At 35.4% G+C, this 115343-nt stretch carries 115 protein-coding genes, 1 other RNA gene, 1 pseudogene and 1 riboswitch (2 of these 118 running past the window's edge); of the genes and pseudogenes, 46 read left to right on the top strand and 71 right to left on the bottom strand.

The annotated features are described in order from the left end of the window. The 6 genes from GA0061074_RS01135 to GA0061074_RS01115 form a co-directional block, all read left to right on the top strand. On the top strand, positions 1 to 675 hold the 3' portion of the coding sequence (locus GA0061074_RS01135) for a LysR family transcriptional regulator (protein WP_092461270.1). 207 nt of this gene lie to the left of the window's left edge; the window shows 675 of its 882 coding nt (coding positions 208–882); its start codon lies beyond the left edge, outside the window; it ends in the stop codon at positions 673 to 675. A 163-nt stretch (positions 676 to 838) separates the two neighbouring features. Next, complete coding sequence (locus GA0061074_RS01130) at positions 839 to 1639, top strand: Cof-type HAD-IIB family hydrolase (protein WP_092461269.1); 801 nt, start codon at positions 839 to 841, stop codon at positions 1637 to 1639. 181 nt (positions 1640 to 1820) lie between these two features. After that, the gene (locus GA0061074_RS09200; RefSeq protein WP_208855577.1) at positions 1821 to 2069 is read left to right on the top strand and encodes a hypothetical protein; all 249 of its coding nucleotides are present in this window, start codon (positions 1821 to 1823) and stop codon (positions 2067 to 2069) included. 56 nt (positions 2070 to 2125) lie between these two features. After that, the gene (locus GA0061074_RS01125; RefSeq protein WP_208855576.1) at positions 2126 to 4690 is read left to right on the top strand and encodes a hypothetical protein; all 2565 of its coding nucleotides are present in this window, start codon (positions 2126 to 2128) and stop codon (positions 4688 to 4690) included. Between the two features lie 313 nt (positions 4691 to 5003). Beyond that, positions 5004 to 6116 (top strand): glycoside hydrolase family 172 protein, encoded by a 1113-nt coding sequence (locus GA0061074_RS01120; protein ID WP_092461268.1) that lies wholly within the window; start codon positions 5004 to 5006, stop codon positions 6114 to 6116. A gap of 33 nt (positions 6117 to 6149) precedes the next feature. Then, entirely contained in the window at positions 6150 to 7496 is a 1347-nt protein-coding gene (locus GA0061074_RS01115) for a glycoside-pentoside-hexuronide (GPH):cation symporter (protein WP_092461267.1), read from the top strand. Between the two features lie 57 nt (positions 7497 to 7553). Here GA0061074_RS01115 and yaaA read toward each other — a convergent pair whose 3' ends face one another. Both yaaA and GA0061074_RS01105 read right to left on the bottom strand, forming a co-directional pair. Continuing rightward, a complete protein-coding gene (yaaA, locus tag GA0061074_RS01110) occupies positions 7554 to 8294 on the bottom strand; it encodes a peroxide stress protein YaaA (protein ID WP_092461266.1) in 741 nt (246 codons plus the stop codon). Between the two features lie 27 nt (positions 8295 to 8321). After that, a complete protein-coding gene (locus GA0061074_RS01105; protein ID WP_092461265.1) occupies positions 8322 to 8915 on the bottom strand; it encodes a histidine phosphatase family protein in 594 nt (197 codons plus the stop codon). A 201-nt stretch (positions 8916 to 9116) separates the two neighbouring features. Here GA0061074_RS01105 and GA0061074_RS01100 point away from each other — a divergent pair, with 201 nt between their 5' ends. Continuing rightward, on the top strand, positions 9117 to 10205 hold the full coding sequence (locus GA0061074_RS01100; protein ID WP_167550157.1) for a glycerol dehydrogenase: 1089 nt from the start codon (positions 9117 to 9119) through the stop codon (positions 10203 to 10205). Between the two features lie 36 nt (positions 10206 to 10241). After that, entirely contained in the window at positions 10242 to 10403 is a 162-nt protein-coding gene (locus GA0061074_RS09080) for a hypothetical protein (protein ID WP_159426632.1), read from the top strand. A gap of 67 nt (positions 10404 to 10470) precedes the next feature. On the opposite strand, the gene GA0061074_RS01095 is transcribed toward GA0061074_RS09080, so the two are convergent. Further along, positions 10471 to 11022, bottom strand: a complete 552-nt coding sequence (locus GA0061074_RS01095; protein ID WP_092461263.1) for a DNA-3-methyladenine glycosylase I — start codon at positions 11020 to 11022, stop codon at positions 10471 to 10473. A gap of 189 nt (positions 11023 to 11211) precedes the next feature. Here GA0061074_RS01095 and GA0061074_RS01090 point away from each other — a divergent pair, with 189 nt between their 5' ends. The 3 genes from GA0061074_RS01090 to GA0061074_RS09215 all read left to right on the top strand — a co-directional run bounded on the left by GA0061074_RS01090 (position 11212) and on the right by GA0061074_RS09215 (position 13176). Beyond that, on the top strand, positions 11212 to 12540 hold the full coding sequence (locus GA0061074_RS01090; RefSeq protein ID WP_092461262.1) for a Y-family DNA polymerase: 1329 nt from the start codon (positions 11212 to 11214) through the stop codon (positions 12538 to 12540). Beyond that, complete coding sequence (locus GA0061074_RS01085) at positions 12533 to 12916, top strand: hypothetical protein (protein WP_092461261.1); 384 nt, start codon at positions 12533 to 12535, stop codon at positions 12914 to 12916. The genes GA0061074_RS01090 and GA0061074_RS01085 overlap by 8 nt, the downstream gene beginning before the upstream one ends. A 170-nt stretch (positions 12917 to 13086) precedes the next feature. After that, a complete protein-coding gene (locus GA0061074_RS09215; protein WP_275668783.1) occupies positions 13087 to 13176 on the top strand; it encodes a putative holin-like toxin in 90 nt (29 codons plus the stop codon). A 283-nt stretch (positions 13177 to 13459) separates the two neighbouring features. On the opposite strand, the gene GA0061074_RS01080 is transcribed toward GA0061074_RS09215, so the two are convergent. After that, positions 13460 to 14758, bottom strand: a complete 1299-nt coding sequence (locus tag GA0061074_RS01080) for a 2-hydroxycarboxylate transporter family protein (RefSeq protein WP_092461260.1) — start codon at positions 14756 to 14758, stop codon at positions 13460 to 13462. 278 nt (positions 14759 to 15036) lie between these two features. After that, positions 15037 to 15975 (bottom strand): sugar-binding transcriptional regulator, encoded by a 939-nt coding sequence (locus tag GA0061074_RS01075; RefSeq protein ID WP_092461259.1) that lies wholly within the window; start codon positions 15973 to 15975, stop codon positions 15037 to 15039. Between the two features lie 284 nt (positions 15976 to 16259). Between GA0061074_RS01075 and GA0061074_RS01070 the strand changes: the two genes are divergently transcribed. The 13 genes from GA0061074_RS01070 to GA0061074_RS01010 all read left to right on the top strand — a co-directional run bounded on the left by GA0061074_RS01070 (position 16260) and on the right by GA0061074_RS01010 (position 26167). After that, positions 16260 to 17405 carry an NAD(P)-dependent malic enzyme gene (locus GA0061074_RS01070; protein WP_092461258.1) on the top strand — a complete coding sequence of 382 codons (1146 nt, stop codon included), beginning with the start codon at positions 16260 to 16262 and terminating at the stop codon, positions 17403 to 17405. 27 nt (positions 17406 to 17432) lie between these two features. After that, complete coding sequence (gene citD, locus GA0061074_RS01065) at positions 17433 to 17726, top strand: citrate lyase acyl carrier protein (RefSeq protein WP_092461257.1); 294 nt, start codon at positions 17433 to 17435, stop codon at positions 17724 to 17726. Then, a complete protein-coding gene (gene citE, locus GA0061074_RS01060) occupies positions 17726 to 18640 on the top strand; it encodes a citrate (pro-3S)-lyase subunit beta (RefSeq protein ID WP_092461256.1) in 915 nt (304 codons plus the stop codon). The genes citD and citE overlap by 1 nt, the downstream gene beginning before the upstream one ends. Beyond that, positions 18630 to 20168 carry a citrate lyase subunit alpha gene (gene citF, locus GA0061074_RS01055; RefSeq protein WP_092461255.1) on the top strand — a complete coding sequence of 513 codons (1539 nt, stop codon included), beginning with the start codon at positions 18630 to 18632 and terminating at the stop codon, positions 20166 to 20168. The genes citE and citF overlap by 11 nt, the downstream gene beginning before the upstream one ends. A 214-nt stretch (positions 20169 to 20382) precedes the next feature. Further along, positions 20383 to 20808, top strand: a complete 426-nt coding sequence (locus tag GA0061074_RS01050; protein WP_092461254.1) for a MarR family winged helix-turn-helix transcriptional regulator — start codon at positions 20383 to 20385, stop codon at positions 20806 to 20808. A gap of 17 nt (positions 20809 to 20825) precedes the next feature. Further along, entirely contained in the window at positions 20826 to 21257 is a 432-nt protein-coding gene (locus GA0061074_RS01045) for a GNAT family N-acetyltransferase (protein ID WP_092461253.1), read from the top strand. 210 nt (positions 21258 to 21467) lie between these two features. Next, positions 21468 to 22031 (top strand): DUF2975 domain-containing protein, encoded by a 564-nt coding sequence (locus tag GA0061074_RS01040; RefSeq protein WP_092461252.1) that lies wholly within the window; start codon positions 21468 to 21470, stop codon positions 22029 to 22031. Between the two features lie 12 nt (positions 22032 to 22043). Continuing rightward, on the top strand, positions 22044 to 22250 hold the full coding sequence (locus tag GA0061074_RS01035) for a helix-turn-helix domain-containing protein (protein WP_092461251.1): 207 nt from the start codon (positions 22044 to 22046) through the stop codon (positions 22248 to 22250). Positions 22251 to 22282: 32 nt separating this feature from the next. Beyond that, on the top strand, positions 22283 to 22990 hold the full coding sequence (locus tag GA0061074_RS01030) for a DUF975 family protein (protein ID WP_092461250.1): 708 nt from the start codon (positions 22283 to 22285) through the stop codon (positions 22988 to 22990). Between the two features lie 270 nt (positions 22991 to 23260). Further along, complete coding sequence (locus GA0061074_RS01025) at positions 23261 to 24259, top strand: LacI family DNA-binding transcriptional regulator (protein WP_159426631.1); 999 nt, start codon at positions 23261 to 23263, stop codon at positions 24257 to 24259. A gap of 142 nt (positions 24260 to 24401) precedes the next feature. After that, entirely contained in the window at positions 24402 to 25211 is an 810-nt protein-coding gene (locus GA0061074_RS01020; RefSeq protein ID WP_092461248.1) for an alpha/beta hydrolase, read from the top strand. Positions 25212 to 25470: 259 nt separating this feature from the next. After that, positions 25471 to 25821: a TetR/AcrR family transcriptional regulator gene (locus GA0061074_RS01015; RefSeq protein WP_159426630.1), complete on the top strand. Its 351-nt coding sequence runs from the start codon at positions 25471 to 25473 to the stop codon at positions 25819 to 25821. Continuing rightward, positions 25814 to 26167: a hypothetical protein gene (locus GA0061074_RS01010; RefSeq protein ID WP_092461246.1), complete on the top strand. Its 354-nt coding sequence runs from the start codon at positions 25814 to 25816 to the stop codon at positions 26165 to 26167. The genes GA0061074_RS01015 and GA0061074_RS01010 overlap by 8 nt, the downstream gene beginning before the upstream one ends. 562 nt (positions 26168 to 26729) lie before the next feature. Here the strand turns inward: GA0061074_RS01010 and GA0061074_RS01005 are convergent. From GA0061074_RS01005 to GA0061074_RS00995, 3 genes are all read right to left on the bottom strand, one after another. Further along, positions 26730 to 27257 carry a GNAT family N-acetyltransferase gene (locus GA0061074_RS01005; protein WP_092461245.1) on the bottom strand — a complete coding sequence of 176 codons (528 nt, stop codon included), beginning with the start codon at positions 27255 to 27257 and terminating at the stop codon, positions 26730 to 26732. Between the two features lie 940 nt (positions 27258 to 28197). Beyond that, complete coding sequence (locus GA0061074_RS01000) at positions 28198 to 28524, bottom strand: AzlD domain-containing protein (protein ID WP_092461244.1); 327 nt, start codon at positions 28522 to 28524, stop codon at positions 28198 to 28200. Beyond that, complete coding sequence (locus GA0061074_RS00995; protein ID WP_092461243.1) at positions 28511 to 29218, bottom strand: AzlC family ABC transporter permease; 708 nt, start codon at positions 29216 to 29218, stop codon at positions 28511 to 28513. Before GA0061074_RS00995 ends, GA0061074_RS01000 begins: the two co-directional genes overlap by 14 nt. Before the next feature lie 103 nt (positions 29219 to 29321). Here GA0061074_RS00995 and GA0061074_RS00990 point away from each other — a divergent pair, with 103 nt between their 5' ends. Together GA0061074_RS00990 and GA0061074_RS00985 are read left to right on the top strand one after the other, a co-directional pair. Continuing rightward, positions 29322 to 29882: a helix-turn-helix domain-containing protein gene (locus GA0061074_RS00990; RefSeq protein ID WP_092461242.1), complete on the top strand. Its 561-nt coding sequence runs from the start codon at positions 29322 to 29324 to the stop codon at positions 29880 to 29882. Between the two features lie 94 nt (positions 29883 to 29976). Continuing rightward, positions 29977 to 30414 (top strand): annotated as a pseudogene (locus tag GA0061074_RS00985) (IS30 family transposase); the annotation flags it as partial. 744 nt (positions 30415 to 31158) lie between these two features. Here the strand turns inward: GA0061074_RS00985 and GA0061074_RS00980 are convergent. Together GA0061074_RS00980 and GA0061074_RS00975 are read right to left on the bottom strand one after the other, a co-directional pair. Then, positions 31159 to 32151 (bottom strand): MFS transporter, encoded by a 993-nt coding sequence (locus GA0061074_RS00980; RefSeq protein ID WP_240005839.1) that lies wholly within the window; start codon positions 32149 to 32151, stop codon positions 31159 to 31161. Between the two features lie 21 nt (positions 32152 to 32172). Further along, a complete protein-coding gene (locus GA0061074_RS00975) occupies positions 32173 to 33174 on the bottom strand; it encodes a LacI family DNA-binding transcriptional regulator (protein ID WP_092461240.1) in 1002 nt (333 codons plus the stop codon). A gap of 199 nt (positions 33175 to 33373) precedes the next feature. Between GA0061074_RS00975 and GA0061074_RS00970 the strand changes: the two genes are divergently transcribed. After that, positions 33374 to 34747 (top strand): SLC45 family MFS transporter, encoded by a 1374-nt coding sequence (locus GA0061074_RS00970; RefSeq protein WP_092461239.1) that lies wholly within the window; start codon positions 33374 to 33376, stop codon positions 34745 to 34747. Positions 34748 to 34810: 63 nt separating this feature from the next. After that, a complete protein-coding gene (locus GA0061074_RS00965; RefSeq protein WP_092461238.1) occupies positions 34811 to 36496 on the top strand; it encodes a glycoside hydrolase family 13 protein in 1686 nt (561 codons plus the stop codon). Between the two features lie 73 nt (positions 36497 to 36569). Here GA0061074_RS00965 and GA0061074_RS00960 read toward each other — a convergent pair whose 3' ends face one another. The 8 genes from GA0061074_RS00960 to GA0061074_RS00925 form a co-directional block, all read right to left on the bottom strand. Continuing rightward, a complete protein-coding gene (locus GA0061074_RS00960) occupies positions 36570 to 37370 on the bottom strand; it encodes a TraX family protein (protein WP_092461237.1) in 801 nt (266 codons plus the stop codon). Positions 37371 to 37510: 140 nt separating this feature from the next. Beyond that, positions 37511 to 38788, bottom strand: a complete 1278-nt coding sequence (locus GA0061074_RS00955; protein ID WP_092461236.1) for an OFA family MFS transporter — start codon at positions 38786 to 38788, stop codon at positions 37511 to 37513. A gap of 201 nt (positions 38789 to 38989) precedes the next feature. Further along, positions 38990 to 39289, bottom strand: coding sequence for an MTH1187 family thiamine-binding protein (locus tag GA0061074_RS00950; RefSeq protein ID WP_092461235.1), 300 nt, complete (start codon positions 39287 to 39289; stop codon positions 38990 to 38992). Positions 39290 to 39345: 56 nt separating this feature from the next. Beyond that, entirely contained in the window at positions 39346 to 39966 is a 621-nt protein-coding gene (locus GA0061074_RS00945) for a TenA family protein (RefSeq protein ID WP_092461234.1), read from the bottom strand. Beyond that, positions 39966 to 40781, bottom strand: coding sequence for a bifunctional hydroxymethylpyrimidine kinase/phosphomethylpyrimidine kinase (thiD, locus tag GA0061074_RS00940; protein ID WP_092461233.1), 816 nt, complete (start codon positions 40779 to 40781; stop codon positions 39966 to 39968). The genes GA0061074_RS00945 and thiD overlap by 1 nt, the downstream gene beginning before the upstream one ends. Before the next feature lie 70 nt (positions 40782 to 40851). Continuing rightward, positions 40852 to 40949, bottom strand: a riboswitch (TPP riboswitch). Between the two features lie 47 nt (positions 40950 to 40996). Further along, on the bottom strand, positions 40997 to 42415 hold the full coding sequence (locus GA0061074_RS00935; protein ID WP_092461232.1) for a Sapep family Mn(2+)-dependent dipeptidase: 1419 nt from the start codon (positions 42413 to 42415) through the stop codon (positions 40997 to 40999). Between the two features lie 180 nt (positions 42416 to 42595). Next, on the bottom strand, positions 42596 to 43543 hold the full coding sequence (locus tag GA0061074_RS00930) for an AEC family transporter (protein WP_092461231.1): 948 nt from the start codon (positions 43541 to 43543) through the stop codon (positions 42596 to 42598). A gap of 66 nt (positions 43544 to 43609) precedes the next feature. Continuing rightward, on the bottom strand, positions 43610 to 44506 hold the full coding sequence (locus tag GA0061074_RS00925; protein WP_240005840.1) for an ADP-ribosylglycohydrolase family protein: 897 nt from the start codon (positions 44504 to 44506) through the stop codon (positions 43610 to 43612). Positions 44507 to 44613: 107 nt separating this feature from the next. Here GA0061074_RS00925 and GA0061074_RS00920 point away from each other — a divergent pair, with 107 nt between their 5' ends. After that, positions 44614 to 45039, top strand: a complete 426-nt coding sequence (locus tag GA0061074_RS00920) for a DUF2507 domain-containing protein (protein WP_092461229.1) — start codon at positions 44614 to 44616, stop codon at positions 45037 to 45039. 97 nt (positions 45040 to 45136) lie between these two features. Here GA0061074_RS00920 and trmB read toward each other — a convergent pair whose 3' ends face one another. From trmB to GA0061074_RS00905, 3 genes are read right to left on the bottom strand one after another with little or no spacing between them, the layout of a single operon-like run. Further along, entirely contained in the window at positions 45137 to 45799 is a 663-nt protein-coding gene (gene trmB, locus GA0061074_RS00915) for a tRNA (guanosine(46)-N7)-methyltransferase TrmB (RefSeq protein WP_092461228.1), read from the bottom strand. Next, entirely contained in the window at positions 45783 to 46889 is a 1107-nt protein-coding gene (locus tag GA0061074_RS00910; protein ID WP_092461227.1) for an ABC transporter permease, read from the bottom strand. Before GA0061074_RS00910 ends, trmB begins: the two co-directional genes overlap by 17 nt. A 5-nt stretch (positions 46890 to 46894) precedes the next feature. Further along, entirely contained in the window at positions 46895 to 47593 is a 699-nt protein-coding gene (locus GA0061074_RS00905) for an ABC transporter ATP-binding protein (protein ID WP_092461226.1), read from the bottom strand. 120 nt (positions 47594 to 47713) lie between these two features. Here GA0061074_RS00905 and GA0061074_RS00900 point away from each other — a divergent pair, with 120 nt between their 5' ends. Both GA0061074_RS00900 and GA0061074_RS00895 read left to right on the top strand, forming a co-directional pair. Further along, positions 47714 to 48139: an HIT family protein gene (locus tag GA0061074_RS00900; RefSeq protein ID WP_092461225.1), complete on the top strand. Its 426-nt coding sequence runs from the start codon at positions 47714 to 47716 to the stop codon at positions 48137 to 48139. Between the two features lie 2 nt (positions 48140 to 48141). After that, positions 48142 to 48396: a hypothetical protein gene (locus GA0061074_RS00895; protein ID WP_092461224.1), complete on the top strand. Its 255-nt coding sequence runs from the start codon at positions 48142 to 48144 to the stop codon at positions 48394 to 48396. 102 nt (positions 48397 to 48498) lie between these two features. Here the strand turns inward: GA0061074_RS00895 and uvrB are convergent, their stop codons facing one another. The 9 genes from uvrB to GA0061074_RS00850 all read right to left on the bottom strand — a co-directional run bounded on the left by uvrB (position 48499) and on the right by GA0061074_RS00850 (position 59667). Then, a complete protein-coding gene (gene uvrB / locus GA0061074_RS00890) occupies positions 48499 to 50511 on the bottom strand; it encodes an excinuclease ABC subunit UvrB (RefSeq protein ID WP_092461223.1) in 2013 nt (670 codons plus the stop codon). A gap of 114 nt (positions 50512 to 50625) precedes the next feature. Further along, the gene (locus GA0061074_RS00885) at positions 50626 to 51261 is read right to left on the bottom strand and encodes a YfbR-like 5'-deoxynucleotidase (RefSeq protein WP_092461222.1); all 636 of its coding nucleotides are present in this window, start codon (positions 51259 to 51261) and stop codon (positions 50626 to 50628) included. Positions 51262 to 51363: 102 nt separating this feature from the next. Next, complete coding sequence (locus tag GA0061074_RS00880) at positions 51364 to 52563, bottom strand: CamS family sex pheromone protein (protein WP_092461221.1); 1200 nt, start codon at positions 52561 to 52563, stop codon at positions 51364 to 51366. Between the two features lie 47 nt (positions 52564 to 52610). Beyond that, on the bottom strand, positions 52611 to 54599 hold the full coding sequence (ligA, locus tag GA0061074_RS00875) for an NAD-dependent DNA ligase LigA (RefSeq protein ID WP_174855276.1): 1989 nt from the start codon (positions 54597 to 54599) through the stop codon (positions 52611 to 52613). A gap of 59 nt (positions 54600 to 54658) precedes the next feature. Then, positions 54659 to 56935, bottom strand: coding sequence for a DNA helicase PcrA (pcrA, locus tag GA0061074_RS00870; protein WP_092461219.1), 2277 nt, complete (start codon positions 56933 to 56935; stop codon positions 54659 to 54661). A gap of 32 nt (positions 56936 to 56967) precedes the next feature. Then, positions 56968 to 58101 (bottom strand): THUMP domain-containing class I SAM-dependent RNA methyltransferase, encoded by a 1134-nt coding sequence (locus tag GA0061074_RS00865; protein WP_092461218.1) that lies wholly within the window; start codon positions 58099 to 58101, stop codon positions 56968 to 56970. A 104-nt stretch (positions 58102 to 58205) separates the two neighbouring features. Then, positions 58206 to 58577: RNase P RNA component class B (rnpB, locus tag GA0061074_RS00860), an RNA gene on the bottom strand. A gap of 24 nt (positions 58578 to 58601) precedes the next feature. Then, entirely contained in the window at positions 58602 to 59009 is a 408-nt protein-coding gene (gene gpsB / locus GA0061074_RS00855) for a cell division regulator GpsB (protein WP_092461217.1), read from the bottom strand. A 94-nt stretch (positions 59010 to 59103) separates the two neighbouring features. Further along, positions 59104 to 59667, bottom strand: a complete 564-nt coding sequence (locus GA0061074_RS00850; RefSeq protein ID WP_092461216.1) for an SLOG family protein — start codon at positions 59665 to 59667, stop codon at positions 59104 to 59106. A 108-nt stretch (positions 59668 to 59775) separates the two neighbouring features. Here GA0061074_RS00850 and recU point away from each other — a divergent pair, with 108 nt between their 5' ends. Further along, positions 59776 to 60402 carry a Holliday junction resolvase RecU gene (gene recU / locus GA0061074_RS00845; RefSeq protein WP_092461215.1) on the top strand — a complete coding sequence of 209 codons (627 nt, stop codon included), beginning with the start codon at positions 59776 to 59778 and terminating at the stop codon, positions 60400 to 60402. After that, a complete protein-coding gene (locus tag GA0061074_RS00840) occupies positions 60399 to 62750 on the top strand; it encodes a PBP1A family penicillin-binding protein (RefSeq protein WP_092461214.1) in 2352 nt (783 codons plus the stop codon). The genes recU and GA0061074_RS00840 overlap by 4 nt, the downstream gene beginning before the upstream one ends. Before the next feature lie 56 nt (positions 62751 to 62806). Here the strand turns inward: GA0061074_RS00840 and GA0061074_RS00835 are convergent, their stop codons facing one another. The 4 genes from GA0061074_RS00835 to GA0061074_RS00820 all read right to left on the bottom strand — a co-directional run bounded on the left by GA0061074_RS00835 (position 62807) and on the right by GA0061074_RS00820 (position 68564). Beyond that, positions 62807 to 63547, bottom strand: a complete 741-nt coding sequence (locus GA0061074_RS00835; protein WP_092461213.1) for a DnaD domain-containing protein — start codon at positions 63545 to 63547, stop codon at positions 62807 to 62809. A 254-nt stretch (positions 63548 to 63801) separates the two neighbouring features. After that, positions 63802 to 65097, bottom strand: a complete 1296-nt coding sequence (gene asnS, locus GA0061074_RS00830) for an asparagine--tRNA ligase (protein ID WP_092461212.1) — start codon at positions 65095 to 65097, stop codon at positions 63802 to 63804. 32 nt (positions 65098 to 65129) lie between these two features. After that, positions 65130 to 65648, bottom strand: coding sequence for a cell wall elongation regulator TseB-like domain-containing protein (locus GA0061074_RS00825; protein WP_240005841.1), 519 nt, complete (start codon positions 65646 to 65648; stop codon positions 65130 to 65132). An 84-nt stretch (positions 65649 to 65732) separates the two neighbouring features. Then, the gene (locus tag GA0061074_RS00820) at positions 65733 to 68564 is read right to left on the bottom strand and encodes a helicase C-terminal domain-containing protein (protein WP_092461211.1); all 2832 of its coding nucleotides are present in this window, start codon (positions 68562 to 68564) and stop codon (positions 65733 to 65735) included. A 210-nt stretch (positions 68565 to 68774) separates the two neighbouring features. On the opposite strand from GA0061074_RS00820, the gene mvk reads away from it, so the two are divergent. From mvk to GA0061074_RS00795, 5 genes are all read left to right on the top strand, one after another. Next, positions 68775 to 69761 (top strand): mevalonate kinase, encoded by a 987-nt coding sequence (gene mvk, locus GA0061074_RS00815; protein WP_240005842.1) that lies wholly within the window; start codon positions 68775 to 68777, stop codon positions 69759 to 69761. Between the two features lie 17 nt (positions 69762 to 69778). Further along, a complete protein-coding gene (gene mvaD, locus GA0061074_RS00810) occupies positions 69779 to 70762 on the top strand; it encodes a diphosphomevalonate decarboxylase (protein ID WP_092461210.1) in 984 nt (327 codons plus the stop codon). Further along, a complete protein-coding gene (locus GA0061074_RS00805; protein ID WP_092461209.1) occupies positions 70756 to 71826 on the top strand; it encodes a phosphomevalonate kinase in 1071 nt (356 codons plus the stop codon). Before mvaD ends, GA0061074_RS00805 begins: the two co-directional genes overlap by 7 nt. Positions 71827 to 71831: 5 nt before the next feature. Continuing rightward, complete coding sequence (gene fni / locus GA0061074_RS00800; protein ID WP_092461208.1) at positions 71832 to 72872, top strand: type 2 isopentenyl-diphosphate Delta-isomerase; 1041 nt, start codon at positions 71832 to 71834, stop codon at positions 72870 to 72872. A gap of 117 nt (positions 72873 to 72989) precedes the next feature. Further along, positions 72990 to 73532 carry a TetR/AcrR family transcriptional regulator gene (locus tag GA0061074_RS00795; RefSeq protein ID WP_092461207.1) on the top strand — a complete coding sequence of 181 codons (543 nt, stop codon included), beginning with the start codon at positions 72990 to 72992 and terminating at the stop codon, positions 73530 to 73532. Between the two features lie 80 nt (positions 73533 to 73612). Here the strand turns inward: GA0061074_RS00795 and GA0061074_RS00790 are convergent, their stop codons facing one another. From GA0061074_RS00790 to mutM, 12 genes are all read right to left on the bottom strand, one after another. Then, positions 73613 to 74026 (bottom strand): hypothetical protein, encoded by a 414-nt coding sequence (locus GA0061074_RS00790; RefSeq protein ID WP_092461206.1) that lies wholly within the window; start codon positions 74024 to 74026, stop codon positions 73613 to 73615. A gap of 9 nt (positions 74027 to 74035) precedes the next feature. Further along, positions 74036 to 74224, bottom strand: a complete 189-nt coding sequence (locus GA0061074_RS00785; RefSeq protein WP_092461205.1) for a helix-turn-helix transcriptional regulator — start codon at positions 74222 to 74224, stop codon at positions 74036 to 74038. 145 nt (positions 74225 to 74369) lie between these two features. Beyond that, positions 74370 to 75320, bottom strand: a complete 951-nt coding sequence (yidC, locus tag GA0061074_RS00780) for a membrane protein insertase YidC (protein WP_092461204.1) — start codon at positions 75318 to 75320, stop codon at positions 74370 to 74372. A gap of 114 nt (positions 75321 to 75434) precedes the next feature. After that, entirely contained in the window at positions 75435 to 76436 is a 1002-nt protein-coding gene (locus tag GA0061074_RS00775) for a nucleoid-associated protein (protein WP_092461203.1), read from the bottom strand. A 65-nt stretch (positions 76437 to 76501) separates the two neighbouring features. After that, on the bottom strand, positions 76502 to 77974 hold the full coding sequence (locus GA0061074_RS00770; RefSeq protein ID WP_092461202.1) for a HAMP domain-containing sensor histidine kinase: 1473 nt from the start codon (positions 77972 to 77974) through the stop codon (positions 76502 to 76504). Positions 77975 to 77989: 15 nt separating this feature from the next. After that, positions 77990 to 78679, bottom strand: coding sequence for a response regulator transcription factor (locus GA0061074_RS00765; protein WP_092461201.1), 690 nt, complete (start codon positions 78677 to 78679; stop codon positions 77990 to 77992). A gap of 92 nt (positions 78680 to 78771) precedes the next feature. Beyond that, complete coding sequence (locus GA0061074_RS00760) at positions 78772 to 79548, bottom strand: YibE/F family protein (protein ID WP_092461200.1); 777 nt, start codon at positions 79546 to 79548, stop codon at positions 78772 to 78774. Between the two features lie 2 nt (positions 79549 to 79550). After that, complete coding sequence (locus GA0061074_RS00755) at positions 79551 to 80666, bottom strand: YibE/F family protein (protein ID WP_092461199.1); 1116 nt, start codon at positions 80664 to 80666, stop codon at positions 79551 to 79553. Further along, the gene (dnaI, locus tag GA0061074_RS00750) at positions 80666 to 81646 is read right to left on the bottom strand and encodes a primosomal protein DnaI (protein WP_092461198.1); all 981 of its coding nucleotides are present in this window, start codon (positions 81644 to 81646) and stop codon (positions 80666 to 80668) included. The genes GA0061074_RS00755 and dnaI overlap by 1 nt, the downstream gene beginning before the upstream one ends. A gap of 6 nt (positions 81647 to 81652) precedes the next feature. Then, positions 81653 to 82999: a replication initiation and membrane attachment family protein gene (locus tag GA0061074_RS00745; RefSeq protein WP_092461197.1), complete on the bottom strand. Its 1347-nt coding sequence runs from the start codon at positions 82997 to 82999 to the stop codon at positions 81653 to 81655. A gap of 24 nt (positions 83000 to 83023) precedes the next feature. After that, entirely contained in the window at positions 83024 to 83617 is a 594-nt protein-coding gene (gene coaE, locus GA0061074_RS00740) for a dephospho-CoA kinase (RefSeq protein ID WP_092461196.1), read from the bottom strand. A 2-nt stretch (positions 83618 to 83619) separates the two neighbouring features. After that, positions 83620 to 84453 carry a bifunctional DNA-formamidopyrimidine glycosylase/DNA-(apurinic or apyrimidinic site) lyase gene (mutM, locus tag GA0061074_RS00735; protein ID WP_092461195.1) on the bottom strand — a complete coding sequence of 278 codons (834 nt, stop codon included), beginning with the start codon at positions 84451 to 84453 and terminating at the stop codon, positions 83620 to 83622. Between the two features lie 460 nt (positions 84454 to 84913). Between mutM and GA0061074_RS00730 the strand changes: the two genes are divergently transcribed. The 3 genes from GA0061074_RS00730 to GA0061074_RS00720 all read left to right on the top strand — a co-directional run bounded on the left by GA0061074_RS00730 (position 84914) and on the right by GA0061074_RS00720 (position 86612). Further along, positions 84914 to 85267, top strand: a complete 354-nt coding sequence (locus GA0061074_RS00730) for a helix-turn-helix domain-containing protein (RefSeq protein WP_092461194.1) — start codon at positions 84914 to 84916, stop codon at positions 85265 to 85267. Positions 85268 to 85514: 247 nt separating this feature from the next. Beyond that, positions 85515 to 86246, top strand: a complete 732-nt coding sequence (locus GA0061074_RS00725) for a cell envelope integrity TolA family protein (protein WP_092461193.1) — start codon at positions 85515 to 85517, stop codon at positions 86244 to 86246. Between the two features lie 18 nt (positions 86247 to 86264). Then, complete coding sequence (locus GA0061074_RS00720; protein WP_092461192.1) at positions 86265 to 86612, top strand: DUF4236 domain-containing protein; 348 nt, start codon at positions 86265 to 86267, stop codon at positions 86610 to 86612. 365 nt (positions 86613 to 86977) lie between these two features. Here GA0061074_RS00720 and GA0061074_RS00715 read toward each other — a convergent pair whose 3' ends face one another. Next, entirely contained in the window at positions 86978 to 87724 is a 747-nt protein-coding gene (locus GA0061074_RS00715; RefSeq protein WP_092461191.1) for a hypothetical protein, read from the bottom strand. A gap of 91 nt (positions 87725 to 87815) precedes the next feature. Between GA0061074_RS00715 and GA0061074_RS00710 the strand changes: the two genes are divergently transcribed. From GA0061074_RS00710 to GA0061074_RS00700, 3 genes are all read left to right on the top strand, one after another. Further along, complete coding sequence (locus GA0061074_RS00710) at positions 87816 to 88157, top strand: MmcQ/YjbR family DNA-binding protein (RefSeq protein WP_092461190.1); 342 nt, start codon at positions 87816 to 87818, stop codon at positions 88155 to 88157. Positions 88158 to 88865: 708 nt separating this feature from the next. Then, the gene (locus GA0061074_RS00705; protein WP_092461189.1) at positions 88866 to 89510 is read left to right on the top strand and encodes a hypothetical protein; all 645 of its coding nucleotides are present in this window, start codon (positions 88866 to 88868) and stop codon (positions 89508 to 89510) included. 148 nt (positions 89511 to 89658) lie between these two features. Next, positions 89659 to 89985 carry a YjgN family protein gene (locus GA0061074_RS00700; protein ID WP_092461188.1) on the top strand — a complete coding sequence of 109 codons (327 nt, stop codon included), beginning with the start codon at positions 89659 to 89661 and terminating at the stop codon, positions 89983 to 89985. A 124-nt stretch (positions 89986 to 90109) separates the two neighbouring features. Here the strand turns inward: GA0061074_RS00700 and GA0061074_RS00695 are convergent, their stop codons facing one another. Together GA0061074_RS00695 and GA0061074_RS00690 are read right to left on the bottom strand one after the other, a co-directional pair. Then, positions 90110 to 90439, bottom strand: a complete 330-nt coding sequence (locus GA0061074_RS00695) for a DMT family transporter (protein WP_092461187.1) — start codon at positions 90437 to 90439, stop codon at positions 90110 to 90112. A 215-nt stretch (positions 90440 to 90654) separates the two neighbouring features. After that, positions 90655 to 90909: a hypothetical protein gene (locus GA0061074_RS00690; RefSeq protein ID WP_092461186.1), complete on the bottom strand. Its 255-nt coding sequence runs from the start codon at positions 90907 to 90909 to the stop codon at positions 90655 to 90657. Positions 90910 to 91098: 189 nt separating this feature from the next. On the opposite strand from GA0061074_RS00690, the gene GA0061074_RS00685 reads away from it, so the two are divergent. After that, complete coding sequence (locus GA0061074_RS00685; RefSeq protein WP_092461185.1) at positions 91099 to 91464, top strand: TIGR02328 family protein; 366 nt, start codon at positions 91099 to 91101, stop codon at positions 91462 to 91464. Positions 91465 to 91797: 333 nt separating this feature from the next. Here the strand turns inward: GA0061074_RS00685 and pnuC are convergent, their stop codons facing one another. From pnuC to GA0061074_RS00670, 3 genes are all read right to left on the bottom strand, one after another. Next, positions 91798 to 92439, bottom strand: a complete 642-nt coding sequence (pnuC, locus tag GA0061074_RS00680; protein ID WP_240005851.1) for a nicotinamide riboside transporter PnuC — start codon at positions 92437 to 92439, stop codon at positions 91798 to 91800. A gap of 195 nt (positions 92440 to 92634) precedes the next feature. Continuing rightward, a complete protein-coding gene (locus GA0061074_RS00675) occupies positions 92635 to 93597 on the bottom strand; it encodes a beta-galactosidase small subunit (RefSeq protein ID WP_092461183.1) in 963 nt (320 codons plus the stop codon). Further along, positions 93575 to 95470, bottom strand: coding sequence for a glycoside hydrolase family 2 TIM barrel-domain containing protein (locus GA0061074_RS00670; protein ID WP_092461182.1), 1896 nt, complete (start codon positions 95468 to 95470; stop codon positions 93575 to 93577). The genes GA0061074_RS00675 and GA0061074_RS00670 overlap by 23 nt, the downstream gene beginning before the upstream one ends. Positions 95471 to 95678: 208 nt before the next feature. Here GA0061074_RS00670 and GA0061074_RS00665 point away from each other — a divergent pair, with 208 nt between their 5' ends. Beyond that, positions 95679 to 95867, top strand: coding sequence for a hypothetical protein (locus GA0061074_RS00665; RefSeq protein WP_092461181.1), 189 nt, complete (start codon positions 95679 to 95681; stop codon positions 95865 to 95867). Positions 95868 to 95944: 77 nt separating this feature from the next. Here the strand turns inward: GA0061074_RS00665 and polA are convergent, their stop codons facing one another. The 19 genes from polA to GA0061074_RS00570 form a co-directional block, all read right to left on the bottom strand. After that, positions 95945 to 98644, bottom strand: a complete 2700-nt coding sequence (polA, locus tag GA0061074_RS00660; RefSeq protein WP_092461180.1) for a DNA polymerase I — start codon at positions 98642 to 98644, stop codon at positions 95945 to 95947. Between the two features lie 129 nt (positions 98645 to 98773). Continuing rightward, complete coding sequence (locus GA0061074_RS00655; protein ID WP_092461179.1) at positions 98774 to 99493, bottom strand: Bax inhibitor-1/YccA family protein; 720 nt, start codon at positions 99491 to 99493, stop codon at positions 98774 to 98776. Between the two features lie 100 nt (positions 99494 to 99593). After that, the gene (gene murC / locus GA0061074_RS00650; protein WP_092461178.1) at positions 99594 to 100934 is read right to left on the bottom strand and encodes a UDP-N-acetylmuramate--L-alanine ligase; all 1341 of its coding nucleotides are present in this window, start codon (positions 100932 to 100934) and stop codon (positions 99594 to 99596) included. Between the two features lie 105 nt (positions 100935 to 101039). Then, positions 101040 to 101417, bottom strand: a complete 378-nt coding sequence (locus GA0061074_RS00645) for a hypothetical protein (protein ID WP_092461177.1) — start codon at positions 101415 to 101417, stop codon at positions 101040 to 101042. A 12-nt stretch (positions 101418 to 101429) separates the two neighbouring features. Next, complete coding sequence (gene ytpR / locus GA0061074_RS00640) at positions 101430 to 102068, bottom strand: YtpR family tRNA-binding protein (RefSeq protein ID WP_092461176.1); 639 nt, start codon at positions 102066 to 102068, stop codon at positions 101430 to 101432. A 39-nt stretch (positions 102069 to 102107) separates the two neighbouring features. After that, complete coding sequence (gene pepA / locus GA0061074_RS00635) at positions 102108 to 103181, bottom strand: glutamyl aminopeptidase (protein WP_092461465.1); 1074 nt, start codon at positions 103179 to 103181, stop codon at positions 102108 to 102110. A 21-nt stretch (positions 103182 to 103202) separates the two neighbouring features. Continuing rightward, a complete protein-coding gene (gene udk, locus GA0061074_RS00630; protein WP_092461175.1) occupies positions 103203 to 103838 on the bottom strand; it encodes a uridine kinase in 636 nt (211 codons plus the stop codon). A gap of 22 nt (positions 103839 to 103860) precedes the next feature. After that, entirely contained in the window at positions 103861 to 105231 is a 1371-nt protein-coding gene (locus GA0061074_RS00625) for a sensor histidine kinase (protein ID WP_092461174.1), read from the bottom strand. 18 nt (positions 105232 to 105249) lie between these two features. Then, a complete protein-coding gene (locus GA0061074_RS00620; protein ID WP_092461173.1) occupies positions 105250 to 105963 on the bottom strand; it encodes a response regulator transcription factor in 714 nt (237 codons plus the stop codon). Positions 105964 to 106081: 118 nt separating this feature from the next. Next, positions 106082 to 107302 carry an MFS transporter gene (locus GA0061074_RS00615; protein ID WP_092461172.1) on the bottom strand — a complete coding sequence of 407 codons (1221 nt, stop codon included), beginning with the start codon at positions 107300 to 107302 and terminating at the stop codon, positions 106082 to 106084. A 109-nt stretch (positions 107303 to 107411) separates the two neighbouring features. Next, positions 107412 to 108542 carry an RNA polymerase sigma factor RpoD gene (gene rpoD, locus GA0061074_RS00610; protein WP_092461171.1) on the bottom strand — a complete coding sequence of 377 codons (1131 nt, stop codon included), beginning with the start codon at positions 108540 to 108542 and terminating at the stop codon, positions 107412 to 107414. A gap of 10 nt (positions 108543 to 108552) precedes the next feature. Beyond that, entirely contained in the window at positions 108553 to 110421 is a 1869-nt protein-coding gene (gene dnaG / locus GA0061074_RS00605) for a DNA primase (RefSeq protein ID WP_092461170.1), read from the bottom strand. Positions 110422 to 110894: 473 nt separating this feature from the next. Beyond that, positions 110895 to 111638 carry an IS30 family transposase gene (locus GA0061074_RS00600; RefSeq protein ID WP_092461169.1) on the bottom strand — a complete coding sequence of 248 codons (744 nt, stop codon included), beginning with the start codon at positions 111636 to 111638 and terminating at the stop codon, positions 110895 to 110897. Positions 111639 to 112124: 486 nt separating this feature from the next. Continuing rightward, entirely contained in the window at positions 112125 to 112847 is a 723-nt protein-coding gene (locus GA0061074_RS00595) for an SDR family oxidoreductase (RefSeq protein WP_092461168.1), read from the bottom strand. Continuing rightward, the gene (locus GA0061074_RS00590; protein WP_092461167.1) at positions 112844 to 113089 is read right to left on the bottom strand and encodes a hypothetical protein; all 246 of its coding nucleotides are present in this window, start codon (positions 113087 to 113089) and stop codon (positions 112844 to 112846) included. Before GA0061074_RS00590 ends, GA0061074_RS00595 begins: the two co-directional genes overlap by 4 nt. Continuing rightward, on the bottom strand, positions 113079 to 113930 hold the full coding sequence (locus GA0061074_RS00585) for a helix-turn-helix domain-containing protein (protein ID WP_092461166.1): 852 nt from the start codon (positions 113928 to 113930) through the stop codon (positions 113079 to 113081). Before GA0061074_RS00585 ends, GA0061074_RS00590 begins: the two co-directional genes overlap by 11 nt. 78 nt (positions 113931 to 114008) lie before the next feature. Beyond that, entirely contained in the window at positions 114009 to 114890 is an 882-nt protein-coding gene (locus tag GA0061074_RS00580; RefSeq protein ID WP_092461165.1) for an MDR/zinc-dependent alcohol dehydrogenase-like family protein, read from the bottom strand. Continuing rightward, positions 114862 to 115317: a hypothetical protein gene (locus GA0061074_RS00575; RefSeq protein ID WP_092461164.1), complete on the bottom strand. Its 456-nt coding sequence runs from the start codon at positions 115315 to 115317 to the stop codon at positions 114862 to 114864. The genes GA0061074_RS00580 and GA0061074_RS00575 overlap by 29 nt, the downstream gene beginning before the upstream one ends. Then, a protein-coding gene (locus GA0061074_RS00570) for a lysophospholipid acyltransferase family protein (RefSeq protein WP_159426629.1) crosses the window boundary here: on the bottom strand, positions 115295 to 115343 show its 3' portion. It continues 1202 nt past the right edge of the window; only the last 49 of its 1251 coding nucleotides appear in the window; the start codon falls outside the window, past its right edge; the stop codon is at positions 115295 to 115297. The genes GA0061074_RS00575 and GA0061074_RS00570 overlap by 23 nt, the downstream gene beginning before the upstream one ends.

Here is a 115343-nt window from a genome sequence, read left to right as displayed (position 1 = left end):
GAAATCTTGACTATGACCTCGCAAACAGTTAATACCTTACAGTCAAATGAAATTGTGACGGGGCGTATCACAGTTGCAGCTGGTGAAAATACGAGTGGTCAATTAATTGCAGCCGTATTTCGAACGTTACTGGATCAATATCCAACTATTCAAGTCGACTTAGTGTCGGCAACAGCAGATAGTGTATTATATGGACTACAACATGGTTTATTTGATTTTGGTGTTGTTTCATCCCCACAGATTAATAATGAATATGAACGCTTAGATTTACCAGTTGCTGATCGTTGGGGTGTTGTCGTACCCAATAATCATCGACTAGCAACGTATCGAACGGTCATACCAGAAAACTTAATTGGTGAACGCTTGTTGATATCAAGACAAGATGATGTTTTACAGCAGGTAAAAGATTGGGCACAAAATCATTTTGAAGAACTAACCATAAGTGGCTTTTATGATATGTATTACAGTATGCACGTGCAAGTTGTCGCAAATGTGGGTGTTGCCATAACCTTTGACAAGCCAGAATATCATGAGCCTAACCATAAGTTAACGTTTATTCCATTAAGAAGTAATCAAATAATTAAAACGAAATTAATCTGGAAGCGTGAACGACTCCAAACACAATTGGCAAACCAATTTTTAAAAGAGATGCGGTTGCTTTTGGGTGAGTGCTGAAAGAGACATTTTAGTGGCAAAAAAAGCTGACTACCGTTTAAAGAGGTAAATACAAAAGCATATGTCGTGTCCTGACTAGTGTTACGTTGTATATTTGCCTAGTATTTAATTGTGAATTTTTAATTTGCCCGATATCATAATAGATATAGAGGGGGATTTTATAATGAATTCAGATATTAAATTGGTGGCAGTTGATATTGATGGGACATTTATGCGTGACGATTATACGTATGATGAGGCAGCCTTTAAAAAGGTGTTATCGGTAATGGCTAAAGTTGGTTGTCAATTTGTAGTGGCTAGTGGTAATCAGTACTACCAACTAATCTCGCATTTTCCCAGTTTTGCTGATCAATTAAGTTATGTTGCTGAGAATGGAGCATTAGTAACGGATCATTCAGAGATAATTTTTAAGGCGTCGATTTCTAATGATATTGTTAACAAGGTATCAGAAATATGTGCTGATTATCCTGAAATTAAAAATGTGATGTGTGGTGTTAAGAGCGCTTACTGTGAACGCGGAACAGTTGATGATGATTTTTTTGCGTTAACTAATCATTATTATCCAAAATTACAGTGGGTTGATGACTTTAAAGATGTGGATGATCAAATTTTAAAGTTTGCACCTACTGTGCCAGAAGAAAAGACGCAGGCATACTATGAGATGTTTAAAAAGCGTTTAGCTGGTCTACTAGTGCCTACTACGAGTGGTCATGGGTCAATTGACTTAATTATTCCTGGATGTCATAAGGCAACCGGTTTGAAGCGGTTAGTTGAACGTTGGCAAATTACACCGGGACAGTGCGTTGCGTTTGGGGATGGTCAGAATGATATTGAGATGTTGCAATATTGTGGTACAGGATATGCCATGGCCAATGCAACAGACGAAGTAAAAGCAGCAGCTGATCAAATTTGTTTATCAAATAATGATGACGGCGTTGTTAGAAAATTGGAAGAATTATTTTAGGTAATTAAATTAGACCTTAGGCGTTAAATTCTGGATGGGTTTAACGCCTTTTTTATTAGCAATATAAGCAATAATTTTTGAAAGCGCTTTTATAAAAGTTAGACAAGGATGAATATTTATGAAAAAATAATGGAGTAATAATAAGTAAGTTTAATCACAAAGAGATTTTTGGGGGGATTTAATGTATTTGCAACAAAAACCTATGTATCACACATGGGAAGATTTATGGACAAAGTCATATCAATCGCAATATTTTATGGCGAATAACACAACTGTTGATGAAAATTCTGATTGGTCGTTAAGTGAACGGCAATTGTTTACACAGTCAAACGGTAGAACATTGTTAGGCAAGATACGAAAGGTAGGCTGCATTTTGTTAGTACGCCACATGAAAAGATTTATGCAGTTCCTTCACGTGAAGAAGATTTAGGAGGTCAATTTAGAGGGAATATTGGTCAATATTATCAAAATGATGTGGCGCTATTTTTGAGTAAGATGAATTATGAAGTTGTCTTATCTAATGGGGCATCTTATGCAGCTGCGGGTCCATCCGCTGTTACGACGTATCTTGATGATTATTTGCCAGTAACTAAGACGGTACGACCACAATTTGAAACAAAGATATTTTCAATTGCACCAGTTTTAGAGCCAGAAGCATTACAAGAGAGCAGTATTCATCCTTTACCAGGCCCATCTGCTGTCTATTATTGTGTTGAGATAAAAAATACAACGGGTGTCCCTTTGAAGGGCGAGGTATGCTTATCATTTGATCAGAAATTTGTTAATCAATTTGAAAAGTATGGTGAAAAAGTTGAAGATTACGCCAATACACCAACTGGCTCAAGAATTGAACAGCGTCTATTAATGCTATGGGATACAGAAACACAAGTTGCTATTCAGATGTTGTCGGGGGATGTTTCCGGTAATGCAGATAATCCTTTGATTAAAGCTGAATTAAATTTACAGCCCGGTGAGAGTAAGGTATTTTCGTCAATTATTGCTGTTGCGCCAGAGAGAGAACAGATACATGAATCTTTAGGCATTATGTATCAGCATACTGCTTTGGAATGGATAAATGTAACATCTGATTTTTGGCATAAACGTTTAGGTTCACTGCATATATCAGATACTAAATCTGAGATTAAGGGCAATAAATATCGTGATATGCAGGTTCGTTTTATGATTGATAACTTTAATTGTTTAGCGTTTGATCGTAAGGGAAATCTTTTAACTAACAGCCAGGGGGCACCATCTCATAGTCTATCTCGTTCTTGGGGAATTGATATTGTGCCGGATGTCGTTAGTGTTATGTACGTTGTGCCCGAAGTTGGACCTAAAGCAATTGAATATTTGTTGAAACGTCATGTACCGCGTTATAGTATTTATCCAGATCATAGTACGTTTTTCTACATCGCACCGTTAGTAATTGCACAAAAATACTTAGAATTAACGGGTAATACTGGATATTTCTTGGAACATCCAAAAGTTGTGCAAGAGATTAAAGAATTATTTAATGGGTTGATGTCTTTTAAAAACCCAGATAAAGCACTATTTTCTAGTCATTATGCTAGTGACTTATTGGTGTTTAGAAAATATGATTATGGATTAAATGTTCAGGCTTATTATGCACTAAAGGGCTATCAACATATTTTACAAATCGTTGGTGAAGAAACGAAAGAAGTTGATCGATTGTTGCAAGATATGCCTGCTGATATAGAGCAAACAATGATAGGTGCAGGACCGTTTGGCGAACAGATTACGGGTGGTACCAATTTGGATGAGCCAAATCTAGAAGATTTTTATATTTCTGAAGATACCGCCTACTATGCTGGTGAAGATACATCTTCAGTTTTGGCACCTTTGTATGGTTTATATGAGTTTAATTATCGTCCTTATGTTAACTATCATCGATATGCACAATCAATGTTTATTGCTGCTTATGATCCGGAATTTCAAATTTTACGTGAACTACCATATGGGATGCATCCTTCGGCAACTGGATATACTGTTCGTTTAGGGGGCAGTTTTACACAGAATGACATGCGCAAAAACTTAGATTTATTATATTCACGGTTGGACGAAAGTGGCTCATTGTTTTGGTGGCCACAAGGTAGTAATAAAAAACGTTGTTTGACACGTTGTAGTCAAGGTCAGGGACAATGGGTACAACAGAGTGTCGAGCAATGGTTAGGATTACGATTAGATAGTGATCAACATGTTCTTCATGTTAAACCACAAGGGTTAATTCAAGACTATGATTGGATTGACGGACAACTTGGTGGTATGAGGTTTGACATTAGTTATCATGAAACAGCAAAAGAAACAGTGCTAACTATTAAGAATAATAATACTGAGTCGTTTACAATTGTTTTGACACCACGTCCTTTTGGTGCAGGAGCTGAACAAACTGAAAACAGTGTTACCTTTACAATTGCGCCTGGTGAGACTATTGAAAAAAAGCAGGGAGTGTTGAATTATCAGGTTTCAGAATTTAATGTTGTTGAAAAAGAATTGACCTATTTTAATAATGATTTAGAATTTGGTGCATATGGTGTGGTTATGCCAAAGGTTTCAGAATATGACAGTAGTGCTTTTATGTTACGTTTTGTTGTTGCCCATGGTGGTGAGGATTGGCAAGATGTTTCAGTTGAATTAGAGACTGATGAGCAGTGGCAAGTTGCTAATAAGGGATTTTATGAGTGGAATTATCAACCGATATATCACACTAATTATGCAACTAATACGATTAACACATTACCGGCCAATCAGCATGGGGTAATTGGATTCTATATTAATTTACCCGAAAAATTTGTGGGCGATCAAAAGAGTATTATGCTTAGTGAACATCCATTTCATTGGGAACCCGGTAGAGAGATAGCGGTACAGTCGTTGTACCTGAAAGGTGATCCTAATGAAACCTTTGCACCTATTCATGCTACGCTAAAAATAGCAAATAAAGTGGTTCAAGATTTAGTTATTCCAGTTAAAGTTCTTTCATCACAAGATTATCAAAGCGTTTTTGAACGGATGTGTCAGAAGAATATAAATTAAAATTATAGACGTGTTATTGAATTTATGAAATTAGATTCAGTAATACGCCTTTTTAATTGTTATTTTTCCTGAATTTGAGATAAATGACAATTAAATTTATAAAAAATAAAAAGCCATGAAGTATGATTCTAACAATGTTTATTCAACTTAGTTTTTATTTAGTATTGTTATTTTTAAATGAAAACGCTTGCATGAAAAATAGAATGATGTCATAATGTCATTTGTAGTTTTAGTAAACGTTTACGTAATAAAAAAAAGGCCATAATTTTTATTACTTTTATACTGTTTTAATTTTTAAATGGGAGCTAATGATATGCAAATTCAAGATTTGACAAAGATTAATCGTAGTGAGGAAAATAGAACAATTTCTCCTGAAAATATGACTGGGGAAAAAGGAAAAGCTGCCATGACTGGTAGTGATTTGGGTCCAGAACGTAAAGGACATGCTGCTATTAGTTTAAAGCAAGGTGAAACTGTAACAGTTGCTGATATTCATGATGCTGGTGAAATTCGTCACATTTGGATGACAATTGCTGATGCAACACCCGCAGGTAGTTTTGTACTTCGTGATGTTGTATTACGCATGTATTGGGATGATTCTGAAACACCAGCTGTTGAAGCACCAATTGGTGACTTTTTCTTTAACGGTTTTGCACAACGTCAAGAAATTGATTCTGCATTAATTAATGTTAATCCAGTAGGTGGATTTAATTCATATTTCCCAATGCCTTTTAAAAAGCATGCTGTGATTACTATTACGAATGAACATCCAGCTGACGTTCCTGATTTCTTCTATACAATTAATTATGTGGTGAAGGAACAACCTGAAGAAATTGCTTATTTCCATGCTTACTGGAATCGTGAGGATTACACGAAAAAGCAACAAGATTATACGATTCTACCAACAATTCATGGTGCGGGTCACTATATTGGAACGTACTTTGAATTGGCAGCTTTGCAACGTTATTGGTGGGGTGAAGGTGAATTTAAGTTCTATATAGACGGTGATGGTCAATATCCAACGGTTACTTCAACAGGTAGTGAAGATTACTTTGGTGGTGCTTGGGCATTTCACGTGGAAGATGATGGACAAATTCATGCACAAACCTTCCAACATCAATATCTAGGCTACCCATTGATGGATCGTTATGATCATACACGTGAAAACTTTTCTACTGGTGATGCAATGCCACTACATGGTTTTGGTAATGATTCTTTGCCAATGCATGCATTGTATCGCTTGCACTTGCCAGACCCAATCTTCTTTAAAGATGATTTGACAGTTAAAGTACAACAAATTGGTAATGACGATATCAAATTATTTGAACGCTCAGATGATATTGCGTCAGTTGCCTATTGGTATCAAGATGTACCAACTTCTGAACTACCAACAATTTTGTCACGTGATGAACGTGTGCCACGCTAATAATTGTTGGTGATGTAAGAGGGGGAAGTAAAAATGAATAATGAAAGTGCAAACGTCAAATTATCCTGGCGTGAACGAATTGCATTCGGACAAATTGATTTGGCAGGTCTGTTAGTTTACAACATGATTACAGTATATCTGTCATACTTCTTGACTGACGTTGCGATGATTCCAATTGGTGTTGCCGGTGCTATTATGCTAATTGCTCGAATTTTTGACGCAGTTGATGCACCAATTTGGGGTGTTCTGATTGATATGACTGATACCCGTTGGGGAAAGGCTCGTCCATATTTCTTGTGGATCATTTTCCCATTTACATTATTTGGTATTTTACTATTTTGGGTACCAGATTGGTCATTAAATGCAAAAATAATTTACTTTACGATAAGTTATATTTTTGCAAACGTCTTATATACAGGGTTAAATACGCCCTTGGCTACTATTTTGCCTTTGCTAACATCGAATGTTAATGAACGTGCAACGCTAAATTCGGTTCGTTTATCAGTTGCTCAAATTGGTGTTTTAATTGTTAATGTTGGTGCATTGCCAATGGTTCACTTCTTTGGACATGGCGATGAAGTAATTGGATTTAGATGGACTATAGTCATTTTAGCTTTGGCGGGTATGGTATTAACATTAATTTCATTTGCTAATATTAAAGAACGTGTTAAGCCAAAGATTCAAAAGATTAAAATTAAAGATAGCTTCAAGGCTATGAAAGGAAATTGCCCTTGGATACTAATTATTATCAGTAATTTGTTCTTCTGGACTGCTATGACAGCACGTTCGTCAACACTTGTTTATTACTTAACTTACAATTATGGACATCAACATGTTATGTCATTGGTTAATGGATTAAGTATTTTACAAGTAGTGACGACAGTTTTGGTACCATTATTAAATCGAAAGTTCTACAAACGAACATTATGGATATTTGGATTTTTGTTTTTGATTGGTGGACAACTAATCGTCCTACTTGGTGGTAAAAGCTTACCAATTATTATTATTGGTTGGATCATCGGTAGTCTTGGAGTTGGGCTTGCTTTGTCACAAGCATTTGTGCTAATTGGTTCAGCTGTTGATTATGGTGAATGGAAGACCGGAATTAATGCGGCTGGTTTGTTGACGGCATTTGGTACGACTTTCTGTACTAAGATGGGAACTGGTATTGGTGGAGCCATTCCAACTCAAATTATGAGTTTGTTTGGTTATAATGCCGGGCATACGCAAACTGCACATAGTTTATTAGGTATTTCTATTTCATTCATTTGGGTACCTATTTTGTTCTATGCATTAGGGATTATTCCAATGTTATTCTATCGCAAGTATGAAGGCATGGAAGGTCAGATAAATCGAGATTTGGCTGCTGCAAGACAATAGATAGTAGTATTAAATAAAGCGAGGTTGGGACAAAAGAAATTGTTCCAACCTCGCTTTTTAATTATGGATAAAAACCAATTTGCGGTCAGTTGATCGTGATTCATTGAAAGTATAGCCTGATGTTTGAAATTTCTTTAGGTCATCAATTAATGTTAATTTATTTTCAACAATGAAGCGAACCATCTCACCACGAGCCATCTTAGCGGCAGTAGCGCGGATTTTTAGTTTTCCCGAAACAATTTGCGCAAATACAACATCAATAAAGCTATCTTCGGGCTGCAGATAAGGAGTAATTGTTTGTGCATATTCTTTAGATGCTAAGTTAATAATTGGACCTTGGTTGCGAACGTTTTGATATAACTTATCTCCCCAAAATTCATAAAGATCATGGTTATCGTTGATTTTTAAACGGGACTTCATTTCCAGACGATATGGCACAATGCCGTCAAATGGACGAAGTACCCCGTAAAAAGCTGATAAAATCCATAAGTGATTTTGCAAATAAGTTAATGCTTGTTCATCTAAAACATTTGGTGCTATATATTGATATTGAATACCGACATAACTGAATATGGCAGGTGTTAATGCGTTATTAAGATCTGTACGGTGAAGCTGATTATAGTTTTCGGCCGTTAATTTATCACTAGTTTGCCATAAATGTTTGAGCTCATCATAAGATAACGATAATAGTTTACGCTTAATTATTACGGACTGATCTAAGTAACGTGGTGTATTAAGCGGTGTGAAATCATCTTGATCAACTTTCATTTTCTTGGCAGGTGAAATAATTATTTGCATGCTAAGTATTCCTTGTAAGTTGTTACATTAAAGACTTTTGACATTAATTTCCTTGATAAATTTAAATTCTTTATCTGAATAAGTAAATTTTAAAATACAGCAATTATGAAAGTTAGTTACTTGTTTTTGAATTTCTTCATAAGATAGCCATTTTTTAAGAAAAGCAAAGCAGGCACCACCATGGCTGACTACCAATACACGGTTGTGATCAGGTTTTTCCATTATTTCCGTTAGTGTTTGATTCATTCTTTGTTGTACTTGAATATCTGATTCACCGCCAAATTGTAAGAAAAAGTCACCATAGGAATGACGAATTGGGTCAATTTGAGGATCAGGATTAAGTTGTTCACTTTGACCTTCAAAAACACCGAAATCCCATTCTTTTATGCCCTTTAATCTTTCATAAGGTTGGTTGGTGATATTCTCGAGCGTATCACTTGCTCGTTCCTGCGTAGAAGAATAAGCGTGGTCAAATGTAAGATTAATTTGATCAAAATAACGACCAACTTCCTTAGCATCCGCAATTCCTTGTGATGTAAGTGGTGAATCACTAGATCCTTGGATACGGTGTAATTTGTTAAATAAAGTTTGGCCGTGACGCATTAGATAGAGTTCTTTCATAATAAAATGTTCCTTTCTATATTGTCATATATCCATTATCTAATAATGTTTTAGAATTAACAATTTTAAGCTTATTACTAATAGTCTGAGCTTAATAATTTATCAAAGTTTATGAGCAAATAAGTAGTTATTTAATCGGTATATTGTTAAAATGTAAATAGTGAAACAAATCACAATATACTTTTATGGGAGAAAATTATGATTAAAGCATTTTCAAGTCCAGCACATTATGTACAGGGTAATGGTGTATTAGATCATCCAAAGGAACATCTTGAGAATTTGGGGAAGCAACCGATATTGCTTTGTGATGATGTTGTTTGGGGAATTGTTGGTGAAAAATTAAATCAAACCTTATCAAGCGATTTTACTGTAACGCACGTGAACTTTGGTGGTGAAGCTTCAGAAGAAGAGATTTCGCGTGTGGTTGAGATAGGAAAGAAAGAAAAAAATGATTTTATTATTGGATTAGGTGGTGGTAAAACACTTGATACAGCGAAGAACATTGCTGATAAATTAGAAGTACCAGTGGCTATTTTGCCAACGGTAGCATCAACTGATGCGCCATGTTCAGCTTTGTCAGTGTTATATACACCAGAAGGCCAATTTACGAATTATGCTTTCTATGATAAAAATCCAGATATTGTGTTGGTAGATACGAAAGTTGTTGCCAATGCACCAGTTAGAACTTTGATTGCTGGTATTGGTGATGCTATGGCTACTAACATCGAGGCACAAGATGTTGCTAAGGGACATAATAAATCAATGCTTGGTCAAGCGCCAACATTGGCTTCATTAGCAATTGCACAAACCTGCGAAGATAATTTGTTTGCCCATGCTCATGAAGCTGTGGCAGCAGCTGAAGCACACGTTGTAACAGCGGCACTGGAGACGATTACTGAGGCCAATACATTATTAAGTGGTATTGGTTTTGAAAGTTCTGGATTAGCAGCAGCTCACGCTATTTACAATGGTTTCACTGTATTATCTGGTGAAAGCGAAAAAATGATGCATGGGGAGAAAGTTGCCTATGGGTATCTATGTGAATTGATGTTGGATAATGTGCCAACTGAAGTATTAGATAAGTATATTGATTTTAATCAATCACTTGGTTTGCCAACTACCTTGGCGGACTTGCACCTAGAAGATGCTACTTATGAAGATTTCTTAAATGTTGGTAAGCAAGCAACTATTCCTTCTGAGACGATTCACCAAATGCCATTCGAAGTCACAGCTGAAGATGTTGCAAATGTTATTGTAGCAGTTGACAGCTATGTAAAATCTCGTAAATAAGTAAGCACAAGTTAAGTTATCCTAAAAGGAGACATGATGACAGATTTAAATAGAACGCATGGAGAATTTTCGAATAACGAAACTTTAACTGAACGAAAAAAATTAAATAAAGAGTTTAAAAGAGTAACAAGGTTGCTGCCTAGACAGGAAGTGACACAAGCTGATTTGGCAGCGATGATCAAGCACAATGAATGGTGAGATATATTGCCTTTAAACATAAAAGACGTTCAACATGAAAATGTTGAACGTCTTTTATTATAAGGTGTTATTTTTTAAAGCAATTAATCTGATGATCATTTATAATACCTGACGCTTGAAGAAAAGAGTAAGTAGTGACCGGACCGGTAAATGCGAATCCTTCTTTTTTAAGATTTTTACTAACAATTAGTGCCAACTGATCATACTTTGGTGTCAAAGCAGAGGATGCATAGTGATGGCGAATGGTATGAGTTCCCGTAAACGACCAGATATATTCACTAAATCGATTATTAGGAAACTTTGTTTGGATAATTTTAGCGTTGTTTATGGTGGCGACTATTTTACGTTTATTACGAATAATACCGCTATTATGCATTAAACTAATAATTTTATCATCATCATAATGTGCTATTTTTTCAAAATCAAATTCATCAAATGCCTTTTCAAAATTTTCTCGTTTATTTAAGATAATTTGCCAGCTCAATCCGCTTTGGAAAGCTTCAAGGGTTAACAACTCAAAAAGTTGCTTACTTTCTGTTGTTGGGATACCCCATTCATTATCATGATAATCTTTTAATAATTGATTGCCATTTTGTGTCCAATCGCAGCGTTGCTTCATAATTGTTTGCTCCTTATCATATGCTGAATTTAGAGAGAAATTATTAGTGTCTACTAATTGTATCGCGAACAATGGTCAGTATACAGACGTAAAATTTAATTACTGTTAATCGATGATTGATTAATCATATAGTTAGGTTTAAACTAACTGTATACAGTTAAACCTATTAATTGGATTGGAGGGAAGATTATGAATTTTTCAGATGTAACTTGCCATGAGATGAGAAGGAAAGTTATGGTGATTGATTCAAAAAGCTTTTACGCTAGTGTGGAAAGTGCCGATCGCGGACTAAATCCATTAACTTCACTATTAGTTGTTATGAGTCAACAGGAAAATACTAATGGGGGGCTTGTATTAGCTGCTTCGCCTCGTGCAAAAAAAGAATTGGGTATTAAGAATGTCATGCGTCAACGTGATGTTCCAAAGGATCCTCGCTTATTAATCGTTCAGCCTCGAATGAATCGATATATTGCTATCAATAAAAAGGTTAATGATATTTTTCGTCAATTTGTTGCTGAAGAAGACCTTCATTTATATTCCATTGATGAAAGCATTCTTGACGTGACGGATTCTTGGGAATATTTAAAATTTATCTATGGTAATGATTTAACGTTAAAGAAATTAGCGCGAATTATTCAATTAAAAGTAAAAAGGGAATTGGGGCTATATTTAACGGTTGGGATTGGTGACACAATTGCAATGGCTAAAGTTGCTTTAGATATTCAGGCGAAGCACGACTTTGATTTAATTGGAGAGTGGCATTTTGAAAGCTTGCCTGAACATTTATGGCCTATTACAAAGTTAGATGAAGTGTGGAGCATTGGGAGAAAAACCGCAAAGAAATTAAATCGGTTAGGCATTTTTTCAATGTATGATTTGGCGATGACAAATCCATACTATCTTAAACAAAAGCTGGGTATTCGTGGTGAAGAATTGTTTGCTTTAGCTTGGGGAGTCGATCGTAGTATTGTTAGTTGTAAGCATAAAATTAAAGAGGGCAATATTTCTAATAGTCAAGTTTTACCACGCGACTATAATAGCATGTCTGAAATTAAAGTTGTTATTCGTGAAATTGGTGAACAGGTCGCTGCACGATTACGCGCTAAGCGATTAGCAGCTGGTACAGTATCATTATTTGTTGGTTATTCTTACGCAACGAGTGAACAAAAACAGACACATGGTTTTAATGTTCAAATGAAAATTGCGCCGTCAAATTTGTCACATGTTATTAGTACTGCCTTAATTGATTTGTTTGAGGCTCATTATACAAATGGTAGCGTACGTAACTTAGGTGTATCAGTTGGTAAATTACAACCAGCAGGTTACGAGCAATTGGATTTGTTAACACCGGTTGTAGAGCAAATTAATGCTTCTAGAATTGATCAGGTAGTCGATGATATTAGGAAAAAATTTGGTATAACTAGTTTAGTGAAATTATCCTCGTTAAGTCGAGGTGGTACAATGATTCAGCGTGCTGGGTTAGTTGGTGGACATAACGGTGGTAACGCTTATGGATGATCAGAATGAATTACGTTGTCAGTTAATAAACGCAGCCCGTTTTTTTCAAAATGATTACCAAGATAGAGGTATGGTTAAATGGCAAGGGTACTTCCTTAGTGACCATACAGAGGATGTTGGTAAATATTCTAAAAATCGTACGAATAACCGGAAGCGTCAAGACCATGAAGAGATGTCTGAGGAGACAATTAGTCAATATTTGATGAAGGCCTTTGATCAACATTTTACAGTTACTATTCAATTAAGAAATCATGATACTGAAGGCATTGTTAGCCCTTTGTATCACGGAAAGGTACTGGGATTTCATGAAAATAGTGTCGTACTTTCAGATAATACACAAGTATTTTTATTATCCGATATTTTATATGTTGAGTGATTTTGTGGCTTATTTTACTTTATCTTGCTAAGAAATTTAATTGGTAGTGACTATGCTATAATGATTAAATAGGTTAAAGGCGGTGGCTGATTTTCCAATCAGAAAGAGGGTGATGCCTATGAATTTAGTTCATGGACACCAAAATCTAATGAAAGGAGGATTAGCCAGAGATGTCTGTTCACGATGCAATATCTTTGATGATATTGTTCGCGACCTTCTTGATAGCGTTGCTGACGTATGTCGACAACCACAAGAAGTAAGGCAAAATAAAAACCGCCTAGAACTTTGACGAGTAAGGCGGTTTAAATAATCAATTTGAATTAGTCACCGTTAAGGTAACCTGGGCTCCGTGTTTGCAGCACGGAGCTTTCTATCTATATAGAAGTATATCATGGATGTGATAATTTCCCAAATATAACTCATTCATAAATAAATTAAAGAATTGTTTTGTATTAATAATAACGGTAACAGGATAGTATATAAAAAGCGGGTAGAAGAGCATATCTTCCTATCCGCTTTTAGCTTAAATATATTTTTGAATCATCAATGCATAAAGGATATTAGAATACCGGCGACGACTAGTACAATGGCGCCACCAATTCGATTACCCATTTGGGCAAAAGCAATTAACTCCATACGGTTTGAAGCAGCAAGAACAGATACGTTACCCGTACCACCCATACTGTTATTAACTAGGCCAGCAGTAATTGCTGATTCTAGTGGATACAAACCAAATAGTTTACCTAAGCAAGCGGCCGTAATAGTAATTGTTAGTACACTGATTAATACTAGCAAGATGAAACGCCAAGTTAGGGCCTTAATTAGTGTGTTCATATCTAGTAATGATAGTCCAACACCCATTAATAATGCACGGGTCATATTTTTAGTAACAACTTGACCAAACATAACGGTTGCATCTTCATAAAATGAAGGTACTACACCAAGTGCTTTTACTAACACAATTGCAAGGATAATAAAAGCGAAGGCACTAATACCAGGAATGATTTGGTGCAAAATTGTTCCAAGTAGGAAAAAGGTCATTGCAACAGCCATACCAACACCAATTTGTGTATATTTTGGTTGTACTTCTTCTTTAGTTGCTACGGTTGGTTCGTCAGTACGTAGTAATTGTCCATGACCATCGTACTTGCTGTTCTTAAATACGTTTGAAATAATACCAGCTAAAATAATAGCGATTAAATTAGCTAAGATAACAGTTGGGAATAAGTGTGACAATTCCTTTGAAGCAACTGTTCCGAGTGCAGATGAATAGATACCAGAAAGAGGTACGATTCCAGCACCAACACCACCAGACATGGCAGGGATAGCGATGTAGAAAATAGACTTGCTAAAACCATTACCAATTAAAGCGCCGACAATGCCGACAACAAAAAAGGTAACAACCATTGAAAGAAAGGCAACTGGCAAAAAACGGACACATGACTTTAGCAGCATGTTACGATCCATCTTAAAAATGGCAGAAGCAATTAGAGAAACAATAAATAGACTTAAAAAGTCCATATTGTTAATGAAATTAGAAGCGGTATGAACAACGCCGGCAGGTACAATACCCGTCATGGCTAGAATAGCAGCTCCTAAAATTGTAAATACTGAACCACCACCTAGATATGATCTAAAAATAGGTAATTTAGCCCCAATAAAATAAAGCAAATTTCCCATTAAAAATAGAGAAATAATGGCACCAATTAAGGTGTTAGGTAGTAGTTTCATGTGAATCGCAATAAGTAAAATAGCGCCCATTAGGATGTATGTAATTAACCCAATGTCGCTTATTTTAAATCCTTCTAGCTTAGAAAGGATACTTTTAAATGAATTTTCCATTATTGATTAACTCCTACGATATTAGTTAATTTGTAAATATTTAAAAATTAAAATGAAGTTGTGCACAATTTCACCATTTATTATACACACGACTTTAAAAATTTACAAATTAATTTTAATATTTTATATTTTTTAAAAAAGTAATGTGAAAATTTGCAATAATGAACTTTATTGATACTATTTAAACGTAAGTGTGACGAGTATTATAACGACGAACGCAAAAAACAGACTATATACTAGAAAATTTCCAGTATATAGTCTGTTTTTACTTAATTAATTTAGTTTTGATTATCAGTTAGAATACGATTAGCAACTGACTCAGTTGTAATCAAATCCGTGATAAAGCCACCACGTAAGGCACCTAATGTTGCATTGGTTTTAAATTTACTTTTGACAATAGAAATGCGTCTAGGAGTAGCTAAAATGCTGTCGAGATCAACACCAAAGGTTTTGTCGTTGTTTAGATTTAAGAAACGACCATTGATGTCATACGGACGACCATAAATCATACCGACGATTTCGTCAGTATTAACATTTTTAAAAATTTCATCAATACTTTGATGCCAAGCAGGAATTGAATTAATTGATGCTAGGGTACCTAAGCCGGTAAAAACCATATCCATTCGGCGTGCAGCCGCAAAGGCGGGTCTGTTTGAAATTTCATTAGCTAGTCCATCACGAACCATATCGTTAATGATATATAATGGACCGACCATTGTGTGATAATTTGCTGAAAATTTCTTAGCTGCGCGTTCTACCATTCGCATGGTACCGGCGGATGACTGATACTTCATGTTTTCACCCATAAATTGTGTGAAAGTGATATTTTCCATAATTTTATTTTGAAATTTTGAAATTACTTCGTAGATGGTACCACCCCAAGAAGTACCAATAATATCATTGTTATGAATTAGTGATTCAATGTGCTTAGCGGCAAAATCAATAGTACTTTGAATGGTATCATTTGGATTGTCTAAAGAACGTATAACGTAAACATTAGACAAATTAAACTTTTGTTGGATTTGGCGTTCTAATTCAACATTTCTAGTTGTTGGTGTTGCAATTTCAATTTTTACGATGCCACTGTTTCTAGCATCGTCTAAATATTTGTTTACTAGATATCGGCTAATCCCGTATTTTTCTGATATTTCAGCAAGGCTTAGTTGTGAAATATAAAAGTCTTGGGAAATGTTTGCTAAAAAGTCTTTACTAGTCATATTTATACCTACCACTTTTAAATAAATCTCTTATATAACCTATCATAGCATGTTTTTTAAAAAATTAAACGTATTTGCATTTTTTAAAAAGGAACCTTTTTTAAATTTAATTATTTTTAAAAATAGGAAAATTAGACTATTTATTTTAAAAATATAAAAATAAACTCTTTTATTTTTCAAAAAAAGAGTTAGAATTATAAATGTTAACGACATAAAGACGTGCACGTTGTTTTTAGAAATTGATAATTAATTATCAATAGAAGTATTAGTTTGAGGTGTAAATCATGGTTGATATGAATAGGGTGCTTGAATTGCACGAACATCATACTGGCGTTTTAGGTATTCAGCCAGCATTTGATGTAACAAATCGTACAGAATTAGGTGAAGCCTATACACCGGGTGTTGCGAATTTGGCCAAGTTAATTGAAAAAGACGAGTCTAATAAGAATAAATATACCGCAAGTGGTAAATTGGTTGCCATTATAACTGATGGATCTGCCGTATTAGGCTTAGGTAATGTTGGGCCAGCTGCTGGGCTACCAATTATTGAAGGTAAAGCTTTACTCTATAAGGACTTTGCAGATGTGGATGCAATTCCAATTGCGCTAGATCAGGTTCCAGTAGATGAGTTTGTAACAACAATTAAAAATATGTCTAAGTCTTTTGCTGGTATTCATTTGGAAGACATCGCAGCACCACGTGTTTTTGAAATTGAAGAGAAGTTAAATCAAATTTTAGATATTCCTGTTTATCATGATGATCAAACGGGAACGGCGATTGTTGTACTAGCTGGTTTGATAAATGCTGCTAAGTATGTTGATAAGCCTTTACGTGATTTGAAGGTTGTCATTAATGGTGTTGGTGCTTCTGGTGTGGCAACTGCTAAAATATTGTTAGCAGCTGGTGTGCAACACTTGACTTTAGTTGATATACACGGTGTCGTACGTCAGGATGATGAACGATACAATCATTATCAACGTCAATTGGCAACACAGGTAATACAAGCTGAAGGAGATACGTTAGACGATATTATTGATAATCAAGATGTATTTATCGGCTTGTCAGACGCTAATGTCTTGTCTGGTAATCAAGTTAAGCGGATGGCAGATAAACCTATCGTTTTTGCTTTAGCAAATCCTGTACCTGAAATTGATCCGGATGAAGCAAATGCTGCTGGTGCTGCAATCGTCGCAACTGGTTCATCACAATGGCCAAATCAGGTTAATAATATTCTTGTATTCCCTGGGTTATTTAAAGGATTGCTTAATAGTTCTTTGAATACAGTTGATATGGCACTACAGGTGAATATTGCACAAGGTTTAGCTAATATGATTGCAACTCCTGATAAAGAGCACATCGTTCCAGGTGTTTTTGATAACGGTGTTGTTCAAGCAGTTTCACAGGCTGTAACAAATTACATAAAAGAATAATAATACGACTAAGAAAGGAAAACATTCATGGAAATTAATAAGACGGCAGTTGCCGGAACATTAGAATCATCTGATGTACAAATTATGATTTCAAAAGGAAATTCAGGTATTCAATTTGAAGTTGAATCAGATGTCGAGAAGCAATTTGGTGATCAAATTCGTCAAACTGTAGCGGACGTTCTACGTCAATATGATGTTAAGAATGCAGATGTTAAAATCGTTGATAAGGGAGCCCTTGATATGGTTATTAAGGCACGTGCTATTGCAGCTATTCAACGTGCATTAGACATCGTTGATCAACCAAAGTGGGAGGTACTCTAATGGCACAACAAGAAGAACGCTTGCGTCGTACGATGATGTTCGTACCTGGTAATAACCCAGCAATGGTTAAAGATGCCGGCATTTATGGTGCTGATTCAATCATGTTTGATTTGGAAGATGCGGTATCAATGAGCGAAAAGGATGCAGCTCGTTACCTAGTTTATGAAGCGCTACAAACAGTTGATTACGGTGACGCTGAATTAGTTGTTCGAATTAATGGATTAGATACGCCATATTATGAAAATGATATTAAGGCAATGGTTAAGGCAGGTATTGATGTTATTCGGCTACCAAAAGTTGAATCTGCAGATATGATGCTACAACTTGAAGCATTGGTTGCTGATGCTGAAAAAGAATTTGGTCGTGAAGTTGGTTCAACTAACATTATGGCTGCGATTGAATCAGCCAAGGGTGTGTTGAATGCTTACGAAATTGCAAAATCTTCAGAACGAATGATTGGAATTGCTTTGTCAGCTGAAGATTACACAACCGATATGAAGACACACCGTTATCCAGACGGACAAGAATTATTGTTTGCTCGTAACATGATTATTCATGCAGCACGTGCAGCTGGTATTGCTGCATTTGACACTGTCTTTACAAATATGGATGACGAAGAAGGCTTCTATCGTGAGACAGAGTTAATTCACCAACTTGGTTTTGACGGTAAGTCATTGGTTAACCCTCGTCAAATTGAAATGGTTAACAAGGTTTACCAACCAACTAAGAAAGAAATTGAAAATGCTCAAAATGTGGTTGCTGCAATTGCTGAAGCACATGCTAAGGGTTCAGGTGTTATCTCAATGAATGGTCAAATGGTTGATCGACCAGTTGTATTACGTGCTGAACGTGTGATGCGTCTTGCTAAAGCTGCACATCTTGTAGATGAGGAGGGAAATAACATTGAAGAATAGTGTAAATCGAGAGTTGCCAGATGCATTAATGAGCAACTTGAATTATGAGCCTTTTAAGACAACTGATTTTGGTAATCCAGAAATTCAACGTGTTGCACCAAAAGTACATGCAACAGCGAAGGAAAACAAAGTAATTGATTCACTTGAAGATGTTGTAAAGCAAACTGTTAAGGATGGCATGACTATTTCATTCCACCACCACTTCAGAGAGGGTGATTATGTCTTTAACAAAGTAATGCGGATTATTATTGATGCAGGTTACCAAAATCTAACGCTAGCACCATCTTCATTGACTAATGTTATGAATGACATTGTAGTTGAAGCGATTGAAAAGGGTGTTGTGACAAATATTACGTCATCTGGTATGCGTGGATCACTTGGTGATGCAGTATCACACGGTGCTTTAAAGAATCCCGTTATTTTCCGTTCACATGGTAACCGTGCACGAGCAATTGAATCTGGTGAAATCAAGATTGATGTTGCATTTTTGGGTGTACCTAATGCTGATGAAATGGGAAACGCTAATGGTATGGACGGTGAAACAGCCTTTGGTTCATTAGGTTATGCATTAATGGATGCACAATATGCTGATAAGGTTGTCTTGATTACCGATAACTTAAAGGAATATCCTAATACGCCTGCCTCAATTAAGCAAACACAGGTTGATTATGTTGTTAAAGTTGATGCTGTAGGTAATGCAGACAAGATTGGTTCTGGTGCAACTCGCTTTACAAAGGATCCTAAGGAACTTAAGATTGCTAAGACGGTTAACCAAGTTATTACGCACTCAAAGTACTTTAAGGATGGCTTCTCATTCCAAACAGGTTCAGGAGGGGCTGCCCTAGCCGTTACGCGTTTCCTACGTCAATCAATGATTGATAATCAAATTAAAGCATCATTTGCTTTAGGTGGTATCACTAAGCCAACAATTGATTTGTTGGAAGAGGGTCTTGTTGACCGTGTTATGGATGTGCAAGACTTTGACAAGGGTGCGGCATCTTCAATGCACCTAAATAAAAACCAACAAGAAATTGATGCTTCTTGGTATGCGGATCCTGCTAATAAGGGTGCAATGGTTGATAAACTTGACGTTGTTATTTTGTCAGCATTAGAAATTGATACCAAGTTTAATGTTAATGTTATGTCAGGTTCTGATGGTGTCATTCGCGGTGCTATTGGTGGTCACCAAGATGCTGCTAAGGCTAAACTAACTATTATTTCAGCACCATTAGTCCGTGGTCGTATTGCAACAGTTGTACCAGATGTAACAACTGTTGTTACACCGGGTGATTCAATCGATGTATTGGTAACAGAAGTTGGTATTGCAATTAATCCAAAGCGTCAAGATTTGGTAGAAGCATTGAGTAACATTCCAGGTGTTCCTGTTTATACGATTGAACAAATGCAAGAAATGGCTGAAAAGATTGTTGGTAAGCCTAAGCCACTTGAATTTACTGATCGAACTGTTGCTATGATTGAGTATCGTGATGGTTCATTAATTGATGTTGTAAAAGAAGTTAAAGATTAAACATAAAAGATAATAAGCGTTATTGGAGACTGGGACAAACTCAGTCTCTTTTTTTCTATAAACGGATAGCGAAGATGTACTAAAAATTCAAAAAGTATGCTTATTGAATTGACTAGAACTTTTTATTTAGGAAAGTAATTTGGTGTGAATTAAAAAAGTTGACTTTATCAACTAATTATTTTATTATTATTTAGAATTTAAAGGAGCGCTTAGCATGAACTTACCGGACTCAATATCTACTATTCGAGAATTTAATCGTTTATATACTAAATACTTAGGGGTATTCGATCGAAAAATTTTTAGTACAGAATTAGCATGGTCTGAAGCAAGAATATTATTAGAAATTTATCTAAATTCACTTGAAACATTAACTGATGTGGCTAAATTTCTCGGGGTTGATAAAGCATATATTAGTCGTATTATAAAGAAATTCAAAGATAAAGGATTAGTTGAAGCAAAACGAGATAGTAAAGATAAAAGAAAATATTTAATTGAAATAACACCAACAGGGCTCGAATTAGTAGAAACTATTAATTTAGAATCTAACAAACAGATTTTTGATCTATTTGAAGATATGTCAGAACATGATATCGCGTTGACATTAAATGCAATGGATGTAATATCAAAAAAATTAAGATGAAATAGGATGGATTAATTATGTGGAAAATAAAAAAATTTGAGGAATTAACAACTGATGAACTTTTTGAAATCTTGAGATTAAGAGTTTCGATTTTTGTTGTTGAACAGGAACGTATTTATCAAGAAGTAGATGAAGTTGATAAACATGCAATACATATTTTTAATTGGGAAGATGGTCGTGTTATTGCGTATGCACGTGTATTTAAAGAAAATGATGTAGCAGTGTTTGGTAGAGTTGGGGTGAAAAAGTCTTTGCGAGGAAATGGGTTAGCAAATGAATTGATGGAAAAGATTTTTGATGTACTGAATAGTGAATTTAAAAATGATAAGGTTAAGATTATTGCTCAGACGGAAGTGCAACGTTTTTATGAGAAGTGGGGCTTCACAGTAATCGGTGAACCTTATATTCATGAACACACGCCACATATTGATATGCAATTAGTTAAATAATAAATTAAAGTAAGGTCAGCTAGTTTTGCTGGCTTTTTTGTATGCCTTAATTTTAATTGTTGTGCAATAAAATTTACGTGTTTTATTGCATATAATTGTCCGTAATTGAGTATGATAGTTAAAAACATATATATTGCTTTACAAAAACAAATTATCGTTTTACAATAATTTATATTCGAAAAAGAGTTATTTTGAATGTGGGAGAAATAAATGATAAAAATTAAGATTAAAAACATATCGTTAGCAATTTTTAAAGTATTGACATGGTTAGTTCAGCTGCTATTAATTGTTGCAACTTTACAAAATATTTATTGGCTAGTTCGAACGATTAGTTATGCTAGCGATAGTATGTATAGTAGATTTTTTGTTTTTTATTTAAGAGCCATTGCACCTAATACTTTAGGACAACAGCTTCTCAGTAGTGTAACGATTATAATTCATTTAATAATCATTAGCATGCTTTTTATTATCATGACAGTAATCAGAAAATTGATTACCAGTATTCAACAAGGCAACTATTTTACAACTATTAACTTACGTTATATAAAGAGTTTACTTGTGGCTTCAACTACAGCTGTCATTACACACTTGATTCAGTTGGTAATACTTTATCCTTGCATTGCAGCTAATGATCTTCATTTATCAGCAATTCGACGAAATGATAGTGTCGGATTATGGATCGTAGAATTATTATTTGTTGTTATTTTATACGTTGTTTATCAGGTGTTTGATTCAGGTATGAAACTGAAAATTGAAAATAATGAATTTGTTTAGTTGGAGAAAGATATGATTTTAACAAAATTGGATTTTATGATGTTAAAGAAACATATATCGGGAAAAGAATTAGCCGAACGAATTGGAATTACGCCTGCTAATTTATCAATTCTGAAAACAGGAAAGGCAAAAGGTATTCGTTTTTCTACTTTAAATAAATTATGCCAAGTGTTGGAGTGTCAGCCAGGTGATTTGTTTGAATATGAATCCGATGAATAACCTGTATATTACCTAGAAAAGGGGTTTGGACCATGAATAATCGTCAATTTAAAATAAATGCAAAAAAACTATTTAAGCAACATTTTAGTTTTTTTCTAATACTATTTATACCGTATTTTATCTTTTTTTATTTACAATATGTTGTAGATTTTATAGCGTTGGATTTAGAGGCAATTTATAAAGGGCTATTGCTAACGGATCATGCGTCTTCGCAGGCTGAGTCTTTGTTGGTCACGAATAATTTAAGCAGTTCTCCATTATCAATGACTGCGGTGCTTGTATTTAGTATTATTACAAGCGGTATCTTGTTTGTTGTGCTTGATGCAGTTAGAGGCCGTGAAGATTATACACAACCTGTTAGAAAATGGGGAACGATTTTTTCTAATGGTTCTTATTTCATTGGGGCAATAGTGATTTTTATTTTACAAACTATCTGGACTGTACTATGGACATTGCTACTGATTATTCCTGGTATTGTTAAGTCATTGGCGTATTCGCAAGCAATATTAATTTATCGTGATGCTGTGGATAAGGGTGAATCAATCAGTTATATTGAAGCAATTTCAAGAAGTCGTGCATTGATGAACGGTCATAAATGGCAATACTTTAAATTATTGCTTAGCTTTATTGGTTGGTGGATTTTAGTTATTCTAACCGCTGGTTTATTGGTGATTTGGGTAGGACCATATTATCAAATAGCAAAAGTTAACTTCTATAATGGCTTAGTTGATAAGGGTTAGTAAATCAATTGTTTTAGTCGTATAACAATGTACTACGAAAACCTAGAAAACCTATAATTATTAGATTACCTATCTGATAATTATAGGTTTTTTTAGTGCATATAACGTTTACTAGTTGCTTCCGTGTATTATAGAAATTTAAATCATCAAACTTATGTTAGTTATTTTGATAAAAGGATGAGGCATTATACTAGAAAATACTACAAATAATGATTTAATAATGGTAAGTTAATATAGTACAATGTGTCTAAAAATTGTGAGGTGATACACTTGACTACTAATTTACCGAGTATTAAAGATGTAGCAAAATACGCAAATGTTTCAATAGCTACTGTATCAAGGGTAATTAATAATAAACCTGGTTTTTCTCAGGCAACTTTAGAAAGGGTCCAGCTTGCTATGGAAACTTTAGGTTATCAACCAAATAAAGTTGCGCAAGCTCTTAAAAATAATTCAACGCACATGGTTGCGTTAAGTATCCCATTTATTTGGCATCCTTTTTTCTCTGAATTTGCTTTTTATTTTGAAAAAAGGTTAGATGCTTATGGATATAGCATGTTACTTTCTAATAATCAAAGTGACTCAGTTAGTGAATTAAAATTTTTGAAAATGGCCAAAGAAAATAAAGTCGATGGCATGGTAGGGATTACTTATAATGATATTGAGCCATACTTATCTAGTAAAATTCCTTTTGTTAGTATTGATAGATATTTTGATACGCAAAAATATGATCATGTGGCAACGATAACTTCGGATAATTTTCATGGGGGTAAAATCGCTTTTGATGAGTTAAGCAAACGAAGTGCTAAAAAATTGGCTTATGTTGGTAAGATTGCACCTTTTCCTAATAATACTACGGAAAGAAAAAGAGGCTTTATAGAGGAAGCTAAAAAGTACGATGTAGACATCCAAATTTATGAATGTCCTGAAGATTCTTTAGAAAGCCAATATCTCTTAGATCGGGTAATTACTAATATAGAGAGCATTGATGGCATATTTTGTGTTAATGACGAAATTGCGTATCAATTGATCGATAAATTAAAAGGGACTTCGATTGTAGTTCCTGAAGATGTACAAATTGTAGGATTTGATGGTTTCAACATATTAGAAGGGATACCTTCACCAATATCTACAATAAAACAATCCGCAAAAATGCTGGCTTTTACGGCAGTTGATAGTTTATTGACCTTAATGCAAGGGGAACAGGTCGATGATGTCATCATTCCTGTTTCTTTTCGACAAGGCGATACAACGCGCACTTTAAATTGAACGGATTGTTTATGTAAATAAATTGACTAATCATTTCAAGCATTAAGTGTGTTTGTTATTAACATTCTTGATATATGTATATTTTTCATTACAAACATTTTGTAAACTTAGTTTTTTTAAAATGAGGATAGGGGATAAAAAGATGAAAACTATTAATATACCGTTGCACATAAATGATTCTAAGTTTACAAGCTCAATTGATGTTTTTTTGAAAGAAAATCCATCGATTGAAAATAAGCCGTTACCTACAGTTATTATCTGTCCAGGTGGTGGCTATGATTTCATTGCTTCAAGAGAATCAGAGCCGGTTGCACTTGCATTTATGTCACAAGGTTTTCAAGCAATTGTGTTAAATTACACGGTTATGCAAGACGGTTTCAAAGAGAATTTCTTACATCATAATTTGTTACAGGTTGCCAAAATTTTTGAAATCATTCATCAAAATAGTAAAGATTGGCAAATTGATTTGAACAATATTTTTGTTTTAGGTTTCTCAGCTGGTGGTCATTTGGCAGCTTCTTATTCTTCAAGTTGGTCAGATTTTAAAGATCAGAATAAGCAAGTGAACTATAAACCCAAAGGAACAATCCTTTGTTATCCAGTAACTAATTTTGAGCTGGGTTGGCCAAAAAATAGGAATCAGTTTGATTTTCCAATTTCCGATACGAAAGAATATGATGCTATTGATAAAATTAATTCTTCAACTACTGACACATTTATTTGGCACACAGCTGATGATGCGACCGTACCCGTTATTAATACATTAAAATACTGCGAAGGTTTATCAAAATGTCAGATAGGTTTTGAAGCACATATTTATGAATCTGGTCGGCATGGACTTTCGCTTGCCACACGTGCTTCGGCTAAGCTACTTGATTCTGATAATATAGTTCCAAATGTTGCAAAGTGGTTTCCAACATGTATAGATTGGATTAATAGACGTTTAACTTAATAACAACATTGTTTGCGTCACTATATAAATAAACGAGGAAGAAAACAGACTTTTGAGGATACACCTTAAAAGTCTGTTTTTTAGATGGATTCGAATGTCTACCTTAGTTTGTTTGTGTAGGATTGTAGGTAGTAATAAATGTTCGAGTAATAAGTCTCATACGTAGAAAGTGTAATATATTTGACTAATCAGTTAAATATATTATATTTAGTTTATGGGAAGAAAAAAGAATTATGATATTAAACAGGTCTTATTTGATATGGGAACAGTATTTATTGAAAATGGTTATGAAGCGACTTCTCTTGATGATTTGGAAAAGGAAACTGGACTTTTAAGAGGGAGTTTATATCGCGAATTTGGGAGCAAACGAACGATGTTTGAACTTTCTCTAAAAGAGTATTTAAATAGAAACCCTCAGGAATCTGCCACTTTAGATTTATTGCTGATTGGTTTTTTGGAGTTGTCGCCAAGAGATTATAAATTAAGAAAATTTCTCAGAAACTGGTATTTCTTTTATTCAAAAAATGGTGCTTCTGTCTCAAAACTATTAGGAGATCGACTAATTGACAGAGCAAAAATTTTATCTGAAGGAGAGGGAAAAGATGGATAATAAAATTGAAATTAAAGATAATAGACTCACTGTTATACCACAAGGATTAGATAAAATGTGGTCATTTAAGGATAAGATAGAAATTCCATTGAATCATATTTTAGGAGCAACCATCGATAACACGATTCTTAATACAAACAAAGGTTTTCGAGGTCCTGGCCTTGAAATACCCAATAAATGGAGTGGCACTTGGACAAAGGATGGGGAAAAACATTTTTGGAATGTCAGTAGAAAAGAAACACCTATAGTTATCCAGCTAAAAGACGAAAAATACACTCGTCTTGTTCTTGGTGTGGATCATGCAAGGGAATGGACAGATTATATAAATAATCTAATTAGTAGATAAGATAAGGTAAAAAGTGCTATATATTTAACTGTTTAGAAACGCATTCTACGGCCATTTTTATTGTATTAGGTAAATTTTTTTTGTCTGGTAAGGGCAATTAGAATTCGTTCTATTTAATGAGCAGTATAATTGGATAACTCACGAGCAAGATGATGTTTTTTCTAAAAGAACATACTTTAGTGTTGTTACGCAAAAATAAGTTAATTGGATAAAATTAATAACAATGTGGTTAAGAGTTAAAAACACTGAGTTATTAATTCGAACATGTAGTTAGACATCTAGGATATTGGATACAAAGAATGGCCATCAGTATTGTAATGGCCGTGAATAATTATTGCGATGGTTCTACTATTAAATTCTGGCGGTAACCGGGTTGCTAAAAGTATGAATACGGAGATTTTAGGCGGTATGAAGTTTGGTCAGGGAGTCATAAAGGTGGCTCAGGCAATACGTTACGCCGGTATTTTACTGGTGCTTTTTTGTTTGTGAAAAAAACAAAATAAAAAGCGTAAATTTTTATTTTTACGCTAAAAGTATAGGGGTCTATGATTTAAAATTTATATTATAATTCAATCCAGTATCGTGCAACCTTGGCATTGTCATCTGGTTCATATACCCAATTTTCTATCGTGCCATTGAATTTTTCAGCAACATGCCTACTAGCATAATTGTCTTCATCTATAACTAAAAGAACTCTTTTTACATTATTTTCGCGATATTTATCAAAAGCAAACTGACAAAGTTTTTCTGATACATGGTTTCCTCTAGCATATTCGGGTACATCATAACCAATATGCCCACCAAATTGTAGCAAATCTTCTTTTTCAATATCTAGCCTACATCTGATGCTCCCAACTATTACGTTATTTTCAAAGCCAAAATAAGCTACTTGTCTAGATTTTTTAGGATCAACAGGATTCTTGGCATCAAGTTCTAATTCATCACAAAAGTCGTCAAATTTATCGAAATCAAAATTTTCGTATCTTTCTTTGGCGAAGACACCAAATTTAGTATTATCATTCAAACAAGCTTGAACATACTTAAAAAAAGCTTTTTTATCATTTTTGTTCAATGTTCTAATTTCCAGCATGCAAACCTCCCACTGTACTTTTCCATTTATTTTAAATTTGGACCTTACTAGTATATTATAAATTATACGATAATTTAATGTTTATTTATTGTTTATCTATAAAAAACTATTTATAATCGAATTAAGAATTTAAAATTCTATTTAATTAATTGCATATCAATGTGGGGCGTATGTTCATGAATATATGGCTTTTCAATTACTGTAAAGTTCACTTCTCATAAAAATGATTCCGGTCTGGGCAATTTGTAAAAATCACTGGATGCATCGTGTTGATACTTTAGTCAAAGTTAATGGTAAATTGTATGTTGTTGAAATAGGATTGCTTTGAAACCTATTAACTATAACAATTATATTCCAGTATGACCACTCGTTGTAACAGATAAAAACGATAATAAAATTGCTAACCAAACATTAAAGAAGGGTGCATATTTTAAATTTGAAAATGGAGCTTTTATAGTTAGTACTATAAGTAATTCTTATGTTAGTTTGACAATTAATGATGAATTCGTATGAACAACATATTGTGTACTATTTATTTGCAAAAGGTGGTCCACAACCTTTAGTGTAAGGTCCTGACGATGTCGTTTGGTTTGGCGCCGTGCGCCAAGATACGGACCATCTCAATATGCGCATTTGGTATGCGAAAATTTTATCAGAAACGCGACCTAGTAAATGGTGAACCTAAAGGCGTCATTGACTTTAAAGCAAAGCATCAATAAACGGTGGACCTGCAGAAAATTTAATATGTGCCATTTTATCCTTAAAGACGGCTTCTACTCATAAACTACACGCAAAAAGCAGCGAAATTTTAAAAATTCAGCTGCTTAAGTTAGGCTATTCAATTAAATAATTCAGCTATTAGTACCAATTAGCGAATAGACTTTCTGTTTTCCGATTATATATGAATGTTGTTTCAAATATGATATATAGCTGCATATTTTCACATTAATATATTAATTAAGCTAAGTGTTAATACACCAACAAATACGATAACTAATAGATTTTTAGTAAGAATAGCACTTAAAACTGTAGGAATAGAAGCTAATAAATTAGGATAATTAATTGAAGGTAAATGACCAATGTGTTGGATAAACAAACTTTCAAACCATAAACTTGCCATGATAGCAATGGGTACGAAATTAAGAAACTCAACCACTTTTTTTGATAAGTTAATATGTTTTAAAATCACTAAGGGTAAAATTCTTGATAACCATGTGACAATACCACAACCAATAATTGTGATGATGATAAATTTATTTGAAGGCATGTTTAATCACCGTCCCTAAATAACATACAATAACCGTTGTTAATAATATGACCAAATTTGCAGGAATAAATATTAGCCCAATATAAACCATAATAAGGGTTATAAGTATGACCACCAATTGAATATTGAATTTAATTGACTGATCGGAAATCATTTGCAAATACAATAAACCAATAAACATAGCTGTAATGGCAAAGTTAAGGCCTAATTTTTCAGGATGGGTAATTAAGCTGCCTAATGTAGCGCCAATAAAAGTGCCGATTACCCAAGTTACATATGATACTAAATTTACGCTATTGAACCAGGTAAAACTTAATTTATTATTAGTGTAATTTAGTTTATTCATTCCTAAAGCAAAACTTTCATCAGTTAGAAAAGTACCAATAAAAATGTTCTTCATTAATGATTCATTTTTAAAATATGGTGTCAGTGTGGTGCTCATTAGAATTAATCGAGAATTAACTAAAAAAACAGATAGAACAATTGACAGAAAGGGACTATGCGATAATAGCATTGTTACTATCACAAATTGTGCGGCTCCCGCATAATCAATGATTGAGATTAGTAAAATAAGTAAAACACTCAATCCAGATGATTGTGCAATGATGCCAAATGCAGCGCTAATTCCAATATATCCTAAAACAGTTGGTAATGTTTCTTTAAATGCAGTTTTTGAATCTAAAAAATTGCTCATAATAACTCTTCCTTAAATATCCGTTTTATTGTTCTTTTAAATGAACATATTGTATAATATAAAGAACGAAAAGTAAATGTTAATAATAGTTTGGAGTATTGCTATGGATATTAATAGAGTCATTGCAAACAATTTAATAAGAATTAGACAGGAAAAAAAGTTAAGTATTAATAAATTAGCTGAACTTTCTGGAATTAGTAAAAGTGTATTATCTCAAATTGAGAAGCAAACAACGAACCCAACTATCAATACTATTTGGAAAATTAGTTCAGGACTTAACGTATCTTATACGGAATTGATGAATACAAGTGATGATTTTTCTGAAGTAATTCAAAAAAATCAGACAATTATGCAAACATCTGATAATAATTGTTATCGAATTTTTTGTTATTTTCAAAGTAATGAACAAAGAAACTTTGAATTATTTCAGGTAGAGTTAGATATTGGTCAAAGCCATCATTCAGTGGGGCATTCGTCAATAGGACCGAGTTCCAAAGCAGAAGAGTATTTATTAGTTATTAAAGGTGAACTAACTTTAACGGTTGGTGATAAGTGTTTTGTTATAAATCAGGATGAAGCTATTTCTTTTGATGCAACCAAGGAACATGTTTATAAAAATACAGGCGTAGATATGCTAGTCATTGCTATGATGAATCATTATTAATATTACTGTAAAGAGTATTGAAAGTGCTGTATGGTAGATTTGTTGGCTTCATATATAATAAATTTAGTTGGCGAAAAAGAACGGGGTTTAAGGTAAAAATCACCAGGGATCCTTATTAATTACCTTTGTTGAACGTAAAACACGTTATCAAGTAGCTATAAAGCGAAATCCAAGAGTGCTTAGTCAATTTAAACGCCGGCATGGCCATTATGTGAAATCAATCACATGTGATAATGGGTATGAATTTGTGAATAGTCGTGTGGTGAAGTTTATTTTGTGTTATTTAGGAGATTTATACGTCGCCAATACTTATGCACCATACGAACGAGCCACTAATGAACGGACTAATCGAAACTTACGGGCTAGATGGTATTTCCCAAAAGGAACACAGTTTAGTGATGTCACGCAGCAACAAGTTAATCAAGTGATTAACGAGATTAATGGTAAACCGCTGACACATGCCGTTAAGAGTCAGAAATCCCCAAATTATCTGTTTAAACGGGCAACAAGGCGTTTACAAGTAACTGCATGAAAGTTAACCGTTGTTTAACAAATATCGTTGCAAAATCCTGATAAAGCTATTTTTTAAAAACAGCATAATGAGGCTGGTTTTTGTGTGCTTAAAAAATATAAAAAGATACAATAATTTTTAATTTTGCTAATTTAAGTACGATATATTGAAGCTGGTGACTAAATTAATGTAAAAAGCACAAATTTATCGTGAAAAATTGTAGAATGTCATTAAATTGTTAAAAAGTTGGTTGAATACTAGCAAATCAGACTTTATAAGCGTAAAAAAACTGTCAAAATTACATGAGTTGCGTTAAATACTTGACAATACTTTGCGGTTTATGACTTTTGATAATATATATTATGTAAACTAGAATAAGTGTGTTTTTATGGGCGAATATTTTACCCGCTATTTTGATTAATAACCCCTTTCATTCATCACTATTTATAGCGATCTATAGCAATTTACAAGCTAGTGTATTTTTAATAAAAGTTTTTGTCTTTATTAGTAATTCTCAATAAAAAAATGATTATACCAACCAAGTATAATCATTTTTTTATATTATTTTGTTATAGCCTATTTGCTCGCAAATCGATTGAACGGGATCTTATAGTTAGTCATAATCATAATAATCACGAATATTAAAATATATAACGGAAAATAGTTTGTTGATAAATGACCACTAATAATTCCAAATAATGGCGGCAAAAACGTTGTTCCTAAGTAGCTGCTAGCCATTTGTAATCCCATAATCGACTGAGAGTTTTACGTACCGAATGTTGTTGGCGTTGCGTGGATTAGTGATGGGAAAATTGGTGCACATCCAAGACCAATGATCAGCAAACCAATTAATGCGGTAGCTTGTAACGGGATGAATAACAATATTGTCCCAAACAAGGCACCAAGCATGCCAAAACGAATCAGTTGTTTATCAGTAAAATAATCGGCGACAAAGCCTGATGCTAAGCGACCAATGGTGATACCAATATAAAATAAAGATGCAAACATTGCTGCAATATCAACACTAATATGACGTGATGAAACAAAAAAAGTACTTGCCCATAAGCCACTAGTTTGCTCAACGGCAGCATATGCAATAAACGTTAACAATGCTGGTATGACACCCGTAGTTTTACGTATGGACTGACTCGTTGCAGCTGTGATAGATTCTTCTAAATCATCCATTGAAGAGGTTTCTTGTCGTGTATGTTCTGCTTTACGCCATTGTGGGAAACTAACTACGATAATGATCGTGATAATAAGCTGAATAATTCCAATTATCTTGTAACCTAATTGCCAATTATGTTGGTTAGTTAGTGCAAATCCCATGATGTATGGACTCAACGAAGCGCCGATTCCCCAAAAAGCATGTAACCAACTCATATGTTTAGATGCGTAATGAATTGCAACATAGTTATTTAATGTCGCATCAATTGCACCAGCACCTAAGCCGTATGGCAATGCTAATAACCAAATCATCATAAATGAATTCGTTAGAGAAAAACCAATTAATGCAACTGCAGTCAAAAGAACACTGACAGATGTAATTGTGCTAGCACGGAATTTTTTAATTAAAAAACCAGATGAAAGACTAGAAATTACGGTACCAACTGAAATTGTCATAGTAATAATTCCAGCATATGAGATGGGTACATTTAAACTTTCGTGCATAACTGGCCACGCAGATCCAATTAGTGAATCAGGTAGCCCTAGACTAATAAAAGTGATGTATATGACTGGTAGTAGTATTGAAATCATTAACTCCCCCTTTTTGTATAATTATTTAATTGTTGCGACACTTTCACGTTCAACCAGTTTGGTAGGAACATAAATAATTTTCTGCTGTTTATCGATGTTATTTTCAATAAACAAATTCATGGCAATCCGCCCAATTTCCGTGAAATTTTGTTGAATCGTTGTTAACCCTGGTCGACTAATTTCAGTTAATTTCATACCATCAATTGTCGTAATTGAAAGGTCTTTTGGTACATTTTTATTGGCATCAGTCAAAGCATTAACGAGACCAATACCGACAAGATCAGCTGTAGCTATAACGGCAGTAAATGGTAATGCATCGATGTCATACCCCTCTGTGACACTGCGGTACCCTGTTTCATAACTGTGGTCTTCCCCATAGAAAAACGCATTTTCGATAGTTAACTGGTGCTGTTTCATTGACTCAATAAAATTGCGACGACGAACACTCGAAATGTTTGTCGTCAATTTTGTATCCCCAATTAATGCAATATTAGTGTGCCCTTTTTTCGTTAGATAATCTACTAAAGTGTCCATCATTGTAAATTCGTTTGATGTCACTGCAGAAATACGGTCATTCAAAATGGTAGTTAGCGAGATAACTGTAACGTTTTCGGCCGCTAATTGATTCATTAGCCATTCAGGAATATCAAGTGACAACAAGAACACAGCACCCACCTGTCGAGTTAATAAAGTGTTAAAAACTTGTGTTTGATGTTTTTCATCGTCATCGATATATGTAATTAGTAATTCGTAGCCTGACGACATGGTCGCTTCATATAATCCTTTAATAACTTCATCACCAAAAGTTGTGTGAATTAATGGCACAACAACCCCTACAGCGCGACTAGTTTTACTTGCTAAGTCTGCTGCACTTTGATTTTTAAAGTACCCCATTTCTTGGGCAAGTTGTCTTACCCGCTTTGCAGTATTTTCACTGTAGCGACCTCGATTAGTGAGAATTCTTGATACAGACGCAACTGATAAATTTGCTGCCTGTGCAACATCTTTTAGTGTAACTGCCATATGTAACTCCTATATTAACTAATGTTATTGGTATTATTATACACTGACTTGAATAGAAAAGTCGTCAGATAGGTCAATGATTTATAAAATAAATTTGCGGTTGACATCATTTGTGGAAACGCTTACAATATATTGCGTAAACGTTTCCATAAAACGTTTTGAGATTTTGTAGCTTTTATAATTGTGAGGGGTTTTTTTAATGGATAAACAAACAAATGATGTAAATGGGTCACAAAATACTGTGGCACAGTCTGTTAAACATCGGTTACCTGATCTTTCAAAATTACAAATGTTTATGATGACATTTGGATATTTTGGAACTCAGATTGCCTTTTCAATGCAGACCGGAAGTATGGGTCGTATCTTTCAAACGATTGGTGCGGATCCAAATAATTTAGGGTTCTTCTTCATCCTACCACCTTTGGCAGGAATGATTATGCAACCACTAGTAGGTTATTTCTCTGATAAAACATGGATACCAAAACTTGGTCGTCGTATGCCTTATCTAATCGGTGGTACCTTAGTATCATTTATTGTTATGTTGCTTTTGCCAAATGCTGGATCACTTGGCTTTGGTTTTGGATCAGCAGCAGCACTTTGGTTTGGTGCCGTTACCGTATTATTTATGGATTTGGCATCAAATGTTTCTCAACAACCATTCAAGATGATTATTCCTGATATGGCTAATGAGAAGCAATCAAATTCATTGTGGTCAATGCAAAACGTTTGGGGTAGTTTAGGTAGTTTGGTTGCCTTCGTCTTCCCATTCATCTTGACTGCTTCAGGTATTGCCAATACTGCACCACGTGGTGAAGTACCAATGTCTGTTAAGATTTCATTCTATGCTTCTGCAATTATTTTGGCATTATCTGCCATCTTTACGATTAAGAATGTTAAGGAATACACGCCGGAAGAAATGGCTAAGTACCATAACATTACTAAGGAAGAACAACACGAAAAAGCATCAATTATGAATGTTTTGCGTAGTGCACCAAAGGTATTCTGGTTACTAGGTATTGTTGAATTCTTCGTTTGGTTTGCTATTCCATATATGTGGACCTACTCTACTGGTGCTTTGGCTGAAAATATTTGGCATGTAACTGATCCAGCATCAGCTGGTTATCAAGAAGCTGGTAACTGGTTCGGAATTGTTCAAGCCGTTTACTCAGTTGTTGCCATTTTCGTTGGACTACTCTTTGCTCGTTTGACTAAGAAGACTCGTCGTCCAGCTTACACTGTAAGTTTGATTTTGGGTGGTATTGGATTCTTAATGATTGCATTTGGAACAACTAAGTTGTCTTCTATTATCGCCTTTGCGTTGTTTGGAATTGGTTGGATTGCGATTATCACAATTCCATTTACCATTTTGACAAATGCTTTGGATGGTAAGCATGATGGTGTTGTGCTTGGTTTGTTTAATTGCTTTATTTGTATTCCACAAATCGTGGCATCATCTGTTAGTTTCTTGATTTTGCCAGCACTTGGCGGTTCAATGGCTAAGATGTTTATCATCGCTGCGATTGCCTTCTTCATCGCTAGTGTAACGATTTGGATTGTTCGTGATGACGTTTAATGTTTAAGAAACTATTTATGTAAAAATAGTGTTGTTAGTAAAGTTATTTTATAGGAGGTCATAATGACAGAAGAAAATATTAAGTGGTGGCAAAAAGCCGTTGTTTATCAAATCTACCCTCGCTCATTCCAAGATACCAATAATGATGGTATCGGTGATTTGAAGGGTGTTGAACAACATTTAGATTATGTTAAAAAGCTTGGTGCTGATGTTATCTGGTTGAACCCTGTTTATGAGTCACCTAATAAGGATAATGGGTACGATATTTCTGATTATCAAAGCATTAATCCTGAATTTGGTGATATGGAACAATTTGATCACCTACTTGCAGCAGCACATGATCGTGGTCTAAAAATTGTAATGGATTTGGTGGTTAACCACTCATCTGACCAACACCAATGGTTTATTGAAAGCCGTTCAAGTAAAGATAGTGACAAGCGTGACTTTTATATTTGGCGTGATCCTGTTGATGGTCATGAACCAAATAATTGGGGTTCATTCTTCTCAGGTCCTGCTTGGAAGTTTGATGAAGAGTCTGGTCAATACTACCTTCACCTATTCGCTGAGGGACAACCTGATTTGAATTGGGAGAATCCAAAGTTACGTGATACGATTTGGGACATGATGAACTGGTGGGTTGATAAGGGAATTGATGGTTTCCGTATGGATGTTATTTCATTAATTTCTAAGCCAGATGGTTTACCAGATGGTAAAGTTCCTGAAGGTGACGTTTATGGTAACTCAAACTTTGCCGTTGCTAATGGTCCTCATGTTCACGAATACTTGCAAGAAATGCGTGATAAGGTATTGAATAATGCTGATATTATGACAGTTGGTGAAGCCTCAGGTACTGATATTAAGAATGCTAAAGATTATGCTTCACTTGATGGAAAAGAATTGAACATGGTTTTTCAATTCGAACATGTTGAATTGGACGGAAACCCTGATAGCGCCTTAGGTAAATGGTACGATCAACGTGTATCACTACCTAAGTTGAAAGAAAACTTAAGTAAGTGGCAATACGAGTTAGATGGTAACGCATGGAATTCTCTATACTGGGATAACCATGATCAGCCACGTGCGGTTAGTCGTTATGGTAGCGATAAGCCTGAATTCCGTGTTGTATCAGCTAAGATGGTTGGTACCCTTCTACACTTTATGCAAGGAACACCTTACATTTATCAAGGTGAAGAAATTGGTATGACAAATGCTTACAACTTAGGTTGGGATGATTTTAATGATATTGAAATCTTGAATGCTCGTGAGTACCTAGTTAACAAGGAACACTTGATTGATGATGATACCTTGCTACGCTACGTTCACTACAAGGGTCGTGATAATGCACGTACCCCAATGCAGTGGAATGACGGTAAGAACGCAGGCTTTACTGATGCTACACCTTGGTTGAAGATGAACGACAACTTTGACACTATTAACGTTGAAGCTGCGTTAGCTGATGAAGATTCAGTGTTCTACTACTATCAAAAGTTGATTCAATTACGTCATGAACTACCAATTATTACAACAGGTCACTACCAATTGTTGGATCCAGAAGATGCTGAAGTTTACACTTACAAGCGTGTTGGTGATGACGAAGAGCTACTGGTTATTAATAACTTTACAGAAAACGAACAAATTCGTGAGTATGATGTCCCTGAAAATGCCGAAGTATTGATCAGTAATTACAAGGATGATCAAGGTTCAACTTTGCGTCCATTCGAAGCAAAAGTTTACCGTTATACAAAATAGTTATATATAAATAAAAGGAAGCAGTACAAGATAAAACGTCTTGTACTGCTTCCTTTTTAGCGTAGTTAAATTATTAATAAAGCCATGCGGCAATTGCATATAGAATAATGATGTGTGCTGGATAGAAAATGTAGAAGAAATACTTCATACCACGTCCCTTTGCCCCACTGTATAAAGCAATTGGGATAATAGCAAAGATCATCATCCATTGTGTCATGCCCATCAAGCCGTAAATAAGTGCCACAACGGCGATGCTTAATAGTTGTGCCCAACGAACATTACGGAAGATGTATAATACTGGAATTAATAAGACCATCAACCCATTTTCTGCCAATAAAATAGCTGGATTAAGCGCTAGTAATAGTTGCATAAACAATGATTTACCAGCAGACATTGAACCTGCTGAGCCTAGTAGTGGCATCATAATTAATGAAAGTAAAAATGGTACTAAGAATAGCAAGATTCCAAGTGCAATATGCTTACCCTTCTGGCCTTGCTTAACTTTTTCAGATTGATCAACACCAGCCATAAAAATCGTTCCAATAAACAAATCACGGAAAATATTATTAATTAATTGTACTTGCTCAAAGCCGATAATTTGCTGTGTTAAGTTCATTAGAATGGCCATAACAGCCATACTAATGTATAAACGTATCATGTAAGCCTTTTTACTGTGTGTATATGAAAAACCAACAACCGTTGTAAAAAAGAATAATGTTGCAACTGGCCGACCAAACCAATCAAGCCATCCAGGAGCTCCTAACGGTGTAAATGTTTGATGGAAATGATCGATAACCATTAAAACTAATCCAATAACTTTTATATCAAAAGTTGAAAATGATAAAAAGCGATTTTTTGTAATTTGCTCTGACATAAAAACTCTCCTCTTCAATATCGTTCAAAATGTTAAATGTTATTAACTTTTATCACAAATGATATTATACAAAAAATAGCATTAAAAAAGCTACCTTTTCATGTGAAAAGGTAGCTAATTTTTTAACGTACATAAAATATTTAGTTATGATGGTAAACTGGCTTCTTAATAAATACCCAAATTAGTAATGAAACAATTAACATAACAAGGTAAACATTAAAGACAACGGATAAGTTTCCACCTGCTAGTGATAAGATAACGGCACCTGCTAGACTTCCAAAACCAAATCCTTGATAAATCAAAGAATAGTTTTGACTGTGATTCTTTAGACCAAAGTAATCACCAGCCATTGTTGGATAAACGGTAATTGTACCACCAAAGAAGAATCCAACGGCCATCATTGCTGCATAAAATACAGGAACACTTAAGTGACTGCTAAATGCTAGTGTAGCAACGGCAATAAATGTCACAATGTATGAAAGCATAAACATTGGCTTACGACCAAATTTATCTGATAATGAACCAATTACGAAACGACCAATTGTATTAGCGATGGCAACCAACGCAACAATATTAGTTGCTTGCGCAATGTCAAGTCCAGCTAGATTGGTTCCCAAGTTAGCTGCGATTCCAGTTAGGTAAACTGACAAAGAAATTGTTAACAAGGCAATAAATAGTAGATAAGCTTGTGGTGTACGAAGCATTTCACGTGTTGTGAATTCGTGATGTGTTGGATCATCGATGGCATTATCTGTCTCAACGTCAGGCGCATCGTGAATAAGCATTGCACCACCAACAATTAATAGCATTGACAAAACACCCCAGCCAATCAATGCATAAGGTAAGTTATGAACAAGGTTATTTCCTAAAATAGCTGAATCAATATATTTAAAAACAAATGAACCTAGTCCATAGAAAGCAACTGAAATACCAGAAATTAATCCAGTTTTCTCTGGGAACCACTTAATAGCATTTGAAAGAGTTGCCATATAGGCAATTCCGTCAGCAGCACCTAACATGATACCAACAGAGGCATAGTATAGCCATAATTGCTCTGCAGAATTAACACGTGAAGCAATAATTGTTGCTAAACCAAAGACAATTCCTGCCGTAATGGTAACTTTACGAACACCAAATTTTTTAACCAGTGTACCAACAAAAATTGTTGATAGTGACAACGATAGCGCACCAATTGAAAAAATAAGTGAAATTGAACCCAAATGAGGTTGTACCGCTGCAGGATTTCCTGTTTTAGCATCAATAACTAATTGATCAAACATTTGTAAAATTGGGGTATTAAAAATACTCCATGCATAAAAAGTTCCCACACCTAATTGCACAAAAATAGTACCAAGGATGACAAGCCAACGGTTAACAACTTTTGGCTGTCCCTTTGGTAACGATGTTGCGGTTTGCATAATAAATTCTCCTAAAACCTTAAAATAATGATGTATAGCGCTTTGTGTAAGCGTTTGCACATATTAATATAATCCCACTTTTGGGATTTGTCCATAAGAAATGCATAAAAAACAGGAAATGTAATTATATTGTAATATTATGCATATAAAAAGCGTAGAAAATAATTATTTTCTACGTTTACTATTTGAATGGTATATAACCTAACCTTCTAATTTGTGATCAAGTTTTTGAAGCTTTGTTTCAATTGTGTTTGTGTGACCAGGACGAATATCAGCGTTTAATGAAACGTATGCTCGAATGCCCTTATCGGTTAACGTTTGAATTGCCTTTTGAACTGTGTTCATCACATCAGTCCACTCACCTTCAATTTCCGTACCCATTGCTGTTGTTTTGTAGGTTAAACCAGATTCCTCAATAACACCAATGATGTCATTAACATAACTGCTTAATTCATCACCAACACCGAATGGTGCAATTGCTACTGAAATTAATGTATTCATCGTATATACTCTCCTTATTAGTGTATCTACTGTCATTATATCATTCATTTATGAATTTATTGTTGTGCTGCATGCTCCCAAAATGATAATTCATACTGATAAGAGGTTAAATAAGTGTGTAGATATTGTTTTTTAATATCTGACGCTAAATTTTGCCAATTTGGATTTTGAGCATCAACTACTTGCCAACTCCACTGTGTAAAAGCCTGATATGCAGGACTAGAATAATATTCTAGCCAAGGTAAATAAGTATTATGTTGTGTCGTTTTTAAATAGTGCTTACCAATGAAATGGTAAGATTCGGTACATGGTAATAATGCCAACATGGCGTTAGTTGCATCGCCATTTGTAATAGCTGTTTTCATATGATTTAGGTAGGCTAAATTATGATCATCTGGCGGTATATTAAGCATATTCGGGCTTGCAAGTAAGGCATCGTGGGCCAATGATTCATCTAAAGATTGCGGCTGGTCCGCCTGTTGGCGAGATGTCAATTTATCAGTCGTTAAATCAAAAAGATGACTAAACATATCTGTATAATAAGTATCCTGGGCAACGTAATAATCACGCTGTTGCTGTGATAAGTTATCAAAGCCAATTCCTTTGACGAATGGTGATTGATAGATTTCTTTTAGTATTGGCTCGGATTGTTTTAATAAATAATCATGAAAGTCCATTAGTCATTCTCCATGGTCGTCTCTACCCAATGATTTAGCGGTCCATGACCATGACCAACATTGATTGTCTGACGGATAGCTTCATAAGTGAATTTCTTAGCGTGTGGCATAATTGCTTTCAAAGCATAACCTTTGGCTAAATTGGCTGTAATAAAGGCTGATAGTGTATCACCAGTACCATGTGTTCTGTTTGTTTCAATTCCAGGCATAACTAACCATTCAAAAGAACCATCTTCATAGAGCATATAATCTGCATAATTATTTTCAGAATCAGCACGATGGCCCCCTTTAATCAAAACATTTTTCACTCCCATGCTTTGAATTTTGGTAGCCGCCTTTTTAACATCGTCATCTGTTACAATTTGGTGATTAACAAGTACTTCGGCTTCAGGTAAATTAGGCGTGATTAAGAATGCTTGCGGAATTAATTCATTAATCATGGTTGTGATTGCGTCATCACTTAATAAGTGTGCCCCACCTTTAGCAACCATAACGGGATCGATAATCAATTTACCTAGTTGATATATTTGCCACTCTTTGGCAACGGTATGAACACGTTGTGCATCTAGTAAAGCACCTGTTTTAGCTGCTTTGATGTCTAAATCATCGGCAATACTCTTAAATTGTTCACTAATAAATGTTGTTGGAATTGCATACTGATCCTGGACACCATACGTATTTTGAGCAGTTAAACCGACAACAATTGTTGCTGCGTATACTTTTTGATTATGAAAGGTCTTTAAATCAGCATTTATTCCTGCCCCTCCGCTAGAATCAATTGATGCAATTGTAATTACTTGTGGTACCTCTATCATGACTTCCTCCCAAATATATGACAATAAAAAAACACAGAAACCGGAAATATCTGGTTTCTGTGTTTTGAATCGCATTTTACCATTACTTTCCTTCGCTAGTACTAACTAAGCAGGTTCAAAGGGTCCGATAACAAATCGTCTCAGCATGACGCTCCCCTAGTAAATTATTTAACTGTTTTAATTATGGCATGGCTTTAAGCAGTGGTCAATATTAATTATAAATTATCTGATAATGCGACGATTTCAGTAATTAATGCGCGCATACCTGTATCGTAATTATCTAAATTAAACGACTCATTAGCCATGTGTGCTTGCGAAGGTTCACTTGTTGGAATAATGCCAAATCCTACACCATTGGGCATCAAACGGCCAAATGACGCTCCACCATTGATACCTTGCTCTGGTAGCTGACCGGTAACTGATTTATATGCTTCGGCCAATAAAGTTACCAACTTATTATCTGCGCCAACATAGTGAGGTACTAATCCTGCTGGATCACGTACAATATTTGATAACCATGGTTCATTTTGTAATAGTTGGTTGATTGTCTCTGATTCGTCGAACGCTAATGAATAACGGAAGTTTAAATTGATATGACCTTGCTTGGTTGCAATAAAATCAGTAATACCAATATTTTGGCTAGTTTTACCTAATTTAGGTTCTGACTTACCGTATCCTGAATGTTCACCAAAGGGATCTTGATGCAAAGTTTGGCCGATGAATTGTAAGAACTTAGCTGCGTTCTCACTGAAATTAAAAGTACTTAAAAAGTTAGCTAAATATGTCGCAGCATTTTTACCTGTTTCAGGTCGTGCAGCATGCGTTGCGATTCCTTGTAAGTTAAATGTCACTTGATCATCTAGTACGTCAATGTTACCAGTAACATCTGCTTGTTTGAGATATTCATTATATGATGACTTTACAGAGTCTACGTCAAGGCCGGTAACTGTTGCTGTTGCAAAGCCAGGCAATACATTGGTGGCAACACCACTATGGAAATTTAATAATTGAATCGTACTATTATCGTCATTTGAAGAATCAAAATACAAATCTAATTGGCTAATGCCCTTTTCACCATATGATAGATCAGCTGAACCATCAGGAGAAAAGCCGTATTCTAAAGCACCTTCTTCATCAAAGTACTGATGCATATCGGCCCATTCACTTTCTTCATCGGTACCAATAATAAAGCGAATTTGGTGCTTCAATGGCATTTTGGCATCTTTAAGAGCTTTAATGGCATAATATGTTAGCATGACAGCTGATTTCATGTCGTCGGCACCACGTGCATACAAACGATTATCTGATTTAATCGTTGGTGTAAATGGTTCTGTTAACCATTGATCACGATCATTTACCGGCACAACATCAACGTGGACAATGACACCAATTGGTTCATTATCGTCTTCTGGTCCAATATAAATATAACCGGCGCGATTACCAACTGTTCCCTTAGTTTCAAATCCATCACGTTCAGCAAGCGACATCATAAAATCTAAAGCAGCTTTTGGGCCGGGTCCATAAGGTGCCTCTGGGGATGCAACAGTATCGTCACGAACTGACGGTATAGCGAGTAACTTTTTTAAATCTTCTAACCAATCTGTATAGTAAGGTTGCGTTTGTATTGTGTCCATAAAAATATCCCCCAAAGTGTTTAATTAAATTAGTATTATAATAACAATCATTGTAAAAATATGCAATATAAAACGTTATAAAGATATAAATATACATAAATCATCTTTATATACATTTATTTTTGTATATAAAAAACCGCAATTGCCTAAATAAACAGACAATTGCGGTTTTAATTTTGGTTATGAAATTATAAACATAAGAATTGGAATGACTATTAACATTAATAATGTTGTTTGTGTAATTGTAATTGATGCAAATTTATAATCAGCATTATAATGTAACGCCATAATTGCTGCATTGGTCATTGCGGGCATTGCTGCCTGCACAATGAAGACTTGTTTTAATAACGTTGGCAAGTCAAATGGTATCATGATTAATGCCATTGTGACCGGTGCCAATACAAAACGACTCAAAGACAACGTTACGGTTTCCAAATTAGGTAATAGATCTTTGCGCGGTGTTTTTGCAATGGCAAAACCAATAAAGATTAATGCTAGTGGTACGTTGGTATCTCCTAATTCGGTTAAATCTGTAATTAAAAAGGCAGGTAATTTAACGTTTAAGAAGACGAAGATTAATGAAATTACTAAAGCAATCATTGGCGGATTGAAAATTCCTGATAACGTTTCACGCCAATTAAAGTGCTTATCATGGTTACCGTCAATCGAAATCATATAAACACCAATAGTCCAAAAAATGGTTGTGTTAGCCATATAATAGATCAAAATATATGGCAAACTTTTCGTACCAAATAACGCCATATTAACGGGTAATCCGACTGTAATTGTATTTGAATTAAACAATAATGATTGAAATAACCCTCTATGTTTTGGATCAACGTTGATTAATCTAACAATAAAAAATGACAAAACTAGTAATAATAGCATGCTAGCAACCGGGAAAAATAAATTGCTCCCCATTGCTAATAGTGTTTTAGGCGTAAAGTCTTCTGGAATATGTACGATTAAGTAAGCAGGCATCGCAACTTTGGTGATAAAACCAGATAAAAAGTTACTGATGCGCCCATCGTCATCATTAAATACGCCCCCCTTAACCAGTAAAAAACCAAGGGCAACTAATCCTAAAATCATTAAAACACCGGTAATACTGCTAACTAATGCGTCCATTAGATTATTAATACCTTCTTCCTACAAATAAAAAAAGATGGTTTTAACGCCATCTTTACAACATTATTAATTGAAATTATGACTCTGTTCAGCTATTTTAAGAACCTTCAGTACGGGTTCAAATGTGTTCTCATCGATATCATCAACGACTTCTTGATGGTATAGTACGCCTGCTAATGCACCTACCAGTGGCATAACGCGATGTGGTTCGCCAGGTAATGATTTAGCAAGCGATAATGCTTCGGCAAAAGTATTGCTGTTTAAAACAACCCAGATTGATGCCTCTAATGTGTCTACAACGTACCCTGAGGTCTGCAACGATGTTATTGCAACACTCTTTAAATCAGGTTTGTTTAGGCCTTGAAATGCTGATAGGTGATCAGCAAAAATTTTGTGTTGTGCGTAATATTCATAAGAGCTGCTGACTGCTAAATCAACTGCTTCCACAGGTGGAATATTTTGCAATAGATTATTGACAATCAAGGCGTAAATACCACTGGCAATCAATGATTGGGGATGATTGTGCGTTAACCCAGTAACTTGATGTAAAACCAGCATGGCTGGATCATGTAGAATAAAATCTTCACCATATTTAGCGCGAAGATACAAGATTACGGGTGTGATGTGCATTAGAGCGCCGTTACCATTGTCAGATATATCACGGCCGCCGGAATTGAACGGGTCTTTGGTGTGTGCATATTTATTTAAAGCAAAAAAAGTAGTTTCGCCAACATTTTTTGGACGTTCATCTTGGTTATTATATTCACCAGAACGGTACCAATCTAAATATCGATCCATCAAGTCAGTGAGATTATAACCATATGACAAACTGCTAATTGTTGCCAAAGTCAACGCAGAGTCGCCACTCCAAGATGTACCATGACCTTCAACTTGTTGTCCCATTAAATCACCAGTAACCAAACCTAGTGTACTATTATTCAGGGGATTATACGGTAAAACCATGTAATGTGCCATCCTTTCAAGATTTTTATTGTAACACTCATGTAAACTATTGGCAAATGACCTATGAATACACTATAATTGTTTGTGAATACAAAAAGGAGCAAATCATGACAGAATCAATACAAAATCAAGATTTTGATAACTTTTCATTGATCCTATTACGCGATCATTTATTGCCTGAATTATTACAAAATGATGAATCTGAGATTACTTACTGGGCTGGTAAATCTTTGGCAACGCAATTTACATTACCTAGTATGAGTGCAATTCAAGGTTTTTTTGCATCAGCTGGTTTTGGTAATTTAACAAAAACTAATCAAAAATCAATTGCACAAACATGGGTGTTAGACGGTCCTGTCATTGAAGAACGTTTAAAAAATAATGAAGAGGCTAGTTTTTCACTAGAAGCAGGTTTTTTGGCACAGCAGATACAGCAATTATGTAACTGTGGTACGGAAGCCCAATGGAAAGTAACAACGACGACGATTACATTTAATGTGGTTACTGAAGTGCCCGTTACTTTACCTGAATGATGGTTCAGTTAAATATATAAATAAATTAAAGACCTGATAGTTATTAACTGGCAAAAGCTAATAACTATCAGGTCTTTTTGTATTGTATTATGATTTCTTATTTAAAAGAACCAACAAATTTATAAATTGGGAAACCTTTTGATGAGAACTTTTCTTCGTATTCAGTTTCGACATTATCGACCATCTTATCAGCATCTTCATGAAGATTTAGTGAGATGCTTGCTGGTTCAAAAACAATACCGTAGTTTGCAAATGAATATAATGAATATTCAAAAAGACCACGATTATCGGTTTTAAATTCAATTTCACCGCCAGCCGGTAATACAGCTTGGTAACTTTTTAAGAAACGCTTGTAAGTTAAACGGCGTGTTTCATGACGGTTCTTAGGCCATGGATCTGAGAAATTAAGGAATAATTTACTAATTTCCCCTTTTTCAAAGTAAGTGTCTACACCGGCACCGTCACCATAAATGAACTTCAAGTTAGGTAATTCGGCTTCATCTTCATCAGCTTTTCGACCTGCAACAGCAATCGCTGCTTCTTGAATTTCCATACCAATAAAATTAATTTCGGGATATTTTTTAGCCATACCAATGATGAATTGACCTTTACCAGTACCAATTTCGATTTGGATAGGTTGCTTTTTTGCAAAAATAGTTTGCCAGTTTCCTTTAAGTGCAACTGCGTGATCTTGATCAATAACAAGATCAGTATGATTCTCTAACCAAGGCTGAGCCCATTTTTTATTTCGTAAACGCACGAGTGTGTCTCCTTTGTGTGCTTTTAATAGTTTTTTGTTCTGTATACCAGAATACCAAAATTCCCCCTAGAAGGACAAGACTTAAAAAGTTTTGTAATAACAAATTAATGTTGAATGTTGCTATAAACGCAATAATTAGCCAAAAAATTATGGTCATACAAATCCAAGGTAAGATAGTAATTTGAAAGGCTTTTAAGCGTTGTTTATCTGAAATCGGATATAAGAAGTTAAGAACAATATGTTTATGAACATCATATAAAGGTATTAGTTGTAATACTAATAGATACAACAAAATCAAAAATAAAATTGTTTGTAACCAGCCAGTTGTGAACCAAGCAGCCCCAGCGCCAATTACTGTTAGTCGTAGCCATAATTTAATGTATTGTGTTCGTCTAATAAACGCTGTGACAAATAGCTTAGTTGTTGGTATTTGTCGGCCTGGCCAGTGGTTAATAAGCAAATCTGCCCATTTCTGTCGCTTAACGCGTGGTGTAATACCTGGTACATCAATAAATAGATTATAAAATGATAATACAACAAATTGATGATTTTCTTCAGCTGCGATTAATCGACGCCAATTGACTAATTTAGAATTTTCTTGATTTTCAAACTTGCTTTGTTGTCTGGCGATGAGATACGTTAATAGTATTTTTAACAGAACCAGAATAATTGTGATGGCAGTAACTAGTAAAATTGAATGTGTGAACAATCTAAAAATCATTGGCCAAAGAAGTAAAATCAGAATACCTTCTATAGCCCCATTCACCACCATACTGTAATAAGTTGCTTGTTTTAACATCACCCTTAATGACGTTTCATCACCCAACAGAGCAGTTGCATCAGCAGGTTTTGTAAAGTTTACAGGTCCTTTAAAAATAAGAAAGGTCAGTAAAATAACGATGACTAATGCTAACTGCGTCCATATATTAATTACAGCAGTTTGCCATAATGACTGGTATGCTAAACCAGCAGCTCCTAGCAAGAAAAATAAAGCGAGTACTGCATGATCATTAAAGACATATCGTAAATATTTAAAATATGTTTGCCATTGTTTACTAGCACGATATTTGAATAGATGGGTTAATTTCATAATGTTTATCCCTCATCTACGGCAAGCTCTGGAACAAGCGTGACAAAATCTGAAGCGGCACCTTGGGCAGCTACTTGACCATCCTTTAAATAAACAAATTGATCAGCATGTTTATCAATAGTATCTAATACGTGGGTCGTTAATAAGAATGTTACCCCTTGCTTTTTACGATTATCAATTAAAGTAAGTAAATCGTTAACGGCAATAACATCAAGCCCTAAAAATGGTTCATCAATGATAAATAGTTTTGCATCCGTGATAAAAGCCATAACAATCATGACCTTTTGACGCATTCCTTTTGAAAAATGAGTTGGAAACCAAGTTAATTTGTCGTCTAAGCGGAATGTTTTTAATAACTCATTAGCACGTTGCCAAGCTATTTTTTCATCAAGATGATACGTTGCAATTGTTAATGCTAAATGTTCTTTAAGTGTTAATTCTTCATAGACTACTGGTTGTTCAGGAATATAAGCAATTTGTGCCTTATAGTCAACTGGCTGTTGCGTTAATGACAAGCCATTTAAAGTGATGCTGCCCTGTTTAGGATTTAATAAACCAATAACATGATTAATTGTCGTTGACTTTCCAGAACCATTTAAACCAACTAAGGCGGTTAATGTGCCATCAGGTACAACAAAACTAATATCTTTTAAAACAGTCAGTTGACCGTAGCCTCCTGATAAATTTTTAATATCTAAACTCATTATAATTACCTGTATTTCTTGTTGTTTATTCTATTCTACCAAAAAAATCACTTAACATTTATACCAGACAGAAACTTCATTTAAATGTATAATAAAGTTAACTAGAGGAGGAATATAAATATGTCAGATATATTTGATAAAATTATTGACGGTAGTATACCTTCATACAAAGTATATGAAGATGACAATGTACTAGCATTCCTAGACTTGTCACAAGCAACACCTGGACATACGTTAGTTGTTCCTAAAAAGCACGTTGCTGATATTTTTGAGTATGATGATGAATTAGCAGCTAAAGTTTTAGGTGTTTTACCAAAAATTGCCCAAGCAATTAAAGCAAGTGATGACAAAATCATTGGCTTAAATATCATTAATAACAACGGTGAATATGCTGGTCAATCAGTATTTCACTCGCACTTCCATCTATTACCACGTTATAAAGATGATGGCTTTGATATTCCTGTATTGGATCATACAGATGATATGACGGAAGAAATGTATCAAGAACGTGCCCAGAAGATTGCAGACCAATTTAAAAAGGATTAATTATGTTTGAAAGAGCAAAAAATCGTTTTCATAATGTAAAAGATGCCCTTAAATCCGAAAAAGAAGCTGTTGATAATCTAAAAAAATCAATTTCGGATATTCAAGATTCTGTTGCTGATATCACTAAAATGGTTGATGATTTACAAGTTCAAGTTAACAAGATGAACTTTAAAAATAAGCCCCATTTAGATAGAATTAGCGAAGCACAGGAACGTATCACAAAAACATTAGATAACTTTCCAAAGAAGAAAAAGTAAATAATAAATTATAGAAGTACTGCTGTTAATAAAAATTTCCCACTCCTGTTGGTGTTTAGCCAACAAAAGTGGGAAATCTATACTTAATAGTATTACTTCTTTTTATTTACCAATTTGTAGTTTTAATTCCATTACAGTGTCACGAAGGTTAGCAGCATCTTCGAAATCAAGACGTTTAGCAGCTGCACGCATCTGATCCTCTAGATTGGAAATCATCGCCTCTTGATCGTCTCGAGCCATATCCTTAAAGGCAACTTCCGTAAAGCTTCCCTCGTCACCGTTATCGTCAACCTCGTGACTGATAGTAATCAAATCGCGAATGTCCTTTTTAATTGTATGTGGTACAATGTTGTGCTCTTCATTATATTGCATTTGAATACGACGTCGACGTGCAGTCTCATCCATTGCAGACTGCATTGACGCAGTAACATTATCAGCATACATAATAACATGACCATGCTCATTACGAGCAGCACGACCAATAGTTTGTATTAGTGAACGTGTATTACGTAAAAATCCTTCTTTGTCAGCATCAAGAATAGCAATTAACGATACTTCAGGTACATCAATTCCTTCACGTAATAAATTAATACCGATCAAAACATCAAATTTACCAATTCGTAAGTCACGAATAATTTCTGTTCGTTCAAGGGTTTTAATGTCTGAATGTAGATATTTAACTTTAATTCCAACATCTTCCAGATAATCAGTTAAATCTTCAGCCATCTTTTTAGTCAAAGTTGTGATAAAGACACGTTCTTTATTTTCTACACGTTGATTAATTTCACCAATTAAGTCATCGATTTGCCCCATTACTGGTCGTACTTCGATTTCTGGATCTAATAAACCAGTTGGTCGAATAATTTGTTGCGCAACCTCATTTTCAGGTACACGCTCGGTTTCATAATCACCGGGAGTTGCTGACATATAGATAATTTGGTTAACATGCGTCTCGAATTCTTCCAAACGTAATGGTCGATTGTCTAGCGCTGATGGTAGACGGAAACCGTAGTCAATTAACGTTTCTTTACGTGCGCGATCTCCTTTATACATACCACGTATTTGAGGCATGGTTACGTGAGACTCGTCAACGATAATAATAAAATCGTCAGGGAAAAAATCAAGTAAAGTAAATGGTGGTTCACCTGGTGCACGACCATCCATATGACGTGAATAATTTTCAATTCCCGTTGTGAATCCCATTTCTCGAATCATTTCAATATCATATTCAGTACGCTGCTTTAGGCGCTGTGCTTCAAGTAGTTTTCCTTCACTCTCAAGATGCTTTAATTGATCATCTAGTTCAGCTTGAATCGTTTTTAGCGCACGTGAACGAATATCTTCGTTAGTCATGAAGTGTGTTGCTGGGAAAATTGTTGCTAAGTCTAATTCCGCAGTTACTTCACCCGTTAATGAATCGATTTCTCTGATACGATCTACTTCATCACCGAAGAATTCAATGCGTAAAGCTTTTGCATCAGAAGAAGCTGGAAATACTTCTAAAACATCACCACGTACACGGAAACGACCACGTTGAAAATCAATATCATTACGTTGAAATTGAATATCAACTAAACGATGCATTAGATCATTTCGTTCTAGCACGTCACCAACTCGTATATTGATTACATGGTCATGATATTGTTCAGGGCTACCTAACCCAAATATAGACGATACTGATGCAACAACAATGGTATCGTTACGAGCTAATAGTGACGCCGTTGCTGAATTACGAAGTTTATCGATTTCATCATTAACGGAAGAATCTTTTTCAATATATGTATCTGATGAAGGTACATACGCCTCAGGCTGATAATAATCATAATAAGAAACAAAATATTCAACAGCGTTATTAGGGAAGAATTCCTTGAATTCACCATATAACTGTCCTGCTAAGGTTTTATTGTGAGATAAAACTAAGACAGGTTTGTTTGCCTGCGCAATAACATTAGAAATTGTAAACGTCTTTCCTGTACCGGTGGCACCTAGCAAGATTTGTTCTTTAACACCATTTTTAAGGCCATTAACTAATTTCTTAATTGCCTCAGGTTGATCACCTGTTGGCTGATATTTAGATACCAGTTCATATTTGTTATCTTCATGACGAGTAATCATGATAACTATACCTCCTTTAAAATAAAAAGAGCAGCTGAGGCGGTAAATTTATGTTTCAGCTGCCTTTTTATTATGAATCGTGTACGCTAACGTTATTATATAACAGAATAGCAATTAATCAGCATTAAAAATGCCGATATAAATTCGTTGTAATTTTTCTGATCCAGGGAATTGTTCATTTAATAGTTCTGGTAAAACTTCTTTAATAAAGTAAGCAACACTAGGCATATCGCGGAAAGCAAAAATAGTTTCCAAGCTCTCTTTATAAATTTCTGTAAATACAGGCTCTGGGTTTCCCTTTTGTAGTTCCCCAAAGGCCTCATATAGCAAATCTACCTTATCAGCAACAGATAAAATACGTCCTTCTAATGTGTCATCTTTTCCTTCATGCAAACGACGTGTGTAGACAGCTTGTAATTCTTTTGGAATTTCTGTACGAATAAAATTGTCAGACAACGTATCTTCCACGTCAGCTAACATGTGACGTAATGTTGAAGATGCATACTTAACGGGAGTTCGGATATCACCAATAAAACGCTCTGTAATATCATGATTTAGCGCTTTTTCATATAACATTCGCCAATCAACCTCGTTACCATTAGCTTCCTCAATATCGCCAAGAAACTGAGCAGCCTCAGTAACCTTCCAAGAATGTGCGGCAACTGAATGTGGTTGATATTTAAAATATCCTGGTGCGCGTGAAATCATTTCTAATTCATTTAGACCAGATAAATATTGATGCATTCCCATTAATTTATTCCTCCTCATAAAATAAACATTTTAATCATATTACGTGTAAGTTTATTGAAATGCAAGAAAAAAAGCCACATTTCTGTGACTTTTTTATTTAAATTAATATGAACCTAAAATAGTAACTTTATATTTATCACTATCAGCGCTCTTAATTAGATAAGCCTGCATACCAGTTGATGCTTCGATCTTAATCTTAATAGGAACACCACTAGGTAAGTAGTTAGGTGCGCTTTGTGCAATATAGTTAGCAAAGCTTTCAATTTCGGTTGCAGAATAGAACTGTGTAGAGACAGATACTATTAAGCCTTGTAGGTTATTTCCGTCATAAGATGCTTGTCCTGTGACAGAAGATAAGTTAGGGAAGAAACTTTCGATGTTATCAGAAAAGTTCACAAAACTTGAATTAAGTTTAGAACTAACTGATTTCTCATCCTCTGTATTAGCCTGAACTGGCAAGACAACTGTTTTATTATCAACGTTAGTCCAATCACCTAAGCTATCACCAGATTTTGAAACATTCCAACTGTAGAAACTACCACCGGCTAATGAGTCATCTTTTGCTTGCGCATACATTGCAACATAAATTGGCGTGTCATTATTAATACCATTTATCTTACGGTAACGCTTAACAATTTCGTTGGCCATTTTTTGCCCTTGGCTAATACGGTCGGCCTTACTAATATCTTGTGTATAATCAGCGCCGTACTGCTCTTTTTGATACGTATCTTGTGTATTCATTGCCAAACCAAGCACAATACCATTTAACTTAAGCTTATTACCTTCTTTAGTCATGAAGTCTTGTTCTTCAATCGTTTGTAAGTAAATAGGATTACGTTCGTCGTTAAATTTACCATTATCACGAGGGTTTAGCCCTTCTTGGTTATCATCTGATTGTCGACCTAACCAATTATTAGCCTGATCAGCAGTTAAATACTGTCCCTCTTGGAAAATGTATTTAGACGTACTAAAATGCTTTTTCGAAAAGTTTAGTAACCCACTTTCAAAACTTACTTGGTTAAAAGTGTTGCTCTCTTGCGATGCCGTAACACCACGAGCCTTGCTAGTTAAGTAGCGACCATCTTTAATCACAGTTTGATATGATGAGTTATCATTTTTGCTCGTTACTTGGATTCCTTTTTTGGAATCTGAATTTGATTTTGTCGTTGCAGGCGCCGTTTTATTATTATTTGTGTTTGATACAGAAGAAGAATTCTTAGAGAAGAAATTTCCAAAGAAAACCAACGCTGAGATCAACACAATAACAGCAATAACTGAAGAAATCCATTTTACTGCACGCATACGTGTTCTCCTTTAATAGTCTAAACTGCCTATTAGTTTAGCACATTTTATTCATTTTCACTATTATCCATAGTATCACGTAATTGTTTTTCTGACCAAATTTCCGTGCCCAATTCTTGAGCCTTCGTTAGTTTAGAACCAGCATTTTCCCCTGCTATTAATATATCAGTCTTTTTAGATACTGAACTAGAAACAACGGCTCCTTGAGATTCTAACCATGCTGTGGCTTCACGACGAGAGAACAAAGATAGTGAACCCGTCAAAACAATTTTTTTACCTGAAAATTGCGGATTATCAATTGTAGCTACTTGTGAAGTATATGTTAAATTGACATTTAAGTCTGCCAAGTCTGTAATTAATTGCTGCGCTTGCTCCGTGGCAAAATATTGTGTGATACTGTCACCAATTGTTAAGCCAATACCTGAAATTTCAGCAATTTCATCAGCAGTTGCTTGGGAAATTGTTGATAAATCACCGAACTTAGCAGCGATTGTTTTAGCAGCTTTGGACCCTACATTACGAATACCTAACCCAAATAGTAGACGTTCAACAGAATTGTTTTTTGATGCTTCAATTGCGTTTAATAAATTATTAGCAGCAGTTTCGCCAAATTTATCTAATGTAATTAAATCATCATAAGTCAAACGATATAAATCTGTCACCTTTGCAACTAAGTCATGTGATAATAATTGCGTAATAATTTTAGGGCCTAAACCATCAATATTCATCGCATTACGTGAAGCAAAGTGCGTTAATGACTCTTTAACTTGAGCTGGACATGCCGGATTAATACAACGCATGACAACTTCTCCATCGACATGCACTAATTCTTGTTGGCAAGCAGGACAATGTGTTGGGAGCTCATAGGTAATACTATCAGCTGGTCTTTTATCTAAAATAACTTTACCAACTTCAGGGATAATATCACCTGCCTTATGCAGCGTAACTGTATCTCCAATACGAATGTCTTTAGCTTGTAAGTAATCTGCATTGTGTAAGGAAGCACGGCCTACAGTTGTACCTGCCAATTGAACAGGCGTCATAACTGCAGTTGGTGTGACTGCACCAGTACGACCAACTGTCCATTCAATATCTAAAACAATTGTTTGAGCTTCTTCAGGCGGAAATTTATAAGCAATTGCCCATTTAGGGACTTTAACCGTATTTCCTAATTCTTCATGGTAGTTTAAGTTATTAACCTTAATGACAATACCATCAATACCATATGATAAGTTATCACGGTTATTTGTTTGCGAAATAATATATGATTCAACATCCGCCGTATTTGTGACAACGGCATTGGTTGTATTAGTTGGTAATCCTAAAGAACTTAAACGCTCTAATAAATCAGATTGCGTTGTCACGTTTAAAATTTCTGTCGCATCCACTGCCTGGTATAAAAACGATGCTAGTTTTCGTTGCTTAGTAATTTTAGGGTCTAACTGGCGTAATGAACCAGCCGCTGCATTTCTGGGATTGGCAAATGTTGGCAATCCATCACGCTCCCGACTACTATTTAAGGCAACAAAGGCATCTTTAGGCATGTAAACTTCACCACGAACTTCAATTGAAATTGGTTCGTTTAGTTCGCTTGGAATGCTTTTAATTTGTTTGATGTTTTTAGTAACGTCTTCACCGATGTTACCGTCTCCTCGAGTAGAAGCTTGTACTAATTTACCATTCTCATAAATTAAACTAATTGCTAACCCATCAATTTTTAGTTCTGCATTATATGCTAGATTTTCATTAAAAGACTTTTGAGTATTAGCCATCCAATTAGATAGTTCTTCAAAAGAAAAAACGTCCCCCAATGATAACATCGGAACTTCATGCTGTACTTTAGGTAATTCTGACTTAACTTGTTGTCCACCAACCTGTTGTGTAATTGAATCTGCCTGTATTAATTCTGGGAAAGCAGCTTCTAATTCTTGTAAATGTTTGTACGCTTGATCATACTCGGCATCTTCAACAGTCGGGGAATCATTTTCATAATACTCTTTAGCCCATTGTTGTAACTGATTTTGTAGTTTTGCCATTTGCTCAGCTGCAGCATTTGAGTCTGTTAGTGTCACCTCTGTCACGACCAATCTCCTATCTATTTTTCAACTTTATTAATTGGGGCAAATGCCGCTAATAAACGTTTTATTCCTTGATTAGGGAAGGCAATGTCTAACTCTTTATCCTCACCTTCACCATTTATTTTAACAACGTGGCCAATTCCCCACTTTTTATGTTCAACAGCATCACCAATAACCCAATCTTTTTTCTCAGCACCTGTATTAACAGTACTTGGTTTAGCTTGGCTTGTTGTGTGTGTTGACTGGCGAGTACGTCCACTAAAAGTAACACCTTGTGCAGGTGTTGATCGATGATTAAATGGAAAATCACGTTCACGGCTATTTGTTTGGAAACCAGTTCCACTAAATTTTTCATTAATTAAATTGGCATCAATTTCGTCAATGAATCTTGATGCGGGATTGCTGGTTGTACGTCCATATAGTAGACGTGAAAAAGCATTTGTTAGATAAAGCTTTTCCTTTGCACGAGTGATACCCACATAAGCTAAACGACGTTCTTCTTCTAGTTGGTCGTCATCAGCTGCTGCTCTTGAAAGTGGGAAAATGTTCTCTTCCATACCAATTAAAAAGACAACTGGGAATTCTAGACCTTTAGCAGCGTGTAGTGTCATTAATGTTACTTGATTATTACTATTCTCATCAACGCTGTCTAAATCAGATACCAATGCAAGTTCACCTAAGAAATCTACATATTTAGAAATGCTTTCATCACTTGGTTGATAGTTTTTATCGAATTCAGCAGTAACTGACAAGAATTCAGCCAAGTTTTCTAACCGTCCTTCATTTTCAGGAGTAGCAACTTTCTTTAATTGTGCTTCGTAACCTGATTTATCAAGGATAGCTTTAGTCAAATCGGTAATACTTAAATCAAATTGCATTTGCTTTCTGAAAGTTTCAATCATATTAGCGAAATCGACTAGCTTATTTGCAGCACGAGCAGGCAAATCCGGAACAAGTAGTGCGTTTGCTGCACTATCCAATAGTGTCCAATCTTTATCCAATGCAAAGCGACGTAATTTTTCTAATGAAGTTTGACCAATCCCTCTTTTAGGTTCATTAACAATACGCAAAAAGTTCTCATTATCAGCTGGGTTTGTAACCAATGCTAGATAAGCAAGTACGTCACGAATTTCTTTACGATCGTAAAACTTTGACCCACCTACCACAGTATATGGCATATTTGCTTTAACTAATGCTTCTTCGACACCACGAGATTGTGCATTTGTACGATATAAAATGGCAAAATCTCGGTAGTTATAGGTTCCTGCATTGATTGCTTCTTTAATTTCTTTAATAACGAATAGTGCTTCGGCACGATCAGATTGACCGCGGTAGTAAGTGATTTTTTCACCGTCACCATTATCTGTCCATAACTTTTTAACGATACGCTCATTATTGTTACGGATAACACTGTTAGCAGCATCCAAAATTGTTTGCGTTGAACGATAATTTTGTTCAAGCATAACAGTCTTTGCATCAGGGTATTCTTTACTAAAATTCAAAATAATTTGCATATTAGCACCACGCCAACCATAGATTGATTGATCTGAGTCCCCTACAACGGCTAAATTACGATGTTTACCTGAAAGCAATGTTACCAGTTCGTACTGTGCATCATTGGTGTCCTGATACTCGTCGACATGGACATACAAAAACTTTTCTTGATAATAGTCAAGCACTTCTTGATCCTTATGTAACAATTCAATTGTTAACATGATTAAATCATCAAAGTCTAGTGATTGCGCAATTGCTAAGCGATGTTGGTATTCTTTATAAGTTTTACCAACAATCTCTTCAAAAGGACCTGAGGCATTTTTTAAATACTCTTCTGGCTTTTCCATTGCGTTTTTCGCATTAGAAATAGCACCTAATACAGAACGTGGTGTAAATTTTTCGATATCAACATTTTGATCTTTTAAAATACGCTTAACTAATGTTCGTTGAGCACTGGCATCAATAATTGAAAAATCTTTTTTATAACCTAATTTATCAATGTCACGACGAAGAATTCTTACAGCTAACGCGTGAAACGTTGATACCCAGACAGCATTAGCGTCGTTCTCATCAACTAATTGGCTGATACGTTCTTTCATTTCACGAGCAGCTTTATTGGTAAACGTAATTGCTAAAATGCGCCAAGGCATGATATCTAAATCTTTGATTAAATGGGCAACACGGTGCGTTAACACTCGTGTCTTTCCTGAACCCGCACCGGCCATTATTAGAAGCGGTCCTTCTGTTGTAACGACTGCTTCAGCTTGTTTATCATTCATACCCGAAAGTAACGGATTCATATCATTATCTCCTCTCAATTTACGTTTGTTAATTAATGGCGAATTTTTTTACCCCAGTATTGATATAAATCAACTTTTAAAGCACCATTGTATAATTTACGCTTTTTAGTAGCTTTTGCACCAAATGCCGTTTCAAACTCCTCGTCTGACGTCAAAATGTATTTTGACCAAGTAGGCATCTTATTATAGATGTCACCCATTTGACTATATAGTTGTCGTGCAGCATCCTCGTCACCTAGACGTTCACCATATGGTGGGTTAGCAACTAAAACACCATTGATTTTGTCTGTTGACCAATCAGCAGCTGCTAATTGTTTAAAGGTAATATCATCACCAACACCAGCAGCTTCCGCATTATTTTTAGCAATTTCAATCATGTTTTCATCAATATCATAGCCAGTAATATCTAATGGCTCATCAAAATTGATCATACTGCGAGCTTGAGCTTTTAATGTTTGACCAATATTTTTATCAAACCAGTCCCAGTCTGTAATATCGAATTCACGATTAAGACCCGGCGCAATATTACGTCCAATTAAGGCTGCTTCAATGGCAATGGTTCCTGATCCAGTAGTTGGATCAACGAAAGGATTATCAGTAAACCAGTGTGCTAATTTAACTAAAGCAGCTGCCATTGTTTCTTTTAGTGGTGCCCCACCTTTTTCAGTACGGTAACCACGTTTAAATAGTGAATCACCAGTTGTATCCAAGGTAATCATGACATGGTTCTTATCAATAGCAGTCTCTAGGACATAACGTTGACCTGTTTCAGGCAGATAACTGTGTGTATGATATGCTTCAGATAAACGCTTTACAATTGCTTTTTTGGTAATAGCTTGAACAGTTGGTACTGAATGTAAAATAGAATTTTTAGAGCGACCATTGACCGGGAACACCGCATCATAAGGTAGCAAGTCTTCCCAAGGAAAGGCTTTTGTTTGTTCAAATAATTGATCAAAAGTTTTTGCGTCAAACTCTTGCACAACAATTTTAATACGATCAGCTACACGTAACCATAAATTAGCACGATAAATATCTTCAACGTCACCGTCAAAAAAGACACGACCATTTTCAGTTTGCGTAGCATAACCCATTTCTTTTAATTCACGAGCGACTAAAGCTTCCATGCCGGCACCCATTGTTGCCATTAATTTAAAATTTTTCATGTTTAGTTCTCTTTCTAAGTTGATACGTTTTATTATAAAGTAGTTTAAAAATTTGGGCAAAAAGAAAACCGACGCCACAAAGGACGCCGGCTACCTAATGTATTGGCTGTAAGCCATGTTTTGTTCCAAATAAAATTTGGCGAAAATTATTTGGTGGTAATCATCTATCTCAAACATTTCTGTTTCCCCGACCATCACTTCATTTCGCTAGGTCAAGCGCCCCTACCAAAGTTTGGGTTGCCCGCTCGTGGGGTTTACCGCGTTCCACCCATCGCATTTCTTTGATGGTTCGTCACTGTGGCACCTTAACAGCTACTAAAATCATAGACAAAGTCCTTAGATCTTTTCACTGGCCGTCAATTACAAGAATTGCCTAGCCTTATTTTTTCAGCTAGCACGAACACTACTAACATCACAGTTAGTGCGAGCATGGACTTTCCTCATGCAACATAAGCTGCACGCAATTACCCACCAATACATCACGAATATCCATTATACACTTAATCTGTAGATTGTGTAGTGTTTTCTGAAATAATGACATCTTCAATGTCATTTGCCTGCTCTTCTGACTTTTTGAATTGTTCAGATGAAGCTTTACCAAATACACGACGTTCTAGGTTTGATAAACGCTTTAAAATGTCCATATTGGTGTTAACAGCTGGTGCAGTCGATGCTTTCGGCGCAGAAGCTGGAGCAGCTGAAACTTGCTTTGTTAGTTCAGCAACTTGATCCTTTAACTTTTGATTTTGATTCGTTAATTCCCCAATATTATTCTGAAAGGCTTGATAATCAGAAATGATTTCATCTAAATAAGCATCAACATCTGTAATATCATAACCAGTACCAATGCGTGTTTTCTTAAAGTCCTTGTTTAGGATTTCTTCCCGAGTATGTTGCACGTTTTCCATCACTTGCACTCCTTAGTTTTCTTCTTATACCAGTTTAACAGCTTTTTAACCGGATGACAAAATTACTTAATAAAATAAGTAATTTTTATTACATTTAATAATCAGAATTTTCTAATTGAAATTCATCTGCGTATTCTTGTAGACGATCAAAGTCGATTAGTTTAATGGGATAATCATGATTAGTTGCATAGAATTGCATTGCATTGTAATCAAATTTTGCACGTGAATTTTCAGCTTCGGTATCATAAAAAATAACAGAGCTTTCAGTATGCGCCAACATAAAGTTTTGATACCCTCTTAATTGTTGTGGATTTTTATAACTATCATTGTAAACAGCGCTACTGAAATCAACACGTTTTTTTAAGTCACCAAGTTTTAGTTGTTTGTTTTCTTTCCAATTTTCTCCAAAGTCAATAAAAGGCGTCATCATTGCAACTTTAAATTCAGGAAACTTTGTTTCTTTTAGTTGTAAGGCTTGTTCAATGGCCCATTGCTCAATGCCAAGTTGTCCGCCAGTAATTAACCATTTGCAACCATCATTAATGGCGTGAGTTAGAATCTTATTTAATGCATAATTAATGACGGTTATTTTAGGATCTTTGTTATTGAATATGCCTAATTCATAATCACGAAATCCGGTTATCCAAATACGATTCATATATTACCTCTTTTCATAAGATGATACCTGTTAGATTCATTGAACCTGTTACTATTTCGCTACATTTGGTATAATAGCAAGGATAAAGTTTAATTATAGGAGTTCATAATGGCTTTTAATTATCCGAATGGACATTCTTTTAATCAAAAAGCGTTTCAAAAACCAATTGTAAGCTATGGTGCCTCACAGAGCAATCGTGGTATGTCATTAGAGCATGATATTAATGAAGCTAATAAATATTATCTGGCTACTGATCAGGCAGTTATTCACAAAAAGCCGACACCAGTTCAAATAGTAAATGTTAGCTATCCAGCACGTGCAGCAGCTAAAATTACCGAGGCCTATTTTAGACAAGCTTCGACAACAGACTATAATGGTATCTATAGAGGCTATTATATTGACTTTGATGCTAAGGAAACAACTCATAAGCGTTCATTTCCTCTAAGTAATATTCATGAGCACCAAGTTAAACACCTAAAGGCAATTGCTAAACAAAAAGGATTGGCTTTTATGATTATTAGATTTACCGTTTTGCAAGAAACTTACGTTATATGGGCAAATTTAGTTTTTAAATATTGGGACAATAGAGAAAATGGTCGAAAATCAATTCCCTATGAAGAGATTACTAAGTTTGGTGAACGAGTTGAACAACAATTTAACCCTACTACGCCTTATTTACAAGCAGTTGATAAATTACTCATACAGCGTAAAGAAGAAGGAGATAATTTAATATGACAGAAAATATGTCACGTGTTGAGCGAGGACAGCGTAACACGAATAACAATCAACGACCATCCAAACCTAAAAAGAATAATAATAATAATAATAAAAATAATTCGAAATTTAAACGTATTGCAAAATATACAATTTTAGGGTTAATCATTTTATTCGTAGTTGGTGGTTTAACGGGTGCTGGATTGTTTGCTTACTATGCATCATCTGCCCCAAAGGTTACTAATTCAGCCCTTGTAGGAACATCGCAAACTAAGTTTTTGGATCGTGATGGTAATGTTTTCTATTCAACTGGATCAAAACGTGAAAGTGCGCGTCAAAGTGAAATTCCAAAAGAAATGCGTATGGCGATTGTTTCAATCGAGGATCGTCGTTTCTATAAGCATCATGGTGTTGACCCCCGTCGTATACTTGGTGCTGCATTTGCCAATGTAACGGGTTCTTCATTAGGACTACAAGGTGGTTCTACCCTAACCCAACAGTTGATTAAGTTAACGGTATTTTCAACTAAATCAAGTGATCAAACACTTAAGCGTAAAGCTCAAGAAGCATGGTTGGCGCTTAAACTTGAAAAGCAATATTCAAAAAATCAGATTTTGACGCTATATATGAACAAGGTTTATATGGGTAACGGTGTTTATGGTATGAAAACCGCTGCTGATTATTACTTTAACAAGAGTCTGTCTGATTTAACTGTCCCACAAATGGCATTCCTTGCTGGTTTGCCACAATCCCCTTCTGGTTATGATCCTTATGATAATCCTAAAGGGGCAACGGATCGTCGAAATGAAGTATTGACAGCAATGGCTAATAACAAAGTTATTTCTCAAGCTGAAGCTAAAGAATATCGCAATACACCAATTACTGATGGTCTAGCTAAAGAACATGCGTCATTAGACACAGAAGATAAAGCTAACAAAGTTGATGATGCTTATATAACTTCAGTTCGTAATAAGCTAACAGACTTGGGTTATGATTTGAATAAAGATGGTTTGGTTGTACAAACTAATTTGAACCCTAAGGTACAACAACGTGCATACGATGTTGCTAATACTAATGATTATGTACAATGGACTGATGATATGATGCAAGTTGGTTTAACGGTTACTGATCCAAATAACGGACAAGTTATTGCTCAAATTGGTGGTCGTAAGCAGAGCACTTTGCAAGGAACCAATCGTGCAACAAATACTAATCGTTCTTCGGGTTCAACTGCTAAGCCATTAGTTGATTATGGTCCTGCAGTTGAAAACTTAGATTGGTCAACAAATCATTCACTTAACGATTCACCTTACGTTTATCCAGGTAGCAATACACCTGTTTATGATGCTGATCGTCAATATATGGGTAACATTACAATGCGTAAAGCTCTTGCCCTATCACGTAACATTCCAGCTATTAAGACTTTGCAAGAAGTCGGCTATGATAATTCATCTAAGTTCTTAAATGGACTAGGTATTCCAATTAAGAGTGATGAGTTAGTTGCCTCAAGTGCGATTGGAATTGATGTATCTAGTGAACAAGAAGCTGCTGCTTTCGCTGCCTTTGATAACGGTGGTACCTACTATAAACCACAGTATATTTCTAAGATTACTGATCAGAGTGGTGCCGTTAAAGAGTTTGATGATTCTGGCAAGAAAGCAATGAAGGGCTCAACAGCGTTCATGTTAACCAGCATGATGAAGTCAGTCATTACTGACTCATATGCTAAGATTATTAATACTTCGGATTATGCCCAAGCTGGTAAAACTGGTGTTACGGCATATGATGATTCATTAAATATGCCAGACGGTTCTGCTTCAGATTCTTGGTTTACTGGTTATACAAAGCAAGCTGCTATCTCTGTTTGGACAGGTTATGACCAGCCAAATGAAGAAGGTCATTCATTAGCAGCCGGTGAGCAGCAATTTACACCATTACGCGTATACAAAGCAATCATGGATTATATCATGTCGGATGCTAATGCGGATGGTTCAGATTGGGAGATGCCAAATAGCGTTAAGAGTACAACGATTAACGGTACTAAAGAATATTCAGTTGTTGGTGCAGACACCTCAGCAGAAAAAGTTATTAGTCAACCTGTAAGGCGTTCTTCTTCGTCATCAAGAAGTAGCGTACAACCATCGTCATCATCTAGCGTGCCTGCAAGCAGTTCATCTGTGCCTGCATCATCGTCTGAATCAAGTTCAGAAGAATCTGAGAGTAGTTCATCAGTTTCATCAAGTGAACCTTCAGAATCAAGTACAAGTAGTAGTGAGAGCACGCCTGAGGAGTCCTCAGGTAATGGAACGCCCCCTAGTGATAGTGAATCAGATGGTAATGAACAACCTAGTTCCTCAGTATCACAGTAATAATAGTTATTTATAAAAAGAACGCGTTAACCAAATTTTTGGTTAGCGCGTTTTTTTTATTTGAATTTATTCCAATCTGTATTGAAGATATCGATATTTGTTGGAATATCGATTACTTCATCGGATTGCAGTTGCTTGTATTGCTGGTGTTTACCCTTTTCACTTTTAATGTCATTTAATGAATGGTAGTTTTTTTTCTGCCATGATACTAAAATCGTTTCAATGTATCTTAGATTTAAGGCACCATTCAAAACCGCTTCTTGTACGGCAGCCTTAATAAACATAGGTTTAAAATGATCAATGTCAAACCAATTTTTAATTGTTTCCATTTCTATTTGGCTTAAAGGTCGCCCAAATTCTTGTTCGATTAAATTATAAATATCGGCCCGCTGACTATTGTTTTCGTCCACACTTGGCATACCTTGATTATTGATACGATCATCAGTGTCATCTTGACTAGATTTAATTTTTAATAATGCCATATACAATGGCATAAAATCTAGTTCAGTAGTTACCTTACCGTCGCCAGCATGTCGACTTTTAAAGTTAACTAACCCTTTTTTTCGCATTGCTTCTAGATGAGAAAATACTTTTTTAGCTGACCACCCTAGCGTGTGCCCGATTTCTTCGGTGCTAGGCTCTAACGCACCACGATCAGTTCCCATTTTTGTTTGAATGTATACTAATAATTCATCATTACTAATACCGATTTCACGATAATGTTGTAATAAAAAGTTATTCAATGTTGTTTGACCTGATTTTAAAAACAGCGTCAAATTATTTTGATCAATTTCCATTTTTTTGACCAACCTTTTTTAAATAATAAATTTTAATAAGCTTTTATGATTGAGAATTTTATTCATCACTAATAGATTGTACAGTACATTCATGTGCTAATTCAAATTAAAAATAATGATATTAAATTTGTGGTATTTTGTGGGAATTTTAGCGTATATCACTGTACATTAACGTAAAATAAAGTACAAATAAAAACCGCTACAAACATTGTTGTAACAGTATTTGTAGCGGTTTAATAGTATTTGTATTTAGCTTATGGCCATAGACGGTTCATTGTGCGTGGGAACGGAATTGCCTCACGAATGTGTTCCTCACCAGTAATCCAAGTGACAGCACGTTCCAAACCTAGTCCGAATCCAGAATGAGGTACAGAACCATACTTACGCAAGTCTAAGTACCATGAGTATTCATTGAGATCAAGACCTTGTTCTTTAATACGCTTTTCTAGGTAATCGTAATCCGTATCACGTTCAGAACCACCGATAATCTCACCGTAACCTTCAGGTGCAAGCAAATCAGCAGAAATAACAACATCATCACGATCAGGATGGCGCTTCATATAGAATGCCTTAATTTCCTTAGGGAAGTTAGTAATGAATACAGGCTTAGCAAAATGATTTGCTAAGAAAGTTTCTTCAGGTGAACCAAAGTCAACACCCCATTGAACATCAAAATCATTATCTTGCAACAACTTAATTGCGTCATCATATGAAACACGTGGATATGGTAATTGGGTGTATGTCTTTAATAGATCTTTATCACGACCTAACAAGTCCAATTCATATTCATTACGATCCAAAACTGCCTGAATCAAGTATGCAATATAACGTTCTTGTACTTTCAATGAATCTTCTTGTGTCATCCAAGCCATTTCAGGCTCAATCATCCAAAATTCCGTTAGATGACGGCGAGTTTTAGACTTTTCAGCACGGAAAGTTGGGCCAAACGTAAATACTCTTCCGAATGCCATTGCACCAGCTTCAGCATACAACTGTCCAGTTTGTGAAAGATATGCATCTTCGTCGAAGTATTCTGTATGGAACAATTCGGTCGTTCCTTCAGGTGCAGAACCAGTCAAAAGTGGTGAATCAATCTTAATAAATCCTTCTTTGTTAAAGAATTCGTATGTTGCAGCAATCAATGTGTTACGAATACGTAATACAGCAAACGGTTGAATGTGACGCAAATATAGATGACGGTGATCCATCAAGAACTCTGTTCCGTGTTCCTTGGGTGTAATTGGATAACATTCTGATGTACCAACCACAGTTAAATCTTTAATTTGCATCTCGTAACCAAATGGTGAGCGTTCATCGGCCACAATAGTACCAATTAAATACATGCTTGTTTCTTGTGTAAGTGCTTTTGCTTTGGCAAAAATTTCTTCACCAACATTAGCTTTAACAACAACTCCTTGGAAAAAAGCCGTTCCATCACGTAGTTGCAAAAATTGCATCTTCCCTGATCCACGCTTATTTCTTAGCCATGCACCTAAGCGGACTTCTTGGCCAACATAATTCTTCGCGTCTTCAATGCGAATTGTCTCCATTACTTTGAGCTCCTTTATGGTTAATTAATATTTTATAAATGACGAATAGTTTGTACTTGTTTACCGTCTGAAAATTGGTAAGTAATAAAGTTTAAATTGTCATCCTTATCAAGAAAAGTAACTTGCCAAACGGGTACCTTTTCATAAATGGCTAACCCGATACTTGTTATTTTCTTAGGATTAAATTGCTTATTTACTGATTTACGAACGTCTTTTTCTGACAAACCATCGGCCATATTTATAGTTGTTAGTTTATTAGATTTACCACGAGCAATAACACCTATTTGATCGTGCTTTTTATTTTCACCAATTGCACTGTAATAAGTGTGTTGACGTGAAATACGATAAAATTTTGATACAGAGGACAACTTATTTGATTGCTTAGCAATTCTTGTTACACGCTCTTTAGCAGTATCAAGTGGATCTTGTGCTTTTTCCAGAATTGATACACCAATCAAAATAATGACTAAAAATATTAAGATACCAAGTAACCAGTGTCGAAGCCGCTTACCACGATATCCGTGAATTGTCGAACGCATACGCATCTCCATATCACTAAGCTCCTTTATGATAAATAGTTTGTGCCCACTATAAAAAATAAACCACTTATTACTTTACCAAATTTTTGTTCCTTATTAAAGCTGTTTATGCTGTTCAGCAAAAAAATCCTGTAAATTTGAAATAATTTTATCGTCGGTTAATTCTTTTTGAGGTAGATTTGTTGGTAACATCTTACGGAGTGTCTTACCATAAGATTTCGTTAAAATGCGAACATCGTAAACGATGATTGCCCCGTAATCTTCAGGCGTGCGAATTAAACGGCCAATTCCCTGTCGTAATCGTAAAACAGCTTTAGGTAAGGTGCTCTGATAAAATGGTTGCTTTCCTTGAGCCGTTAAGATGGCTTCTTCAGCCTTTTGTAACACTGTATCTGGCCGATCAAATGGCAAACGCGCAATGACTAATAGACGCAATTGATCATCTGGTAAGTCAATGCCTTCCCAAAAACTGGCAGCACCAAGTACAACGATATTTTTTTCAGATTGCATCCGCTTTTTGATTTTACCACGCGTGCCAGTAACCCCTTGTGCTAAAACAGTTATTTTACTTTGTTGTAATTTAGGATTTGATTGCATGAAGTTATAGACTTGTTGAATCATATCTAACGAATTAAATAGAACTAAAGTATTTTTATTTATAGCTGTTGTTACATCCACCAACTGATTAGCAAGATAATGCGTAAAATGTTTATCCGTTGGTAACGGTGCATTTTTAACCATTAATAACCGAGCTTGTTTTTCAAAGTCAAAAACATCAGGGTAATGTCGTATTGTCGCACTTTCTTTATCTATATTTAATCGATCATATAGATAACCGGATTTTGTTGAAGTAAATAAAGTAGCACCGATAATTGTTGGCGGCATAAAATGTGGATAAACTTTTTCTTTGAAGTAATTTAATGTATGTAATAACCCACCACTTAGTTTTAAATTACTACTGTCATGATTTTGTGAGTCAGTTAACCAAAAGATACTTGCCTTTGGGAAGTCAACTAAGTCTTGTTGAAAGATAGTTAACTGCTTTTCGTATTGACTAATACTATCCAATAATCGTCTAAAATCAGCTAATTGTTGACGTTCACCTAATGAAAAAGCGGTTTTAGCATCACTAAACTGAGTCAACAAGATTTGCAATGAATCTTCTAAACGAAGTACTTCTTTATGAATACTATTTACATGATTAGATTGGTCAATCCAAAATTGTGCAAAATCATTATTTGCAAGTGCAATTTCATATTGTCCTTGCGTAGCTGGCATTTTCTTGTTTAGTAAGAAACGACGATACAAAGCAACCTGTAATTGTGGAATTTCATTTGAAATGATTTCCAAAGACTTTAACAAGTGATTTTTAAGACGTTCCCCACCAATAATGCGATGTAAAATGTCACCAATAGCAGGTTTAGTGTCTTGCAAAACTAAATTAATTGCTGTTTGAACACGAGCTAACCATGTTTGAATTGGTAATTGATGACGACTTTGGTTAAGTACAGCTGATGGTAAATTTTGTGCCTCATCGATAACCAAATATGGTTTATTCGTCTGGTCACCTAATTCACTAGCATATTCTGCTAAATAATTGTGATTAACTACCAAGAACTGTGCTTGTTGCGCTAATACATGTTGTCTGTCAAAAAACTCATAACCATAGAATGGCGATCCAGTCGGATTGTTTGCATTTTGTGATAACTTTGCGATGAATTTTTGTTGAGCATTCATCAAATGTAATTCATCAAAATCACCGCGTACAGTTTCGGTTAACCAAACTAAAATTTGGGCTTTAATAAACTGTAGCGATGTCGTTCCCTCGTCAATTTGTAATGAACGTTTAAAACTTTGGAGGTTCAAATAATGACGACGCCCTTTCAAACTAACGGCTCGCACTTCAAAAGGTAAAATATTATGCAATGTTGTGTTAATTGTTTCAGTTACTTGTGATTGCAATGTAATGGTAGGTTCAGTTACAATTACTTGCTTATCTGCATCATTAGCTAAATATGCGAATGGCAATAGAAAACCAAGTGTTTTTCCCATACCTGTTGGCGCTTCTGCAACAAAAGCAGATTCGCCTGGTACAGTTGATAATGAACTTGTTGAATAATGCTTTTTAATAGCGTTCATTAACTTGGCTTGTTGTTCACGATAAGTTAAGTTTTGACCATACAATTGTTGTTTAGCTGCACGTTTAGCCGGATAGGTAATATTCTTTTTGTTTTTTAACGGTTCAGGATCACTAAAACGACGGATAGCCAACCCGTCAATAACCTGTAGCTGTTTTGGCAAAGGCTCACGTAATGCTTTTGCTTTGATTAGCACCTTTTCAAATAATGACTTTGAATCCTTAGGTAGTACTAATGGCAAATCAACCAAAGACTGTAATGTTATGATAGGTAGCTTTTCAAGACGTTCGATGATTTTAATTAATAAAGCACCAGTTGCCAAAGCATCACTATCAGCCTGATGAGGACGGCCGTGAGTGAGTGATAAGTAAGTTGTTAGATCCACTAAACGAAAACCAGGTGCTGTTGGCCAAACAATTTGGCTCAAAGTGACCGTGTCTAAGGCAACTAAGTCTAATTGTGTCATACCTACTCGCTTAAATTCGGCATTTAAGAATGGTAAATCGAAGTTAACATTATGCGCAACAAAAATTGTCCCCGATAACATTGTATGAATTGATGCAGCAATATCCTCAAAAGACGGTGCCCCTTGCACCATATCTTGCGTAATTCCCGTTAATTGCACAATATTTCGTGGAATTGTTTCGTGTGGATTTATCAAAGTTGAAAATTGATTAATAATTTTTTTGTTTTGTACGAACGCAATCGCAATTTGAATGATGCGACCTGATTCGCTCGTTGTACGAGTTGTTTCTAGATCAACAACTGCATAGATGTCTTTATTTAGCATCGAGACGCACCACGACTTTCTCTATAATCTTAGATAAATTATAGCATATTTTATACACTGATATTTATGCAATCTACTATCAAATTATGTTAGAGCTATATAAACCATATCTAAATGTACTTTGTTAAAAATAGCGTAAAATTAAAAAATATAACCAGATTTAAGCTTATAATTGTAGTATCTATGATGTAATTTGCGTATGAATTTGATATGATTAAGAAAGCTACAATAAAAATAGAATGGATTGGTAATTTCAAAGTGAAAAAACCAGGAATCGGCGAAAGCCATGCCAAAGTTATTTTACTTGGCGAACATGCGGTCGTATATGGCCAACCAGCTATTGCACTTCCCCTACCGGATTTAGCAATGACTGTTAAAATAGAACCTCGTGAAGCGGGACAAATCATTTTAGCCCAAGCATATCGCGGCCCATTGGAAGCAATGGCTGAAGTTTATGAAGGAATTCGTCAACTTATCATTAGATTATTGCAATACTTTGATGAGCCAAACATGCCGTTTACGATGAGTATTACTTCTAACATTCCTCAAGAACGTGGGATGGGTTCGTCCGCAGCGACAGCAATTGCTATTGTCCGTGGATTTTTCGATTACTTTAATAAAAAGCTTTCAAAACAGGCATTACAGCGTTGGGCAAGTATAGAAGAATCAATTACCCATGGGTCACCTTCAGGGTTGGACACCGCAACTGTTGCTAATGATCAAGCAATTTGGTTTATTAAAGGAAAGCAACCAGAAAAAATTAATATGTCATTAGATGCGACGTTAATCATCGCTGATACTGGTATCCAAGGACAAACTGGTTTGGCTGTATCTGTTGTTCGTGAACATTTGTTAAACGAGCCACAAAGTGCACAACACCATATTGATAAAATTGGTGAAATTGCCAAACATACCCGCACTGCTATTTCAGAAAACAATGTCCTTAAATTGGGACAATTTATGAATAAGGCACAAAAGCATCTGAGCGCATTAGGTATTTCTCATCCTAAGCTTGATGAATTAATTAGTGCAGCACGTGAAGCTGGTGCTTTAGGTGCCAAGCTTACTGGTGGTGGTGTTGGTGGTACGATGATTGCGCTCACACAGAATGCTGAACAAACAACTCATGTTTTAACAGCTTTGGAAGCTGCTGGCGCACAAGAAGTTTGGACACAAACATATAGTCATAATAATTAGCTTTAGGAGTTTTGAAGATGCATTTTACAGCACGTGCGCATACAAATATCGCATTATTAAAATATTGGGGAAAAGTAGACACAGAGATTATAACGCCTACTACTACTTCAATATCATTGACGCTTGATGAATTTTACACTGATACAACTGTTTGGTTTGATGAAAAATTAAATGCTGATCAATTTGTCTTAGATAATGAAACGGTAACTGGGCATGCTATGCAAAAAGTTAGCCGTTTTTTAGATATTGTTCGACAACAAGCAGGCATTCAAACGTACGCATCGGTTATTTCAACTAACCATGTACCAACAGCAGCTGGTTTGGCTTCATCAGCTTCAGCATTTGCAGCACTAGCTGGTGCTGCAAGTAAGGCAGCCGGCTTGGATTTAACATTAACTGAGTTATCACGTTTAGCACGTCACGGTTCTGGATCGGCAACTCGCTCAATTTTTGGTGGATTTGCGCAATGGACTCCTGGTAATGATTTGACGTCAGTTGGATCACCTTTGGTTTCAGACGTGGATTGGCCAATTCAGTTAATGACGGTTGTTATTAATGATCAACCTAAAAAAGTTGGATCGCGTGCTGGTATGCAACATGCAATGGAAACATCTCCTTTCTATGATTTATGGGTTAATACAGCTAATCAACAAGTTAATGCTATGATTAAAGCTATCCAAAATCATGATTTAAACACAATTGGTCAAATTGCAGAATCAAATGCTCTTCAAATGCATGCAACGAATACAACAGCTGTCCCACCCTTTAATTATTTAACTGATAAGAGTTGGGAAGTTATTTTGATTGCACAACAGTTACGACAACAAGGAATTCCAGTGTATGCTACCATGGACGCAGGTCCAAACGTCAAATTAATTTCTAACCCATGTGACACGGAAACGATAAAAAATGCTTTATTATCAGTTGTTTCTGAAGATAAGATTATTAATGCGCACCCGGGTCCAGAAATCAAAATTAGTGCAGGAGATATAATATGCTAACAACGGTAAAAGCGCCCGGTAAATTATTTTTGGTCGGTGAGTATGCGATTACATTTCCTTATCAGAGTGCAGTTGTTTTTGCAGTTAATAAGTATGTCACTGTAACTGCTGAACACATTGATAGTCCAAAAATTAATATTAAAAGTGATCAACTGGGAACTTTGACCATGTCGTTTAATCAATTACAAGCAGATGTTAGTACAGATAGCTGGCAATTGGTTAAAAAAACACTTCAAGTGTTGTATCAATTTCATTTTAAAACCGCAGCTGCTTACCAAGGCATAACAATTAATATTGATAGTGACCTTACCTTTCAAGGTAAAAAATTAGGTTTAGGTTCGTCTGCAGCGGTTGTTGTCGCAATAATCAAAGCTTTTGATCAAGTATTTAGTTTAAATTTGTCTAAACAAAAACAATTTAAATTAGGTGTTCTTACCATGCTAAGTCTGCCACAATTTGCTAATGGTTCAATGGCGGATGTCGCAGTTGCAACATATGGAAATGTACTCGCCTATCGTAAGTTTGATGATACTGTGATTAACCAAATGTTAGTTGACGGTCTTGAATATCAAACAATTTTAAATAAAGATTGGCCTGGTTTAAAAATCAAAATACTTCCTTGGCCAGATAATTGGCAGATTGCAGTTGGATGGACAGGGAGTCCTGCAGACACACAAAAAATGTTGGGGAAAGCTGTGTCATCCGAAAATTTGACACGTGCAAAAGAAACCCTTTCCTTAGTAACGCAACCGCTTATTAGTGCATTTATTTTGGCTGTTGAAATTTCTCATTTTGAAAAGATGTCTCAAAGTCTCGTTTCAAATGCTACTGGTATTTCAAATTATGCTGAACAAGTTGGTATTAATTACTTAACAGATAGTTTAACTACTGCGATTAATATCTCCTCTAGTTTAAACATACCAGCTAAGGTTTCTGGTGCTGGTGGTGGAGATAATGTTATTGCCATTACAACTAACAATGAAGATAAAGAAAAATTGCATGCGACATGGGCACAAAATGGCATTACCCCATTACCCTTGCACATTGCAACTTTAGGAGAATAAGCAATATGGAATCAGCACATGCACATCGTAAAGATGAACATCTTGCCCTATCTGAGGCTGAATACCGACAGCATCAACCGGTGTCATCTCTAAAGCAAGTTCGTCTCATTCATAATAGTTTGCCCGAACTAAAAATTGATGACGTTTCTCTTGCGGTTTCAGATAAAAACTTTAATTTTACTACTCCATTTTATATTGAGGCTATGACTGGTGGTAGTAATCGTACTGGTAAAATTAATAAACAGCTTGCAGAGGTTGCCCGTAAAACTGGCTTGGCAATGGCCGTTGGCTCTCAAAGTGTTGCACTAAAAGACCCTGAAGCTATCGAAAGCTTTACAGTTGCACGACAAGTCAATCCCGATGGCTTTATTATTGCTAATATAGGTGCTGGTCATAATGCTAAATCAGCACAACAAGTTGTTGATATGATTGGTGCTAACGCATTAGAGGTCCATATCAATGTTCCCCAAGAAATAGTCATGCCTGAAGGTGACACTGATTTTATGTGGTTGGATAATATTGCTGACATTATTCAAACTGTTAACGTGCCAGTTATTATTAAAGAAGTTGGTTTTGGCATGACTGCTGAAACCATTCAAACGCTACATCAATTGGGGGCACAGTACGTTAATGTTGGTGGTCGTTCAGGGACTAATTTTGCGATTATTGAAGATCGTCGTAATCGTGAACAACATAGGAGCTTTGACTTTTTGTATGATTGGGGTCAAACTACAGCAGAAAGTTTGCTAGAGGCCCGCTCTCTTACTGATTCCCCTATTATTTTGGCAACTGGTGGTATTCAGGATCCGTTAGATGTTTTAAAAGCTCAAATTATGGGTGCTAAGGCAGTTGGCGTTGCAGGTCATTTCTTACATACTGTTCTTCAAAATGGTCCTGAAGGATTGATTGATGAAATTGAAAATTGGCAGCGACAATTAAAGAAATTATATGCTTTAGTTGGTGCTAAGTCGGCAGACGATTTAACAAATGTGCCATATATTTTATCACCCGAACTACAAAATTATAAAGAACAACGTCATCTATAAAATTAACGTTTTATTAGCGTTTACAAAGTTTTTCTAAAGCAGGTAAAGTGAATCTCCATTTTACCTGCTTTTTTACTTACTTGTCTTATAATATCGTAAAATAAAAGTATGAAGAACATGCTAACAGAAAGTATTCGTCAACAAACTGATGATCAAATTATAGATGCAACGCTGACATTGTTGCAAAGCCAATCTTATGACCAACTTGCGGTCACTGAAATCACCCGCAAGGCAGGCGTGTCACGGATGGCTTTCTATCGCCATTTTGGTACAAAAGAAGCAGTCATCCAAGCTATCGTAACGCAATTAACACAAGATTTTGAAAAAGAAGCCGACGCGCTTCCTTTAAATTCTGAAGCGATTTCGCGTGCCTTTTTTGGCTTTATTAGGGCTAACGGTATTACTATCGCCGTTTTACTTAATGCAGGCTTACGTGAGCAGTTTTACCCTCCCTTGCGCGATATTCTACATGGTTTATATGCGAAAAAATTACAGAACACTGCAACGTTTAATCGTTCAATTGATTACGTATCTGACTTTACCGCTTCAGGCATGCTTGCTTTGGCAATTCGTTGGATTGCTACTGGTGCGCATGAATCAATTGATCAAATGGTTCAAATTGCAATTGATATGACTAATGCACAACAAACAAACCTTTAAGCTATCTATGAATAATAAAAAAGGTATTGATAACCAATCATGAAAATGATTGTTGATTATCAATACCTTTTTTTATTTAACTATTTTTCTCTGCAAAAATTAATGAACTCACTGAATACAAACAAAAAAATTCCTACTATCAAAATCACTAGGCCCGTATTAGCACTGATTGATCCATCAATCAGGAACATAGCACCGGCAAATATGCCAGTTAATATAATGGTCGAAATTATAATAGGTAAATGACCAACCTTATCATCATCATCATTTTTTACACCATATATTACTGAAATAATTAAAAATGGAATGAAAAAGATTAAAAATACCACTGCCATGGGATTGTCAAAGGTAATTACTTCACGTAATGGCCTATTTTCTGACACTGCTTCATAAATCAATTCTGCGGCTAGTATTATATTTTGAATGATAGCAACATAATAAATCAGTTTTGTTTTTTCTACTTTTAAACGTTCATCCATTTTCTTTCTATGCATAACTGCCCCCTAAACCCAAAACAAATCGTTAAGTGTCACATTTAATGATTTTGCAATACCAATGGCTAATTTAATTGATGGATTGTATTGCCCCTTCTCTATTAAACTTAACGTCTGTCTTGTTATGCCAACTTCTTTTGCTAAATCTTTTTGTGTTATAGATAAGGATAATCGAATTACTTTTACATTATTTTTCATAAATTCTTTCCTTTAAGTAATATATATATTCCTTTTGTAATTTATATATTACATTATTTTGAGTTAATGTCAAATTACGGATTAACGTTATATATAAAAAACAGCCAAACTTATAAAAAGTTTGGCTGTTTTTTATTAAATTTAATTATTTACGATTTTGCTTACCGGCGTTACGACCACCTTTTGGACCATTATGTTCCTGAGTTGTATCCGTAATGTCTTTACGGTCACCGTTTTGTTGCTGTTGCTTCTGTTGTTCTTGAGCAGCTTGCATTGCTTCTGCGAAACGACCAGAAGGCTTTGCTTTAATCTTACCAGCTAAAGCGTCATCAACAACATCCTTAACTTCGAAAGTTGCATTAACTTGTGCTTTCAAGCGTGGACGCCAAACGATAATGATCAACGTTTGTAGAATCATAACCAACGCACCTGCAAAGAAGTACAAGGCAATACCAGCGTTAGTTACCCATGTCATGAATAACATCATAATTGGCATAACATACATCATCATTTGCATTTGCTTCTTTTGTTCTGCAGGAATACCGATTAATGACAAGTATGCTTGAATACCATACGCAACAGCGGTTGCAATGGCCAAAATTGGTGCATGAGATGATAAATTAATACCTAAAAATGTTGCATGAGCAATTTCATTTGAATTTCTGATAGCAGCATACAATCCCATAAACACAGGCCATTGAATGATTAGCGTTGCGAAGTTCATTCCACCAAGTAATGAGACGTTATTTTCACGATAAATCGTCATCATAGCTTGTGAAGCTAACATTTGTTCTTCTTGCGTTTGAGCACCCTTTTGAGCTTCTTGAACCTTCTTCAATTGTGGTTGTAGTAAACGCATCTTTTCTTGTTGGATGGTTGCATTACGTTGTTGATGAATCATCATTGGTAGCAAGATCAAACGAACAAGTAATGTCAAAATAATAATTGACCAACCAACCGCATTAACACCACCGATTGCTGTTTCAGACCAATGCATAAAGTCTGTTAGTGGACCTTTTAAGAAATCAGCGTGTCCTGTAACAAACAAAACGACTAGGACAATTAATAGTATCGGGGTTAAACCTTTAATTTTCATGAAGTATTTTTTCCTACCTATTCATCTTTCGTGTTCTCTTATTTCAAATAATAATTATATCATGAAATGTATTATATATTATAAATATTTACCGTATTTAACATAAGACGTTGCTTATGAGTTAAATTTATTAATAATTGATGCAATATCTTTGATAACAAGTGACATGGTTCCGTCGGGCTTATTAATAAATTCTACTTTGCTCTTATCCTGGTAAATGTCCATTGGAATTGAAATTTCAATTCCCGAATCTAGTTTAAATCGCTGTAAACGGTACTTCTTTTCAATACGCTCAGTATTTGGTACAGCAATATCATCGTCTAATTGTTTTGTATCCATAATTTGTTGATATGCTTGCTGTGCTGATACGTTTCCTTTAAAGACTGATTCTGCGATTGCAGACGTTTTAATTTCACCATCGTCTTGAACGGTATCAAAAATCGTATTTTGCGTTTCAGCTAAAACCTCATGTTCGGGCATTTCAAATTTACTTGCAACTGACTTAACGGCTTGTTTAATCACTTGAATATTGTCTTTAGTTGAATTTTCTGGTTGAATTTTTAAAAACTTTTCAGAAAAATAGTTAGTTCGATGCCCATCAATCAGGTACCTTTTTTCAACTAGCATATATGAACCGTTCATCAAATTAATGATAATACCTTCATCAACCTTTTGCGTTGCAGCCGGTAACACGGCTTGGTTTAAAACTAAATTATTGACTAATCTATCGTCTTGATATTCAACAGCATGAGTATACCGAGGTTGAAAGTTTAGTTTCAAAATACTAAAAAAGTCTTCGGCGCCCTCGGAAAATTCTACTACTAATAGGTCTCCTGCCGGAATCGCATCACTTGGCGCAATGATTTCAAATAATTCTTCAGCTAAAGTCGTCGCTTTTTCAGCAAACGACTGCTCATTCGTGTCAGAAATTATTGTGCTTATCGCATCATTATCTGTTAATTGACCAGTTTTATAATCACTATTTTTAAATTTTTCAATGAGTTTTTCAATGTATTCATGCAAACTGGGTTGATTAAGATCTAATTCATCTTGTGATGCAATTAAATTACCACTGTTTTTATCTAATACATGTAAAATAACGTGTTTTATAATCATAATGTTCCTTTACAGTAGAAAAGCAGGTTAATAATGCCCCTGCTTTTCTAGTCATTTTACTATTTTTAATCCTGATGTTTAATTGGTAAGGTGATTCTAAAAATTGAACCTTGCCCAATAGCAGATTCTAATTGGATACTACCACCATAACCTTCAACAAGTTTTTGAGCGATACTCAATCCTAATCCATTACCACCTTGTTTACGAGAACGTGCCTTATCAACACGATAAAATCTATCAAATACACGGTTAGCATCTTCAGGACTAATTCCTTCACCAAAATCTTGAACTGCAAGTTCAACAAGGTTACCAGAGCGTGAAGCAGCAAAATGAATTTCACGACGATCCTGGCTATATTTAACTGCGTTATCAGACAGAATGATCAAAATTTGTTCCAAATGATCGCGATTCATATTAACGATTGTTGGTCCTTTTAGATCATCGTCAATCCAGAATGTGAAATCAGGATGAATCATTTTGAAGTTAGTATAGATACCATTGATTAAATCTTTAGCATCCGTATCACCATCACGGAAAGTTAATTCAACTTGGTCTGCTCTAGTTAGGTCAAGCATCTCAGATACAAGACCTTCCATACGACTAATTTCTTGTAATGATGCCTTAATTGACTCATCTAGAATTTTCGGATCATCTTTTCCCCAACGATTTAATAATTCCATATGGCCTTTCACAATCGCAACTGGTGTACGAAGTTCATGAGACACATCTTCAACGAATTGATGTTGCTGGAGGATAAAACGTTGCATCTTATCAAGCATATCATTTAACAAATTAGCTAAGTCTGTTAATTCATCTGGTTTACGGCTTTCGACATCAACACGATCTTGTGATTGTGGATCTTGATTAATTTTATCAACTGTTTTTTTGATGTTATCCATTGGTCGAAGGAAGAATCCAGCGAGCCAATAACCCCAAAGAGCAATTAAGAATAGACCAAGAATAATCAAAATCGTAATAATTGAATAAACTCGATTAAAGGTCTTATGATAAGCTGTCAAATGATTCTCAATGACAACGTGTCCAATAATGTTATGGTTAGCATCTCGTAGTTCTTGATGACCCACCAACATTTTGGTACCTCTTATCCGTTCAACACGGACAATCCGCTTATTTGTTTCTTGGAATGGAACTGGTTGTCCCCCAACTGGATATACTTGCTCATGTTTCTTATTGTATACCCGAATTGTGTAATCTTTACGCGCAATTTGTTGTAAAACTGGATCGTTAACTACATCATCAAAATCTTTACTATTAGGCTGTAAGACCTGATCAATTTTTGTTGGTAATAACTGAGAGGCGTTTATATTTTGCAAACGATGGGTAACAGCATTTAGTGAGCTTGTTACCTGTTGTCTTTCAGTCGACATCATTTGTGTTGCGAATGCTTGCATCACAAACCATGTAAATATAATAAATATTAAAAAAACACCAGCAACAGATCCAAGGGCCCATTTCCATTTTAAGGAAAGGCCCTTTTGTTGTGGTGTTTTCTCAATAATGGATGATGATCTACCCATTAAAATTCCTCCAAATTACTGGCGCATAACGTATCCAGTACCGCGTACTGTTTGAATGTATGATGCTCGTGAATCAGGTTGATCAATCTTGTTACGGAGGTAACGAATATAAACATCCACAACATTTGTTTCAATCTCAGAATCGTATCCCCAAACCTTCTTAAGCAATTCTTCACGAGATTGTACAACGTTAATGTTTTCCATCAAAATCAAAAGCAATTCATATTCACGTTTTGTCAAATTAATAATCTCGTTGCCCCGACGAGCAATACGATTTTCTTTTTCGACAGTTAAATCACGGTAACGTACAACACTTTGATGTGTGCTGTGCTCTTCCGTTTCAATATCAATACGACGCAGTAATGCACGAACACGTGCCAATAATTCTTCAATTGCAAAAGGCTTAACAACATAGTCGTCTGCACCATAATCCAATCCTGATACACGATCAATGACAGAATCACGTGCTGTCATCATAATAATTGGTGTATTTTTTTCTTCACGCAAACGGCGAGCAACTTCTAAACCGCTTAACTCAGGTAACATTAAGTCAAGCAAAATTAAATCATAATCATTTGCTAAAGCAGCGTCTAGTCCGCCACGTCCATTATCTTCAACATGAGTTTCATATCCTTCATGTTGCAACTCTAACTCAACAAAACGAGCCAAGTTTTCTTCATCTTCAATCACAAGCACATTGCTCATACGCTATACCTCTGGTTACTTTCTTACAGGATACGAGTCATTCATTTAACGATGACATATTTATTCTTATCATACCATGATTTTCTAATAAATCATAGCTTTTCCCCATTAGTATGGTGTTTTTGCTTTTTTTGATAAAGTAAAAAAATACCAATTGTAACTGGTAATGTTAATAAAACACCCAATAGTGCATATAACAATGACAACATAGATGCTGTAAACAATTTTGCATTAATAATTTCACCAAAACTGTATTTTAATTTACCAAATAATACAGCAAGACTCAAAAAGTCAGCTAAGAAACCAAATAACACAGTATTAACGGCTGTTCCGATAATTTGCTTACCCAGTATCTGACTAACGTCAATTAGCTCTTTATTACTGATATTTGGGCGCTCACTTAGCAGTTCACCAACACCAGTTGTAATTGCAACAGACGCTTCTGCAATTGCACCTAATGTTGCTAGTAGCGCCGCAACAATCCCTAATGTTCCAAAATCAATATTAATTGCTAAAGATAGCCCTTCTAAATCATCTGAGTTTTCTTCAGCAAACCCTTGCGCAATTGCAATATGCTCTGTTGGTAGGATAACAATTAATAATACAATCATAACGATAAAACTAGCTATTAGAGCAATTGTCGTGGTTCGTTCATCTGCACCAGCGCTTAGGACGGTCACTGTTAGTAAACATGCACCACCAATTAGTAATACCCAGTATGGATTGAATTGAAAGCTAATTAATAGCATCATCACAACCAGGATTGCAAAACTAATCCATAGGCTAATAAAGGCACCAATTCCCTTTACACCACCAACAATTAGCATTAAGACAAAAAGAATAATAGATAACATCAATAAAACACTCATGCTTATACCTTTGCCTCCAATTTCTTTTGTTGCCATTTATGCAAAATCCATACCCAAAAAATTCCGGCTGGTACGGTCAACACAATACCAATTGCACTAATTAAAGTTTGAACCATCCCCAACGACAAGTTCATCGTATAAGTGAAGCCCCAGTTATTACCATTTCTTAAGTATAAGATTGCCATTGGAATTTGCTCGGCAATAAAGATTAAGAATAACGTGTTACTCAAAGCCCCAAAGATTTCTTGACCAACATGCCTTCCTGTAACCAAGAGATCTTTAATGCCAATTTCAGGATGGTCGCGCTCCAAACTAAACAAAGTGGCAATCATATCAGTTGCTTCATCCATAACAGCCCCTAAAACACCAACTAAGGTCATTGAGAGGAACATTGGTTGTGGTAATTGTGTGATAAAGGACATTAATTCAAAGTGGAGCCCCTTACCATTAGTTACCTTAAAGACTAATAAGCCAATCAACATGGCCGCGGTTGTCGAGGTTGCGACGGTCAATAAGACGGTCCAGGTTAAGCGATTTTTAATACCCATGACAAATATCAAGGTTAATGTTGATGCTAGGATACTAAACAAAATGAATATCCAAAATATATTGGCTTCTTTAGTTACCATATTTAAATAAATAGCACCAATGAACAGCATAATGTTAATAGCTAGTGACGCTACCATGAAGCCACCTGCTTTGCCCATTGATATAATCAAAAATCCCATCACTAAAATTAAAATAGGTATCCAAAAGCTATCGCGTTTGAAGTTTTTGAGTCCCCACGCTTTTTCAGATCGCGCTAAAAATATTTGATCGTGTTGTCGTAATGGCTGTGTGATAGCTTGTGCATCATCATAACTATTAATAAACGACACCGTTTTATCTTTATCTTTAGTATTTAATATCTTAACCGTTACTTTCTGATGGTGCTGTGTAACTTTGTTCCCATATTGATCTTGAAGCACCTTAGATGATACTTGTTTAGATGAGGTAACTTCACCAATTGTATCTTGATACCAACTTGCATTATGACGTAGCACAACAAAACTGATTAACATCAAAATTAATACAGTCAGTAGTTTTAAAGTAAAGTGTGTGATTTTCTTTTGTTTCATTAATCAAGCTCCCGACGATTGTCGCCAGCCATTTGCACTTCTTTTGCTAGGAATTTAATTCGTTGCATTAATCGTTCTGCTTTAACTGGTTCTGCACCATCTTTGGTAATGGTAAAGTGTTCTTTTTCCAATTGTGTCATTGAAAAATTAGAAGTGAAGAATGTTGTTAGTTCATTTTGCATACGATATTCTAAAATAACGCCTAACACATCATCACGAACCCATGCCGTTAAGGATTCCGCACCAATATCATCAATTACCAGGATTGGTACTTGCTTAATTGCATTAATTTTATCCTGTGGTTGTTCGTTAGAACCAATTGCACTACGTACCTCTACGACAAAGCTAGGCAAGTGAATAAGCGTAACTGGAATACCCTCTTGTGCAAATTCATTAGCCATAGCTCCCATTAAGTGGGTTTTACCAATACCATACGCACCATGAAGGTAAAGACCACGATGAAAATCATCCGGCTTTTTAATGTAATCATCTATAAATTGTAATACCCCAGTTAAAGCAGCTAAGCGGTCTGTGTCATTATCTGAAAAATCATCTAATCGTGCTCGGTTAATTAACTTTGGCATACCAATTGACTTAACTAGATTTGCTTGCATATTCATTCGTTGTGCTAAACGAGTTGCTTCATTCGGTTCATAAATAATAACAATCCGGTTTTCTTCAACCCGCAAAGCTGGTACATATCCTTCATGGACAACTTTTTTACCTGCTTTAGCTTTTCGTTGCTGTGAATAATATTCATATAGAACTGCAAAATCACGTTCAACAATTGTTCGTGACAAACTATCCTTATACTCATTAAAGAACTGGCGGATTTCAGGGTCGCGATAGACTTCCTTTTTAAGCGTTTGAAAACGACCGTTTAATTGCTTCTTATCCATGAAATCACGTAGCGCTTGACCCATGTTCATCGGATTATCAGTTGTTTTTGACTCTTGATCTTTAAAATTTTGCTCACCCATTGTATCTTATTTCTCCTTTGGGTTATTTTGGCCGCGACGTGCCCTGATTGCATCTAATGCACTACGAGCTGACTTAGCGTCTTCTTGTGAAACTGATGTGCCATGTTGGTTTTCCCAATCAGGACGTGTTTCTTGTTTAGGTGCTTTATTTGTATTTGACCATTTTCGATTTGGTCGTTGTGTTGTTTGTGATTGTTGCTTTTGATGCCGCTTTTGTAAGTATTGTAACGCACTTACTGCATCTGTCACCTTATGCTGTGACCAATCATTAACAAGTGTTTGCAAAATCGTTTTATTAATAGTCGTCCTTTTCTCAACAACGGTTAGTTCATATAGGATAATGTTTAATACTTCTGGAGTAACCCGACGCATTTCAGCAATATCTGCTAATGCCTTAACTTCATTATCCGCTACAAACCCATTATTAGCTTGACGCAAATTTTTCAAAAATACTAAAGGTGAAGTTGTTTGGGCAATTTGAATAATTTTACTTGCGGGATCAGATGTGCTATTTGTTGTTGGTTTTTGTGCCTGATTATCTGTTTTATTATTGTCAATTTTAACTTGAGGTACTTGTGACTGTTTAAAATTGTCTGACAAACGTTGTTTAATCGCTGGCAAATTAATCTGTTGATTTGGCGTTGTTGTTGCTTGAATAACCCGTACAAGTTCCAAATCACTTAAACCATACAATGTCTTATAAACCATCAAATCAACTTCATTCTTTTGCAAAACATTTGGCTTGATATTATAAGACTGCAGCATGTCAGCGATTAAGTTAATATCCAAAGATTTCGTTGCTTTACGAATATTCATTGGTAAGGTACTTTTCTCATCTGTTTCAGATAATGGCGCATGATTGCGCTTGATAAAACTTTCTTGACCAACTAAATCGAAAAAAGTCTTAGAGACATCTTCCCCTGGAATATGAGCCTCTCTTTTTTCGTCACTAACTAAGTCATTAAATAGCTCATCCCCTAAATAGTGTGCTAACAGACTAGATAGTAAGACATCTGATAGAAATGCATGTGTTGTCATTGGTGGGAAAATCTGATAGACCCACTGTGTACCAAAGGTCGTTGTTTGCTTAAAGGTTTTCACCAAGCCCATAGCCTCTAATTTATTTCGCGCAATTAGAAAGGAATTTTGATTCATGGCGAGTTGATCCAATATATCAACATGACGATATTTATGTTCAGGTGTTTCCCCCATTGTTGCCCATGCTAAGTACAACGTATAAGCATCGCGACCAATAATTGGTAAATATACCTTTGTTAGTGAGCGTACAGACGTCATATCAATTAATTCATCATAAACTAATCGATAGCGTTGTTGATTTGAAAAATCTGCCATAATTCTATTACTCCTTTCTTGTCATTACGCTAGTATCTGATTAATAACCTGGTCAACTTGCTTGTATGTATCTGCAACTGAACCCGAATTATCAATAATGTAATCTGCTAACTGTTCTTTTTCGGCTAGTGGCATCTGTGCTGCAATGCGACTTTCTGCTTCTGCTTGCGTGAGATGATTACGATTCATTAACCGCTCTAATTGTAGCGTTTTAGGAATAGTTACTAACATAACCGCATCAGCACCAGCTTCATTATGATTTTCTAACAGTAATGGAATATCCAAAATCACTAGTGGTGTATTACTTTTTGCTAGTACTGCTACTTGATCCATCATCATCTGTTGTATGCGCGGATGTGTAATTTCGTTTAGTTTTTGTAACGCTTGTTCGTCATTAAAGACAATTTGACCAAGTGCTTTACGGTTAAGCGTCTGATCATCTTGTAAAATGTCATCCCCAAAATACTGGACAATTTCTGCTAAACCTGGTGTACCGGGTTCAACCACTTGTCGAGCAATCTTATCAGCGTCTAATATGGGAATATTTTTAGAACTTAAATATGTTGAAATTGTTGATTTTCCGGTTGCAATGCCACCCGTTAACCCTAGTTTAAACATTATTATGACCTTTCTACTTGGCAAACAGGACAATAAGTCGTACCACGTTGCGCTACTTTTGTTTTCAGCAAAGGTTCACCACAGCGTAGACAAGGCTGCCCGACACGACCATATACTTGTAATTCATTTTGGAATTCACCTGCATTACCAAAGACATTCGTAAAACTATGCACGGTTGTACCATGATGTTCAGTTGCACGTGCTAATTCGTGAATGATATTTTCACGTAAGATGGCTAATTCTTCTTTTGTTATTTTGTTGGCTGGTGTTAGGGGATGAATCTTTGATTGCCAAAGGGTCTCATCAACATAGATATTTCCTAAACCAGCAATGTGATTTTGATTTAGTAAGAATGGTTTTACGTGCATCTTTGACTTACCAAATTCACTAATCATGTAATCAAGTGTTAAGTCTTCTTCAGTTGGTTCAGGACCAATTGTTGCTAAGCCTGCAACTGTCATGACCTTATCGTTTGGTACGATATTCATACGACCAAATTTACGTGTGTCACGATAGAACAAGTCGATTCCTTCATCAAGATGAAAAGTGACTAAGTCGTGTTTACCCGGCTCTGTTCCTGCAGGTACCGTATAGTATGATCCTTCCATTCTTAAATGCGAAACCATCGTAATATCATTTGTAAAACGGAATAATAAATACTTACCACGGCGATCAATCTTTATGATTTTTTGATTCTGCAATGCATCATTAAATTCTTCGGCAGTCAATCCACCAACCGTTTTTTCCCATCTAACTTCTGTACTTTGTACTGTTCTTCCGGCAACTAAATTTGTAAGTCCGCGACGGACAGTTTCTACTTCAGGCAGTTCTGGCATATCTCTTGTAAACCCCTTTGTGTCAATGTTTATGTATATCTCAATCACTTTTCCAATCACTTGGCTTTTATAAGCAATATTAATATTAATTAGTTTGTTCTTTCCATTTATTATACTATCTTATCTGAAACATGAAAAAAAGCCTACTAAGTTATGCATTTAAACATAACCTATTAGGTGTAATTTTATTTAGCTAGTAATGAATCAGGGTTGTACAAATCCACACCATCCATAGGCGCCCTTCATTGATACTAAGTCCATCTTTATCAAGATATTGTCTTTTATTACACAGTTGTATACAATTAAGACATAGAAAAACAAACACAGAATCTTATATTAATATTTGCTTACCAGTACTTTTATTACTTAAAGACTGTTTCTTGTTGCTCAATTACTTGAATAAATTAATTACACACATTAATAATCTGTGTAATTAATTTATTCAAACATGGAGATTAAAATGACAACGTTTGAACGAATTAAACAAACAGCTGATGAGCGTGGTTTAAATCTTAAGCAAACTGCTTTAAAAGCTGGCTTATCGGAAAATGCTCTTTATAGGTACAATCAAGGTGTAAAGCCAAAATTTGCCACTGTTAAAGCTGTGGCGGATGTTCTTGATGTATCTACTGATCACTTACTAGATAATAATATCAATGAAATGCATGCAAACAAGAAAATTGCTGACCCAGTGGATTTAGCCAAAGTATTGTCAGAAGAAGGCGTGGCGGTATTCAACGGTCAGCCATTATCAAAAGAATACAAAAATGCCCTTCTGGCAGTGCTTAATACCATGAAAGATACTGGTAAATAAAGTTTATTCACGAATAACTATTGAAATTACTGATAGAAATGAACATAGGTGCAGTAGAGTAACATTTTGTTTGGATCATAAAATAAAGCATATTGAATTTTCCTATACAAATTCTGAATAAAAAACGCAAAACAAGACTGATTTCCATTGATACATCGAACAAATATCCCCTTCTACTACTGAATAATGGAGTACGTATTACGTGTAATAACTGAATCACGTTAAAAGCTGTTAAGGAAGTAAGGTTATGGTATTTATTGGTTGGGTTATTATTTTTTTGGGTGCTTGGATATTTTGGAGAAGTATTTCTGAACATAAAAATAGATCTATCTTTAGAACATTTGGAATTGTAATTACTAGTTTATTTGTGATGTTTATGGGCTTGGTTTTCACAGCATCCAATATTTCTGATAATACACGGGCTAATGGACCAACAAAAGCACAAACAAGTAAGAAAATTAATAAAGATAGTTCGGCTAAATCGTCTGTAAAAGCGAAGAAAGCTAAAGCAACTTCTTCGCGTGCAAAATCTGAGCAATTAGCTTCAGAAAAAGCAAAATCTGAAAGCTCTGAAAAAGCCGATGCGTCATCTAAGGCTAAATCCGAAAGTATTGCTTCCTCTGAAAAAATTACATCTGAAAGTATAGTCGCTTCATCTAAGTTAGAATCAGAAAAAGCCGCACGAAACATTGCACAATCTAAATCTGTCTCTTCTGAACAACAAGCTGCATCAATTTCTGCTAGTGTTGCACAAAGTCAAAGTATTGCAGCATCAAATAAACAAGCACAAGCTGCTGCACAAGTTTCAGTCCAAAACGACACCCCATCTACATCAACAAATAACAGTGGAGGTGTAAGAACTGGTAGTCATTGGGAAATACAAGATGGGTACACATGGGAAACACGTAAAGGTCACAGTCATATAAAAGGACCTGGCGAGGCACTTGATCCTGGCTATCATTGGCAAGTTGCACATTAATTTTTGAAGGAGTAAGTAATGGGTTTTAGATATCGTAAAAGTAAAAATTTTGGACCATTTAGGATTAACTTTAGTAAATCTGGTATTGGCTGGAGTGTAGGTGGTAAGGGATTTAGATATACAAAAAAAGCAAATGGTGGTATTCAAACTACCACTTCTATCCCAGGTTCAGGTATGTCGTGGGTAAAAGATTATTCAAATAAAACCACTAGTCCAAATAATCAAAAAAACATCGTCAACTTACATACTAAACAAATAGATAATGTAGATAGTACTCAACAGGTATTAAATAAAAAAATTATATCTACAAAGTGGCTGATAATTATAGCTTTTCTTATTATTTTTATTGGACTATTTTTCGTTTAAAAATAAAATGTCACCTTACTGATGGCATGCTAAAGTTATCCCCCGGAAGTTAAGGCAAAATTTAACTTCTGGGGGATTTTATTCTAAGTAACCTAAAAACTATTCGAGAATATTTTGATAGTTCCGCATGTTTAGATAATGTATCAATTGAAAGGTTCTTCAATAAGTTAAAAATAGAAATTTAGACTTTGAAAAAAATGTATCTGCACAAAATTTCATGAAAGTAATCAATAATTGGTTAAATTATTACAATAATCACGTATACAAACAAAATTAGGCGGTAAATCACCGAAATAATTTCAACAATTTACCAATTAGCACCTTATAAGCACTTTTGAGTTGCCTGATAATTACTATCTTTGTGTTTATTCAAAAGAGTTTATAAAATTTGAGACTACTTCTATCTCTCGTCCCAGCACATTAACATTTTTATTATTCTTTTTATTAATGCATCTAGAACACGTGCATTCTTTAGTATATTTTATAATATTATGGTAAATATCATATAAACAATCGTGTACTTCTCTTGAATTAAGCTCACCAGCTTCTTCCCACTTCAATATTTGAAGTTCTAAATAATTTTTGGCGTTCAAAATGGAAACAGAAAACGCCACTTCTATATTTCGAGCATGTTCAAAATCATCATCTTTATTTTTGAATTCTATAATTTTTGAGAGATCATAATTACAAAGACTGACCATTTCGTTTATTTTTGAAGATATAAACTTTAATTCCGTTAAACTGACATTATAATTTGGTTTACTTTCATTGCCGTCTAGATAAATAAATTTACGAAGAAGTGTGTTAAAGCCAATCAATTGAAATCTTAAGTCTTTTAAATTTCCTGCGTAATTAATCACTTCTTGTTTTCTATTCTCACGTATTTCATCCTCGCGCGATTGTTCCATTCGTTTTATATCTGTAGTTGATTGCCACCAGACTGCTGCGATTGCCCCTACACTACCTAATCCACTTACCCAATCTGCTAGTGTTCCAATAGTACTACCATAAAAAACAGATGCCACCGTAAATCCTAATAGCACTAGTAAAACTATAAGGAAAAGCGAACCAAAAAACTTTCTATGTTTAGCAAAAAAATTTATTATTATCATAGCCCTACCCCCAATAGTAGTCATTATAATACTATTGCCACTTATACATGTAGCAACAAGCTTGTACAATTTAATAAAAAAGGAGTACAAAATGGACCGTCAAACATTAATTAACTTAGTAAAAACAACTACCAACTCTTTTGAAGACTATCCTTTTAATGGTGTAAATAGTCATGAAAAAATAATTTGGACTGCTATGAAACAGGTATCGAATAAAAAAATAATTGCTTTAATTTTTGAAAAAGATAACGAATTAATGATTGATCTGAAATTAGAACCGCAACACGGTGAAATAATGCGAAATCGTATTGGGGTTTACCCTGGTTACCATATGAATAAAGCTCATTGGAACACGATTTTAGTAAATAAAACAGACGTATCAAAAAATGAACTGATTAATATGATTAAAGAATCAGACAGATTGACTTTGTAAGTATTAATAAACAGGCATCGTATTGGTGAGCATATATACGTTCAAGAATGATTCACGTTAAAAGCTTTGCGGGAGAAATTTATATTGCATAACGTACCTGAAAAGAAATTATGGAGCATCATTTCAATATTTATTAGCATTGTTTCTCTGGTACTATCTTGTAGATAACAATGTTTTTGTACAAGGGCTTCTCATTTTTGCCTTTCTCATGAGTTTATTTACCCTAGCGATTAACTTTCACCATAAAAAATTAATATCCATAATTAGTATTATTTTTTCATTCGTAGTAATTTTAAGTACTCAAATAATACATTTTAATGCTATTAAAAATTCAAATAAACCATCGGTAACAAGTAAAGTTAACCCAAAACAAACTAGTTCTTCATCATCTAATTCAAAAGACAATCCTACTGGAACTTTCAATATCGGTGATACTGTAACTCAAAGTAATGGCATGACCATAAGGGTTAATTCAGTAGAGTTTTATCGGAATTGGTAATCCCAAAAAACAATTAAAAATGGCAACCAATGCAATTGACAGCTCAAAAGGAGGGCTTATTAAGCTTAATTAAAAAACATTGTCTAGGTGTAAGTAATAAGACCCCTTATTTCATAACTAAATCATATTCTAAATATATTAATCTCATCAGATATGACTGTTGTATACTTAAAATGGGTTAAAAATAAATATTTAAGGAGTACGAGTAAATGAAACATGGGAAATATTATATAGGTGGTTTAGTTTTACTTGGTTTAATTGCAGGTGGTACGGGATTAATTGCAAATCATAGTGACTCAAACAAGTCAGCTCAATCACACAAGAATGTTAAAGCATCAAGTTCTACCTCGCAAAAGCAACCGAAGAAACATGTTGATAAGGAGAAAAAAACGTCATCAAGGTCTAAGGTTGATATATCATCAAGTAGTGTTGTTTCCTCATCGCAGCCAGAAATTAGTTCATCGTCAACGAATAATGACACACAAGTTTCTGATTCCAACAATACGCTACCTGTTCCTCAAACAAAGGTAGCAGCGTTTATACAACAATACGGTGTGACGCCTGCCGGATGGTTAGTAGAAAATAAAGGAATGTCAATTAAAGACGCTCTATATGCGACACCAAATGATCAAGAAACCTCTGGAGAATTGCAAACTGAATGGTCATACAGGCAGGGTACACATGACCAAATGTTTTCTGATAATGATGATTCATATGACTCTGACACAGACAGCTCAGATGAAGTAGATGATGATTGGACACAAGATAGCGATGACGGTTACCAAGACGATAATATCACTCAAGACGACGATACATATGACGTTGATACAACTGAAACGGCCGATGACGAGTAAACAGAATCCCCCTAACTTTTAGAGTTCACGCAACCTCTCCAAAAATTGATTGAAAAATGCTATTATATGAACAAGGTCGAGGATAAAAAATAAAATTAATATACGTGCAAAGATGATTCACGTAAAAAACTTTTAAGGGAGTAAAGTTATGGGACCAGAGGAGAAATTCGGACGAGCCTCTTTTTTTGATGGTGGGTTATTGGCTTTAATTGGTTGGAGCATTTTAGGTTTACTAGTCACTGTTCTCTCGTTAGGGATTCTGTACCCTTGGTCATTAGTAATGGTTTATGGTTGGAAAATTAACCATACTGTTATTGATGGTCATCGTATGCAATTTGACGGATCAGCTATGGGTCTGTTTGGTAATTGGATCAAATGGTTATTTTTAATTATTATAACAATTGGTGTTTATACCTTTTGGGTTGGTATAAAATTAGAAGATTGGAAAGCTAAAAATACTCGTTTCATCAACTAAATAACTAATGTATTATAAAAAAAATAGAATATTCGTGCTCAAAAAAGCTTCATTCCATCATTTATACGGAATGAAGCTTTTTTCTGAATAGACATATTTGTATCTCAAACAAACATATCATTTTTTAATGTGCCTTACCAAATAAGTTAACGACAACGACACCGGCAACAATCAAGAAAATGCCGATTAATGTGGGGATGTCAACGCTTTGTTTCCAAAATACGACACCAACCACTGTCACCAAAATAATGCCTAACCCGCCCCAAATAGCGTAAGCAATATAAAGCGGAATATAGTGAACGGTAAGTGACAACATATAAATTGCGAGTCCAAAACATAGAACACAAATTATAGTTGGCTTCAATCGCGTGAATCCCTCAGTACTAATTACCATATTGGAACCAATAACCTCGGAAACAATTGCGATTGCCAAATATAAATATCCTATATACATAAAATATTCTCCTTACTAAAAGTTAACACCATCATAGCACATACATTTTAACAAGAGAACCAGTTGTTTTGATTTTTGTTAATCTATGTTTTATATTGACATTTTATTGCCAAAATAAAACTGGTAAATAAACATCCAATTTAATATCAGACATTTTTTAACCAGTTAGATTACTTAAATTTCATGCCAATTTTAGGCTATAAAAAATTTATTTATTACTTACCACGTGCAACGCGGATAAATGCAAAGTATTCAGATACTGCCAACATCAACAATAATAGCAAACCAATGTAAATAGATGCGTATACTGAAATAACTGTAACAACAGTTAGTCCAATTGCAGATGTGGTTAGAATCAATGAAAACTTTTGCCATTTAGTTAACTTAGCGGTGTCACCTTGGAATGAAACTGCAGTTGCCAAAGCCCCCACTACGATCATAATTCCGAAAATAATATGTAGTACAATCATTTAACCTACCTCCTTTTACACTCATTATACGGGAAATATACTAGAAATTTCAATTTGTAGTTATAATTATTTCAAATTTATCAATAAATTTAATTAGTTTAATAGAAATTACGCAATTAATCAGTATAATAATTGATACATTATAATCGTAATTATTTATTTTCCAATTCATGTAGAAAGGCTATCCTTATGCGACTATGGCATGAAAACTTAATTTCAAAATTACCTCGTCAACAATTATTAGGACAACACAGAGAATGTTGTGCACTGCGTGGTGGTGGTTGGGGTAAAAAACACCGTACCGTTGACTATGTGTTTACCCATGAACCATATAAATTATACCAATATCATACAGAGGTCATGCAAGAAATGGAACGTCGTGGTTATAAACCAAATCCAGTTTGGTTTGATCCATTTTACCGTGGCACTAAAGAAAAAGCATATCGCTCGTTATTAATTGTGCCTAAAACATCCCCCATTTATCCTGAACATAATGATAAGTATTATCAAGAATGTGTAGCTAATTTAATGGCTAAGGGAATTAATATAACATGAATATACTAAAATACACCTATATTGCCTCATGACAACATAGGTGTACCCTGTAGTAAAAATATAGGTAGATTCCTATCCACCTACAGTGGTTATCATAATATCCAAATATTAAAATAATCTATAATTATGCAAATATCTTAAAATATTTCTCTTTTATCTAGAAACTAGCATATTTAATTATTTTTACTGGTTATTTAGTATTGAAAACCATGTGTACTAGTGTTATTATAATCATGTAATAGAGTCCCATTTCTAATTACATGAAAAGCGCCTAACCAAGCCAAGGGTTAGGCGCTTTTATTATTTATAATAAATTTTATGAATTGCGTAAGCCTACTTGTTCTGCTTACCACTCCAGATTGACCAGAAGCGACCATATAACGCTGTTGCTAAGTAGAATGCCATTGTTAATAACATTGGTAATGAACTAGCCGAATAACCCGCAAAGAGCGCTGATACCCACAAGCAGATATTAACAAAATCAGACATCAACCATAATGTATATGAATCACCATAGCCCATAAATACGTAAATTGAAGCTGTTGCACCAATAATCAAGACAATTGCATCCCAAACTGGATTAGTATCGCCTAAGTGTGTATAAATCCAAATTACAGGTACCCAGAGTAATAACATAACGACTAGCGTAATCACCCATCCGCGGATACGTAGGAATTTTACACCATCCACGATTCGATGACCCCAAGTCTTCCAAGTTACGATTAATGGCAAGTCAATTAATAGAATAAAGACAATTTGATCTAGAACAGATGCATAGTGCCCTGCTTGCCAATTAATATAAATATAGCCTAGTGCACTAATTAATCCTAACAAACCGTTAATAGGTTTACCAATCATCATATAAACTGTACATGCTGATCCCAATAAGGTTGCAAACAATGTAATTACTGATAAGAATGTAATCGGATTACTTAAGAAAAGTGCCAGTTGTACACCTAAAATAAATGCCAGCATGATACTACCGGCTGTATTGATTGAAGTTATTTCCCGATAAAGCCACCTAAAATATGCCAATTTCTTCTACCTCTTTCTTTTTAAACACAGTTTCATATTGTAACAGATATTTTAGGAAACTTGGTGAATTTTTTTTGCGTAATAAAAAGCCATGTTGACTTTTTACTGTCAGCATAGCTTTTTATCATTTTTGATTTATTTTGGTTGAATAACAAATTCAAATGAATGGTCATTCGTTGCATCAATATGGTATGGCTGTTGTACATCAGTACCCCAACTATCAATACCACCGACACCACGAACCGCACCATAAATAGTGACGACAGTTCTTCTTGGTGCTGGCAATTCTTCCATATGTGTAGCATTTTCCAATTCAATCGCTGAATATGGCAAAGCTGAGAAAGCAAATGGCTCTTTAGCTTGCGCAAACGTCAAATATTGCGTTTCTTTTGAAAAATCAGCATTATTTAATGAAGTTGAGCGTGCAATTGATACCTGAGATGTTTGCATATGCATCCCCATCTCCTGTGGCACCATATAAGGTGTTAATGGTAGACCATCAACTTCATAGGTCCCTTCACGAGCACCGGCCATACGATCAGGGTAAGTTTCACCCGATAGACCATTATAGCGGTAACCATCTGCCAACGTTGGCATAACAAAACGTAATCCCAATGTTGGTAATTCAGGTAACTCATCATGACCAGTATAATCAACATGAACAGTTAGTGCACCATCATTAGCAATAGTATAAATTACCTTAACAGTTGTTTGTGGTACTGTTGCTGTTAAAAATGTATACGTTAATGACACAGTGTCTGCAAATTCATCCGCTGAGAAACGATTATTATCCGGTGCAATTGGTTGTCCCAATTCCTCACCATCAACATTCACGCTCACATCCGTTGCTTCGGTAAACATATCTGCACCTAACCACATTGCTGATTTAGTAGAAAAATGACTTCCACGGTCGTTATCAGTTGTAGCACGCCAAAAAGTTAATTTAGGAACGCGATACATCCACTCTTTGCCATCAATCTGCAATGACTCTAGGCCACCTTTTTCATAACTAAATAAATAGTGATAATTAGTGCCCTTGATGCCTAATGAACCATCACCATAAACGACTTGTAGTTTATTCGTTGTCGTAGCGTCCATAATAGTAGCTTACCTCCTGCATTGCTGGCTTAGGCTGACGGGTTGCAAAGACAATCCCATTACCAGAAAATTCATAGTCTGAATGACGTTCATCAAAGTCACCACCGTAACGAATGACTTGTTCACCGGTTACTTCATCGGTAACATACAAGGCTTGATCGATATAGTCCCAAATGAAACCACCCAAATATGTGTCAAATTCATCAAATAACTTTACATATTCATCAAAGCCACCTACTGAATTCCCCATACTATGCATATATTCGCAGTTTAAGTATGGCTTCTTAGGATTATTGGCTAGATACTCGGCAATTTCCTTAGGATGTGCATACATGCGACTCTCGACGTCTGAAATACGATCTTCGTCAACACGGTTTTGGAAGACACCTTCATAATGCGTCAATCGTGAATCATCAACTGACTTGAAGTATGCATCCATTGCAGCAATATTATCACCAGTATATGATTCATTACCCAATGACCAGAATAAAATAGATGGGTGATTCTTGAATTGTTCAAAATTAGACTTTGCACGATCCATAACAACATCTAACCACTCTGGAATTGATCCTGGTACATTGTATGAAGGCTCTACCGCCCCCATTTTCTGCCATGATCCGTGAGATTCTAGGTTAGTTTCAGCCATCATGTAAATACCTGCTTCGTCACACATACCATACCAAGCCACTTGATTTGGATAATGTGATGTTCTAACAGCATTAATGTTATTCTCTTTGAAAATTTGAATATCGGCTTCCATATCAGCTAAACTAACATTACGTCCACCAGTTGGGCTCCATTCGTGACGGTTAACCCCATTCAAATGCAATGGTACGTTATTTAACGTAACTTGGTTTTGATCATTCATCACTAAACGACGGAAACCAAAGTCATAAGGGATAACGGCAATGACTTGTTGCTTAGCATCAAAAATCGTGACCGTTAGTGTATATAAATGAGGATGCTTATGTGACCACAACTGAATATCATCAAAGACCTCATGTGCTAGCGTAGTCGTTGTATCAGCATCAACTGACTTATCTAATACAACTGCCCCTTGTGGATTATTAACAACAAATTGCGCACGTGCGCCAGCTAGGTCGCCTGCAAGTGTCAAAGCAACTGAAAGGTCACCTTGTTGCAAATCAGCACTAACAACCGGCTTAATGTGAATATCAACAACATCTACTGCTGGAATCGCAATTAAACGCACGCTACGGAAAATCCCTGAAAAGCGGAACATATCTTGATCTTCAATAAAAGCCGCAGTGCTGTATTTAAATACTTCAACAGCAAGCTTATTTTCACCAGGTTGTAAATATGGTGTTAAATCAAATTCAGCGCGTGAAAAACTATCCTCTGAATAACCCACGAACTGACCGTTTAACCACACGTACATTGCTTTTTCGACACCATCAAATTCAATATGCACATCTTGATCAGCAAAATTGTCAGGTAAGGTAAATATTTTAACATATTGACCCACGGTATTGTCTTCTGCCTCACTAAAAATACCCGGATATGTATTATCTGGTCCTAAAGCATATGGTGGTCGACGATATGTTTTACCTTCCCATGGATAAAGTGTATTAATATATTGAATCTGACCATAATTTTGTAATTCAATATGACCAGGTACCTTAATATCATCAAACTGATCAGTATCAAAATCTAATTTTTCAAAGTTAAGTAGTCGTTCTGCTGGTGTGTTAGCAAAATTAAATTGCCAAGTACCATCTAAACTTTTAATTAAACTTGATGATTTTTGTGCCACTTCTGCTGCTGAGCGATAAACGGTATGATCGCTATGAGCTGGTAATTTACCCACTCTAAATACGGTTGGGTCATCTAACCATTCTAAATTTGCTATCATCGTAGCTCCCCCTAAAATTAATAGACACGTTTTTAATCTGTAAACGTTTTCAATATTAATTGTAACGTAATATGCGTTATCTGTCGTTAGATTTAACAAATTATCCTCATTTTTTAAATTAAAAGAGCATTTAATTTTTATTTGTAGCATCAATTAGGTTACCTGTATAATTTAATTTATCTATTCGTTTAAAGGAGTGAATAATCCTATGGGACATAAATTCAAACAAAAGAATAAACTTGTTGCATTGATCATGTTTTTGGGGATGCTGATTACAATTTTGGGTATTTTCCTAGATTCATTCTCAATGCTCATTATCATGTTAGGAATCGCAATCATTTTGTTTAGCGAGGAAATTAGCAAGATTGTTGAAAAATTACTGAATATGCCAAAATAGCAGTGTATTATAAATAAAAATAGGCGTTAGTTTGATTCATGTCAAACTAACGCCTATTTAGTATTAAATTTAATTATTTATTTCGCATCATACCATGAAGCACCAATATGCGTTGATACCAACAAAGGTACTGCTAGTTGCACGGCACTATCCATAGTTTGTGAAACTAATTGTTCTAATTCAGCCATCTCATCTGCTGGTGCTTCAAAAATTAATTCGTCATGCACCTGTAGTAGCATATGTGCTTTCAAGCCAGCTTTTTCAATTGCTGCTTGCACATTAATCATTGCAATTTTAATGATATCCGCTGCCGAACCTTGAATTGGTGAATTCATTGCCGTCCGTTCTGCAAAGGAACGGGCATTAAAGCGTTTTGCATTGATATCAGGCAAGTAGCGGCGACGATGAGCAATCGTTTCAACATAGCCATTTTCACGTGCTGAAGCAATCACTGATTCTGACCACTTCTTTACGTCAGGATATTGCTTAAAGTATGTCTCAATAATGGTTTTGGCTTGTTGTCGTGAAACACCAATATTTTTAGACAAACCAAAGTCAGAAATACCGTACACAATACCAAAGTTAACGGCCTTAGCTTGGCGACGAACATTACCATCAACTGGTTCATCATCAGGAACATCGAAAATACGACGAGCCGTAGCAGCGTGAATGTCTTCACCATTAATGAAGGCTGCTTGTAAATTAGCATCCCCCGTAATATGTGCTAATACACGCAATTCAATCTGTGAGTAGTCAGCACTTAAAATTTGCCATTCTGGTTCACTAGGCACAAAGGACTTACGAATTTGACGGCCTTCTTCAATACGAACCGGAATATTTTGCAAGTTTGGATCAACAGATGACAAACGACCAGTCTGAGTCAAAGTTTGTAAGTAACGGGTATGCACTTTTGAATCAGAGCCATGAATAACACGTAGTAGTCCTTCAACATAAGTAGACTTAATCTTTGCAATTTGACGATAAGCCAAAATTGACGCCACGATTGGGACATCACCCATCTTTTCTAAGACTTCAACACTGGTTGAGTACCCCGTCTTCGTCTTTTTAAGTGGCGTATAACCCATTTCTTCAAACAAAACGACCCCAAGTTGCTTAGGTGATTGAATGTTAAACTCGTGACCCGCTTGTTGATAAATAGTTTGCTCTAATTCACTTAAGCGTTCTGTTAACTTACTATCCATTTGTAACAATTGCTGTGCATCAACGGTAATACCAGTTGCTTCCATGCGCGCTAAAATCTTAGTTAGTGGCAATTCAATATCACGGTACAAATCTAATTGCTCATGCTCAGTTAACTTTTTAAGTAGTGGTTCTCTTAATAAACCAATGGCCATTGCCTTTCGACCCAAATGTTCAAAGAAATCAGCATCTTCTTCAGGGATAGCAAACTTAGCGCCACGGCCATATACTTCCTCGTCCGTTTGAACAGCATAATAATCATTATCATGTGCAAGAGCACCTAGATCATCGTTATTGTCATTAGTGTCCAACAAATAAGAAACTAGCAACAAATCGAATTCAACGTTCTTTAATGATACCCCTAAGCGATGTAGACTGACATATAGTTCTTTAGCGTTGAAAACATGCTTCGTAATATTTGCATCTTCTAAAATTGCTTTAACTGGCGAATCATGGACTAGTAACTCAATATCACGGCTCGCAAAGTATCCTTTTTCTTGGTTACCAATGACAAAACCAACAGGATTTGCAGTGTGGTAATTAGCATCATCTAACTCAAGATAGAAATCAACCGCCGTTGTTAACTGGCTAACGTGATCCAGATTAGCGTTTGTTAGTGCCGTCATGTTTAAGGTTGTATTACTGATATTAAAGGCACCATCTTCGGTATGGTCATCTGTGGGGATTGTATACCCTTGATTAGCTAATTTTACTAATTGTGCCTTGAAGTCGAGATGTTGGTAAAAGGGAATAATATTTTCATAATCTGGTCCCTTATATGCCAAATCATCCAAATTGATTGTCACAGGCGCATTAGTACGAATTCGTGCTAAGTCACGTGACACTAAGGCATCTTCTTTACCATTGATTAATTTTTCCTTCTGCTTTGAAGTTTTCATCTCATCAATGTGCTCATACATCTCTGGAATTGAATTATATTGCTTAATCAACTTTAGTGCTGTTTTAGGCCCTATTCCAGCTACTCCAGGGTAATTATCACTTGTATCACCCTGGAGGCCTTTAATTTCAACAATATGCTTAGCTTCTAAACCATCATACATTTCAGCAATCTTAGCTGGTGTGTAGTGATCAATTTCAGAGATACCTTTTTTGGTAACCCAAACTGTGATGTCATCAGTTACCAATTGGGTCATATCACGGTCTCCGGTAACGATTGTGACAGCATAGCCAGCTTGTTCACCTTTTTGTGCCATCGTACCAATAATATCATCGGCCTCATAGTCGGTAAGTTCATATGACTTAATACCATGCAACGTCACCATTTCACGTAGTGGTTCAAATTGTTCAACCAATTCTTGAGGAGTAGTATCACGATTCCCCTTATAATTATCAAACTTACCCGTTCTGAACGTTGTCTTACCAGCATCCCATGCCACCAAAGCTAGATCTGGTTGGAAAGGATCAACAATGCCGTCAATTAGGTTATTAAAACCAACCAAAGCATTTGTATGTAATCCTTCATGATTAACAAACCGATCGACTTGGTTAATTAAGGCGTAAAATGCCCGAAAAGCCAATGAATTACCATCAATTAAAAGTAAAGTTGGTTTTGCCATGTTCATCTCATTTCTAGGGGCTGTCCCCTTCGTTTTCTCTATTATTAGTTTATCAGAGTTCAAATACTGATAACAACATTTGAACATAAAAAAAGTGTTAGCCCAGAAGGTAACACTTTTAAAAGTTAATTAGTCACGTGAACTAAACGACGTGAACAATTGTAGGATATAGATAAACAAATTAATGAAATCCATATACAAATTCAAAGCACCTGACACAGCTAATCCTTGTGTCAATTGTGCAGATTTTTCACCGTGTTCTAGGTACAAAGCCTTTAAACGATTCATATCGTATGCTGTCATCACTGCAAAGACTAAGATTCCAACAACTGATAAGAAGAAGTACACTGCACTACTGAAGAAGAATAAATTAATAATTCCTCCAATAATCAAAGCAATCAATGAACCAAACAAGATTGATGATAGTGAAGCTAATGATTTTTTAGTGAAGTAACCGTATGCGGCCATTCCCACAAACAAGAACGCTGTCGTGAAAAAGGCTAGTGCGATTAGACCAAAATTAATAGTTAAACCAATAACCGTAAATGTAAATCCGTTCAAAACCGCAAATCCCATTAACATTCCAAAGGCTTGCGCTGGGTTTTTATAGACGCGACTTGAGAAAATCCAAACAAATCCCATCATAATTCCAAAAATAATTAGTGATGAAATTGGACTACTAAAGATACGCACAATTGGTGCTGCAAAGACAGTCGCACCGATATATGCTGTAGCAGCAGTAACCATCAGTGCCAATGCCATGTACAAATAAACTTTTTTAAAAAAGTTATTCAAACCACTGGCATCAGGATTAACTAAACGTGGTTCTTGTTGTTCAAAATTATTCATATCATTCCCTCCTACGTTGTGATATTTGACAACGGTTTGGTGAATCTTACCAAAAGTATGTAAGTAACAGTATACCAGAAATCAAGACGGGCATAAATCCTTATTGCAAATTAGTTTGTGTATTAGCCAATAACTTCTCGAAGGCGAATTCTGTCATTTGTAAGTCACCTGCTCCCATGAAGATAAAGACACCGTCTTCATCGGCTAGCAAGGGTGCAACATTTTCTGGTGAGACAATACCACCAAACTTTGCAATTTTCTTACCCAAATCGGCTGAACAAATTTGACCAGCAGTTTCACGAGCTGAAGCGAAGATTTCTGTTAAGAAAACATCATCTGCTAGGTCTAATGCCTTGGCAAAATCATCCTGATAAGCAATCGTTCGTGAAAATGTATGTGGTTGGAAAACCGCTGTTAACTTACGATCTGGATACTTTTGACGTGCTGCATCAATTGTTGCCGTAATTTCTGATGGATGATGTGCGTAATCATCGATAATGGTAACGGGACCAATGTGCTTTTCTGTAAAACGACGCTTAACACCTTGGAAAGTTAATAATTCCTCTTGAATTAATGACGTTTCAATTTCTTCAAAGTATGAAACAGCAACGACTGCTAATGTATTTAAGACACCATGTTGACCGAACAAAGGTACTTTAAAGTTACCCAAAAATTCATCATGATAGTAAGCATCAAAACTTGAACCCTTAGTCGAACGTTTGATGTTATCAGCATAAAAATCATCAGTTTCAGGATTAGTACCATAGTAATATACGGGTACAGAAACGTTAATTTTACGTAACTGTTCATCATCACCCCACGCAAAAATACCCTTTTTTACATTGTTACCAAAGTCTTCAAAGGCACTACGTACATCATCGATACCAGTGTAATAATCTGGGTGATCAAAATCAATATTCGTCATGATTGCATAATCAGGCGTGTAATCTTGGAAGTGGCGACGGTATTCGTCGGCTTCAAAAATAAAGAAACGCGCATTTGGTACACCTTTACCTGTACCATCACCAATCAAGTATGAAGTTGGTGCAATTCCTGATAGTACGTGTGATAACAATCCAGTAGTTGATGTTTTACCATGGGCACCAGCAACACCGATTGACGTGTATTGATTAATTAATTGTTCTACCATCTCTGGGTACGTCAAAATTGTTAATTGATCATTAATTGCTAATGCAGCCGCTACTTCAACTTGATCATCTTCAAATGAATTTCCTCGAATAACCGTCATATCAGGCTTGATATTTGCTGCATCAAATGAATACAAGGGGATGCCTGCTGCTTCTAGTGGCTTTTGTGTAAATGTATACTCATCAATATCTGATCCAGATACCTCATAACCCTGGTCATGTAAGATTAATGCTAAGGCACTCATACCTGAACCCTTGATACCAATAAAATAATAATGAGAATTCTTGTCCATTTTTTTATCCATTCTAACGTAAATTGCGTTTATCAAATTTGTTATTTCTATCTTACCAAAAAAAACACTTGTCTTCATTATATCGACAAATGTTTTTTAATATTATTAATCATTAAAGTATTGATTATGATCACGTGCTGCAGCACTGTCTTCTTCTAAGAGAATGTCATCTAAACTTAGACCCAAACCAGTTTTAACAGACTTAGGTTTAGCCTTAGCTTTTGTTGGCGTCTTAGTAACCTTTGCAGCTTTTTTAGTAGTTGTCTTCTTTGGTGCTACTTTTTTGACCTTTGGTTGAAGGACTTCTGTAATCACTGGCTTTGTTGGCAACGCCTCATCATTAACATCAAGGTTTTGGACTTCATTATCTTGGTCTGACGCCAAAAGAATGTATGTTGTTTTGGCAGCCAACAGTTCTGCAACCTGATTATCATAGGTATGCATTAAATTTTCGTAAAAAACAATTGGGCGTTGCATTGACATGTTACACCGCCTTTATTCAAACAATGATTGCGCTGCCGCTGACTTTGCATCAAACGGTGTTCCAACTGGTGCGAAATCTTCAGGCAAAATTAATGCACCGGGTACTTGTGGTGCATTTGGTAACTGCAATTCACGTCCAGAAACAATCATACCATTTGACTCAACACCACGTAGTGCACCTGGCCAAATAATTAGACCTGATGGCATCATTGCGCCAATTTTTGCAACGACAACTTTAATACCTTGACTCATGTTAGGTGAACCTGAAACGATTTGTACACGTTCGTCATTATCAATAACAGTTGTTGTCACTTGTAAGTGATCAGAATCAGGATGTGGTTCTGATGATTCTACATAACCAACAACAAACTTAGGTGTCTGATCAACAGTCAATGTTGATGCAAAACCGGCTGCTGCAATCAATTCGTTCAAGGTTGCCACTTGTTCTTCAGAAAGGAATACCTGACCGTTAACACCGGTCAAATCTAATGATTGACTGATATTAATGAAATTATAACCGATTACCTCTTCGTTTTTATTGATGAATTGTACAACGTTTTCTTGTTGAGCAAAAGTATATGCCGTTGCTTGTTGGGTCAAAACAACCAAATTGTCACCCATTCCAGCGGGATTATAGCTAGCAATTAACATGCTGTCAGTTCTCCTTTTTTATATTAATTATTTTTATATTTAATCACCATAAATAATGTCATTTACAGTGCTTGCATCTAACTTTTGTGCCAAAGTTTCAACTAATGCTTGGGCTGCTTCAAAATCGGCAATTGACCAAACAGTTTGATGAGTGTGAATATAACGTGAAGCCACACCCAATGCAACTGAAGGAATACCATTATTTTGTGATTGCGCACCGTGTGCATCAGTACCACCCTTTGCTACGAAATACTGCAATGGAATATGTGCATCATTAGCAGTATCTAATACAAATTCCTTTAAGCGTAATGGCATAATAACACCTGGATCAAATACACGTAACAACGCACCTTGGTCCATTTGTCCTTGACCCTGAGCTGAAATTGTATCATCAGCGGCTGAAGAATCAAGTGCAAAGAAAATGTCTGGCTTCAATTGATTTACAGCAGGTCCTACACCACGCAAACCAACTTCTTCTTGTGTATTTGCGCCCATGATTAGGGTATTAGGTAGTGTCTTATCCTGTAAGTTTTCCAAAGCGTTCAAAATAGTAACTAAGCCAAATCGGTTATCCCAACTCTTAGACGCTACGCGCTTACCATTAGCCAACATTGTTGTTGAAACCGCTGGTACAATAAAATCACCTGGGTGTACATCAAATGATTCTGCTTCAGCTTTAGATGCAAAACCACCATCAAATAGTATATCTTGAATTTGTGGTGTACCACTGACATTTCCTTGACGAAGTAAATGTGGTGATACTGAAGAAGAAACAACAGGATATTGCTTGTTACGTGTAAACAAGGTAAAACGTTCAGCAGATACTGTATAAGGGTTCCAACCACCAACTGGGTCGACAACTAACATACCCCGTTCAGTAATTTGTGTTACAACAAAACCAACTTCATCCATATGAGCCCCAAACATAATACGTGGTGCGTGAGCATCTTGATTATGCTTAATACCATAAAGGCCACCTAAGCCGTTCTGAACCACTTCATCTACTAACGGTGAAAGATCGTCTCTGAAAGCTTTTCTAACTTGATGCTCTTGACCAGATGTTCCTTGTAATTCAGTATACTTAACAATCCGATTCCAAATTTTTTCTTCCACAATATTCACACTTTCTAACAATTATGCCTTATTTTTATTTAAAATGTCCCGAATTTGTGCTTCCAACATACCAATACCGACAACATTAGCGCCACCTTCTGGCAAAATAATATCGGCATAGCGTTTTGTTGGTTCCACAAACTGATGATACATGGGTTTAACCGTTTCAAGATACTGATTAACAACAGAATCTACAGTACGACCACGTTCGACAATATCACGTTGCATACGACGAATGAAACGTAAATCATCATCAGTATCAACATAAACCTTAATATCTAGTAAATCACGTAAATTAGATTCCGTAAACAACAAGACACCTTCTAGAATGATAACATCTGCTGGTTCAACTCTGATTTTTTCAGATGAACGTGTATGATTTGTGTAGTCATATACGGGTTGATCAATTGCTTCACGATTTAGTAATTGCTTCAATTGCGTAATTAATAAATCATTATCCAAAGAGTCTGGATGATCATAATTAGTCTTGCGGCGTTCCGTCATACTTTTTTCGCTTTGATCGCGATAATAAGCATCTTGTGGAATCATCACAACAGATTCGCCTTCCAAGCGTTTAATAATATCTTGACTAACTGTTGTTTTACCGGACCCAGATCCTCCTGTAACTCCAATTAACATTGGACGTGATATAGCCATACTTAGCCTCTTTCTTCTTTACTTATTGTAGTGGTAAGGTAACCGTTATTGTTGACCCAACACCCACTTGACTTTCTAATTCAATTTGTCCTTGTGATTGTTCAACTAAATCATGAACAATTGCCAAACCTAACCCAGTTCCTGGTATTGATTGAGTTCGTGATTTATCAACACGGTAGAAACGTTCAAAGACGCGGTCCTGTTCATCACTTGGAATACCTAGTCCTGTATCTTTAACAGCAAATGCTAATTCATGAGCCGTTACCATCGCAGAAACTTTAACAGTACCATTCTGTCGGTTATATTTCATTGCATTTCCGATAAGATTCGTCAAAATTTGTTCAAAAACACGCTTATCTTGTTTAACCATTAACGTTTCACTAACATCGTTTTTTAATGTCAAATTTAACCTATCTTTAGGTTGCTTCGTATTAAAAATCTTATCAACCATTTCAGACATATTAAACTCTTGTAGTGAATGTGCTTGTTCCGGTGCCTTAGCCAATGTCAAAATGTCATCAGTCAAGTCTAATAGTCGATTTGTTTCAGATTGAATAATTTCTAAAAATTCTTGGCGATCAACTGGATCATTTTGTGCACCACTCAATAACGTTTCCGTAAAGCCAGCAATAGCTGTTAATGGTGTTCGAAGTTCGTGTGACGCATTTGCGACAAAGGATGTTTGCATATCCTTCATTTGAATAACTTCTGTCATATCATACAAAAGAACCAGTAATTCGTAATGGCGTTCACGTGTTTGATAATAAACAATTGAGACATCAACCATTTTATTATCCAGTTTTACCAACTCACGAATATTTTTCTTTTGTCGCAAAGCCTGTTCAAATAATTCCATTAAACGATGATACTTAATAACATTATCATAATGCGCATTCACTAAATTAGTTGAAACACCCAACAACTTACGAGCTTGATCATTCGCTTGAATAATCTTACGTTCAGTTGTGATTTGTAGAACACCCAATGGCATATTCTCCATCAAGGTTTCCATCGTACTACTTTGCTCTTGCATAATTTTAATGCGTCTACTATTAAGATGTTGCACATCGTTGATAGCTGCAGCAAGTGGCGCCAACGAATCATCAGGTCGCATCAAAACATGCGCAGTATGCGTATGAGTTGTCTCTAAATCTTGCAACTTTTCAATAAATAATGCGAGATGTGCATCACGTCGTTGTCGTTGCATTTCCAGTGCCAATGTTGTTGCACCAGATAAAATCATTGAAAGTAAGACCAGCACATGCCATTTCAACGTGACATTCTGATCCCCAGTCAAAGATGTTAACCATAAAATGAGCCAAATAATAGCTGCATATACAAACCAAAACAGCACAAAACGTTTAGCTGATTCGATTAATTCATCAATATTCATATTCTAATCCCTTCATGTTTATTCATCATGAGAACGATCAAAACGGTACCCAAATCCGCGCACGGTCTTTAAATATACAGGGTGTTTTGGATCTAATTCAATTTTATCGCGCAAATGTGATAAATGCATATCCACCATTCGAGTATCTGGTCCAGAAAATTCATAGCCCCAAACACCATCCAAAATCGTTTCACGGCTTAACACACGTCCCTCTCTTTCAGCCATGTATGCCAGTAATTCGTATTCTTTTGGTGTCAATTTAACAATTTCACCATCAAATTGCACGACCATCTTATCAAAATCGATCGACAAGCGACCGTATGACTGTATATGTTTAACGCTATCTTCGGGGGATGTTTCCGATTTTTGATTAAAGCGACGCAAAACAGCATGTACGCGAGCAATGACTTCTCGTGGGCTAAAAGGCTTCGTAACGTAATCGTCCGCCCCAATTTCTAAACCAACGACTTTATCAACTTCATCGTCTAAAGCAGTCAACATAATGATAGGTATCTGATTTTTTTCTGCGCGTAGTTCACGCGTTACATCAACACCACTTATTTCTGGTAGCATCACATCCAATAACACAACATCAATATCGTTCTGATGAATGATTTCTAAGGCCTGTTTACCATCTGTTGCAGAAACGACGTCAAAGCCAACTTTTTTCAAATTATACGTTAGTAAAGTTTGTAATGATGGTTCATCATCAACGACCAAAACTTTTGTCATAATAAACTCCCATGTCATATATTAATTATAAGTTTACCACGAAAATTAACGAATTTGCTTGATATTGTGAATATAAAACATATATATCACCCTAAAATAAATGACCATTCACTTATTTTTAAGAAATTCTCGTTATCTTACGTTCGTGACGTTTACTCAAAACTTTAATTGCCATCATCCCAAGCAACAACAATGCCCCTAACACAAAGAGCGTCCACGCTCCCATAATTGAGACACCATATCCCAATGAAATCGTAATTAATGGTGCAAATAAGTCAGTCGCAAAGAATGAAATCCCAAATACTCGCCCCAAATATGCTGGTGAACTAGCTTGTTGACGTACGGTATTAATTTTAATAACAAAGGCTGATCGTGCAAATCCATACAAAATGACTAAGATAATAAATATCCATAACTGTCTAAAGAATGTCGTAATAATAAATGCAGCACCCAATATATAGAAATCACGATACATTGATTCAAGCGTATTAAAAGTTGGAAATCTAGCCAACAAAACACTGACTAAAACACCAGCAACTGCTGCTAACGTTAATGCTGTTGAATAACTAGTTGCTGTCCCATGATAACTATGCTGAATTAAGTACGGCATAGCTAAAATAAAACCTTCAAAGAAAAAGTTTGTCCAAATTGTTAGTAGCATCGATTCAAATAGTTTAGGCGACTTTTGAACATAGCGGAATCCGTCTATTAAGCTTTTTAAAAATGGTTCTGATCCACTATCATCCTTTGCTTCTGGGAAATATTTAATCGCTAAGTTAAATAGCACCGTTGTTAACAACATCAAACCTAATATTTGTAAAAATGTTCTTAAATCAATCCATTCCAAATGCAATAGTAACCCACCGACAAGTGGTCCAAGAGCCTGCCCTGTTGAAAATGCAGCACTTGCCCAAGCGTTGAAACTAGCTAATGAGTGTTTATTGATAACATTTGGTAAAATTGCACGCGTTGCAGGATACGAATAAGACACGTCAACATTTAAGATGAAGGTTAAAACAAACAAAATCCATATTTGCGGTTTCGCTGGATCTATAAAAAACGATAAACTTAAGGCGCCAATTGCTCCTAACGAATCAGCGCAGAGTAAAACAATTTTACGATTAAATCTATCAAGAATTGAGCCAACAAAAATATCATTTAGCACATAAACTACGAAACCAAATCCAGTTAACAAGCCTAAAATTTGGGCATTTCCATAACTCGCTACCAAAAACCAGTTTAGTCCAAAACGGTATACACCATCCCCAAAGACAGATGCAAAGTTCGATGCTAGTAATGGAAAACTAAAGTTTGCCAGTTTTGATTGGTTTTCTGCCATATAGACACTCCTCTCTTTTTTAAACATCAAAATCAATTTTTATTTAAAAAGAGTGGTTTTAACTACATAAATATAGTTAAACCACTCTATTATTGTCGCTATTTATTGCTTAGTCCAAGAAATCACGTAATTGCTTTGAACGTGATGGATGGCGCAACTTACGCAACGCTTTTGCTTCAATTTGTCGAATACGTTCGCGTGTAACACCGAATACTTTACCAACTTCTTCTAGTGTACGTGTACGACCATCTTCAAGTCCAAAACGTAAACGAAGAACGTTTTCTTCACGATCTGTTAACGTATCCAAAACTGATTCTAATTGTTCCTTTAACATTTGGTAAGCTGCTGAATCAGCTGGTGATACAGCTTCATTGTCTTCAATGAAGTCTCCCAAGTGTGAATCATCCTCTTCACCAATAGGTGTTTCCAATGATACTGGTTCTTGTGCAATCTTCAAAATATCGCGAACCTTCTCAGTTGGAACATCCATCTCGGCACCAATTTCTTCAGGTGTTGGTTCACGTCCCAAGTCTTGTAGCAAGTTACGTTGAATACGAATCAATTTGTTGATTGTTTCAACCATGTGAACTGGAATACGAATGGTACGTGCTTGGTCAGCAATTGCACGAGTAATTGCCTGACGAATCCACCACGTTGCATACGTTGAAAATTTGAATCCTTTACGGTAATCGAACTTTTCAACGGCCTTCATCAATCCCATGTTTCCTTCTTGGATCAAATCAAGGAATTGCATACCACGACCAACATAACGCTTAGCAATTGAAACTACCAAACGCAAGTTGGCTTCGGCCAATTCTTGCTTAGCTGATTCGTCCCCAGCTTCAATTCTTTCAGCTAAAGCAACCTCTTCAGGTCCTGTTAGCAATGATACACGACCAATTTCCTTCAAGTACATACGAACAGGATCATTGATCTTCATACCAGTTGGTGCATCAGCTGCTTGCTTAAGCTCTTTTTCTGATAGCTTTGTCTTCTTGTTTTCCAAGGCACGTGCTGTTGGCTCACCCTTGTCATCAACAATAGAGATACCAGCAGATTCAACTTTGTCATACAAGTCATCAATTTGGTCAGCATTCAAAGCCATAGGTTTAACGACAGCTTTTTGTAAATCAACTTCCTTGATTTGCTTATCTTTTTTAAATTCCTTGATAATACCTTTAACAGCCTTATCAAAGTCTACTTTACTAAAAGATTTTTCTTCTTTTTTCTTTGCAGCCATTCTAAACTCCTTAATGTTTTGTATTCTTACTTTGCTTTTCTTTTAATGCAGCTAAATATGTCACACTTAATTGGGCAACACGTGCTTTATCTTGAAGTTGATTAGCTTCTTTAATTTCACGAGATAATTGCCGAATTCGTTCTTCCAAAGGTGCTTCGTTATTAATAACATTAATATACTCTACAACTTGATCACGATCATTAAATAACTGTGGGTCAACATCTGCCAAAGAGGCCAAAATACGTGTTAACTCAGGCTTTTGGACATAATCCATAAATGCAGCCATGTCATTAATTGGCTCTTGTTGGTGTTCCTGACGATATGCCATAGCAATCATAAATAAAGTTTCATATGATACATCTTGAAATGAAAATCCTGCATAATTTGTGACCTGTAACCAAACATCGTTATCATGCAACATCCATGCAAATAAAATTTGTTCTGCTTTTTCAACACGCGAAACATTCCGTTTAACGGTGACATTACTTGTGTTGCTATAAGCTTGAGAACTATCATTTGCCCTTTTTTGTTGCTGATATCGCTGATTAGATGGTTGTTGTGCTTGACGACGCAATAGTAGCGGTCGAATCTGATCTTGTAAAGCTTCATAGCTTAGCTCAAACTCATTTGCCATTTGCCGTAAAAAACGTTCACGAACAACTGGTTCTTCAACAGTTGCAATAACCCCAAGCGCATCACTAATATAAGCAAAAAATTCTGTTTGATTATTTAAGTTACGATCAATTTGAAGATAACGTAAATTAAATGTAACAGGATCTTCAATATTATGCGTCATCACTTGTTTAAATGCATCAGCATCATTTGATCGCAAATATTCATCCGGATCTTGATTATCAGGTATATGGATAACTTGTGTAGATAAACGACTGTGCTGTGCAATCAAATCGAGAGCACGTTTAGTTGCCTTTTGACCAGCCATATCGGAATCATACGTAATGCTAATCTTATCGGCCAATCGAGATAATTGTTGTACCTGTTCTACCGTTAACGATGTTCCCATCGATGCGACACCATTTACAACTCCCGATTGGAACGCAGCAATAACATCCATAAAACCTTCAAATAAAATAACCGTTTTTTGCTTTTTAATAGTATCTTTTGCTAAATCTAAATTAAAAAGCTCGTTTGACTTATTAAATAAAGGACTTTCTGGAGAATTAACATACTTTGGAATATCATCATCACTCGTCAATTTACGACCCGAAAAGGCAATCGGATGACCGCTGCTATCTCTAATCGTAAACAAAACACGATCAGTAAATCGATCATGTAAACTACCATCAGACCATTCAACAAACAACTCTGATTTACGTAACAATTGATAATCAATTTTTTGCGTTTGAAAGTATTCATATAGAATATTTCCTTCAGGTGCATAACCAAGCATAAATGCATCAATTGTCGATTCATCTAACCCACGAGATGTTAAGTACGCTAAAGCTTGCTCACCCGAATCCGTATTAACCAACAAATGATGGTATAACTTAGTTGCTTCAGCATACAACTCACGTAAAGCTTTTGTTTCTGAATCAACTTGCACATTAGATTGATTATCTAGATACGAATCATCTATATCTACACCTGCCTGTGGGGCAAGCTTTAAAACAGCTTGCGGAAATGATATGTTTTCAACTTCCATTAAAAAGCTAAAAGCATTCCCTCCTCGTCCACACGAAAAGCAATGGAAAATTTGTTTCTCTTCATTAACAGAGAATGAAGGTGTGCGTTCCTCATGAAAAGGACATTTACCAAACAGATTACGTCCTTGTTTCTTTAACTGTACATATGGTGAAACAACATCAACAATGTTGACACGTTCCCGCACTTCTTCTACAAGCTGCTGAGGAATTTTAGCCATAACATATCACCTCCGTTCTACAAAAATGAACTTTTCCAGCTCCTATAATTATACGCTTGAATAATTAATATGCAAGTATCTTGTCAACCCCTATGAAAACTCAGAAAGATTGTTATGATAGGGTTCTTAAAATCTTGTACAGATATTATGTAAACTAAATTGCAAAAGGAATTGTCAAGTATTTAACTATAAATTTTTTTAAATAGAGACAATTATGCTCAAAGCGTTGATAACACTGATGTTTCAGCGCATTTTACAATTTGATTACATTCCTTCCCAAAATTGGCACTTTTTTAATTACTTGCTTTTTCTTTATTTGCATCATTTATAACTTTTTTTGCATTTGTTTCTTCTTGCGATGAATTTGTGCCTGTTGCACCTCTTTAACATGCGCGGGCGTAATTGCATATAAACTTTTCTTTTTTGGAAAGAATTATCTAATATCACGGTTTGCACGCTCGATACTACCTTTTTCAGATGGACTTATACGCATGCGTAAAATACATATTCACCTGATGTTTTGAAATCAATGACATCACATCAAAGTTTGTGAACGCATGACCTCGATCAGTTGTGATTGATTTGACTTCATCAACATGCCGTTCTAAAAACTGTTCAGTGGCTAATCGAATTTGTGGACTATTCTTACTATTAATTTTATAGAGCTCTATATACCGTGTTTTTCTCTCTAAAAAAACTAATATTGACGCTTTAACGCCTTTTATAGAGTCAATACAATCCATTTCCCAATGATCGTACTTTTTTCTTTGAATAATATATTCTGGTCGCTGATCAATGGAATGTTCCCTCATAAAATCACTTTCATGATTCGAACGCATAATTGCGCGCAGTGAGGGTCGTTTCACGTGATATTTGGCCTTTTGATAATTTGCCAACTCATCAATCCCTTTTTTCAAATAACGATACAAAGTGGGTTCTGAGGGCGCGCCTGCCACCTTATTCGCAATCATTGGAATGGTCCATTTTTTATCATCAATTGCTGTCTTAATTCGTTTTAATGCGCCTGGCTTAGTTTGAATTTTTCCTAATTTACGATACTTTCTTTTTTGTGCTGCTAACCAATTTGCATATTCAGGCTCATAGGGGAATTTAGCCAATGTAATATCAGGTCGACGACGATTATGATTGACTTCATCGTAAATAGTTTTTGTCGTTCGACCATCTGGTACTATGAGTGCCTGGGTTTTCTGTGTCATCATAAAATTTCCGTTTCTTTTTGATAAATTAAGCATAACGAAAATTTAACTGACTTAGAATCCGTGTGATGTTTGACCACTTACCTTTTATTAGATTCTGGTGTCCATGAATCACATTCATAGGCATCACCCTCTTTCTAATGAAAAGTCAGCCACCGCCTTTAACCCGTATGATTAATTTCTCTGGTGTATCTATATCTTCCAAAGAGATAAACCGTGTATACTATGTTTTGCTATATCATTTCCACTAACCATGAACTACACCATAATTTGTTCGAAATCAAAAAAGCCCCGTGCTATGAATCCACGAGGCGCCGTCTAGACTAATTACAGTAAGTAACGTAAGAATATTTTATTAAAATCACCAACTTAGCAAAGTTCTAAACTATTTTTATTAATTACTAATTGTCAATAAACACATTAAACAATGTTAACCAAAATAGTCACAACATATCTCAATATATAGATATGTATCTGTTCTAAATTTTATGTCATGTATAAGCCACCATCTATAATAAAGTTTTGTCCCGTAACATAGGTCATTTTAGATAATAAATTAACCAATTCAGCTACTTCTTCAGGTGTACCAAAACGTTTTAATGGAATAATACTTTCAGCGTAATTTCTCATTTTTTCAGTCATGCCATCTGTCATTTTAGTCTTTATCATACCCGGCGACACTGCATTAACTAATATACCTTTTTTTGCATACTGTTCTGCTAAATATTTAGTTAAAGCCAGGGTGGCATCTTTTGAAGCAGCATAATTAGTTTGACCAATGTTTCCTGACAAACCAATAACTGAAGCTATATTAATAATCATAGACCCCGTTTTAAATAAAGGCAATGCAGCCTCAATGACTTTAGATGTCCCCATAAAATTTGTGCTTAAAACCTTATCAAATTCATTATTTGACATTTGAACAAACAATTTATCAATATTTATACCCGCAGAATTAACTAATACGTCAATCGTTTGAGAAAGCTGCAACTTTTTAAAAGTCAATTTAATGATTTCATCATCCAAAACATCAAATACTATATTAATAACGGGATTTTTAAATTTACTTAAGATCTCATTTGCAATTGGACTATGCGAATGTAATATTAATTGCACATTTTCTTCATCAAATTTCTTTGCAACCGCCAATCCAATACCAGATGAAGCCCCTGTAATTAAAATCGTACGTTGTGTATCTACTACACTCATATTAATTCTGCCACCTTCTGTTCAATGTCCATCACCGTTTTGGGATAAAATTCTACTGGCATTTCAATATCAAATTCATCTTCTATTAAACTAAAAATTTCGTAAATATTGAACAATTTTTGAACATTATTTTCAGTCCAATTTCGACTAGGCCAATTCATGATGATAGCAGACTCTGGAACTTCTTTTTTTATAACTCGTTTTACAATTCTTTGTATTTTTGTATTAATTTTATTTCCCATTTTCTTCATCCATATCGGAAAATACTTCATACCGTGTTTTATACCTACTAGCCTCTGCTCTATTCCCCATTTTTTGATAACAGTTCATAATTAACAACGCATATTCAGGTAACATAAAATAAGATTCATTTTTACGTACACGATCAAAACCTTCTAATAAAACATTTAACGCCTCTTCATAATCCGTTAAGTCATATAATGCGATACCAAATTGGTAATTAACAACATTAAGATTTTCGCTCTTATTTTGTTCCAAATCTAAATGTTTACGAGCAATTAAAAAATAATTCAACGCTTTTTGCGTATGACCTAATTGTAATTCAACAACCCCCAGCGCATTAAAAATCAATATTTCTACTTCAGACTTTGGATTCTGATTTTTAATCGAATCATTATATAGAGCTGCTGTAGTAAAATAACGTTTTGCCCCAAGCGCATCATGCTTTAATTGATAAAGGGCGCATCCATAGTAGTAATAATAAGTTTGGAAATCCTTAACAGTAAGTAAACTATCTATAACCTGCTCTTCATCCATATAAGCAATCATTTCCGCATATTTATGCCTTTTGCACAATTCAAAAACATGCGTGCTGAAATTAGCATTACTAGTTATTTCAAGGGCAGTTTTTAAAAAAGAATCATCAAACCTAATATTTAAACGATTGCACAGTTGCATGAATAATACCACATTAGGTATATAGCTCCCATGCTCAATGCTGCTGATCATTGATTGAGAACAGATATCTTGTGCCAAGTCTTTTTGTGATAAGCCACTTCTTTTTCTGCCATCTATAATTACTGATCCCAATCTCTCTGCAATATTTCTTTCACAAAGTGTCATAAAAAGGCCCCTCCCTGCTTGGCAATTATACTAATAAATATTAGTCGAAAACACTTATATTTATTGTACAACAGAAGGTTATTTAAATAACAAAATATTACGACCTCGGCTTGCACTATTTCTTTGATAATTAAAAGCCCGTTTTACCTCGTTTAACTTAAAAACCTGGTCAATCGGCGTCAACAACTCTTGTTCACTAATTTTTTGCAACAACCGTCTATAATCTTTTGGAAATACTGGCTCACTGACAAACGTCACACCATTAACATTAGGAAGTACAACACTCATTACAGGAAAATTCTGTTCAAGATAAGGCTGGATAATTGCAAATTTACCTGCAATATCGATAACTAATGTATTCTCCTTAGACAAAGTATTATCAAAATTATAATAATCAGGCAACTGCATCTCTAACGCACGGCTTTTAAAATAATCATTTGAAGTTGGTCGAACCAGTGGAAAGATACGTTTTTCTGTATCACGAAGTAACTGTAAAAGACCCAAGCCAATCACAGAATCTGCACCCGTAATAATAATATTTTGTGCTGAATGATTGCTGATCTTTTTATATAAAACTAGTGATGTGTCCAGTCCTCCAACAACAGTTGCAGCTTCTTGATCTGAGACATTATCGGGTATTGGTATAGTTAAAGGTGGAAAATTTGAAACAATATTATCTTTAAATGTACCATTGGGACTCATAACTAATACCCTTTTATGTAGCAATTTACTAGAGCGTAATGACCCAATTTTAATAACTTGACCGACAGCTCCATATCCCATTATGGTTGGTGTTTTTGTGGGCAATAATCCCTCCAATTTCATAACATCAAATGGTAGTATTGGCACAGCTGACGTTTTAATCTCGATTGAAGTTGGTAAAAAACTATCCGGTTCAATATTGGTAGTTGAAATAGATTGCAAACCCGTGCTACCCGTTTGTAAAATTGCTTGCACCATTAAATTGCTCCTCTTGTTCACAGACTGCTTTTAAAACATACAAATTTTCCTTAAACGCATTTTGCGTTAGTGGTCTAATGATTTCTGCCATCGGTAAAAAGGCATTCTTTTCGTTTAAAAAAACATTTTGTTTTAATTTAGTTAGATGATTTTCAATTTTATCCAACACCCATTCTACGCGGTATTCAATCTTACCTTTTTTAGATACATACGTCACAGAATCTTCAGAGGTGATAACACTGATAACTTCCTGTTTATTCAATGCGGCCCCTTTACGTAGAATCATAAATTTATGATTGTCAATCGGACTGATGTCACCAATCTCACTATCCCACTTTAAAATATTTTGCACATTATCTAATATATTCTTAATTCGTTCATTGGTAGCACTAACCAAGATTTCATTAGTAAATAGCTTCACTTCCATCGGTAACCTCCATTTTTATATTTGGA

The organism is Weissella bombi, assembly GCF_900094835.1.
Taxonomy (GTDB): Bacteria; Bacillota; Bacilli; order Lactobacillales; family Lactobacillaceae; genus Weissella; species Weissella bombi.
The sequence above is the reverse complement of the archived record's forward strand: the minus strand, read 5'-3'. Positions and strand labels throughout refer to the sequence as shown.

What these genes read in the sequence shown, in the direction of transcription:
- GA0061074_RS00920 (WP_092461229.1), top strand. Translation starts at nt 44,614, where the DNA reads ATGACAGAATCAATACAAAATCAAGATTTTGATAACTTTTCATTGATC.
- citE (WP_092461256.1), top strand. Translation starts at nt 17,726, where the DNA reads ATGGCACAACAAGAAGAACGCTTGCGTCGTACGATGATGTTCGTACCT.
- GA0061074_RS09215 (WP_275668783.1), top strand. Translation starts at nt 13,087, where the DNA reads ATGTCTGTTCACGATGCAATATCTTTGATGATATTGTTCGCGACCTTC.
- GA0061074_RS01010 (WP_092461246.1), top strand. Translation starts at nt 25,814, where the DNA reads ATGGATAATAAAATTGAAATTAAAGATAATAGACTCACTGTTATACCA.
- GA0061074_RS00895 (WP_092461224.1), top strand. Translation starts at nt 48,142, where the DNA reads ATGTTTGAAAGAGCAAAAAATCGTTTTCATAATGTAAAAGATGCCCTT.
- GA0061074_RS00710 (WP_092461190.1), top strand. Translation starts at nt 87,816, where the DNA reads ATGGACCGTCAAACATTAATTAACTTAGTAAAAACAACTACCAACTCT.
- pnuC (WP_240005851.1), bottom strand. Translation starts at nt 92,439, where the DNA reads ATGCTGGCATTTATTTTAGGTGTACAACTGGCACTTTTCTTAAGTAAT.
- GA0061074_RS00955 (WP_092461236.1), bottom strand. Translation starts at nt 38,788, where the DNA reads ATGCAAACCGCAACATCGTTACCAAAGGGACAGCCAAAAGTTGTTAAC.
- GA0061074_RS00865 (WP_092461218.1), bottom strand. Translation starts at nt 58,101, where the DNA reads ATGAAAAATTTTAAATTAATGGCAACAATGGGTGCCGGCATGGAAGCT.
- GA0061074_RS00700 (WP_092461188.1), top strand. Translation starts at nt 89,659, where the DNA reads ATGGGACCAGAGGAGAAATTCGGACGAGCCTCTTTTTTTGATGGTGGG.
- GA0061074_RS01035 (WP_092461251.1), top strand. Translation starts at nt 22,044, where the DNA reads ATGATTTTAACAAAATTGGATTTTATGATGTTAAAGAAACATATATCG.
- GA0061074_RS01050 (WP_092461254.1), top strand. Translation starts at nt 20,383, where the DNA reads ATGAACTTACCGGACTCAATATCTACTATTCGAGAATTTAATCGTTTA.
- GA0061074_RS00615 (WP_092461172.1), bottom strand. Translation starts at nt 107,302, where the DNA reads ATGGCAGAAAACCAATCAAAACTGGCAAACTTTAGTTTTCCATTACTA.
- GA0061074_RS01000 (WP_092461244.1), bottom strand. Translation starts at nt 28,524, where the DNA reads ATGCCTTCAAATAAATTTATCATCATCACAATTATTGGTTGTGGTATT.
- GA0061074_RS01095 (WP_092461263.1), bottom strand. Translation starts at nt 11,022, where the DNA reads ATGAAGCAACGCTGCGATTGGACACAAAATGGCAATCAATTATTAAAA.
- GA0061074_RS00820 (WP_092461211.1), bottom strand. Translation starts at nt 68,564, where the DNA reads ATGCTAAATAAAGACATCTATGCAGTTGTTGATCTAGAAACAACTCGT.
- GA0061074_RS00655 (WP_092461179.1), bottom strand. Translation starts at nt 99,493, where the DNA reads ATGAATAATTTTGAACAACAAGAACCACGTTTAGTTAATCCTGATGCC.
- GA0061074_RS00600 (WP_092461169.1), bottom strand. Translation starts at nt 111,638, where the DNA reads ATGACACAGAAAACCCAGGCACTCATAGTACCAGATGGTCGAACGACA.
- GA0061074_RS00785 (WP_092461205.1), bottom strand. Translation starts at nt 74,224, where the DNA reads ATGAAAAATAATGTAAAAGTAATTCGATTATCCTTATCTATAACACAA.
- GA0061074_RS01015 (WP_159426630.1), top strand. Translation starts at nt 25,471, where the DNA reads ATGGGAACAGTATTTATTGAAAATGGTTATGAAGCGACTTCTCTTGAT.
- GA0061074_RS00840 (WP_092461214.1), top strand. Translation starts at nt 60,399, where the DNA reads ATGACAGAAAATATGTCACGTGTTGAGCGAGGACAGCGTAACACGAAT.
- GA0061074_RS00990 (WP_092461242.1), top strand. Translation starts at nt 29,322, where the DNA reads ATGGATATTAATAGAGTCATTGCAAACAATTTAATAAGAATTAGACAG.
- coaE (WP_092461196.1), bottom strand. Translation starts at nt 83,617, where the DNA reads ATGTTTAAACTAGGGTTAACGGGTGGCATTGCAACCGGAAAATCAACA.
- GA0061074_RS00690 (WP_092461186.1), bottom strand. Translation starts at nt 90,909, where the DNA reads ATGATTGTACTACATATTATTTTCGGAATTATGATCGTAGTGGGGGCT.
- GA0061074_RS00585 (WP_092461166.1), bottom strand. Translation starts at nt 113,930, where the DNA reads ATGACACTTTGTGAAAGAAATATTGCAGAGAGATTGGGATCAGTAATT.
- GA0061074_RS00910 (WP_092461227.1), bottom strand. Translation starts at nt 46,889, where the DNA reads ATGAAATTAACCCATCTATTCAAATATCGTGCTAGTAAACAATGGCAA.
- GA0061074_RS00760 (WP_092461200.1), bottom strand. Translation starts at nt 79,548, where the DNA reads ATGAGTGTTTTATTGATGTTATCTATTATTCTTTTTGTCTTAATGCTA.
- uvrB (WP_092461223.1), bottom strand. Translation starts at nt 50,511, where the DNA reads ATGATTACTCGTCATGAAGATAACAAATATGAACTGGTATCTAAATAT.
- mvaD (WP_092461210.1), top strand. Translation starts at nt 69,779, where the DNA reads ATGCATTTTACAGCACGTGCGCATACAAATATCGCATTATTAAAATAT.
- dnaI (WP_092461198.1), bottom strand. Translation starts at nt 81,646, where the DNA reads ATGGGTGAGCAAAATTTTAAAGATCAAGAGTCAAAAACAACTGATAAT.
- GA0061074_RS00745 (WP_092461197.1), bottom strand. Translation starts at nt 82,999, where the DNA reads ATGGCAGATTTTTCAAATCAACAACGCTATCGATTAGTTTATGATGAA.
- ligA (WP_174855276.1), bottom strand. Translation starts at nt 54,599, where the DNA reads ATGGCAAAACTACAAAATCAGTTACAACAATGGGCTAAAGAGTATTAT.
- GA0061074_RS01105 (WP_092461265.1), bottom strand. Translation starts at nt 8,915, where the DNA reads ATGAAAGAACTCTATCTAATGCGTCACGGCCAAACTTTATTTAACAAA.
- GA0061074_RS00925 (WP_240005840.1), bottom strand. Translation starts at nt 44,506, where the DNA reads ATGGTTTTACCGTATAATCCCCTGAATAATAGTACACTAGGTTTGGTT.
- GA0061074_RS00765 (WP_092461201.1), bottom strand. Translation starts at nt 78,679, where the DNA reads ATGAGCAATGTGCTTGTGATTGAAGATGAAGAAAACTTGGCTCGTTTT.
- GA0061074_RS01090 (WP_092461262.1), top strand. Translation starts at nt 11,212, where the DNA reads ATGAATTTTTCAGATGTAACTTGCCATGAGATGAGAAGGAAAGTTATG.
- udk (WP_092461175.1), bottom strand. Translation starts at nt 103,838, where the DNA reads ATGGCTATATCACGTCCAATGTTAATTGGAGTTACAGGAGGATCTGGG.
- GA0061074_RS00620 (WP_092461173.1), bottom strand. Translation starts at nt 105,963, where the DNA reads ATGACAAAAGTTTTGGTCGTTGATGATGAACCATCATTACAAACTTTA.
- GA0061074_RS01005 (WP_092461245.1), bottom strand. Translation starts at nt 27,257, where the DNA reads ATGCTGGAAATTAGAACATTGAACAAAAATGATAAAAAAGCTTTTTTT.
- murC (WP_092461178.1), bottom strand. Translation starts at nt 100,934, where the DNA reads ATGGACAAGAATTCTCATTATTATTTTATTGGTATCAAGGGTTCAGGT.
- GA0061074_RS00715 (WP_092461191.1), bottom strand. Translation starts at nt 87,724, where the DNA reads ATGATAATAATAAATTTTTTTGCTAAACATAGAAAGTTTTTTGGTTCG.
- GA0061074_RS00850 (WP_092461216.1), bottom strand. Translation starts at nt 59,667, where the DNA reads ATGAATCGTATTTGGATAACCGGATTTCGTGATTATGAATTAGGCATA.
- GA0061074_RS00965 (WP_092461238.1), top strand. Translation starts at nt 34,811, where the DNA reads ATGACAGAAGAAAATATTAAGTGGTGGCAAAAAGCCGTTGTTTATCAA.
- GA0061074_RS00885 (WP_092461222.1), bottom strand. Translation starts at nt 51,261, where the DNA reads ATGGGAATGCATCAATATTTATCTGGTCTAAATGAATTAGAAATGATT.
- GA0061074_RS00980 (WP_240005839.1), bottom strand. Translation starts at nt 32,151, where the DNA reads ATGATTTCAATACTACTACCAGTCATATACATCACTTTTATTAGTCTA.
- GA0061074_RS00835 (WP_092461213.1), bottom strand. Translation starts at nt 63,547, where the DNA reads ATGGAAATTGATCAAAATAATTTGACGCTGTTTTTAAAATCAGGTCAA.
- GA0061074_RS00645 (WP_092461177.1), bottom strand. Translation starts at nt 101,417, where the DNA reads ATGTCAATGCAACGCCCAATTGTTTTTTACGAAAATTTAATGCATACC.
- GA0061074_RS00705 (WP_092461189.1), top strand. Translation starts at nt 88,866, where the DNA reads ATGAAACATGGGAAATATTATATAGGTGGTTTAGTTTTACTTGGTTTA.
- GA0061074_RS00935 (WP_092461232.1), bottom strand. Translation starts at nt 42,415, where the DNA reads ATGGACACAATACAAACGCAACCTTACTATACAGATTGGTTAGAAGAT.
- GA0061074_RS01130 (WP_092461269.1), top strand. Translation starts at nt 839, where the DNA reads ATGAATTCAGATATTAAATTGGTGGCAGTTGATATTGATGGGACATTT.
- gpsB (WP_092461217.1), bottom strand. Translation starts at nt 59,009, where the DNA reads ATGGAAAACGTGCAACATACTCGGGAAGAAATCCTAAACAAGGACTTT.
- GA0061074_RS00905 (WP_092461226.1), bottom strand. Translation starts at nt 47,593, where the DNA reads ATGAGTTTAGATATTAAAAATTTATCAGGAGGCTACGGTCAACTGACT.
- GA0061074_RS00675 (WP_092461183.1), bottom strand. Translation starts at nt 93,597, where the DNA reads ATGGACGCTACGACAACGAATAAACTACAAGTCGTTTATGGTGATGGT.
- GA0061074_RS01075 (WP_092461259.1), bottom strand. Translation starts at nt 15,975, where the DNA reads ATGACTAGTAAAGACTTTTTAGCAAACATTTCCCAAGACTTTTATATT.
- GA0061074_RS00775 (WP_092461203.1), bottom strand. Translation starts at nt 76,436, where the DNA reads ATGATTATAAAACACGTTATTTTACATGTATTAGATAAAAACAGTGGT.
- GA0061074_RS00730 (WP_092461194.1), top strand. Translation starts at nt 84,914, where the DNA reads ATGACAACGTTTGAACGAATTAAACAAACAGCTGATGAGCGTGGTTTA.
- rpoD (WP_092461171.1), bottom strand. Translation starts at nt 108,542, where the DNA reads ATGGCTGCAAAGAAAAAAGAAGAAAAATCTTTTAGTAAAGTAGACTTT.
- GA0061074_RS00755 (WP_092461199.1), bottom strand. Translation starts at nt 80,666, where the DNA reads ATGAAACAAAAGAAAATCACACACTTTACTTTAAAACTACTGACTGTA.
- yidC (WP_092461204.1), bottom strand. Translation starts at nt 75,320, where the DNA reads ATGAAAATTAAAGGTTTAACCCCGATACTATTAATTGTCCTAGTCGTT.
- yaaA (WP_092461266.1), bottom strand. Translation starts at nt 8,294, where the DNA reads ATGCAAATAATTATTTCACCTGCCAAGAAAATGAAAGTTGATCAAGAT.
- fni (WP_092461208.1), top strand. Translation starts at nt 71,832, where the DNA reads ATGGAATCAGCACATGCACATCGTAAAGATGAACATCTTGCCCTATCT.
- pcrA (WP_092461219.1), bottom strand. Translation starts at nt 56,935, where the DNA reads ATGAATCCGTTACTTTCGGGTATGAATGATAAACAAGCTGAAGCAGTC.
- recU (WP_092461215.1), top strand. Translation starts at nt 59,776, where the DNA reads ATGGCTTTTAATTATCCGAATGGACATTCTTTTAATCAAAAAGCGTTT.
- GA0061074_RS00590 (WP_092461167.1), bottom strand. Translation starts at nt 113,089, where the DNA reads ATGGGAAATAAAATTAATACAAAAATACAAAGAATTGTAAAACGAGTT.
- GA0061074_RS00575 (WP_092461164.1), bottom strand. Translation starts at nt 115,317, where the DNA reads ATGGAAGTGAAGCTATTTACTAATGAAATCTTGGTTAGTGCTACCAAT.
- GA0061074_RS00970 (WP_092461239.1), top strand. Translation starts at nt 33,374, where the DNA reads ATGGATAAACAAACAAATGATGTAAATGGGTCACAAAATACTGTGGCA.
- GA0061074_RS01020 (WP_092461248.1), top strand. Translation starts at nt 24,402, where the DNA reads ATGAAAACTATTAATATACCGTTGCACATAAATGATTCTAAGTTTACA.
- GA0061074_RS01030 (WP_092461250.1), top strand. Translation starts at nt 22,283, where the DNA reads ATGAATAATCGTCAATTTAAAATAAATGCAAAAAAACTATTTAAGCAA.
- GA0061074_RS00725 (WP_092461193.1), top strand. Translation starts at nt 85,515, where the DNA reads ATGGTATTTATTGGTTGGGTTATTATTTTTTTGGGTGCTTGGATATTT.
- GA0061074_RS00720 (WP_092461192.1), top strand. Translation starts at nt 86,265, where the DNA reads ATGGGTTTTAGATATCGTAAAAGTAAAAATTTTGGACCATTTAGGATT.
- polA (WP_092461180.1), bottom strand. Translation starts at nt 98,644, where the DNA reads ATGGCAAAACCAACTTTACTTTTAATTGATGGTAATTCATTGGCTTTT.
- GA0061074_RS00975 (WP_092461240.1), bottom strand. Translation starts at nt 33,174, where the DNA reads ATGGCAGTTACACTAAAAGATGTTGCACAGGCAGCAAATTTATCAGTT.
- GA0061074_RS01045 (WP_092461253.1), top strand. Translation starts at nt 20,826, where the DNA reads ATGTGGAAAATAAAAAAATTTGAGGAATTAACAACTGATGAACTTTTT.
- GA0061074_RS00580 (WP_092461165.1), bottom strand. Translation starts at nt 114,890, where the DNA reads ATGGTGCAAGCAATTTTACAAACGGGTAGCACGGGTTTGCAATCTATT.
- GA0061074_RS00790 (WP_092461206.1), bottom strand. Translation starts at nt 74,026, where the DNA reads ATGCATAGAAAGAAAATGGATGAACGTTTAAAAGTAGAAAAAACAAAA.
- GA0061074_RS01085 (WP_092461261.1), top strand. Translation starts at nt 12,533, where the DNA reads ATGGATGATCAGAATGAATTACGTTGTCAGTTAATAAACGCAGCCCGT.
- GA0061074_RS00995 (WP_092461243.1), bottom strand. Translation starts at nt 29,218, where the DNA reads ATGAGCAATTTTTTAGATTCAAAAACTGCATTTAAAGAAACATTACCA.
- GA0061074_RS00670 (WP_092461182.1), bottom strand. Translation starts at nt 95,470, where the DNA reads ATGATAGCAAATTTAGAATGGTTAGATGACCCAACCGTATTTAGAGTG.
- GA0061074_RS00945 (WP_092461234.1), bottom strand. Translation starts at nt 39,966, where the DNA reads ATGGACTTTCATGATTATTTATTAAAACAATCCGAGCCAATACTAAAA.
- GA0061074_RS00930 (WP_092461231.1), bottom strand. Translation starts at nt 43,543, where the DNA reads ATGGACGCATTAGTTAGCAGTATTACCGGTGTTTTAATGATTTTAGGA.
- GA0061074_RS01115 (WP_092461267.1), top strand. Translation starts at nt 6,150, where the DNA reads ATGAATAATGAAAGTGCAAACGTCAAATTATCCTGGCGTGAACGAATT.
- citD (WP_092461257.1), top strand. Translation starts at nt 17,433, where the DNA reads ATGGAAATTAATAAGACGGCAGTTGCCGGAACATTAGAATCATCTGAT.
- ytpR (WP_092461176.1), bottom strand. Translation starts at nt 102,068, where the DNA reads ATGTTAATTGCTAGCTATAATCCCGCTGGAATGGGTGACAATTTGGTT.
- GA0061074_RS00695 (WP_092461187.1), bottom strand. Translation starts at nt 90,439, where the DNA reads ATGTATATAGGATATTTATATTTGGCAATCGCAATTGTTTCCGAGGTT.
- GA0061074_RS09200 (WP_208855577.1), top strand. Translation starts at nt 1,821, where the DNA reads ATGTATTTGCAACAAAAACCTATGTATCACACATGGGAAGATTTATGG.
- GA0061074_RS00805 (WP_092461209.1), top strand. Translation starts at nt 70,756, where the DNA reads ATGCTAACAACGGTAAAAGCGCCCGGTAAATTATTTTTGGTCGGTGAG.
- mutM (WP_092461195.1), bottom strand. Translation starts at nt 84,453, where the DNA reads ATGCCAGAACTGCCTGAAGTAGAAACTGTCCGTCGCGGACTTACAAAT.
- GA0061074_RS00685 (WP_092461185.1), top strand. Translation starts at nt 91,099, where the DNA reads ATGCGACTATGGCATGAAAACTTAATTTCAAAATTACCTCGTCAACAA.
- dnaG (WP_092461170.1), bottom strand. Translation starts at nt 110,421, where the DNA reads ATGGCTAAAATTCCTCAGCAGCTTGTAGAAGAAGTGCGGGAACGTGTC.
- GA0061074_RS00880 (WP_092461221.1), bottom strand. Translation starts at nt 52,563, where the DNA reads ATGCGTGCAGTAAAATGGATTTCTTCAGTTATTGCTGTTATTGTGTTG.
- GA0061074_RS09080 (WP_159426632.1), top strand. Translation starts at nt 10,242, where the DNA reads ATGACAGATTTAAATAGAACGCATGGAGAATTTTCGAATAACGAAACT.
- asnS (WP_092461212.1), bottom strand. Translation starts at nt 65,097, where the DNA reads ATGGAGACAATTCGCATTGAAGACGCGAAGAATTATGTTGGCCAAGAA.
- GA0061074_RS00825 (WP_240005841.1), bottom strand. Translation starts at nt 65,648, where the DNA reads ATGGAGATGCGTATGCGTTCGACAATTCACGGATATCGTGGTAAGCGG.
- GA0061074_RS00770 (WP_092461202.1), bottom strand. Translation starts at nt 77,974, where the DNA reads ATGGGTAGATCATCATCCATTATTGAGAAAACACCACAACAAAAGGGC.
- GA0061074_RS01070 (WP_092461258.1), top strand. Translation starts at nt 16,260, where the DNA reads ATGGTTGATATGAATAGGGTGCTTGAATTGCACGAACATCATACTGGC.
- GA0061074_RS00950 (WP_092461235.1), bottom strand. Translation starts at nt 39,289, where the DNA reads ATGAATACATTAATTTCAGTAGCAATTGCACCATTCGGTGTTGGTGAT.
- GA0061074_RS01080 (WP_092461260.1), bottom strand. Translation starts at nt 14,758, where the DNA reads ATGGAAAATTCATTTAAAAGTATCCTTTCTAAGCTAGAAGGATTTAAA.
- GA0061074_RS00595 (WP_092461168.1), bottom strand. Translation starts at nt 112,847, where the DNA reads ATGAGTGTAGTAGATACACAACGTACGATTTTAATTACAGGGGCTTCA.
- GA0061074_RS01120 (WP_092461268.1), top strand. Translation starts at nt 5,004, where the DNA reads ATGCAAATTCAAGATTTGACAAAGATTAATCGTAGTGAGGAAAATAGA.
- GA0061074_RS00900 (WP_092461225.1), top strand. Translation starts at nt 47,714, where the DNA reads ATGTCAGATATATTTGATAAAATTATTGACGGTAGTATACCTTCATAC.
- GA0061074_RS00960 (WP_092461237.1), bottom strand. Translation starts at nt 37,370, where the DNA reads ATGTCAGAGCAAATTACAAAAAATCGCTTTTTATCATTTTCAACTTTT.
- mvk (WP_240005842.1), top strand. Translation starts at nt 68,775, where the DNA reads ATGATTAAGAAAGCTACAATAAAAATAGAATGGATTGGTAATTTCAAA.
- thiD (WP_092461233.1), bottom strand. Translation starts at nt 40,781, where the DNA reads ATGATAGAGGTACCACAAGTAATTACAATTGCATCAATTGATTCTAGC.
- GA0061074_RS00625 (WP_092461174.1), bottom strand. Translation starts at nt 105,231, where the DNA reads ATGAATATTGATGAATTAATCGAATCAGCTAAACGTTTTGTGCTGTTT.
- GA0061074_RS00665 (WP_092461181.1), top strand. Translation starts at nt 95,679, where the DNA reads ATGGGACATAAATTCAAACAAAAGAATAAACTTGTTGCATTGATCATG.
- GA0061074_RS01040 (WP_092461252.1), top strand. Translation starts at nt 21,468, where the DNA reads ATGATAAAAATTAAGATTAAAAACATATCGTTAGCAATTTTTAAAGTA.
- GA0061074_RS00795 (WP_092461207.1), top strand. Translation starts at nt 72,990, where the DNA reads ATGCTAACAGAAAGTATTCGTCAACAAACTGATGATCAAATTATAGAT.